This is a genomic window from Streptomyces sp. NPDC111802, from assembly GCF_055634335.1.
The window spans coordinates 56,214-165,620 of record NZ_JBVKCZ010000023.1 but is presented as its reverse complement, the minus strand read 5'-3'; the positions used below and the strand labels follow the sequence as shown (position 1 = coordinate 165,620).

Annotated in this window: 108 protein-coding genes, 1 rRNA gene and 2 pseudogenes (1 of these 111 cut by a window edge); 73 read left to right on the top strand and 38 right to left on the bottom strand. The window is 70.2% G+C overall.

Going from position 1 to position 109,407, the window contains the following annotated elements:
* Positions 1-130: 130 nt before the first annotated feature.
* The 5 genes from rrf (at position 131) to ACZ7NC_RS25380 (ending at position 4,223) form a co-directional block, all read left to right on the top strand.
* Positions 131-247, top strand: a 5S ribosomal RNA gene (gene rrf / locus ACZ7NC_RS25400).
* Positions 248-307: 60 nt separating this feature from the next.
* Positions 308-952: an HAD family hydrolase gene (locus tag ACZ7NC_RS25395; RefSeq protein ID WP_471491485.1), complete on the top strand. Its 645-nt coding sequence runs from the start codon at positions 308-310 to the stop codon at positions 950-952.
* 93 nt (positions 953-1,045) lie between these two features.
* Complete coding sequence (locus tag ACZ7NC_RS25390) at positions 1,046-1,813, top strand: VC0807 family protein (RefSeq protein WP_471491483.1); 768 nt, start codon at positions 1,046-1,048, stop codon at positions 1,811-1,813.
* Between the two features lie 66 nt (positions 1,814-1,879).
* Positions 1,880-3,100: an MFS transporter gene (locus tag ACZ7NC_RS25385; protein ID WP_471491481.1), complete on the top strand. Its 1,221-nt coding sequence runs from the start codon at positions 1,880-1,882 to the stop codon at positions 3,098-3,100.
* A complete protein-coding gene (locus tag ACZ7NC_RS25380) occupies positions 3,051-4,223 on the top strand; it encodes an acetoin utilization protein AcuC (protein ID WP_471491479.1) in 1,173 nt (390 codons plus the stop codon). Before ACZ7NC_RS25385 ends, ACZ7NC_RS25380 begins: the two co-directional genes overlap by 50 nt.
* 18 nt (positions 4,224-4,241) lie before the next feature.
* On the opposite strand, the gene ACZ7NC_RS25375 is transcribed toward ACZ7NC_RS25380, so the two are convergent.
* Positions 4,242-4,694, bottom strand: a complete 453-nt coding sequence (locus ACZ7NC_RS25375; protein ID WP_471491477.1) for a hypothetical protein — start codon at positions 4,692-4,694, stop codon at positions 4,242-4,244.
* A gap of 238 nt (positions 4,695-4,932) precedes the next feature.
* On the opposite strand from ACZ7NC_RS25375, the gene ACZ7NC_RS25370 reads away from it, so the two are divergent.
* From ACZ7NC_RS25370 to ACZ7NC_RS25350, 5 genes are all read left to right on the top strand, one after another.
* Positions 4,933-5,748, top strand: coding sequence for a phosphatase (locus ACZ7NC_RS25370; protein ID WP_471491475.1), 816 nt, complete (start codon positions 4,933-4,935; stop codon positions 5,746-5,748).
* 129 nt (positions 5,749-5,877) lie between these two features.
* On the top strand, positions 5,878-6,090 hold the full coding sequence (locus tag ACZ7NC_RS25365; protein WP_004984898.1) for a helix-turn-helix domain-containing protein: 213 nt from the start codon (positions 5,878-5,880) through the stop codon (positions 6,088-6,090).
* A 156-nt stretch (positions 6,091-6,246) separates the two neighbouring features.
* The gene (locus tag ACZ7NC_RS25360) at positions 6,247-6,345 is read left to right on the top strand and encodes a 30S ribosomal protein bS22 (protein ID WP_003948845.1); all 99 of its coding nucleotides are present in this window, start codon (positions 6,247-6,249) and stop codon (positions 6,343-6,345) included.
* 257 nt (positions 6,346-6,602) lie between these two features.
* Positions 6,603-7,664 (top strand): NAD-dependent epimerase/dehydratase family protein, encoded by a 1,062-nt coding sequence (locus tag ACZ7NC_RS25355; protein ID WP_471491473.1) that lies wholly within the window; start codon positions 6,603-6,605, stop codon positions 7,662-7,664.
* A gap of 14 nt (positions 7,665-7,678) precedes the next feature.
* Positions 7,679-8,737, top strand: a complete 1,059-nt coding sequence (locus tag ACZ7NC_RS25350) for a lysophospholipid acyltransferase family protein (RefSeq protein WP_471491471.1) — start codon at positions 7,679-7,681, stop codon at positions 8,735-8,737.
* Between the two features lie 84 nt (positions 8,738-8,821).
* Here ACZ7NC_RS25350 and ACZ7NC_RS25345 read toward each other — a convergent pair whose 3' ends face one another.
* The 3 genes from ACZ7NC_RS25345 to ACZ7NC_RS25335 all read right to left on the bottom strand — a co-directional run bounded on the left by ACZ7NC_RS25345 (position 8,822) and on the right by ACZ7NC_RS25335 (position 13,605).
* A complete protein-coding gene (locus ACZ7NC_RS25345; protein ID WP_471491470.1) occupies positions 8,822-10,069 on the bottom strand; it encodes a DUF5667 domain-containing protein in 1,248 nt (415 codons plus the stop codon).
* A gap of 251 nt (positions 10,070-10,320) precedes the next feature.
* Positions 10,321-11,094 (bottom strand): ECF subfamily RNA polymerase sigma factor, BldN family, encoded by a 774-nt coding sequence (locus tag ACZ7NC_RS25340; protein WP_471491468.1) that lies wholly within the window; start codon positions 11,092-11,094, stop codon positions 10,321-10,323.
* Positions 11,095-12,684: 1,590 nt separating this feature from the next.
* Positions 12,685-13,605 carry an HAD family hydrolase gene (locus ACZ7NC_RS25335; RefSeq protein WP_471491466.1) on the bottom strand — a complete coding sequence of 307 codons (921 nt, stop codon included), beginning with the start codon at positions 13,603-13,605 and terminating at the stop codon, positions 12,685-12,687.
* 140 nt (positions 13,606-13,745) lie between these two features.
* Between ACZ7NC_RS25335 and ACZ7NC_RS25330 the strand changes: the two genes are divergently transcribed.
* The 5 genes from ACZ7NC_RS25330 (at position 13,746) to ACZ7NC_RS25310 (ending at position 19,495) form a co-directional block, all read left to right on the top strand.
* Positions 13,746-14,024, top strand: a complete 279-nt coding sequence (locus tag ACZ7NC_RS25330; RefSeq protein WP_471491464.1) for a glutaredoxin family protein — start codon at positions 13,746-13,748, stop codon at positions 14,022-14,024.
* A gap of 284 nt (positions 14,025-14,308) precedes the next feature.
* Complete coding sequence (locus ACZ7NC_RS25325; protein ID WP_471491462.1) at positions 14,309-15,094, top strand: redox-sensing transcriptional repressor Rex; 786 nt, start codon at positions 14,309-14,311, stop codon at positions 15,092-15,094.
* Positions 15,091-16,836 (top strand): glutamyl-tRNA reductase, encoded by a 1,746-nt coding sequence (locus ACZ7NC_RS25320; protein ID WP_471491460.1) that lies wholly within the window; start codon positions 15,091-15,093, stop codon positions 16,834-16,836. Before ACZ7NC_RS25325 ends, ACZ7NC_RS25320 begins: the two co-directional genes overlap by 4 nt.
* Positions 16,833-17,792 (top strand): hydroxymethylbilane synthase, encoded by a 960-nt coding sequence (gene hemC, locus ACZ7NC_RS25315; RefSeq protein ID WP_471491459.1) that lies wholly within the window; start codon positions 16,833-16,835, stop codon positions 17,790-17,792. The genes ACZ7NC_RS25320 and hemC overlap by 4 nt, the downstream gene beginning before the upstream one ends.
* Positions 17,789-19,495 carry a bifunctional uroporphyrinogen-III C-methyltransferase/uroporphyrinogen-III synthase gene (locus ACZ7NC_RS25310; RefSeq protein WP_471491457.1) on the top strand — a complete coding sequence of 569 codons (1,707 nt, stop codon included), beginning with the start codon at positions 17,789-17,791 and terminating at the stop codon, positions 19,493-19,495. Before hemC ends, ACZ7NC_RS25310 begins: the two co-directional genes overlap by 4 nt.
* A gap of 81 nt (positions 19,496-19,576) precedes the next feature.
* On the opposite strand, the gene ACZ7NC_RS25305 is transcribed toward ACZ7NC_RS25310, so the two are convergent.
* Positions 19,577-20,962 carry an FAD-binding oxidoreductase gene (locus ACZ7NC_RS25305; RefSeq protein ID WP_471491455.1) on the bottom strand — a complete coding sequence of 462 codons (1,386 nt, stop codon included), beginning with the start codon at positions 20,960-20,962 and terminating at the stop codon, positions 19,577-19,579.
* A 166-nt stretch (positions 20,963-21,128) separates the two neighbouring features.
* On the opposite strand from ACZ7NC_RS25305, the gene hemB reads away from it, so the two are divergent.
* Entirely contained in the window at positions 21,129-22,127 is a 999-nt protein-coding gene (gene hemB, locus ACZ7NC_RS25300) for a porphobilinogen synthase (RefSeq protein WP_471491453.1), read from the top strand.
* A gap of 30 nt (positions 22,128-22,157) precedes the next feature.
* Here hemB and ACZ7NC_RS25295 read toward each other — a convergent pair whose 3' ends face one another.
* From ACZ7NC_RS25295 to ACZ7NC_RS25280, 4 genes are all read right to left on the bottom strand, one after another.
* Entirely contained in the window at positions 22,158-22,346 is a 189-nt protein-coding gene (locus tag ACZ7NC_RS25295) for a hypothetical protein (protein WP_471491452.1), read from the bottom strand.
* Positions 22,347-22,727: 381 nt separating this feature from the next.
* Complete coding sequence (locus tag ACZ7NC_RS25290) at positions 22,728-23,504, bottom strand: DUF4253 domain-containing protein (protein ID WP_471491451.1); 777 nt, start codon at positions 23,502-23,504, stop codon at positions 22,728-22,730.
* A 36-nt stretch (positions 23,505-23,540) separates the two neighbouring features.
* The gene (locus ACZ7NC_RS25285) at positions 23,541-24,362 is read right to left on the bottom strand and encodes a helix-turn-helix domain-containing protein (protein WP_471491449.1); all 822 of its coding nucleotides are present in this window, start codon (positions 24,360-24,362) and stop codon (positions 23,541-23,543) included.
* Positions 24,359-25,195, bottom strand: coding sequence for a peptidoglycan-binding protein (locus ACZ7NC_RS25280; protein WP_471491448.1), 837 nt, complete (start codon positions 25,193-25,195; stop codon positions 24,359-24,361). Before ACZ7NC_RS25280 ends, ACZ7NC_RS25285 begins: the two co-directional genes overlap by 4 nt.
* A 320-nt stretch (positions 25,196-25,515) precedes the next feature.
* On the opposite strand from ACZ7NC_RS25280, the gene ACZ7NC_RS25275 reads away from it, so the two are divergent.
* Complete coding sequence (locus ACZ7NC_RS25275; RefSeq protein ID WP_383610391.1) at positions 25,516-25,956, top strand: peptidoglycan-binding domain-containing protein; 441 nt, start codon at positions 25,516-25,518, stop codon at positions 25,954-25,956.
* A 92-nt stretch (positions 25,957-26,048) separates the two neighbouring features.
* Here ACZ7NC_RS25275 and argS read toward each other — a convergent pair whose 3' ends face one another.
* A complete protein-coding gene (argS, locus tag ACZ7NC_RS25270) occupies positions 26,049-27,806 on the bottom strand; it encodes an arginine--tRNA ligase (RefSeq protein WP_471491447.1) in 1,758 nt (585 codons plus the stop codon).
* Positions 27,807-27,997: 191 nt separating this feature from the next.
* Between argS and lysS the strand changes: the two genes are divergently transcribed.
* A complete protein-coding gene (gene lysS, locus ACZ7NC_RS25265; protein ID WP_471491445.1) occupies positions 27,998-29,743 on the top strand; it encodes a lysine--tRNA ligase in 1,746 nt (581 codons plus the stop codon).
* 70 nt (positions 29,744-29,813) lie between these two features.
* Here lysS and ACZ7NC_RS25260 read toward each other — a convergent pair whose 3' ends face one another.
* From ACZ7NC_RS25260 to ACZ7NC_RS25250, 3 genes are all read right to left on the bottom strand, one after another.
* Positions 29,814-31,112, bottom strand: coding sequence for a DUF2637 domain-containing protein (locus ACZ7NC_RS25260; protein ID WP_471491444.1), 1,299 nt, complete (start codon positions 31,110-31,112; stop codon positions 29,814-29,816).
* 193 nt (positions 31,113-31,305) lie between these two features.
* Positions 31,306-32,187 (bottom strand): DUF3558 family protein, encoded by an 882-nt coding sequence (locus ACZ7NC_RS25255; protein ID WP_471491442.1) that lies wholly within the window; start codon positions 32,185-32,187, stop codon positions 31,306-31,308.
* Positions 32,188-32,324: 137 nt separating this feature from the next.
* Complete coding sequence (locus tag ACZ7NC_RS25250) at positions 32,325-33,206, bottom strand: DUF3558 domain-containing protein (protein ID WP_471491440.1); 882 nt, start codon at positions 33,204-33,206, stop codon at positions 32,325-32,327.
* A 216-nt stretch (positions 33,207-33,422) separates the two neighbouring features.
* Here ACZ7NC_RS25250 and ACZ7NC_RS25245 point away from each other — a divergent pair, with 216 nt between their 5' ends.
* Entirely contained in the window at positions 33,423-34,616 is a 1,194-nt protein-coding gene (locus ACZ7NC_RS25245; protein WP_471491438.1) for an RtcB family protein, read from the top strand.
* Between the two features lie 41 nt (positions 34,617-34,657).
* Here the strand turns inward: ACZ7NC_RS25245 and ACZ7NC_RS25240 are convergent, their stop codons facing one another.
* Both ACZ7NC_RS25240 and ACZ7NC_RS25235 read right to left on the bottom strand, forming a co-directional pair.
* The gene (locus ACZ7NC_RS25240; RefSeq protein ID WP_389449662.1) at positions 34,658-34,783 is read right to left on the bottom strand and encodes a hypothetical protein; all 126 of its coding nucleotides are present in this window, start codon (positions 34,781-34,783) and stop codon (positions 34,658-34,660) included.
* A complete protein-coding gene (locus tag ACZ7NC_RS25235) occupies positions 34,780-35,556 on the bottom strand; it encodes an SDR family NAD(P)-dependent oxidoreductase (RefSeq protein WP_471491436.1) in 777 nt (258 codons plus the stop codon). Before ACZ7NC_RS25235 ends, ACZ7NC_RS25240 begins: the two co-directional genes overlap by 4 nt.
* Positions 35,557-35,659: 103 nt before the next feature.
* Here ACZ7NC_RS25235 and ACZ7NC_RS25230 point away from each other — a divergent pair, with 103 nt between their 5' ends.
* A complete protein-coding gene (locus ACZ7NC_RS25230; protein ID WP_471491435.1) occupies positions 35,660-36,094 on the top strand; it encodes an ester cyclase in 435 nt (144 codons plus the stop codon).
* A 128-nt stretch (positions 36,095-36,222) separates the two neighbouring features.
* Positions 36,223-36,696: a hypothetical protein gene (locus tag ACZ7NC_RS25225; RefSeq protein ID WP_471491433.1), complete on the top strand. Its 474-nt coding sequence runs from the start codon at positions 36,223-36,225 to the stop codon at positions 36,694-36,696.
* 36 nt (positions 36,697-36,732) lie between these two features.
* Here the strand turns inward: ACZ7NC_RS25225 and ACZ7NC_RS25220 are convergent, their stop codons facing one another.
* The gene (locus ACZ7NC_RS25220; protein WP_471491432.1) at positions 36,733-37,548 is read right to left on the bottom strand and encodes a DUF6597 domain-containing transcriptional factor; all 816 of its coding nucleotides are present in this window, start codon (positions 37,546-37,548) and stop codon (positions 36,733-36,735) included.
* Positions 37,549-37,610: 62 nt separating this feature from the next.
* On the opposite strand from ACZ7NC_RS25220, the gene ACZ7NC_RS25215 reads away from it, so the two are divergent.
* The 6 genes from ACZ7NC_RS25215 (at position 37,611) to ACZ7NC_RS25190 (ending at position 43,644) form a co-directional block, all read left to right on the top strand.
* Positions 37,611-38,201, top strand: coding sequence for a TIGR03086 family metal-binding protein (locus tag ACZ7NC_RS25215; RefSeq protein ID WP_471491431.1), 591 nt, complete (start codon positions 37,611-37,613; stop codon positions 38,199-38,201).
* Positions 38,202-38,273: 72 nt separating this feature from the next.
* Positions 38,274-39,359: an LLM class flavin-dependent oxidoreductase gene (locus ACZ7NC_RS25210; protein ID WP_471491429.1), complete on the top strand. Its 1,086-nt coding sequence runs from the start codon at positions 38,274-38,276 to the stop codon at positions 39,357-39,359.
* Entirely contained in the window at positions 39,356-39,964 is a 609-nt protein-coding gene (locus ACZ7NC_RS25205; protein WP_471491428.1) for an FMN reductase, read from the top strand. The genes ACZ7NC_RS25210 and ACZ7NC_RS25205 overlap by 4 nt, the downstream gene beginning before the upstream one ends.
* Before the next feature lie 73 nt (positions 39,965-40,037).
* On the top strand, positions 40,038-40,757 hold the full coding sequence (locus tag ACZ7NC_RS25200) for a response regulator transcription factor (RefSeq protein WP_471491426.1): 720 nt from the start codon (positions 40,038-40,040) through the stop codon (positions 40,755-40,757).
* Between the two features lie 36 nt (positions 40,758-40,793).
* Positions 40,794-42,206: a sensor histidine kinase gene (locus ACZ7NC_RS25195; RefSeq protein ID WP_471491499.1), complete on the top strand. Its 1,413-nt coding sequence runs from the start codon at positions 40,794-40,796 to the stop codon at positions 42,204-42,206.
* Between the two features lie 172 nt (positions 42,207-42,378).
* A complete protein-coding gene (locus tag ACZ7NC_RS25190; RefSeq protein WP_471491424.1) occupies positions 42,379-43,644 on the top strand; it encodes an ArgE/DapE family deacylase in 1,266 nt (421 codons plus the stop codon).
* 136 nt (positions 43,645-43,780) lie between these two features.
* Here ACZ7NC_RS25190 and ACZ7NC_RS25185 read toward each other — a convergent pair.
* Positions 43,781-44,879 (bottom strand): annotated as a pseudogene (locus tag ACZ7NC_RS25185) (MFS transporter); the annotation flags it as partial.
* Here ACZ7NC_RS25185 and ACZ7NC_RS25180 point away from each other — a divergent pair.
* Positions 44,851-45,066, top strand: coding sequence for a hypothetical protein (locus ACZ7NC_RS25180; RefSeq protein ID WP_471491501.1), 216 nt, complete (start codon positions 44,851-44,853; stop codon positions 45,064-45,066). The pseudogene ACZ7NC_RS25185 and the gene ACZ7NC_RS25180 overlap by 29 nt on opposite strands.
* Before the next feature lie 17 nt (positions 45,067-45,083).
* Here the strand turns inward: ACZ7NC_RS25180 and ACZ7NC_RS25175 are convergent, their stop codons facing one another.
* Positions 45,084-45,983: a LysR family transcriptional regulator gene (locus tag ACZ7NC_RS25175; RefSeq protein ID WP_471491498.1), complete on the bottom strand. Its 900-nt coding sequence runs from the start codon at positions 45,981-45,983 to the stop codon at positions 45,084-45,086.
* Between the two features lie 142 nt (positions 45,984-46,125).
* Here ACZ7NC_RS25175 and ACZ7NC_RS25170 point away from each other — a divergent pair.
* The 4 genes and pseudogenes from ACZ7NC_RS25170 to ACZ7NC_RS25155 all read left to right on the top strand — a co-directional run.
* Positions 46,126-46,962, top strand: a pseudogene (locus ACZ7NC_RS25170) (EamA family transporter); the annotation flags it as partial.
* Positions 46,963-47,148: 186 nt separating this feature from the next.
* On the top strand, positions 47,149-47,883 hold the full coding sequence (locus ACZ7NC_RS25165) for an NAD(P)-dependent oxidoreductase (RefSeq protein ID WP_471491496.1): 735 nt from the start codon (positions 47,149-47,151) through the stop codon (positions 47,881-47,883).
* Between the two features lie 127 nt (positions 47,884-48,010).
* Positions 48,011-48,532 carry a hypothetical protein gene (locus ACZ7NC_RS25160; RefSeq protein ID WP_471491422.1) on the top strand — a complete coding sequence of 174 codons (522 nt, stop codon included), beginning with the start codon at positions 48,011-48,013 and terminating at the stop codon, positions 48,530-48,532.
* Positions 48,533-48,597: 65 nt separating this feature from the next.
* Positions 48,598-50,121 carry a flotillin family protein gene (locus ACZ7NC_RS25155; RefSeq protein WP_471491421.1) on the top strand — a complete coding sequence of 508 codons (1,524 nt, stop codon included), beginning with the start codon at positions 48,598-48,600 and terminating at the stop codon, positions 50,119-50,121.
* A 59-nt stretch (positions 50,122-50,180) separates the two neighbouring features.
* Here ACZ7NC_RS25155 and ACZ7NC_RS25150 read toward each other — a convergent pair whose 3' ends face one another.
* Positions 50,181-51,239 carry a PucR family transcriptional regulator gene (locus ACZ7NC_RS25150; protein WP_471491419.1) on the bottom strand — a complete coding sequence of 353 codons (1,059 nt, stop codon included), beginning with the start codon at positions 51,237-51,239 and terminating at the stop codon, positions 50,181-50,183.
* A 188-nt stretch (positions 51,240-51,427) separates the two neighbouring features.
* Between ACZ7NC_RS25150 and ACZ7NC_RS25145 the strand changes: the two genes are divergently transcribed.
* Positions 51,428-51,742 (top strand): hypothetical protein, encoded by a 315-nt coding sequence (locus tag ACZ7NC_RS25145; protein WP_471491417.1) that lies wholly within the window; start codon positions 51,428-51,430, stop codon positions 51,740-51,742.
* Positions 51,743-51,841: 99 nt separating this feature from the next.
* On the opposite strand, the gene ACZ7NC_RS25140 is transcribed toward ACZ7NC_RS25145, so the two are convergent.
* Positions 51,842-52,279 (bottom strand): hypothetical protein, encoded by a 438-nt coding sequence (locus tag ACZ7NC_RS25140; protein ID WP_003974483.1) that lies wholly within the window; start codon positions 52,277-52,279, stop codon positions 51,842-51,844.
* A 669-nt stretch (positions 52,280-52,948) separates the two neighbouring features.
* Between ACZ7NC_RS25140 and hemL the strand changes: the two genes are divergently transcribed.
* The 8 genes from hemL (at position 52,949) to ACZ7NC_RS25100 (ending at position 61,263) form a co-directional block, all read left to right on the top strand.
* Positions 52,949-54,283: a glutamate-1-semialdehyde 2,1-aminomutase gene (hemL, locus tag ACZ7NC_RS25135; RefSeq protein ID WP_471491415.1), complete on the top strand. Its 1,335-nt coding sequence runs from the start codon at positions 52,949-52,951 to the stop codon at positions 54,281-54,283.
* Between the two features lie 83 nt (positions 54,284-54,366).
* Positions 54,367-55,014 (top strand): histidine phosphatase family protein, encoded by a 648-nt coding sequence (locus ACZ7NC_RS25130; protein ID WP_471491494.1) that lies wholly within the window; start codon positions 54,367-54,369, stop codon positions 55,012-55,014.
* 111 nt (positions 55,015-55,125) lie between these two features.
* A complete protein-coding gene (locus ACZ7NC_RS25125; RefSeq protein ID WP_471491492.1) occupies positions 55,126-56,463 on the top strand; it encodes a polysaccharide deacetylase family protein in 1,338 nt (445 codons plus the stop codon).
* Positions 56,464-56,529: 66 nt separating this feature from the next.
* Entirely contained in the window at positions 56,530-57,135 is a 606-nt protein-coding gene (locus ACZ7NC_RS25120; protein ID WP_471491414.1) for a TlpA family protein disulfide reductase, read from the top strand.
* Position 57,136: 1 nt separating this feature from the next.
* On the top strand, positions 57,137-57,910 hold the full coding sequence (locus ACZ7NC_RS25115; RefSeq protein ID WP_471491412.1) for a cytochrome c biogenesis CcdA family protein: 774 nt from the start codon (positions 57,137-57,139) through the stop codon (positions 57,908-57,910).
* A gap of 3 nt (positions 57,911-57,913) precedes the next feature.
* Positions 57,914-59,653, top strand: a complete 1,740-nt coding sequence (gene resB / locus ACZ7NC_RS25110) for a cytochrome c biogenesis protein ResB (RefSeq protein ID WP_471491411.1) — start codon at positions 57,914-57,916, stop codon at positions 59,651-59,653.
* Complete coding sequence (ccsB, locus tag ACZ7NC_RS25105) at positions 59,650-60,750, top strand: c-type cytochrome biogenesis protein CcsB (protein WP_471491409.1); 1,101 nt, start codon at positions 59,650-59,652, stop codon at positions 60,748-60,750. Before resB ends, ccsB begins: the two co-directional genes overlap by 4 nt.
* 111 nt (positions 60,751-60,861) lie before the next feature.
* Entirely contained in the window at positions 60,862-61,263 is a 402-nt protein-coding gene (locus ACZ7NC_RS25100; RefSeq protein ID WP_471491407.1) for an SRPBCC family protein, read from the top strand.
* 33 nt (positions 61,264-61,296) lie between these two features.
* On the opposite strand, the gene ACZ7NC_RS25095 is transcribed toward ACZ7NC_RS25100, so the two are convergent.
* The 4 genes from ACZ7NC_RS25095 to ACZ7NC_RS25080 all read right to left on the bottom strand — a co-directional run bounded on the left by ACZ7NC_RS25095 (position 61,297) and on the right by ACZ7NC_RS25080 (position 64,637).
* Positions 61,297-62,688 (bottom strand): condensation domain-containing protein, encoded by a 1,392-nt coding sequence (locus tag ACZ7NC_RS25095; protein WP_471491405.1) that lies wholly within the window; start codon positions 62,686-62,688, stop codon positions 61,297-61,299.
* Between the two features lie 105 nt (positions 62,689-62,793).
* A complete protein-coding gene (locus ACZ7NC_RS25090; protein ID WP_471491403.1) occupies positions 62,794-63,810 on the bottom strand; it encodes an isopenicillin N synthase family dioxygenase in 1,017 nt (338 codons plus the stop codon).
* Complete coding sequence (locus tag ACZ7NC_RS25085; protein ID WP_471491401.1) at positions 63,803-64,252, bottom strand: nucleoside deaminase; 450 nt, start codon at positions 64,250-64,252, stop codon at positions 63,803-63,805. The genes ACZ7NC_RS25090 and ACZ7NC_RS25085 overlap by 8 nt, the downstream gene beginning before the upstream one ends.
* A 55-nt stretch (positions 64,253-64,307) precedes the next feature.
* Positions 64,308-64,637 (bottom strand): PLD nuclease N-terminal domain-containing protein, encoded by a 330-nt coding sequence (locus ACZ7NC_RS25080; protein ID WP_471491400.1) that lies wholly within the window; start codon positions 64,635-64,637, stop codon positions 64,308-64,310.
* 87 nt (positions 64,638-64,724) lie between these two features.
* Here ACZ7NC_RS25080 and ACZ7NC_RS25075 point away from each other — a divergent pair, with 87 nt between their 5' ends.
* The 3 genes from ACZ7NC_RS25075 to ACZ7NC_RS25065 are packed head-to-tail and all read left to right on the top strand — an operon-like array spanning position 64,725 to position 67,693.
* Positions 64,725-66,176 carry a menaquinone biosynthesis decarboxylase gene (locus ACZ7NC_RS25075; protein WP_471491398.1) on the top strand — a complete coding sequence of 484 codons (1,452 nt, stop codon included), beginning with the start codon at positions 64,725-64,727 and terminating at the stop codon, positions 66,174-66,176.
* On the top strand, positions 66,173-67,075 hold the full coding sequence (mqnP, locus tag ACZ7NC_RS25070; RefSeq protein WP_471491396.1) for a menaquinone biosynthesis prenyltransferase MqnP: 903 nt from the start codon (positions 66,173-66,175) through the stop codon (positions 67,073-67,075). The genes ACZ7NC_RS25075 and mqnP overlap by 4 nt, the downstream gene beginning before the upstream one ends.
* A gap of 45 nt (positions 67,076-67,120) precedes the next feature.
* Entirely contained in the window at positions 67,121-67,693 is a 573-nt protein-coding gene (locus ACZ7NC_RS25065; RefSeq protein ID WP_471491395.1) for a Uma2 family endonuclease, read from the top strand.
* Here ACZ7NC_RS25065 and ACZ7NC_RS25060 read toward each other — a convergent pair.
* Positions 67,671-68,291, bottom strand: coding sequence for a rhomboid family intramembrane serine protease (locus ACZ7NC_RS25060; protein WP_471491393.1), 621 nt, complete (start codon positions 68,289-68,291; stop codon positions 67,671-67,673). The genes ACZ7NC_RS25065 and ACZ7NC_RS25060 overlap by 23 nt on opposite strands.
* Before the next feature lie 89 nt (positions 68,292-68,380).
* Here ACZ7NC_RS25060 and ACZ7NC_RS25055 point away from each other — a divergent pair, with 89 nt between their 5' ends.
* The 7 genes from ACZ7NC_RS25055 (at position 68,381) to ACZ7NC_RS25025 (ending at position 73,310) form a co-directional block, all read left to right on the top strand.
* Positions 68,381-69,064, top strand: coding sequence for a UbiX family flavin prenyltransferase (locus ACZ7NC_RS25055; protein WP_471491391.1), 684 nt, complete (start codon positions 68,381-68,383; stop codon positions 69,062-69,064).
* Positions 69,065-69,164: 100 nt separating this feature from the next.
* Positions 69,165-69,620: an Lrp/AsnC family transcriptional regulator gene (locus ACZ7NC_RS25050; protein ID WP_471491389.1), complete on the top strand. Its 456-nt coding sequence runs from the start codon at positions 69,165-69,167 to the stop codon at positions 69,618-69,620.
* 85 nt (positions 69,621-69,705) lie between these two features.
* The gene (gene mqnE / locus ACZ7NC_RS25045) at positions 69,706-70,869 is read left to right on the top strand and encodes an aminofutalosine synthase MqnE (RefSeq protein WP_471491387.1); all 1,164 of its coding nucleotides are present in this window, start codon (positions 69,706-69,708) and stop codon (positions 70,867-70,869) included.
* A 110-nt stretch (positions 70,870-70,979) separates the two neighbouring features.
* Positions 70,980-71,636 (top strand): UdgX family uracil-DNA binding protein, encoded by a 657-nt coding sequence (locus tag ACZ7NC_RS25040; protein ID WP_471491385.1) that lies wholly within the window; start codon positions 70,980-70,982, stop codon positions 71,634-71,636.
* A 16-nt stretch (positions 71,637-71,652) separates the two neighbouring features.
* Complete coding sequence (locus tag ACZ7NC_RS25035) at positions 71,653-72,177, top strand: GNAT family N-acetyltransferase (protein WP_471491384.1); 525 nt, start codon at positions 71,653-71,655, stop codon at positions 72,175-72,177.
* Between the two features lie 86 nt (positions 72,178-72,263).
* A complete protein-coding gene (locus ACZ7NC_RS25030) occupies positions 72,264-72,563 on the top strand; it encodes a DUF4229 domain-containing protein (protein WP_471491382.1) in 300 nt (99 codons plus the stop codon).
* An 84-nt stretch (positions 72,564-72,647) separates the two neighbouring features.
* Positions 72,648-73,310 (top strand): TetR/AcrR family transcriptional regulator, encoded by a 663-nt coding sequence (locus tag ACZ7NC_RS25025; RefSeq protein ID WP_471491381.1) that lies wholly within the window; start codon positions 72,648-72,650, stop codon positions 73,308-73,310.
* Here the strand turns inward: ACZ7NC_RS25025 and ACZ7NC_RS25020 are convergent.
* Positions 73,292-74,134, bottom strand: coding sequence for a MaoC/PaaZ C-terminal domain-containing protein (locus tag ACZ7NC_RS25020; RefSeq protein ID WP_471491379.1), 843 nt, complete (start codon positions 74,132-74,134; stop codon positions 73,292-73,294). The genes ACZ7NC_RS25025 and ACZ7NC_RS25020 overlap by 19 nt on opposite strands.
* A complete protein-coding gene (locus ACZ7NC_RS25015) occupies positions 74,134-75,435 on the bottom strand; it encodes a 3-oxoacyl-ACP reductase (protein ID WP_471491377.1) in 1,302 nt (433 codons plus the stop codon). Before ACZ7NC_RS25015 ends, ACZ7NC_RS25020 begins: the two co-directional genes overlap by 1 nt.
* A gap of 85 nt (positions 75,436-75,520) precedes the next feature.
* On the opposite strand from ACZ7NC_RS25015, the gene ACZ7NC_RS25010 reads away from it, so the two are divergent.
* The 3 genes from ACZ7NC_RS25010 (at position 75,521) to ACZ7NC_RS25000 (ending at position 80,251) form a co-directional block, all read left to right on the top strand.
* The gene (locus tag ACZ7NC_RS25010; RefSeq protein WP_471491376.1) at positions 75,521-76,807 is read left to right on the top strand and encodes an acetyl-CoA C-acetyltransferase; all 1,287 of its coding nucleotides are present in this window, start codon (positions 75,521-75,523) and stop codon (positions 76,805-76,807) included.
* Between the two features lie 235 nt (positions 76,808-77,042).
* On the top strand, positions 77,043-78,971 hold the full coding sequence (locus ACZ7NC_RS25005; protein WP_471491375.1) for an AMP-dependent synthetase/ligase: 1,929 nt from the start codon (positions 77,043-77,045) through the stop codon (positions 78,969-78,971).
* A 143-nt stretch (positions 78,972-79,114) separates the two neighbouring features.
* The gene (locus ACZ7NC_RS25000) at positions 79,115-80,251 is read left to right on the top strand and encodes a sugar ABC transporter substrate-binding protein (protein WP_471491372.1); all 1,137 of its coding nucleotides are present in this window, start codon (positions 79,115-79,117) and stop codon (positions 80,249-80,251) included.
* A 12-nt stretch (positions 80,252-80,263) separates the two neighbouring features.
* On the opposite strand, the gene ACZ7NC_RS24995 is transcribed toward ACZ7NC_RS25000, so the two are convergent.
* Positions 80,264-81,163, bottom strand: a complete 900-nt coding sequence (locus tag ACZ7NC_RS24995) for a LysR family transcriptional regulator (RefSeq protein ID WP_471491370.1) — start codon at positions 81,161-81,163, stop codon at positions 80,264-80,266.
* Between the two features lie 294 nt (positions 81,164-81,457).
* Between ACZ7NC_RS24995 and kstD the strand changes: the two genes are divergently transcribed.
* Entirely contained in the window at positions 81,458-83,227 is a 1,770-nt protein-coding gene (gene kstD, locus ACZ7NC_RS24990; protein WP_471491367.1) for a 3-oxosteroid 1-dehydrogenase, read from the top strand.
* Here kstD and ACZ7NC_RS24985 read toward each other — a convergent pair.
* The 4 genes from ACZ7NC_RS24985 to ACZ7NC_RS24970 are packed head-to-tail and all read right to left on the bottom strand — an operon-like array spanning position 83,224 to position 85,176.
* Positions 83,224-83,883 carry a class I SAM-dependent DNA methyltransferase gene (locus tag ACZ7NC_RS24985; protein WP_471491365.1) on the bottom strand — a complete coding sequence of 220 codons (660 nt, stop codon included), beginning with the start codon at positions 83,881-83,883 and terminating at the stop codon, positions 83,224-83,226. The genes kstD and ACZ7NC_RS24985 overlap by 4 nt on opposite strands.
* A 27-nt stretch (positions 83,884-83,910) precedes the next feature.
* Complete coding sequence (locus tag ACZ7NC_RS24980; RefSeq protein WP_471491363.1) at positions 83,911-84,153, bottom strand: glycine zipper domain-containing protein; 243 nt, start codon at positions 84,151-84,153, stop codon at positions 83,911-83,913.
* Positions 84,154-84,178: 25 nt separating this feature from the next.
* Positions 84,179-84,493 (bottom strand): AzlD domain-containing protein, encoded by a 315-nt coding sequence (locus ACZ7NC_RS24975; RefSeq protein WP_471491361.1) that lies wholly within the window; start codon positions 84,491-84,493, stop codon positions 84,179-84,181.
* Positions 84,490-85,176 carry an AzlC family ABC transporter permease gene (locus ACZ7NC_RS24970; RefSeq protein WP_471491359.1) on the bottom strand — a complete coding sequence of 229 codons (687 nt, stop codon included), beginning with the start codon at positions 85,174-85,176 and terminating at the stop codon, positions 84,490-84,492. Before ACZ7NC_RS24970 ends, ACZ7NC_RS24975 begins: the two co-directional genes overlap by 4 nt.
* Before the next feature lie 82 nt (positions 85,177-85,258).
* Between ACZ7NC_RS24970 and ACZ7NC_RS24965 the strand changes: the two genes are divergently transcribed.
* Positions 85,259-85,807, top strand: coding sequence for a helix-turn-helix domain-containing protein (locus ACZ7NC_RS24965; protein WP_471491357.1), 549 nt, complete (start codon positions 85,259-85,261; stop codon positions 85,805-85,807).
* Between the two features lie 124 nt (positions 85,808-85,931).
* Here the strand turns inward: ACZ7NC_RS24965 and ACZ7NC_RS24960 are convergent, their stop codons facing one another.
* A complete protein-coding gene (locus ACZ7NC_RS24960; protein WP_003992177.1) occupies positions 85,932-86,135 on the bottom strand; it encodes a cold-shock protein in 204 nt (67 codons plus the stop codon).
* 320 nt (positions 86,136-86,455) lie between these two features.
* Here ACZ7NC_RS24960 and ACZ7NC_RS24955 point away from each other — a divergent pair, with 320 nt between their 5' ends.
* The 5 genes from ACZ7NC_RS24955 to ACZ7NC_RS24935 all read left to right on the top strand — a co-directional run bounded on the left by ACZ7NC_RS24955 (position 86,456) and on the right by ACZ7NC_RS24935 (position 91,753).
* Positions 86,456-87,304 carry a menaquinone biosynthetic enzyme MqnA/MqnD family protein gene (locus tag ACZ7NC_RS24955; RefSeq protein WP_471491355.1) on the top strand — a complete coding sequence of 283 codons (849 nt, stop codon included), beginning with the start codon at positions 86,456-86,458 and terminating at the stop codon, positions 87,302-87,304.
* 112 nt (positions 87,305-87,416) lie between these two features.
* Positions 87,417-89,111, top strand: coding sequence for a serine/threonine-protein kinase (locus ACZ7NC_RS24950; RefSeq protein ID WP_471491353.1), 1,695 nt, complete (start codon positions 87,417-87,419; stop codon positions 89,109-89,111).
* 17 nt (positions 89,112-89,128) lie between these two features.
* Complete coding sequence (locus tag ACZ7NC_RS24945; protein ID WP_471491351.1) at positions 89,129-89,854, top strand: prepilin peptidase; 726 nt, start codon at positions 89,129-89,131, stop codon at positions 89,852-89,854.
* A 71-nt stretch (positions 89,855-89,925) separates the two neighbouring features.
* Positions 89,926-91,140: a cyclic dehypoxanthinyl futalosine synthase gene (gene mqnC / locus ACZ7NC_RS24940; RefSeq protein WP_471491349.1), complete on the top strand. Its 1,215-nt coding sequence runs from the start codon at positions 89,926-89,928 to the stop codon at positions 91,138-91,140.
* Between the two features lie 7 nt (positions 91,141-91,147).
* Positions 91,148-91,753: a hypothetical protein gene (locus ACZ7NC_RS24935; protein WP_471491348.1), complete on the top strand. Its 606-nt coding sequence runs from the start codon at positions 91,148-91,150 to the stop codon at positions 91,751-91,753.
* 16 nt (positions 91,754-91,769) lie between these two features.
* Here ACZ7NC_RS24935 and ACZ7NC_RS24930 read toward each other — a convergent pair whose 3' ends face one another.
* Positions 91,770-92,831 (bottom strand): chitinase, encoded by a 1,062-nt coding sequence (locus ACZ7NC_RS24930; RefSeq protein ID WP_471491346.1) that lies wholly within the window; start codon positions 92,829-92,831, stop codon positions 91,770-91,772.
* A 235-nt stretch (positions 92,832-93,066) separates the two neighbouring features.
* On the opposite strand from ACZ7NC_RS24930, the gene ACZ7NC_RS24925 reads away from it, so the two are divergent.
* The 4 genes from ACZ7NC_RS24925 to ACZ7NC_RS24910 are packed head-to-tail and all read left to right on the top strand — an operon-like array spanning position 93,067 to position 97,758.
* A complete protein-coding gene (locus ACZ7NC_RS24925; RefSeq protein WP_471491345.1) occupies positions 93,067-93,438 on the top strand; it encodes a hypothetical protein in 372 nt (123 codons plus the stop codon).
* Complete coding sequence (locus ACZ7NC_RS24920; RefSeq protein WP_471491343.1) at positions 93,435-95,756, top strand: bifunctional polysaccharide deacetylase/glycosyltransferase family 2 protein; 2,322 nt, start codon at positions 93,435-93,437, stop codon at positions 95,754-95,756. Before ACZ7NC_RS24925 ends, ACZ7NC_RS24920 begins: the two co-directional genes overlap by 4 nt.
* Positions 95,756-97,066, top strand: coding sequence for an acyltransferase family protein (locus ACZ7NC_RS24915; protein WP_471491341.1), 1,311 nt, complete (start codon positions 95,756-95,758; stop codon positions 97,064-97,066). Before ACZ7NC_RS24920 ends, ACZ7NC_RS24915 begins: the two co-directional genes overlap by 1 nt.
* Positions 97,063-97,758 carry a demethylmenaquinone methyltransferase gene (locus ACZ7NC_RS24910; RefSeq protein WP_471491340.1) on the top strand — a complete coding sequence of 232 codons (696 nt, stop codon included), beginning with the start codon at positions 97,063-97,065 and terminating at the stop codon, positions 97,756-97,758. Before ACZ7NC_RS24915 ends, ACZ7NC_RS24910 begins: the two co-directional genes overlap by 4 nt.
* Here the strand turns inward: ACZ7NC_RS24910 and ACZ7NC_RS24905 are convergent.
* Both ACZ7NC_RS24905 and ACZ7NC_RS24900 read right to left on the bottom strand, forming a co-directional pair.
* The gene (locus ACZ7NC_RS24905; protein ID WP_471491338.1) at positions 97,745-98,062 is read right to left on the bottom strand and encodes a PASTA domain-containing protein; all 318 of its coding nucleotides are present in this window, start codon (positions 98,060-98,062) and stop codon (positions 97,745-97,747) included. The two genes, ACZ7NC_RS24910 and ACZ7NC_RS24905, sit on opposite strands and share 14 nt — an antisense overlap.
* A gap of 155 nt (positions 98,063-98,217) precedes the next feature.
* Positions 98,218-98,751, bottom strand: coding sequence for a GNAT family N-acetyltransferase (locus tag ACZ7NC_RS24900; protein WP_471491336.1), 534 nt, complete (start codon positions 98,749-98,751; stop codon positions 98,218-98,220).
* 70 nt (positions 98,752-98,821) lie between these two features.
* On the opposite strand from ACZ7NC_RS24900, the gene ACZ7NC_RS24895 reads away from it, so the two are divergent.
* Complete coding sequence (locus ACZ7NC_RS24895; protein WP_471491335.1) at positions 98,822-100,129, top strand: geranylgeranyl reductase family protein; 1,308 nt, start codon at positions 98,822-98,824, stop codon at positions 100,127-100,129.
* Here ACZ7NC_RS24895 and def read toward each other — a convergent pair.
* Together def and ACZ7NC_RS24885 are read right to left on the bottom strand one after the other, a co-directional pair.
* Positions 100,104-100,757, bottom strand: a complete 654-nt coding sequence (def, locus tag ACZ7NC_RS24890) for a peptide deformylase (protein ID WP_471491333.1) — start codon at positions 100,755-100,757, stop codon at positions 100,104-100,106. The genes ACZ7NC_RS24895 and def overlap by 26 nt on opposite strands.
* Positions 100,758-101,274: 517 nt before the next feature.
* Complete coding sequence (locus ACZ7NC_RS24885) at positions 101,275-102,108, bottom strand: C40 family peptidase (protein ID WP_471491332.1); 834 nt, start codon at positions 102,106-102,108, stop codon at positions 101,275-101,277.
* 714 nt (positions 102,109-102,822) lie between these two features.
* Here ACZ7NC_RS24885 and ACZ7NC_RS24880 point away from each other — a divergent pair.
* The 7 genes in view from ACZ7NC_RS24880 to ACZ7NC_RS24850 are tightly spaced (at most 14 nt apart) and all read left to right on the top strand, a layout consistent with a single transcriptional unit that may run on beyond the window.
* A complete protein-coding gene (locus tag ACZ7NC_RS24880) occupies positions 102,823-103,182 on the top strand; it encodes an NADH-quinone oxidoreductase subunit A (protein ID WP_030950624.1) in 360 nt (119 codons plus the stop codon).
* Positions 103,183-103,196: 14 nt separating this feature from the next.
* The gene (locus ACZ7NC_RS24875) at positions 103,197-103,751 is read left to right on the top strand and encodes a NuoB/complex I 20 kDa subunit family protein (protein ID WP_018528252.1); all 555 of its coding nucleotides are present in this window, start codon (positions 103,197-103,199) and stop codon (positions 103,749-103,751) included.
* Positions 103,748-104,509, top strand: a complete 762-nt coding sequence (locus tag ACZ7NC_RS24870) for an NADH-quinone oxidoreductase subunit C (protein WP_471491329.1) — start codon at positions 103,748-103,750, stop codon at positions 104,507-104,509. The genes ACZ7NC_RS24875 and ACZ7NC_RS24870 overlap by 4 nt, the downstream gene beginning before the upstream one ends.
* Positions 104,506-105,828 carry an NADH-quinone oxidoreductase subunit D gene (locus ACZ7NC_RS24865; protein WP_471491327.1) on the top strand — a complete coding sequence of 441 codons (1,323 nt, stop codon included), beginning with the start codon at positions 104,506-104,508 and terminating at the stop codon, positions 105,826-105,828. Before ACZ7NC_RS24870 ends, ACZ7NC_RS24865 begins: the two co-directional genes overlap by 4 nt.
* Complete coding sequence (gene nuoE / locus ACZ7NC_RS24860; protein WP_471491326.1) at positions 105,825-106,697, top strand: NADH-quinone oxidoreductase subunit NuoE; 873 nt, start codon at positions 105,825-105,827, stop codon at positions 106,695-106,697. The genes ACZ7NC_RS24865 and nuoE overlap by 4 nt, the downstream gene beginning before the upstream one ends.
* Positions 106,697-108,046, top strand: coding sequence for an NADH-quinone oxidoreductase subunit NuoF (gene nuoF / locus ACZ7NC_RS24855; RefSeq protein ID WP_471491324.1), 1,350 nt, complete (start codon positions 106,697-106,699; stop codon positions 108,044-108,046). The genes nuoE and nuoF overlap by 1 nt, the downstream gene beginning before the upstream one ends.
* Positions 108,043-109,407 carry the 5' portion of an NADH-quinone oxidoreductase subunit G gene (locus ACZ7NC_RS24850; protein ID WP_471491323.1) on the top strand. Its footprint extends 1,140 nt past the window's final position, so the window shows 1,365 of its 2,505 coding nt (coding positions 1-1,365); the start codon lies at positions 108,043-108,045; its stop codon lies beyond the right edge, outside the window. The genes nuoF and ACZ7NC_RS24850 overlap by 4 nt, the downstream gene beginning before the upstream one ends.

Below are 109,407 nucleotides of genomic sequence, written 5' to 3'. Positions count from 1 at the left end.
CCGGATCTGGAAGCACAGTAATGTGTGGAGGTGACCGGTACTAATAGGCCGAGGGCTTGTCCATAGAGGCTCGCGTCCACTGTGTTGGTTCTGAGACAATGACCGTTTTTCGGTCACAGTTTCATAGTGTTTCGGTGGTCATAGCGTGAGGGAAACGCCCGGTTACATTCCGAACCCGGAAGCTAAGCCTTACAGCGCCGATGGTACTGCAGGGGGGACCCTGTGGGAGAGTAGGACACCGCCGAACAATTTTTGGAAAAGGCCCACGCCATTTGGCGTGGGCCTTTTTGCGTTTAAGCTCGGGCGTATGCGCTATGAACTGGTGATCTTCGACAACGACGGCGTACTCGTCGACAGCGAGCCCATTTCCAACCGGCTGCTCGCCGCGTACCTCACCGAGCTGGGGCATCCGACGTCGTACGAGGATTCCATTCGGGACTACATGGGGTCGGCGATGCACCGGATTCATGATCTGGTGCTGGAGCGGACGGGGCGGCGGCTGCCGGAGGACTTCGATGATGTCTTCCACGGGCGGGTGTTCGCCGCGTTCGAGCGGGAGTTGAAGGCCGTGGCCGGTGCGGGGGATGTGCTGGAGAAGCTTGCCGCGGACGGGGTGCCGTTCTGCGTGGCGTCGTCCGGGAGCCATGAGCGGATTCGGGTGGGGCATCGGACGACGGGGCTGGACAGGTGGTTCGACGACTCGCGGGTCTTCAGCTCGCAGGATGTGGGACGGGGGAAGCCGGCGCCGGATCTGTTTCTCCATGCCGCGGAGCGGATGGGGGTCGCTCCGGAGCGGTGTGTCGTGGTCGAGGACAGTCCGCTGGGGGTGCAGGCGGCTGTCGCCGCCGGGATGGATGTGTACGGCTTCACCGCCATGACCCCTGCCGCGAGGCTTGCCGGGGCCAATCAACTCTTCGCTGACATGGGCGAGTTGACTGATCTGCTCGTGTGATGCGAGTTGAGGGTCCGGGGCTGACATTTGTCATGCCGAGGGATGGACGATCGTTCCTACCGGTGACCCGGCGCCGGCCGCGAAGCTGATGGCATGACGACGAACACGGGGAACTCCAAGGGCAGTGGCACCAACAGCCGTAGCGTGCTGCGGAACTTCGCGCCGCTGATCATCGATGTCGCGGTACCCATCGGGGCGTACTACCTGCTCAAGAACGGCTTCGGGATGAGCACCCTGGTGGCGCTCGGCCTGAGCAGTGTCGTGCCGGCGGTGCGTACGGGGTGGGGTGTGTGGAAGGCGCGCGAGGTCAATGGGTTCGCCGCGCTCATTCTCTTCGTGAACGTCGTGTCGCTGCTGCTCAGCTTTGTGGCCGGGGACCCGCGACTGATGATCGCCAAGGACAGCGCGGTCAGCAGCACGATCGGGATCGGGATCATCGTGTCCGTCGTGCTCGGCAAGCCGATGATGACCGCCGGCATGAAGCCCTGGGTGGTGAAGGGGGACTCCGGCCGGGAGGCCGCCTGGGCTCGGCTGCACGCCGGTTCGGCGCGGTTCCGGCGGGCCGAGCGGGTGTTCTCGCTGGTGTGGGGTGTCGTACTGCTCGCGGAGTGCGTGGTGCGGATCGTGGGGGCGTACACCCTGCCGGTGGACACCATGGTGTGGGTCGGCAATGTGATCATGGTCGTCGCCATGAGTGTGGGCTTCCTGGTCGGTGGTGCGCTGGGCGCCGGTCCGATGGCCGCGATGGTCATCGCGGAGGCGAGGGGGGAGGAGACGGCGGTGGTCGGTCGGCCCGTCGAGGCCGGTTTCGCATCGTTTGAGTCGGATCTCGGTGCCGACAGCCTCGCCACCGCCAAGTGAAGCTGAGGGAAATTCATCTTTGGCTGGATCTACCCACCAGTACACCGGGGCCCTACGCTCGCCGCCATGACTGATGTGCTGCGGCGCGGCAGGGCCTCGTTGGCGTTGAGCTTCTTCGCTCAGGGTGTTGCGTTTGCCCTGCTGGTGACCCGGATTCCGGCCATTCAGGACCGGTACGGCGTCTCCGACGCGCTGCTGCCCGCCTTCCTCGCCGCCGTGCCGGTCCTCGCCGGTGTCGGCAGTGTCACGACCGAGCGGCTGGTGAGGCGAATACCGCCGAGCCGGGTGCTGCGCTGGTCCCAGCCCGTCGTGCTCCTGGCGCTGCTCGGGGTCGGGGCGGGGGAGCGGATGGTCGAGCTGGGGGTGGCGCTGGCGGCGTTCGGGCTGGCCGTGGGGGCGCTGGACGCCTCGATGAACATGCTCGGGGTGAGCCTGCAGCGGTCGTACGGGCGAAGCATCATGCTCAGCTTCCATGCCGCGTACAGCCTGGGCGGGATCGTGGGGGCCTCGCTGGCGTGGGTGGGGGCGCACTGGGATCTGGCGCTGTTCGTGTCGTATCTGCCGGTCGTCGTGGTGCTGGTGCCTGCCGCGCTGGTGGGGAGTCGGTGGTACGTCGACGGGGGCGCCGGTCCCTCGGATGCGGCGGCGGAGACCTCGGCCGGGACCGGGCCCGTCGTCTTCAGGATGCTGCTGCCGCTGTGCCTGGTGATGACCTTCGCGTACATCGGGGACTCGACTGTCTCCAACTGGAGTGCGAAGTATCTGCAGGACGTGCTGGGGAGCTCGGAGCAGCTGGCCACCGTGCCGTACAACGTCTACATGGTGACCACGCTGCTGGGGCGGGCCATCGGGGACTTCGGGGTGCGGCGGTTCGGGGCCGTGGCGGTCGTGCGGGGCGGGGCGCTGGTGGCGGCGGGCGGGTTCGCGGTGGTGGCCTGGGCGTCGGGGGCGTGGGTCGGGATGCTGGGATTCACGCTCGTCGGGGTGGGATTGTGCGTGCTGGTGCCGCAGACCTTCGCGGCGGCCGGGCGGTTGTTCCCGGGGGCTTCGGATGCGGCCGTTGCGCGGCTCAATGTCTTCAACTATGTGGGGTTTTTGATCGGTTCGCCGTTGGTGGGGGCGTTGGGGGACACCTGGAACTATCGCGGGGCCATGCTGGTGCCGATGGTGTTGGTGCTGGTGACGCTTGTGTACGCCCGTTCGTTCGCGGCTCAACCGGACCGATACGGTGACAAGCATGAGCGGCCGCGCACAGCTGATGTGGGACGAGGCAGTAACGGGCTATGACTTCGGTCCGGAGCATCCGATGGATCCGGTCCGGCTTGCCCTGACCCGGAAACTCGTCGATGCCTTCGGGCTCGATCGGGAGGTGGAGGTCGTCGCGGCCAAGCCGGCCGGGGAGTCGACGCTGCGGCTCGTCCACCGGGAGGACTACATCGAGGCCGTGAAGGCGGCTTCGGCCGAGCCGAGGGCGGCGGACCAGTCGTACGGGCTCGGCACCCTGGACGATCCGGCGTTCGCCGGGATGCACGACGTGTCGGCGTTGATCGCCGGGCAGTCGGTCGGGGCCGCGGAGGCGGTGTGGCGCGGGGAGGCGCTGCACGCGGTGAACTTCGCGGGCGGGCTGCACCATGCCATGCCGGGCGGCGCCTCGGGCTTCTGCATCTACAACGACGCCTCGCTCGCCATCGCGCGTCTGCTGGAGCTGGGCGCCGAGCGGGTGGCGTACATCGATGTCGACGTGCACCACGGGGACGGTGTGCAGGCGGCGTTCTGGGACGATCCGAGGGTGCTGACGATCTCGCTGCACGAGCACCCCCGCACGCTGTTCCCGCAGACCGGATGGCCGGAGGAGACCGGCGCGCCGAGCGCCGAGGGCTCGGCGGTCAACGTGGCGCTGCCGGCGGGCACCGGGGACGCCGGGTGGCTGCGGGCGTTCCATGCCGTGGTGCCGGAGCTGATCGCGGACTTCCGGCCGCAGGTGCTGGTCACACAGCACGGCGCCGACACCCACTTCGAGGACCCGCTGGCGCACCTGGCCGTGTCGCTGGACGCGCAGCGGGCCGTGCAGATGGCGTGTCACGACCTCGCGCACGAGCACGCCGACGGGAAGTGGGTCGCGCTCGGCGGAGGCGGTTATGCCGTGGTGGAGGTCGTGCCGCGGTCGTGGACGCATCTCGTGGGCATCGCGGCGGGGCGGCCGATCGAGCCCGAGGCGATGATCCCGGAGAGCTGGCGGCAGGAGGTCTTCGCGCGGACTCGGCAGTTGGCGCCGGCCCGGATGACCGACGGACGGTGGCCGCTGTCTTGGCAGGACTGGGAGTCGGGGTACGACCCCGCGGACCGGCTCGACCAGGCCGTACTGGCGGCCCGGCGGGCGGCGTTCCCGCTGCGGGGGCTGCTGCCGTAGCGGGAACGCCCGCTCGGTTCAGGAGCAGAGGCCCTGCACGCTGTTGTAGTAGATGTCGACCGTGCCGCTCCACTCGAGGCACTGGGCGTCGAACTTCGAGGTGTCCAGGTACACCGGGCCGGCGTAGGAGGAGAAGGAGCCGTAGTCCCGCTCGGGCTTGCCGGAGGAGGGCGCGGTGTCGAGGGTGACCTCCATGAACATCCGGGTCCCGGGGTTCGTGCGGACCAGCACGGCGCAGTGCTGCTCGGTCTCCCGGCTGTAGGTGACGTACACGGTGCCGATGGTCTTCCGTGCCGAGTCGCGGATCTCCGTCCAGTCCTGGACGTAGTAGCCGGCGCCGCACTTGCCGTTGTACGCGCCGGCGGTGGTGGCCGCCGATGCCGGGGCGGTCGTGGCCAGCGTGCCGCCCAGGGTGAGGGCGGCGAGGGTCGCGGCGGTGGCGGCCGTACGACGGGTCAGCTTCATGCTCATGGTGTTCCCCCTGTGGTGATGGTCGGCGTGTGCGGCGCTCGGTACGCCCGGCGGCTGCCGGTACGTCGGTCAACTGGCAGGCGCCGCACACGTGTTGTGAGACCAGGGAGCCCATCGGACGGTTGTGGGCGTTTTTGTCGCTGTTCTGTCACCGCTGTCATGGTGGCCGTTACGCCAACTGTGCGGTGTTTTCCGGTTCTCGAGGCATTCGTCCGCCTCGTCGGCCACCATCGCTCACGTGCTGACCACCGGTGCCCTGCGCGCCCACCTCCTCGCCGCGCGTCTGGCCGGTCCCGTGGCCACCTCCCGTGAGGAGAGCCTGCGGAGCTACCGTCTCTTCGCCGCTCGCGACCCCCGCGCACTGCTCGGCCTTGATCCCGTGAGGACCTGGGGACTGCGCGATTTGATTGCGTTGATGGCGGAGAAGTGCGGGGTTTCGGCCGATCCGAACCACACTTCTGGTCATGATGTGATCGACCCTGAGCTGACTCTGACCGCTCTGGATGCCTTCGCGGACCGCCTCGCGGCAGCCGCCCAGCACGGCGCCCCTGTCCTGCTCGGCACCGGGCACCCCCACCGACTGCTCGGGTTCTACGCCGCCTTGGCGGACGCGTTGTCGGCGGCGGGGTGTACCGTCCTCACCCCTGCGCATGGTCGCTGTGTCGACATAACGACCCGGTTCGGCCTACGCACGTACAACCTTGCCTACGTACGAGGAGTCGCGCTGATGCGAGAACCCGGCCTCTTACGCCCCGGTTGTGAGCCCGGCGCACACACGCACTCACCCCTCCCGGTTCGTACCGCGCTGGCGGCCGCGGCGGAGGCCGGCGGGCCCATGCCGGAGCTGGTGATCGGGGATCACGGTTGGGTCTGCGGGGCAGGTCAGCTGGGGTTTGAGGCCATTGGTCCGGCCGATACGAATGACCCCGCGCTCTTTGTGGGGCAGGCCGAGGGGTCCGTGTCCGTGGTGGTTCCACTTGATGACGCCGTGCGGTCTGATTACTACCGGCCGCTTACCCGCTACGTACTCAATCGAGCGTGTCTGTCACAGTAGGTCGCCGATGGCTGCACCTCTTCCCCACTCGCATCACACGCCCCTACATTGGGGAGTGAGCACGCAACGACGAAGAGTCACCGGAAGGGGAAGCCGGTGGCCGTCGAGTGCGGAAGGTTCAGGTGTGTCATGGCTGCAGCTGGCGAGAGGCCTCTGAACGAGGTTCAGTTCCTTACCGTGGCGGAAGTCGCCTCGGTGATGCGAGTGTCGAAGATGACCGTGTACCGGTTGGTGCACAGCGGTCATCTGCCCGCGATCCGTGTGGGGCGGTCCTTCCGCGTCCCGGAGCAAGCGGTTCACGAATATCTCCGCGAGAGCTACGTGGGGGTGGAAACCGCCTGACGGCAAAGGGCGGGAGGGATCCTCAGGGCTGTTCAGGATTCCCTCTCGCCCCCTCGATTACGACCTCAGCGCTCGGGCGGGTAGGCTGGCCCCTCGTAGGTCGTATGGGCCCATGGCGCCCAAACACCGAGTGATGAGAAGTGAGCGAGGGTAGTCGTGGGCTCTGTTATCAAGAAGCGGCGCAAGCGGATGGCGAAGAAGAAGCACCGCAAGCTGCTCAAGCGCACGCGCGTTCAGCGTCGCAACAAGAAGTAGAGCGACGCCGCGTAAGCAGCGCGATTGTGGCCCCCCACCACACCTGGTGGGGGGCCACATGTGTATCGGGACGGCGTGCGAAGGGCCGAACTCTGTGCGTACGCCTGGACATACGACTGACCCATCCGGTCGTACGCATGGATTTCTCGTCACTTCGTGCATTGGGCGGTCATCACAGCGCAACACCGACCCGCTAAGTTGGCCGCACACGGGGAACTCGGCTGGGGTACGAGTGTGCTGGAAGGAAGGCGCTGATCTTGGGCAAGGTCGTGCTCGTGACCGGAGTGGCCCGTCAACTGGGGGGTCGTTTCGTACGACGGATCCAGCGTGACCCGGAGGTGGACCGGGTGGTCGCCGTGGACGCGGTCCCGCCCGAGCACCACCTGGGCGGTGCCGACTTCATCCAGGCCGACATCCGGCAGCCCACCATCGCGCGGGTGCTGGCGGAGAGCGGCGCCGACACCGTCGTACACATGGACGTGACCGGAACCGCGCTCGGCAGCGGCAGCCGGACCACGGTCAAGGAGACCAACGTCATCGGGACGATGCAGCTGCTCGGCGCCTGCCAGAAGTCCCCCACCGTGAAGCGGCTCGTGGTCAAGTCCAGTACGAACGTGTACGGATCCGCGCCCCGTGATCCGGCCGTCTTCACCGAGACCACCCCGCCCAAGTCCCTGCCCAGCGGTGGCTTCGCCAAGGACGCGGTCGAGGTCGAGGGGTATGTGCGGGGCTTCGCGCGCCGCAGGCCCGATGTCGCCGTGTGCGTGCTGCGGTTCGCCAACATCCTGGGCCCCAGCGCGGACACGCCGCTCGCCTCGTACTTCTCGCTGCCGGTGCTGCCGACCGTGCTGGGCTACGACCCGCGGCTGCAGTTCGTGCACGAGGACGATGTGATCGAGGTGCTGCGCATCGCCTCGCACGAGCCGGCACGGGGCACGCTCAACAGCGGCACCTTCAACATCGCCGGCGACGGCGCGCTGCTGCTCTCGCAGTGCTCCCGGCGGCTGGGCCGGCCCACGGTGCCACTGCTGCTGCCCGCGGTCACCTGGGCGGGCTCCCTGGTGCGTACGCTGGGCATGTCGGACTTCTCGCCGGAGCAGATCCGGCTGCTCACGCACGGCCGGGTGGTGGCGACGGACCAGATGCGGGAGACCCTCGGATTCCAGCCGAAGTACACGACGGCGGAGACCTTCGCGGAGTTCGCGCGCAGCCGCGGACCGGGTCTGCTGCCGCCGGAGGCCCTTGCGGGGGCCGTCGACCGGATCGCCGCGCTGCCCGTCCTGGGCGGCGGTCACTCCCCGACGCAGAGCGCCAACTGAGGAGCGCATCAACGATGGCGGACGCCAAGGTCATTCCGTTCGACGACGACCGGTCCCGCGGGAGCGCCGTTCAGCGGCCGCTGCGGCGCCGGAGCGCGGGGAGCCGACGCAAGAGCGGTGAATCCACGCTGGTACGCGAGGTCCAGCCCCTCCCGGGACGGTCCTTCGCGCAGGATGTTCCTGTGACACGTGAGGAAGAGCCGGCCCCTGTGAGGCCCCAGGACGACGACAGTGGCGGCCTGGAGCGGCGCATCGCGAGTGGCCTGGCCTTCCTGCGCCGCCGCCTCACCGGGGACTACGAGGTGGACGACTTCGGATACGACGAGGAGCTCACCGACCAGGTCCTGATGTCCCTGCTGCGCCCGGTGTACGAGAAGTACTTCCGGGTCGAGGTGAAGGGCGTCGAGAACATCCCCTCCGAGGGCGGCGCGCTGATCGTGGCCAACCACTCGGGCACGCTGCCGCTGGACGGCCTGATGATGCAGGTCGCCGTCCACGACAACCACCCGGCCGGGCGGCACCTGCGCCTGCTCGCCGCCGACCTGGTCTTCGTCCTGCCGGTGGTCAACGAACTCGCCCGCAAACTGGGCCACACCCTGGCCTGCGCCGAGGACGCCGAGCGGTTGCTGGGGCAGGGCGAGCTGGTCGGTGTGATGCCGGAGGGCTTCAAGGGCATCGGCAAGCCCTTCAGCGAGCGCTACAAACTCCAGCGCTTCGGCCGCGGCGGCTTCGTCTCCACGGCCCTGCGCAAGGGCGCGCCGATCATCCCGTGCTCGATCGTCGGCGCGGAGGAGATCTACCCGATGATCGGCAACGCGAAGACTCTGGCCCGGCTGCTGGGTTTCCCGTACTTCCCGCTGACGCCGACGTTTCCGTGGCTGGGTCCGCTGGGTGCCGTCCCGCTGCCCACGAAGTGGACGATCCAGTTCGGCGAGCCGATCCCGACGGACGGGTATCCGCCGGAGGCGGCGGAGGATCCGATGCTGATGTTCAATCTGACGGACCAGGTGAGGGAGCAGATCCAGCACACGTTGTACAAGTTGCTGGTGCAGCGGCGGTCGGTGTTCTTCTGACGGCGGCTGGGTGTTCTTTTCTACGGCGATGGGGCGCCCCTTCTGAGAGGGGCGCCCCATCGCCGTACGGCTGACTCCGCGGTGCTAGTTCGTGTCCTCGCTGTCAATGCCCAGGCCGGGTAGGAGGCCGGGGAGCAGGGGTGGGAGGGTGACGGCCGGTTCGGTGGTCGGGGTGGGGGTGGAGGAGGACGAGCCCGAGGTGCCGGTGTCCTTCGGGGGGTCCAGGAGGCCGCCGGTGCTTCCGCCGAGCAGGCCCTCGTTCTCGCTGCCGGAGGAGTCGGCCGAGTTGCTCGGGCGGCTGGACCGGTTGCCGTCGGAGGAGCTGCTGCCGCCGGTGCTGGGGCGGGCCGACCGGTCCGAACCCGACGTACCGGTGGATGCCGATCCGGAGCCGCCGCGGCGCTTGCCGTCGCCGTTCTGGGGCGGCTGCTGCGGGAGCAGGGACTCCAGCGGGGCGACCTCTTCGTCTATGGCGTCGAAGACCGACGACACCTCGTCCCCGACGTCCCCGAGCTGGAGGGGCAGCCGTTCGCGGAGGTGGCCCCATGCCACGCGGTGCGAGCGGGAGAAGGCGGAGAGCGCCTGGATGGGGCCCAGCGAGCCCGGGTGGCGTTTGTACGCCTCGCGCAGCAGTCGGTGTCCCTCCGAGGCGTCGTGCCGCATGCCGGACAGGGCGCGGCGGATCTCCGCCATCGACTCGTGGTCGAGCTGTCCGCCGCGGCCGCGCTCCATCAGCCGTCGTGCCTCGCTCAGCCTGGTGGAGGCATGGTCGAGGTAGGCGCGGCCACGCTCGTCGTCGCCGTCGGCCAGGACGTTGAGCTTGAAGTCCTCGATGCCTCGCTTGAGGCCGTAGAGGGAGTCACCGGGCAGGGCGTCGGAACTCGCGGCGGACACTCCGCCGAAGGCTCCCGCGGCGACACCGACGCTGAGCCCGCCCGCGGTGAGGCCCTTGGCGAGCCGTGAGTGCGGTCGCAACTTCCCCAGCGGTGAGGCACGGTGAACTCCCCGTGCCCGCTGCGAACGCTGTCCGGGCAGGGCGGGGCCCACCTCGTCGCCCGCGGTGCCCTCCCGAAGCATGGCCTCCATCGCGGCCACGAGCTGGGCCCGCTGGACCACCTTGACCTCGGGGTCGAGTTCGGGCTTCGGTAGTTCGCCGAGACTGGTGCTGAGGGCCAACAGGCGCCCCTGCTCGGACTGTTCCGCAGCAGCCGGTGCCGGTGCCGATTCATCGGGCTGCTCGGGCTGCGCGGCCGCCGAGCCACGGTCGGTCAGCTCGTCCAGGGCCTGGGCGAAGGCGTTCGCCCGCCGGTGTGCCGATACGTTCGCGATCACTGGCGGCACCTCCTCTCGTGATGACGGTCGGCTCCCCAGGGGGTCCTGAGGGTCACACGCCCTGACCACATGCACACGATCGAGTGATCGAAGTCGGCCAGGGAGTGACCACAGGGAGCCTGCATCCCGCACAACGAGTGGCGCGGCACTTGGGTTACGGACGGAGGATGAACGGACCGCGAAGTCAACAGACTTTCACCGACGGTGAGTTGGAGGTTGCGGAGAGTGGTGGGGTGGCGCCCGTGGCGCGCTCAGCGTGCGTCTTCCGGCAGCAGTCGGGCCAGGGTGCGGACGGCTCGGTACTGGAGGGTCTTGATGGCGCCCTCGTTCTTGCCCATGACGCGGGCGGTCTCGGCGACGGAGAGGCCCTGGAGGAAGCGGAGGGTGACGCACTCCTGCTGCTGCGGGTTGAGACGTCGTACGGCGTCGAGGAGCGCGGCGTTGGAGAGTGACTCGAGGACGGAGTCCTCGGGGGACCGCTCGACCTCGTTGGCGTCGAGCATCTCGCCCGTGGTCACCTCGAGGCGGAAGCGGCTGGACTTGAAGTGGTCGGCGACGAGGTTGCGGGCGATGGTGACGAGCCAGGCGCCGAAGTCTCGGCCCTGCCAGGTGAAGGTACCGATGCGGCGGAGTGCCCGCAGAAAGGTCTCGCTTGTGAGGTCTTCGGCGGTGGCCTTTCCTCCGACCCGGTAATAGATGTAGCGGTACACGGTGTCGCTGTACTGGTCGTAGAGACGTCCGAATGCGTCGGCCTCGCCGGCCTGTGCGCGTTCGACGAGATCCATCATTCGAGCGCTGTCGCTGTCCGCGGCGGGCCGGCGAGCGGTCGCCGCACCGGCCGAGCGTCCCCGTCTGCCGACGGCGGCGCTGCCGTCGGCGAGTGCGTAGCACGGGCCTACGGGCGCGGTGGTAACGGCGAGGGCGGGGACGGCGTACGCGGTGGGGACGAAGCCGCGCAGCAGGTCTTGGACCGTTGCGCGGAGCGTAGCCAGGCCCGAGGCGTCAACCCCGACGTGTGGGTACACGGGACTCCCAGAGGCAGAGCTTCCATCACGTGCAGTGCGGAACGTTCACCCGTCGTAGCGACGGAGAGGTACCGGTTTGCGTCTGAGGAGAATAACGCTTCGTACAGGCACTGCTACGCCCAGTTGCTCAAATCACCGGTTGCGTCTCTTCTGTAACCGATTGACGCCCGATCAAGTACCGCAGAGTGAGCGGTTGTTGATCGAAATCGTCCGTGTTCCGGCTTACTCCGGGGCGTGTTGTGGCCGTGTGCAGCCAAGGGGACTGGACAGGGAGTTGTGGGGGTATGAGGTGCGGATTGGGCTCCGCGGTCGGGCGTGGTCGGGTCTGTACCGAACTTTTTCTCGCCCCCGCCGCCCCTACCCGTCCCATCCCCCAGGGGCGCTGCCCCTTCAACCCCGGTGCCTTCCGGGGGCTGCCGCCCCCGGGCCCCCGCTGCCGGCCCTGAAGGGGCCTTGTCCTCAAACGCCGGACGGGCTGAGGGGTGGGCGTTGGGGGTGGCCGGGCCCCAGTGGGTGGGTGGGGGTTGGGGCGTGGACTCGTTCTCAAGGGCGGATGGGCTGAGGTGTGGGGGTGGGCGTTGGGGGGCGCCGGGTCTCTGTGGGTGGGGCCAGGGGCGGCACGGGCTCGCCCTCGCACCTCGGGCCGGCCGGATGGTGCGGGCCGGCGCCCAGCGAGCGCCTGCGGCCCCAGCGGGTGGAGGTGGGGGTTAGGGACGGCGTGGACTCGTCCTCAAACGCCGGGCCGGCTGAAAAACGGGGAGGGTGGGCGTAGGGCCGGGCCCCTGGTCGTTGGCGCCGGTTCGATGTCCGCGCTGGTCGCTACCGCGCTCGCGCGTGTCGGTGGCGCCGAGAATTGTCGTCGCCAATCGCCGCAGCGGGTCGGTGGGGTTGGGGCGGGGCGGATTCGGCCTTGGATGTGGGCGGGCTGGATTGCTCGACCGGCGCTGGGAGACGAAGGCGCTGGGTTGCTACGAGCGCTGAGAGGCGAGGCGTTGTGGCCTTCTGTCGGTGTCGTGGGCGAAGGTGCTGAGGGTGCCTGGAGGGATGGCAGGCCCCCCGGGCCGCTGTCGCCGGCGGCGGTAAGGGCCCCGCCGGGCTCCAGTCGCCCGCGGCGGTAAGGGGACGTGCCGGGGACGTTCGCCCGCCGTGGGCGGCGTCAAGGAGCGGTGCCTCTCTCGCGACGCATGTCGCATGAGCAGGCGCTCCGTGCGCCCCCAACCCGGCGTGGTGGTACCGCCGTCGCCCGTGCGGCGCGATGGCCGCTGTCGTGCCGTCGGCCACCGTGCCTAACCCGGTGTGGTGCTACTGCTGTCGCCTGTGCGGCGCGATGGCCGCTGTCGTGTCGTCGGCCACCGTGCCTAACCCGGTGTGGTGCTACCGCCGTAGCGCGTGCGGCGCGATGGCCGCTGTCGTGCCGTCGGCCACCGTGCCCGACCCGGCGTGGTGCTACTGCTGTCGTCTGTGCGGCGCGATGGCCGCTGTCGTGCCGCCGGTCACCGCGCCTAACCCGGTGTGGTGCTACCGCCGTAGCGCGTGCGGCGCGATGGCCGCTGTCGTGTCGTCGGCCACCGCGCCCACCCCGGCGTGGTGCTACCGCCGTCGTCTGTGCAGCGCGATCGCTGCTGCTGTGCCGCCGGCCACCGCGCCCACGCCGGCGGCCGCCGGGATGCCGACCTTCGCTGCCTTTCGGCCGGTGCGGTAGTCGCGTAGGCGCCAGTCCAGTTGGCGGGCGTGTTTGCGGAGCTTGGTGTCGGGGTTGATGGCGTAGGGGTGGCCGACCAGGGAGAGCATCGGGATGTCGTTGTGCGAGTCGCTGTAGGCCGCGCAGCGGGAGAGGTCCAGTTCCTCCGCCGCGGCCAGGGCGCGTACCGCCTCCGCCTTCGCCGGGCCGTGCAGGGGCTCGCCCACCAGCTTGCCCGTGTAGACACCGTCCACGGACTCCGCCACCGTGCCCAGCGCGCCGGTGAGGCCGAGGCGGCGGGCGATGACCTGGGCGATCTCCACGGGGGCCGCCGTCACCAGCCAGACCTTCTGGCCCGCGTCCAGATGGGCCTGGGCCAGCGCCCGGGTGCCCGGCCAGATGCGCTCGGCCATGTACTCGTCGTAGATCTCCTCGCCGATCGACGTCAGCTCGGCGACCCGGTGGCCCTTGACGATGGAGAGCGCGGAGTCACGCGCGTCCTGCATGTGCTCCGGGTCCTCCACGCCCGCCAGCCGGAACCACGCCTGCTGCCAGGCGAACCTCGCGAGGTCCCGTGTCTCGAAGAACTTCCGCTTGTACAGGCCCCGGCCGAAGTGGAACAGGGCGGCACCTTGCATCACGGTGTTGTCGAGGTCGAAGAACGCGGCGGCCTTCTCGTCGCCGAGCACCGGGAACTCCGGTTCGGCCTCCGAGACCTCCGTCGCTTCCTGCGACGACTTGCGCGCTGCCTCCGCCGAGGCCTCGCCAGCCAACACGCTCCGTGCCGTGGCGGAGCGCCTACGGGGAGTGAGCCATCGAAGAGCGGCCATGACCGTGAGCATAGCCAGTTTGTTCGGTGCTTCCGGAGTCGAGAGGTTTGGAGGTTGTGAACTCTCCGCGACCGCGCAGTTAAACAGTGTGGTTGGGCGACGGCCGGGCATCCGCGCGTCGGCGCGGGAGAATGGCTGACATGAGCCCCCTCTTTCGTCGCACCACGGCCAAGTCCCCGCAGGACCGGCTCGTCACTCTCATCGGCAAACCGGACTGTCATCTGTGTGATGACGCACAGGCCACCGTCGAGAGGGTGTGTGCCGAACTGGGGGTCCCATGGGAACTCAAGGACATCAACCAGGACCCCCAACTCCACGACCAGTACTGGGAACAGATCCCCGTCGTCCTCGTCGACGGCACCCAGCACACCTTCTGGCGCGTGAACGAGGATCGCCTCCGCAAAGCACTGACCGGGTAGTCCAAAGTCCTCCGGGAACGGCTTAGGATCGACGGCGACTTGGTCTCGGGGGCGGGAATCGTTGAGGAGAGTGTGCGGTTTTGCCCCCAAGAGTTGAGGAACGGTGGTGCGTATGCGCCGGTTCCATACCCGTGCGCCGGGCGTGCGTGAGCCCGGTCACGTTGGGCGGGCAAATCGGACACCATCTTTGTGCACGCGTTCACAAAGACATAGCCTGCATTCGACGGGGCGGTCATGTAGGGACGTGTGACCGCCTACAGCCCCGCTCTACCCGCAGGAGCACCGTGGCAACTGGCCGAACTCACCGACCGGCGACCCGCAGCCGAGGGATTCCCGAGGCCACCGTCGCCCGGCTTCCGCTGTACCTCCGAGCCCTGACCGCGTTGTCGGAGCGCTCGGTACCCACGGTCTCCTCCGAGGAGCTCGCGGCCGCGGCGGGGGTCAACTCCGCCAAGCTGCGCAAGGACTTCTCGTACCTCGGGTCGTACGGCACGAGGGGTGTCGGCTATGACGTCGAGTATCTCGTCTACCAGATCTCCCGCGAACTCGGCCTGACCCAGGACTGGCCGGTTGTGATCGTCGGTATCGGTAACCTGGGCGCCGCCCTCGCCAACTACGGCGGGTTCGCCTCCCGCGGTTTCCGGGTGGCCGCGCTCATCGACGCCGACCCGTCCATGGCGGGCAAGCCCGTCGCGGGGATTCCGGTGCAGCACACCGATGAGCTGGAAAAGATCATCGACGACAACGGCGTGTCCATCGGCGTCATCGCCACACCCGCCGGCGCCGCCCAGCAGGTCTGTGACCGGCTCGTGGCCGCCGGGGTCACCTCCATCCTGAACTTCGCGCCGACCGTGCTGTCCGTCCCGGACGGCGTCGACGTGCGCAAGGTGGACCTGTCCATCGAGCTGCAGATCCTCGCCTTCCACGAGCAGCGCAAGGCCGGCGAGGAGGCCCACACGGCCCACGCGGCCCACACGGACGGCGCCGGACCGGCCGCCGTCACTCGCGAGTCCGACGAATCCGCCGACCAGGGGCCCGACGGGGACGTACCCGCCGTGATGCCGGCATGAGTCTCCTCGTCGTGGGGCTGAGCCACCGCAGCGCCCCGGTCAGCGTCCTGGAGCGCGCGACGCTGGGCGTGGACGCCCAGATCAAGCTGCTGCAGGACACGGTCGCCGCCGAGCCGGCCACCGAGGCCGCCGTGCTGGCCACCTGCAACCGCATCGAGCTGTACGCCGACGTGGACAAGTTCCACGCCGGTGTCGCGGAGCTGTCCACGCTGCTCGCCCAGCACAGCGGGGTGGGGCTCGACGAGCTCACGCCGTATCTCTACGTCCACTACGAGGACCGGGCCGTCCACCATCTGTTCTCGGTGGCCTGCGGGCTCGACTCCATGGTCGTGGGCGAGGGGCAGATCCTCGGACAGATCAAGGACTCCCTCGCCAAGGCGCAGGAGCTGCACAGCGCCGGACGGCTGCTGAACGACCTGTTCCAGCAGGCCCTGCGCGTCGGCAAGCGCGCCCACTCCGAGACCGGTATCGACCGTGCCGGGCAGTCCCTGGTCACCTTCGGCCTGGAGCAGCTGTCCGAGGGGACGGATGTCACGGCGTGGGCCCGGGGCAAGAAGGCCCTGGTCATCGGCGCCGGTTCGATGTCCTCGCTGGCCGCCGCCACGCTCGCGCGTGCCGGTGTCGCCGAGATCGTCGTCGCCAACCGCACCCACGACCGCGCCGAGCGTCTCGCGGAGATCCTCACCGAGGCCGACGACACGGACGTGCTGGCCCGCGCGGTACCGATGGATTCGGTGCCGGTCGAGCTGACACGTGCCGACATCGCCGTCTCCTGCACCGGCGCGACCGGCCTCGTCCTCGCGGCCGAGGAGGTCGCGGCCGCGGTGGAGGGCCGTACCGGTCAGCCGTTCGGCTTCGACGAGGCCGCGATCGGCGGTCGTACGGCTGACAGGGCGCCCGCCCCCAGGGCGCACGCCGACGGCACCGACGTACGGCAGACCCCGCTGCCGCCGACCAGCGTCGGCACCGACGAGAACTGCCCGCTGGACGTCGCCGCCGTGCAGGGAGGTTTCTCCGTGCTCGGCGAGGCCGCCGTCGCCGGTATGGACGCGGCCACCCTGGAGCAGCACGCGGCGTGGGCCGCGGGCAGCGCCGTCGACCGGCGTGAGGCCGCCCGGCGCAGCCCCGAGGCCGATGCCGAGCTGATCACCGCGCTCGCCGCGACCGTGGCCACCGTCGGCCGCATCCCCGAGCGCCGCAGGCCCGAGCCCGTCGCCGGGGTGCCGCGGCCCGCGCCGGCGCTCTCGCTCCTCGACCTCGCCATGCCGCGCGACATCGACGCGGCCGTGCACCGGCTGGCCGGGGTGCGACTGGTCGACATCGAGTCGCTGGCGGAAGCCTCCGCCGACGCTCCGATGGCCGCCGACGTCGACCAGGTCCGCCGTATCGTCGCCGACGAGGTCGCGGCCTTCGGCGCGGCGCAGCGGGCCGCGCACATCACGCCCACCGTCGTCGCGCTGCGCGCGATGGCCGCCGATGTCGTGGCGAACGAGATCGCGCGCCTGGAGGGCCGTCTGCCGGGCCTCGACGACAAGCACCGCGGCGAGATCACGCAGACCGTCAAGCGCGTGGTCGACAAGCTGCTGCACGCGCCGACCGTGCGGGTCAAGCAGCTGGCGGCCGAGCCGGGCGGCGCGGGGTACGCGGATGCCCTGAGGACCCTGTTCGACCTCGACCAGGAGACGGTGGCCTCCGTCTCGCGCGCCGAGGACAGCACCGAGAAGGACCGAGGCCCACGATGACTCAGCAGGCACTACGGCTCGGGACCAGGCGCAGCAGGCTCGCCATGGCCCAGTCCGGGCAGGTCGCCGACGCGGTGAGCCAGGTGACCGGACGGCCCGTCGAGCTCGTCGAGATCACCACGTACGGCGATGTCTCGCGCGAGGCACTCGCGCAGATCGGCGGCACGGGCGTGTTCGTCACCGCCCTGCGCGACGCGCTCCTCAAGGGCGAGGTCGACTTCGCGGTGCACTCGCTCAAGGACCTGCCGACCGCGCAGCCCGAGGAGCTGGCCCTGGCGGCCGTCCCCGAGCGCGAGGACCCGCGCGATGTGATCGTCGCCCAGGACGCCCTGAAGCTCACCGACCTGCCGCGCGGCGCGCGCATCGGTACCGGTTCGCCGCGCCGGATGGCGCAGCTGAACGCGTACGCGCGCAGCCACGGGCTGGACTTCGAGACGGTCGCGATCCGCGGGAACGTGGACACGCGGATCCGGTACGTGCGCGACGGCGAGCTTGACGCGGTGGTGCTGGCCGCGGCCGGTCTGAGCCGTATCGGCCGCCTCGACGAGGTGACCGACTTCCTGTCGGTCGACACTGTTTTGCCCGCCCCCGGCCAGGGGGCACTGGCGATCGAGTGCACCGCGGACAACGCGGACCTGATCGCCGCGCTCGGCGAGCTCGACGACCCGTTCACACGGATCGCCGTGACCGCCGAGCGCTCACTGCTCGCCGCCCTGGAGGCCGGTTGCAGCGCACCTGTGGGTGCGTTGGCCGACCTTCTGGCCGACGGGCAGATTGTCAAGGAAATGCGCCTGCGCGGCGTCGTCGGCACGACCGACGGCTCGCGGATGGTGCAGCTGTCCACCACCGGTCCCGTGCCCGAGACGCACGACCAAGCGCTGGCGCTCGGTCGCGAACTCGCTACCGAGATGCTTGCCCAGGGCGCGGCCGGTCTGATGGGGGAGCGAGCACAGTGAGCCCCACCACCCTTCCCGCCGGCCTTGAACACGGGCACGTCACCTTCCTCGGTGCCGGACCCGGGGATCCGGGGCTGCTGACTCTCCGCGCCGTCGAGGCGCTGGCGAACGCCGACGTACTCGTCGCCGAGCACGAGGTGCTCGACGTGGTGCGCAAGCACGCCAGAACCGGCGTAGCCGAAGTGCACACGGACACGGGCCCCCCTGGGGACACCGGTCCCGGCACAGGCACGCCTCAGCTAGCGGTTGTTGACGGCGCGTCAACGACCGCTGGGCTACCCGCGGTGCGGGATGCCGCACATCTTGTCATGGAGGCCGCGCGCAGCGGCAGGCGGGTCGTGCGTGCGGTGTCCGGGGATCCCGGGCTCGACACGTACGCCACCGGGGAGATGCTGGCGTGCGCCGCGGCGGGCGTGCCGTTCGAGGTCGTGCCGGGTGTCGCCGCCGCCGTGGGCGTGCCCGCGTATGCCGGGGTGCCGCTGCGGGACGCGCAGGGCACGGACGTGCGGTTCGTGGACGCGCGCACGGCGTCCGACCGTTGCTGGACCGAGGTCGGGGCGTCCGACGGGACCGTGGTCGTGTCGACGACGCTGGACTCCGTGGGCGCGGCTGCCGGTGAGCTGGTCTCGGCGGGGCGCAAGCCCGATACGCCGATGACGGTCACGGTCGCCGGTACGACGACGCGTCAGCGGACGTGGACCGCGACGCTGGGGACGGTCGCCCAGACCCTGAAGCAGGCCAAGGTGCTGCCCTCGCCGGAGGGCGGGCGGCCGGTGATAGCCGTGGTCGGTGAGCGTTCTGCCGCTGCTCAGCGGGATCAGCTGTCGTGGTTCGAGTCCAAGCCGCTCTTCGGGTGGCGGGTGCTCGTGCCGCGTACGAAGGAGCAGGCGGCTTCGCTCTCCGACCAGCTGCGGTCGTACGGGGCCGTGCCGCACGAGGTGCCGACGATCGCCGTCGAGCCGCCGCGGACGCCTCAGCAGATGGAGCGGGCGGTCAAGGGGCTTGTCACCGGGCGGTACGAGTGGATCGCCTTCACCTCGGTGAACGCGGTCAAGGCCGTGCGGGAGAAGTTCGAGGAGTACGGGCTCGACGCCCGTGCGTTCGCCGGGATCAAGGTCGCGGCGGTGGGGGAGCAGACGGCGAAGGCGCTGATCGCGTTCGGTGTGAAGCCGGACCTGGTGCCGAGCGGGGAGCAGTCGGCCGCCGGGCTGTTGGAGGACTGGCCCCCTTACGACCCGGTCTTCGACCCGATCGACCGTGTGTTCCTGCCGCGGGCCGACATCGCCACGGAGACCCTGGTGGCCGGGCTGATCGAGCTGGGCTGGGAGGTCGACGACGTCACGGCCTATCGGACCGTGCGGGCCTCGCCGCCGCCGGCGGAGACTCGGGAGGCGATCAAGGGGGGTGGCTTCGATGCCGTTCTCTTCACCTCGTCGTCGACTGTGCGGAATCTGGTGGGGATCGCCGGTAAGCCGCACAACGTGACGGTGATCGCCTGTATCGGGCCTGCCACGGCGAAGACTGCCGAGGAGCATGGGCTTCGGGTGGACGTGATGGCTCCCGAGCCGTCCGTGCACAAGCTGGCCGAGGCGCTTGCCGACTTCGGTCTGCGGCGGAGGGCCGCGGCGCTTGAGGCGGGGGATCCGGTGACTCGGCCGAGCGAGCGGCGGCCGGGGGCCCGGCGGCGGCGGTCCACGACGTAGGTGTTCGTTCGGTGGGGGTGGGTGCGGCCGGGAGGTTTCTCGCCCCGGCCGCCCTACCCACGTCCTCAAACGCCGGACGGGCTATGCGCCGACCGTGTGGCCGAAGCGGAGCAGGTTGGACGGGTCGTACGTCGCCTTGTCCTGGCGTAGGCGGGCGTAGACCTCGGGGGTCCAGGCTCGGGCGCGGTCGGTGTCGTTGCCCGGGGTGCCGTGGATATTGACCATCGTGAGGCCGGTGCCGTAGGGGGACATCGCGGCGTACAGGGACGCTGTGGCCCGCTCTATGGCCTCGGCTGCCGGTGGGGCGGCCAGGACGCCCACCGTTTCCAGGATGTACTCCGCGTCGCGGGCGCAGATCGCGTCGTCCACGCGGGCGGGGCGGGAGAGGGCGCCTCCCATGTGACGGATCTCCACCATGAGCAGCGGGTGGTCGGGGACCTCGGGGCCCGCCTCGGCCAAGAAGGTGCGGATGACCTCGGGGGTGAGGTCGCGCAGCAGGGCGCATGCCTCGCGGGCGGGCAACGGGTCCTGGGGCTCCACGTGGATGCGGTCCAGAGCCGCGTACGGCATCTCCTCCACCGTGTCGACCGCCACCGGCGCGGCCGCGCGGATCGGCGCCAGCAGGCGCTCGCCCTCGGTCGGGTCCCCGGGCCAGGCGATCGCGACACGGGCCCAGAAGCCGCCGCGCAGGGGTTCGGGGATCTCCGGGATGGGCGGCAGCCGCAGCAGCGTGAAGGCGCTGCACATCTCGTCGGGAATCGTCCGTGTCCAGTCGGCCCAGGCGCGCAGCAGGGGCTCGGTGTGCTCGCCGGGGCAGTAGACACCGCCGCCCAGGATCGTGGCCAGGGGGAGGAGTTCGCACGTCATGGAGGTGACCACGCCTACGTTGCCCTTGCCGCCGCGCAGCGCCCAGAACAGTTCCGGCTCGTGGTCGACGTCGCACTCGCTGAGCGTGCCGTCGGGCGTGGCGACCTGGAACGAGCGGACCAGGTCGGCCGCGTAGCCGTAGGCCCTGCCCATGACGGGGAGCCCGCCGCCCAGCGTGTAGCCGATGGCGCCCGCGTCCGTGGACGTGCCGGCGAGCGCGGCGAGTCCGTCGGGTGCGGCCGCGTCCAGGACGTGCCGCCACTTCGCGCCGGCCGCGACGGTGGCCAGGCGCTCGGCCGGGTCGATCCGTACGTCGGTCATCCGGGCCGTGTTGATCAGCAGACCGTGGTCTATCGGGAAGTTCGCGCCGTGGCCCGTCGCCTGGACCGCGACCGGTGTACCGGTGGCCGTCGCCCAGCGCAGTGCCGCGACGATGTCGTCGGCGCCCGTCGCGCCCACGACCACGTCGGGGGTGTGCAGCGCGGCCAGGTTGAAGCCGGTGACCTCGTCGGCGTAGCCGTCGTCGCCGGGGTGCAGGACCGGGCCGTGGACCTGGGAGAGGGCGAAGAGGTCGGGGGTGTTGCGGTGGGTGGCGGTCATCGTGGCCTCCGTGGTGGTGCGTGGACGGAGGGTGGGGTGGGGAGTTCGGGGGCTGTCCGTTCCCTTTCGTCCAGGATGGACCCGGGAACGTGGGCGCCGCATGCCGGGGCTCCGTCCCGACTCGTCGTCGGCAAAGGTGCTGCCGGGGCGGGCGTAGCGTAGTGGCATGACGACGTACGGATCCTTCCCCGGTACTCGGCCGCGGCGTCTGCGGACCAGCCCCGTCATGCGGCGCATGGTCGCCGAGACGCGGCTGCACCCGGCCGACTTCATCCTCCCGGCCTTCGTGCGTGAGGGCGCCGCCGAGCCGGTGCCGATCGCCGCCATGCCGGGTGTCGTCCAGCACACGCGGGACAGTCTGAAGAAGGCCGCCGCGGAGGCGGTGGCGGCCGGGATCTCCGGGATCATGCTGTTCGGCGTGCCCGAGGAGGAGAAGAAGGACGCCCTCGGGACGCCAGGGACCGATCCCGACGGGATTCTCCAGGTCGCCCTGCGGGATGTGCGCGCCGAGGTGGGCGACGATCTCCTCGTCATGTCCGACCTGTGCCTCGACGAGACCACCGATCACGGGCACTGCGGCGTGCTGGACGCCGAGGGGCGCGTCGACAACGACGCCACCCTTGAGCGGTACGCCGAGATGGCGCAGGTCCAGGCCGACGCCGGGGCCCATGTCGTGGGGCCCAGCGGGATGATGGACGGGCAGATCGGCGTCGTCCGTGACGCGCTCGACCAGATCGGGCGCGAGGACGTCGCCATCCTCGCCTACACCGTCAAGTACGCCTCCGCCTTCTACGGGCCCTTCCGGGAGGCCGTCGCCTCGTCGCTGAAGGGTGACCGCAAGACGTATCAGCAGGACCCGGCGAACGCGCGGGAGTCGCTGCGCGAGCTCGCCCTCGATCTGGCGGAGGGCGCCGACATGGTGATGGTCAAGCCGGCCGGGCCCTACCTCGACATCCTGGCGCGGGTCGCCGACGCGGTGGATGTGCCGGTGGCCGCCTACCAGATCTCCGGCGAGTACTCGATGATCGAGGCCGCCGCCGAGAAGGGCTGGATCGACCGGGACCGGGCGATCCTGGAATCGCTGACCGGGATCAAGCGGGCGGGTGCGCGCAACATCCTCACCTACTGGGCGACGGAGGTCGCGCAGCTGCTCGGCCGCCAGTGACGGTCGCGGCGAGCCGGCGTACGGGGGCGGTCACCGTCCCTCGGACGCCGGCGGTGTCGTGGGCGGCGTGGCGGTGGGGCTGGTCGGGGTCGACGGGCCCTCGTCGCGCAGGCCGTGGCCGTCCTCGCACGCGGTGAGCGTGAGCGCGGCGACTGCCACCAGCGTGGCGGCGAGCAGCCGGGCGCGGGGGCGACGGGCGGGGGGTGCGGACGCCGACATGGGGTGGCCCTCTCCTTGGCTGGGGGTTGGGGTCGGTGCCCAGCCTGCGCGATCATCCGTCCTGCCCGCCACCGTCGACGGTGAATTCGGGACGCCTGAGCCGTGGGACGGCCGCTGACCTGCGGGGATGCCAGGTTCCGGCGGCTCGGCGTGGGACGGCCCGCGGCGCTGGGGGCGGGGTGCCGCTCCCTGTGTGCGGGGTGTTCGCCCGTGCGGGACATCCTCGCTGTCACCGCCCGGCCCGAGGTGATCAACTTCGCGGGCGGGCTGCCGAGTTCCGGGACGCGGAACGTCGGCGCCGCCTCGCGCACGCGCCGCTTCAGCTGTGGGTCCTCCAGGCCCACGACCAGGTGAAGGACGACTGGGCGGAGGGTGTGGCGGTCAGTCCCACCAGAAGTGCCAGGCAGGCTGGTTGAGGAGCTGGTGTTCGGCGTATGCGGTGAGAGAAGGGTCGCTGCCCTGCCAGATGTTGTCCGGGCAGAACGCGAAGTGCTCGGCGGCCAGAGCCTCCGCCTCGGCAGGGGTGCTGGGCGGTGCGGCGACGGACACCAGGAGGGTGTCGAAGCCGAGGGCCACGACCCGTATGCCGAACCGGTCCTCCCAGGAGCGGAGGACCGCGGACAGCCGGCCGGTGTCGTTCTCGTGGTTGGCCGGGCCCATCCAGCCGATCGCCGTGGGGATGTCCGCGCTGCGGCGGGCCGGGACCAGGGCGAGACGGGGCTCCTTCAGGGGGCCATGGCCGTCGAGGAGGGAGTCCACGATGTCGGAGGCGACGGATTCGGGGTCCGTGGTGTCGTCGGCGCGTTCGGTGCCCGCCAGACCGGGCCAGTCCTCGTCCTCCTGCGCGCACTCGTCCCAGAACTCCTCCAGCACCTCCTCGGGGTCGTGATTCCCGGGGTACGACATCTCGCCCGGCATCAACTCCCACTGCTCCGGCCCGCCGTGACCGGCGCCGACGTCGAGGACGACCGGGAGCAGGCCGACGGCCGGTGCCGTCCGCCGCAGCGCGGCCCAGCCGCCGGGAGCCGACCGGTCGTCCGCCAGCCACAGCAGCGGCTCGTGCCACGGCCCGTCATCCGTCGTGTCGACCAGTGCGCCGGGCGGGAGTTGCAGACCGAGGGACGCGAGCCTCGGCAGAGGGTTCGGAAGTGTCGCCATGCCCGTGACTGTAGGGGCAGCCGCTGACAACGCGCCTCACCTGCCCACACGGCTGTCGAAACACTCCTCGCCGCCGCCCGCGGCCGGGTGGAAGCAGGCCCGGACGACGGCTCCCGGGCCGGCGGCCGTCATAGGGGTGTAGACGTAGGAGTCCGCGTCGACGCCGTCCTTGATCCGAGCGCTGCGGACGCCACCGGACGCCGACATCTCCAGCCGGTCGCCCACCCGCGTCCCCCACATCCGGGCCCAACTCGTCCCGCACTCCTGGCTGTAGCGCAGTTCCAGCGAGGCGCCGGTGGCGGTCCGATAGGAGGCGAGGGTCTCCGGCGCGCCGGCGCACTTCATGTGCATCGGGCTCTTCCCCTCGCAGACCTCTCCCTGGCAGCGCGGCCCGGTCGCGGACGGGGGCGGTGACAGCGAGGCACGCGGTTCGCCGTCCGGGTGCGGGAGGAGGAGGACCACCGCGGCGATGCCTCCGACGACTACGGCTGATGCGGACGCCAGCACCGCGACGAGGGTCGCGCTGCGGTGGGCGGTGCCGCCGCTGTCGCAGGTGCTCCCGGCGGGCGTGGTCTCCGCACGCGGAGGCGGCTGCCTCACCACCCCCGACCGCCCGCTTCCCTCCGATTCCGCGATCTCCCACAGGGCCAGACAGCGCCCCTCCGGCTCCCCGGCCAGCCGGCACAGCTCCTGCACCGCGTCGCGCGAAGGGAGCGTCCTGCCGTTGAGATAGCGGTCCCAGGACGACTTGCTGAACGCGGTCTTCGCCGCGAGCCCGGCCAGGCTCAGACCGGTGCGCCCCTTCAAATCCCTCAGCACGGCGGCCAGTCGGGTCCGTTCCGGCGACGGTGTAGTCATCGCCGTAGGGCCTTCCAGGTGTGCGGCCCGACGATGCCGTCCACGACCAGTCCCGCCCGCCGCTGCTCCCGCTTGACCGCGTCCTCCGTGACCGGGCCGAAGATCCCGTCGATGCCGCCCGGCGAGATGCCCGCCCGGCGCAGCAGACACTGCGCCTCGGCCACCTCGGGGCCCGCGTGGCCGTTCGCCAGGATCGCGCCCCGGGTGGGGCTGATGCCCGCGTACCAGCGGCCGTCGATCCGCTCGAGCCGGCAGGTGTACGGGGGCGCCGGCCGCGAGGGCGCCGAGGCTGCCGACGGGGCGGTCGCGGCGAGGGGAGTCGTGGGTTGCTCGTGTTCCTCGCCGCTCATCCGTACGGCGCTCATCCGTACGACGAGGAGGACGGCCGTGGACAGGGCCAGCACCAGGGCGATCGACCCTGCCACCAGTGCGACGTGCAGCGAACGGCCCGTCGAGCGCGTCCCGTTGGCGTCGGTGACCTCGGTGATCTCGGTGACCTCGGTGGCTTCGGCCGAAAGGATCTCCGGCTCGGTCGGCTCGGTCGGCGCGGGCGTCTCGGCGCGTCTGCTCCCCCACGCCTCCGTGGCGACCTCGTGCAATGCCAGTAGGCGGGTCGGATCCTCGTCGAGCGCCCGGGCCAGCGCCTCGACGGCCTCCCGGGGCGGCAGCGAGCGGCCGCCCAGATATCGTTCCCACGACTTCTGGCTGTAACCGGTCCTCGCCGCCAGCCGCCGCAGGCTCAGCCCGCTGTGGTCCTTCAGCCGGCGTAACCGCACCACCAACTGCCGTACGCGCGGGTCGAGTTCCGCGGGCAGCGCTGCCCAACGCGACATGTTCCCCCCATTCGCGTTCACGGTCCGGGCACGCGGTCCGTGGTCAGCGGCCCCCATGCCTCGGCTGCATTCTGCATCAGCATCCACGTCCCACACCGGGAGCGGGTTCGCGTACCGGTACGAAATCGGCCAACCGCTCGGTGCGGGCGTCCCGCCGTGCCGTCACGCCGCGTCAGGTTTCAGCAGGTCAGTGGACGGGACGTCCCGCGGTGACGTCACTTGCGCGGCAACTGTGGCAAGCCTCGCCGCCGGCCCCGCACTCTCGTTTCGCCAGCCCGGCGGCAGCGGCCGCCGCCCGAGTCAGAGCGAGAGGGAAACGCATGCGACCGAATGTCTGGACGAGGACCCTCGTCAGCGTCAGTGCCGTCATCGGCCTTGCCGCCGGAAGCCTCGCCACCGCGGGAACCAGCTTCGCGGCACCGGACACGCAGCCGGCCGTGAGCTCCGAGGTCTCCGTCCTCGCGGTGAACAACCTCGGCCTGACGGCCGCCGAGGCCAAGAAGGTCCAGGGCTGGCTGAAGCAGTACTGGGGCTACACCGGCGCGATCGACGGGCAGCTCGGCACCAACAGCTGGAAGGCGTTCCAGCGCTGCCTCAAGGAGTACTGGGGCTACACCGGTGCCATCGACGGCATCGTCGGATCGGGCACCATCAAGGCGCTGCAGCGGCTGCTCCAGCACTACGGCTACACCGGCGCGATCGACGGGATCGCCGGCTCGGGCACCAGGGCCGCGTTCAAGAACTTCGCCAACAGCCGTTAGTCGCACAGCCGTTCCGTACCAGGACAGCGGCCCGTCCTCTCCCTCAGGGAGACGACGGGCCGCGCGTCTGCTTTCGGACGTTTATCGGACGGTCAGAGGCGCTCAGGCGTCCGGATGCCCAGCAGGGCCATGCCCTGGTGCAACGTCCGGGCCGTCACGTCGCACAGGAACAGACGGTTCGCCACCTGCTCGGGCGTCTCCGCCTTCAGCACCGGGCACTTGTCGTAGAACGACGTGTACAGCGACGCCAGCTGGTACAGATACGCCGCCAGCTTGTGCGGGGCGTACTCCGCGGCCGCCTCGAAGACCGTGTCGCCGAACGCGTCCAGGTGCAGACCGAGCGCCCGCTCCGCCGGAGCGAGTTCGAGCTCGGGATGCGCGGCCGGCTTCGTCTCACCCGCCTTGCGCAGGATCGACTGGATCCGGGCGTACGCGTACTGGAGATAGACGGACGTGTCGCCGTTCAGCGACACCATCTGGTCCAGGTCGAACTTGTAGTCCCGGCTCGGCGACGTCGACAGGTCCGCGTACTTCACGGCGCCGATGCCGACCTGCGCGGCCCGCTCCCGGATCTCGTCCTCGGTGAGGTCCTGCGCCTTCTCCCGGACGACCTCCGCGGCCCGCTGCACAGCCTCGTCCAGCAGGTCCTCAAGGCGTACGGTCTCGCCCTCACGCGTCTTGAACGGCTTGCCGTCCGCGCCCAGCACCGTGCCGTAGCCCATGTTGTGCGCGGTGACGCTGTCGCGCAGCCAGCCGGCCCGCCGGGCCGTCTCGAAGACCATCTTGAAGTGCAGGGACTGCCGTACGTCCACGACGTAGAGCAGCGTCGTCGCGTGCAGGTCGAAGACGCGGTTGCGGATCGCGGTCAGGTCGGAGGCGGCGTAGCCGAAGCCGCCGTCCGCCTTCTGCACGATCAGCGGCACCGGCTGGTCGTCCTTGCCGCGGATCTCGTCGAAGAAGACGACGAGCGCGCCCTCGGAGCGCACCGCGACCCCCATCTCCTCCAGGAGGCGGACGGTCTCGGGCATGCCCTCGTTGTACGCGGACTCGCCGACGATCTCCTCGTCGCGGATCTCCATGTCCAGCTTCTCGAAGACCGAGTAGAAGTAGACCTTCGACTCGTCCACGAACTGCTGCCACAGCTCGAGCGTCTCCTTGTCACCGGACTGCAGCGCGACGACCCGCTTGCGGGCCCGCTCCTTGAACTCCTCGTCCGAGTCGAAGAACGCACGCGACGCCTTGTACACCCGGTTCAGGTTGCTCATCGCCTGCTCGCCGTCGACGTCGGCCGCGGGGGCCAGCTCGCCGGGGTGCTCGAACAGGTACTGGATGAGCATGCCGAACTGGGTGCCCCAGTCGCCGATGTGGTGCCGGCCGATCGTCTTCTCGCCGGTGAAGTCGAGCATGCCGCGCAGGGCGTCGCCGATGACCGCGGAGCGGAGATGGCCGACGTGCATTTCCTTGGCGACGTTCGGCTGGGCGTAGTCGACGACGGTGATGCCGGGGGTGTCCTTGCGGGGGACGCCGAGGCGTTCGGTGTCCGCGTAGCGCGCCGCGAGGTTCTGCGTGATCGCCTTGTCGGAGACCTTGATGTTCAGGAAGCCGGGGCCGGAGACCTCGATGTCCGCGAGGAGATCACCGGTGGTGATCTTCTCGACGACCTGGGCGGCCAGCTCCCGGGGGTTCGACTTCGCCTTCTTCGCGAGGGCCAGGATCCCGTTGGCCTGGTAGTCGGCCCGGTCGCTGCGTCGCAGCAGCGGGTCCGCGTCCGCGGTCTCCGGCAGGGTGGCCGAGAGGGCGTTCGCGAGGCGCTGGTGGACTTGATCGGTGAGCGACGTGACCGAAGCCATGGGGTGGGAGCCGTTCTCCTCGGGGGATCAGATAGACACGGTCAGTATCCCACGGGGTCGCAAAGGGGTTTTTCCGTCTCGTTGCCGGGAGCGGGCCGGTCCCTGATAAGGCGTTTTCATTGTTGCCGTGCTAGCTGGGACAATGAGGACGCCAGCCGTGGACCGTACGGCTGCCCTGGAGAAAGAAGGACGTGCCGATCGTGGCTCAGAGCACCGAGACCACCGACTGGGTCTCCCGTTTCGCGGATGAGGTCATCGAGGAGTCGGAGCGTCGGGCCCCGGGCAAACCGGTCGTCGTCGCTTCGGGACTCTCCCCCTCCGGACCCATCCACCTCGGCAACCTGCGCGAGGTCATGACCCCGCACCTGGTCGCCGACGAGATCCGGCGGCGCGGGTACCAGGTCCGGCACCTGATCTCCTGGGACGACTACGACCGGTACCGCAAGGTGCCCGAGGGCATCGCCGGGGTCGACAAGGAGGCCTGGAAGGAGCACATCGGCAAGCCGCTGACCTCCGTCCCGGCCCCCAAGGGCTCGGCGTACCCGAACTGGGCCGAGCACTTCAAGGCCGCCATGGTCGAGGCGCTCGCCGAGCTGGGCGTGGAGTTCGACGGGATCAGCCAGACCGCGCAGTACACCTCCGGCGTCTACCGCGAGCAGATCCTGCACGCCATGAAGCACCGCGGCGACATCGACGCCGTGCTCGCGCAGTACCGCACCAAGCAGAAGGCGGGCGCCAAGAAGTCGCAGAAGCCCGTCGACGAGGCCGAGCTGGAGGCCGCCGAGGGATCGGGGGCGGCCGGTGAGGACGACGGCAGCTCCGGCTCCGCCGGGTACTTCCCGTACAAGCCCTACTGCGGCAACTGCGAGAAGGACCTCACGACCGTCACCTCGTACATCGACGACACCACCGAGCTGTCGTACACCTGCAACGAGTGCGGCTTCGCCGAGACCGTCCGGCTCAACGAGTTCAACCGCGGCAAGCTGGTCTGGAAGGTCGACTGGCCCATGCGGTGGGCCTACGAGGGTGTCGTCTTCGAGCCGAGCGGTGTCGACCACTCGTCGCCGGGTTCGAGCTTCCAGGTCGGTGGGCAGATCGTCGGGATCTTCGGCGGCAAGCAGCCGATCGGGCCCATGTACGCCTTCGTGGGGATCTCCGGGATGGCGAAGATGTCGTCCTCGCGGGGCGGGGTGCCCACTCCCGCCGACGCGCTGAAGATCATGGAGCCGCAGCTGCTGCGCTGGCTCTACGCCCGGCGTCGCCCCAACCAGTCCTTCAAGATCGCCTTCGACCAGGAGATCCAGCGGCTCTACGACGAGTGGGACAAGCTGGACGCGAAGGTGGCCGACGGGTCCGCGCTGCCGGCCGATGTCGCCGCGCACTCCCGTGCCGTGCGTACGGCCGCCGGTGAACTGCCGCGCACGCCCCGGCCGCTGCCGTACCGGACCCTCGCGTCCGTCGCCGACATCACCGCCGGGCACGCGGACCAGGCGCTGCGCATCCTCTCCGAGCTGGACCCGGAGAACCCGCTGGCCACGCTGGACGAGGCCCGTCCCCGGTACGACAAGGCCGAGGCGTGGATCAACACGCAGGTGCCCGCCGACCAGCGGACCATCGTGCGCGACGAGCCCGACGCCGAGCTGCTGAAGTCCCTCGACGAGGCGTCCCAGCGGTCGCTGCGGCTGCTGCTCGACGGTCTCGCCGAGCACTGGTCGCTGGACGGGCTGACCCACCTCGTGTACGGCGTGCCCAAGGTGCAGGCCGGGTTCTCCGCGGACGCCACGCCCAAGGAACTGCCGGCCGAGATCAAGACGGCTCAGCGGGCGTTCTTCGCGCTGCTGTACCACCTGCTGGTGGGGCGGGACACGGGGCCGCGGCTGCCCACGCTGCTGCTGGCCGTCGGGCAGGAGCGGGTGCGGGTTCTGCTCGGGGAGTAACGCCGCGGTTCGTTGAGAAGGGGCCCTCGTCGAAGGGCCCCTTTCTCATGCTTCTCATGCTTCTTACTTCTTATGCGATGTGGTCTTCTTCCAGCTCCGTGTTGAAGCGGGCCTGGAAGCGTTCCGTGAGGTTCTTCAGCTCACTGACGCTCAGGGTCGAGCCGTACGTCGCCTGGATGTTGTCCCCGAGGACGCGGGGCGTGGGAAAGCTGCCGTCGATCGACTGGCGGAAGACCTGGTAGTAGTCCTCCTCGGTCGGCTCCGCGGGCTCCGGGGGGCCGCCGCCCTCGCCGAGCTGGCGGGTGCGGTTGCCGGTCACCGGGATCGGGAAGGTGCCGGTGTCCTCCGGGGAGGGTTCCTGGACGGGCGGTTCCTCCTGGAACTGCTCCTGGTACTGCTCGGCCTGGAGCTGCTCCTGGTACCACTGCTCGTAGTGGTCCTGGGGGTTGTACTGCGGGTTGTAGCTGCCCTGGTACTCGACCTGGCGGGGGGTGTTGAACCAGTCCTGCAGGTATTGCTGCTGCTCGGTGTCCAGGGTGCCGACCGGCTCGGGGAGCCGCTCGCCGGGAGGTGCCGCCCGCTGCGGGACGGGCGCCGCCGCTGCGGCACGACCGCCGGCAGCCGGGGCGGCCACCGCCCGATCGGGTACGTCCGCCGCAGGCGCCGCGTCCAGCGCCTGCTTGGGCACCGGCGGCAGCAGCGCCGGCTCGATTCCCGCCGCCGCCAACCCCGCCGGAGCCGTGTCCGCCAGGGGGACGCCGTATCTCGCCAGACGCAGCGGCATCAGCGACTCCACCGGGGCCTTGCGGCGCCAGGCGCGGCCGAAGCGGGAGCGCAGGCGGGCCTGGTACACCAGACGCTCCTGCTCCAGCTTGATGACCTGCTCGTAGGAGCGGAGCTCCCACAGCTTCATGCGGCGCCACAGGAGGAAGGTCGGGAGCGGGGAGAGGAGCCAGCGCGTGAGGCGGACGCCCTCCATGTGCTTGTCGGCCGTGATGTCCGCTATTCGGCCTATCGCGTGGCGGGCGGCCTCGACCGCCACCACGAACAGGATCGGGATTACGGCGTGCATACCGACGCCCAGCGGATCCGGCCAGGCCGCCGCGCCGTTGAAGGCGATCGTCGCGGCCGTCAGCAGCCAGGCCGTCTGGCGCAGAAGCGGGAACGGGATGCGTATCCACGTCAGGAGAAGGTCGAGGGCCAGCAGGACACAGATGCCCGCGTCGATGCCTATCGGGAAGACATAACTGAAGTTCCCGAAGCCCTTTTGGATGGCCAGCTCTCGGACGGCCGCGTAGGAACCGGCGAAGCCGATGCCGGCGATGATCACGGCGCCGAACACGACCACACCGATGAGAACGCGGTGCATCCGAGTCAGCTGCGGTGGCCCGGCCACTCGTACTCCCCTCCCCTTGCGTGTTGTTGCGCGCAACAGGGTGGCACATCCGTACGGCGTACGTTCTCCCGGTACGGAGCGAGCCCGGCCCCAGGACGGGCCGGGCTCACCCAAAGGACGTGGCTGAGCTGCGAGTTGTGACTCGGCGGTGGGCCGGGTGTGACAGTCAGCTCTTCTTTGCCGCTGACTTGGACGGGGAGCTGGACGCCGCCTTCGACGGGCTCTTCGAAGGAGACTGCGACGCCGGCTTCGAGGGGGCGCTGCTCGGCGTGCCCCCGTCGCCGCCGCCGCCGTTCGCCTTCGCCACCGCGGCCACGACCTCCTTGGCCGCCTTCCGCGCGAGCTTGTCCAGGCTGTCCGCGCTCGGGGCCTTGTCGCCGGCGAGACCTGCGCCGTTGTAGTCGAGCGTGACGACGACGTTCTCGACCCGGGCCACGACCGTCTCCTGCCTGAAGGAGCCCTCCTTCTTCTTCAGGTCGTAGCGCACCGCCGTCGCCTCGTCGCCCACCTCGGCGACCTGCTCCGACTTGGTGTTCTTCGCGCCGGACACCGACTTGGCGTCCTGCAGCTGCGTCTCGTAGTACTCCCGCGCCAGTTCGTCGCCCGACCCGCGGGTGACGTCGGACTCGAAGCGCAGCAGGGAGACGTTGAGCCAGCGGAACTGCGAGCCCTTCACACCGTTGTTGTCCAGGCTGCTCCAGGAGCAGGAGCCGCGCGTCGTCGCGTCGTCCGAAGAGCCCGTCCTGCCGGACTTGGCCTCCGGGACCAGGTCCTCCAGCGTCTTCTTCGCCAGCACCTTGCACGGCTCGGGAAGCGACTTGTACGCGGCCGCCTGCACCGTCGGCGACGGGCTCCCCGACGGCGACGCCGAGGTCGTCGTGCCGCTGTCGGCGGCCTTCTCCTCCGAGCCGGAGTCCGAGGAGCACCCCGCGGCGACCAGCATCACGGGGACGACTGCCGCGCAGACAAGGGCGCGGCGCAGGCCCCTCGCCCGCCGCTCGCGCTGGTCACTCCGGTCACGCTGGACTCGCTCTACTGCTCGCTGCATGGTTCCTTCACTCATGGCTGACACTCGTGGTTCCTGCGTTCGGATCGGGTCCGAGGGGCCACGGTACGCGGTGAAGAAGCTGTGTGGTCTCGTTTCGGTTACGTCGCACAAGGGCGTGGAGGAGTGAAAGCCAGGCGCTAGTCCCCGAGCGCGTCCGCCAGTTGTGCGGCCAGTTTCTGGGCCCTGTCCTGCATTTCCTCGCTGTCCGGGACCGTGCCGACGGTGGCCGGCTGCTCCTCGTACTCGATCGTCACGATCACGTTGGACGTGCGGAACGCCACAGTCACCGTGCGCTGCTGGGCCGTCGACCCCGAGCTGCTGAGCGCGTCGTCGATGAAGGCCTCGTCGCCGAGGTCGTCCAGGACGCGGGGCTGGAGTTCGGCCGGGGTCAAGCCGTCTGCGGAGGCGGACGGGGAGGTGGAGGCGGAGGGGGAGCCGGAGGTGGAGTTGGAGCCGGAGGTGGGGGACGAAACGGACGGGGACGCGGAGTTCGAGGGCGAGGAGGACGGTGAGCCGCTGGAGCCGGCGGACTCCGGGCTCTCGTCGTCGCCGGTCTCGGTACTCGTCGGCACGGGCAGGTCCGCCGCCTCCTGCCGGGTCGCGAAGAGCTGCTCCGCCTCGCTGTCGTCGCTGACCGCGCCGGCGTACGACACGACCCGCTCGAAGTCGATGAAGAGATGGTCGGTGGCGTCGGCCGACTCGACCTTCCAACGGCAGCCGACCTTGCGGTCGGTGTCATAGGTGAGCGTCGGTGTGCCCTCGTAGGCGTTCTCGCGCTGCTCGGCGTCCGTGATCTCCCGGATGCCCGGCAGCAGCGAGTCGAGCGTCTCCTCCCCGGCCACGCCGCACGGTTCGGGCAACGTGCGGTAGCGGCCCGGCTCGGCCGTCGCGGCCGCCGTACCGGAGTCGCCGGGGTTGGAGTCGTCGGCCGTGCCGCTGTTGTCGGAGCTGCCGGTGCAGCCGGCCAGCAGCGCCGCGAGGAGCGCGGCGACGCCGGATACGTAGGCCTTCCGCTGCACGGTCAGGCTCCTCTCGACGGTGGGGGGTGTGGTCGGTCGGTTGCCGGTCTTCAGTGTCCCCGCTGGTTATTCGCTTGCCGCGCGGGGGCGCCCACTGGAGACAATGTCTATCGCACGCACAGCCGTGGACGCCGGTCCGTTGTCCCTTTTCGTCGACCTTGGCGCCGGTTTTGCGATTTCAGACTTGTATGTGATTTCCGGGGGAAAGAGGACGATATGTCGTACGTGGAAATGCCGGGCGCGAAGGTTCCCATCCGTATGTGGACCGACCCGGCGACGGTCGAGGACGTGGCCCTGCAGCAGCTGCGGAACGTCGCGACGCTGCCGTGGATCAAGGGCCTGGCGGTCATGCCGGACGTCCACTACGGGAAGGGCGCGACGGTCGGGTCCGTCATCGCCATGCGGGGGGCTGTGTGTCCCGCGGCGGTCGGGGTGGACATCGGGTGCGGGATGTCGGCGGTGAAGACGTCCCTCACGGCCAATGATCTGCCGGGGGATCTGTCTCGGCTGCGGTCGAAGATCGAGCAGGCGATTCCGGTGGGGCGGGGGATGCATGACAGTCCTGTGGAGCCGGGGCGGTTCCATGGGCTGCCGACCGCCGGGTGGGACGACTTTTGGGCACGGTTCGACGGGGTCGCGGAGGCCGTGAAGTTCCGTCAGGGACGGGCAAGTGCGCAAATGGGGACACTCGGTGGGGGAAACCACTTCTGGGAATTTTGCCTCGATTCGGACAATGCGGTCTGGATTATGTTGCACTCCGGCTCTCGCAACATCGGTAAGGAACTGGCGGAGCATCACATCGGAGTTGCTCAGAAGCTGTCGCACAATCAGGGGCTGGTGGATCGCGACCTGGCCGTCTTTGTCGCGGACACCCCGCAGATGGCCGCGTACCGGCACGACCTGTTCTGGGCTCAGGAGTACGCGAAGTACAACCGCGCCATCATGATGGCGATCTCCAAGGAGGTGATCCGCCGTGAGTTCAAGAAGGCGAAGGTCACGTTCGAGCCGGAGATCTCCTGCCACCACAACTACGTGGCGGAGGAGCGGTACGAGGGCATGGACCTACTGGTCACCCGCAAGGGCGCAATCCGCGCGGGTTCCGGTGAGTACGGAATCATCCCCGGCTCGATGGGAACGGGTTCGTACATCGTGAAGGGCCTGGGGAACGAGAAGGCCTTCAACTCGGCCTCGCACGGGGCAGGTCGGCGCATGAGCCGGAACGCGGCGAAGCGGCGGTTCTCGACGAAGGACCTGGAGGAGCAGACGCGGGGCGTGGAGTGCCGTAAGGACTCCGGTGTCGTGGACGAGATTCCGGGTGCGTACAAGCCGATCGAGCAGGTCATCGATCAGCAGCGGGACCTCGTCGAGGTCGTGGCGAAGCTGAAGCAGGTCATCTGTGTAAAGGGCTGAAGGTGAGGGGCGTGGCAACGGTGCGCCGCGCCCCTCACTAATCACTTCGGTGCGTGCGTCACCGCGTAGATCATCACGAACGCCACGATGTGGATGCCGAACAGGAAGTAGCCGAGCCACCACCACATCTGGCGTTCGTTGTGCGGGTCCTTCCGGTCCGGGGTCACAGCTCTCGGTGCACCTTGGTGTTGGACGCCTGGGCGCGGGGGCGGACGACCAGGAGGTCGATGTTGACGTGGCTGGGGCGGGTGACCGCCCAGGTGATGGTGTCGGCCACGTCGTCGGCCGTAAGGGGCTCCGCCACGCCCTGGTAGACCTTGGCCGCCTTCTCCTCGTCGCCGCCGAAGCGGGTCAGGGCGAACTCGTCGGTCCGGACCATGCCGGGGGCGACCTCGATGACGCGGACCGGGCGGCCGACGATCTCCAGGCGGAGGGTCTCGGCGAGGACGTGGGCGCCGTGCTTGGCGGCGACATAGCCCGCGCCGCCCTCGTAGGTGGCGTGGCCGGCGGTGGAGGAGACCACGACCACCGTGCCGTCGCCGCTCGCCTCCAGCCTGGGGAGCAGGGCCTGGGTGAGGTTCAGGGTGCCGATGACGTTCGTCTCGTACATCGCGCGCCAGTCGGCCGGGTCGCCGGTCGCGACCGGGTCGGCGCCGAGCGCGCCGCCGGCGTTGTTGACGAGGACGCCGATCGCCTTGAAGGCCGTAGCGAACTCGTCGACCGCGGCGCGGTCCGTCACGTCGAGCTGGTAGGCCGCCGCCGAGTGGCCGGCCGCGTTGATCTCCTCGGCGAGTGCCTCGATGCGGTCCTTGCGGCGGGCGGTCAGGACGACCCGGTAGCCGGCCGCGGCGAGCTGCCGGGCCGTGGCGGCGCCGATTCCGCTGCTCGCACCGGTGATGACGGCGATGCGGGAGGCGGCGGACGGTGCGGCGGTGGCCATGGCTGCTCCTCGTGCGTGGTCGAGTCCAGAGACTGTCCGGCCAGGATAGGCGGGCGGTGCGGTGGGACAATGAGATGGGTGATCCCCGATCAGGAGGTGGATCATGGGACAGGCACGTGAGGTCATGGACCGGCTCACCGCAGCGATCACCACGGCGGACTCCGGGACCCTCGCCGAGCTCTACGCACAGGACGCGGTCGCCGTCACCCCCGACGGCGGGGAGCTCCACGGGCGGGACGACATCACCGAGTACTGGCGGCAGATGACGCAGGCGGTCCCGCACGGCACATACGAGTCGGTGCACGCGTACGAGGTCGGCGACACCGCCATCGACGAGGGCTTCTTCAGCGGCCGCAATACCGGGCCGATCCAGTTGCCCGACGGTCGCACACTGCCCCCGACGCAGAAGGAGATCAGGATCCGCGGGGTGGACTTCGCCACCGTCGACGAGAACGGGCAGATCGTCGACTACCGGCTCTACTTCGACGAGATGGACTTCCTGGCGCAGCTCGGACTGCTGCCCGACGAGCCGGCCTGAGCGCCGCACGATCCATTCGGCTCTCATACGGGTCTCATACGGTTCTTCGTGTCACCTGTTGGACGGCGCCTGTTGGCCGCTTCGCGTGGGATACATGCGTACGACCACGTGGAGTGAGGAGTCGGCGGATGCGGCTGATGCGGGTTGCTGTGGTGTGCGGTGCGGCCGTCATGACGGCGTTCGGCGGGCCGGCCCCGGCCGCCGGGGCGCTGGGTGGTCCCAAGGCGGAACTCGCCTATCACGGGTCCGCCGAGCTTGCCGCCGGCCGGGTCGACGTACGGTTCACGCCGCACAATCAAGGGCCCGGCGCCGCGCCGGACTCGACGGTGCGGATCAGCTGGTCCGAGCCGCTGGCGGACCGGCAGTCGCTGCCGGAGGGGTGCGCGCGGGCGGCGGAGCGCGTGGTGCAGTGCCGGGTGGGGGCGCTGGACGCGGACGGCGTCGGGGAGCGGTTGGGCCTGCGGGTACGGCTGCGGGAGGCGCCGTCGGAGGTGCTGCTGGAGTTCGACACGGTGCCGAGCGGCGGGGCGGTGGACGAGAAGCCGGGGAACGACCCGCAGCGAGTGCTGGTGCTGGACACCGGGGACACGTACTACTTCTGACGTCCGCCCGCCGGTCGAGTCCGCGGTGCTGGGAAGTCAGCGCACGCCCTGTGCGTACGCCGTCGGCGGCACCCCCACCGTCGCCGTGAAGTCCCGCACGAGATGGGCCTGGTCGGCGTAGCCGAGTTCGGTGGCGAGGGTGGCCCAGTCGACGTCGGTGCGGGTGGCGGCCTGTTCCAGGGCCTCGTGGATGCGGTAGCGGAGCAGGACCCACTTGGGGCTGACGCCGACGTACGTCGAGAAGAGCCGTTGCAGCGCCCGCACCGACAGGCCCTGTGACTCGGCGAAGTCGCCGACGCGGCGGACCGTGCGGTCGGCGCGGATGCGCTGGACGAGGCTCGTGGCGAGGTCGGCCTGGGGGTCGGGGGCGCAGGGCAGGGCCAGGGCGAAGGTGTCGAGGGCGGCCGCCCGGGAGGTGTCGTCGGAGTGGCTGACGATCGCGCGGGCTGCCTCACCCGTGGCCGCCGGGAACACCTCGTCGGCGGGCAGAGTACGGCCCGTCCACCGGGACACCGGCGCCTCGGGGACGTACGGCCGGAAGCCGCCCGGCCGGAACTTCACCCCGCAGACCCGGCCCCGGCCGGTCAGCTTCCGGGTGAAGAGGCCCTGTGCCACGCCGGTGACCTCGGCATATGGCGGTCCCTCGGTCTCGTCCCACTGGAAGGTGAGGTTGACCGCCGGGTGCGGGAGGACGTGGGAGGCGTAGGGCGCGGGCAGGTCCCAGTCGATGAGCCAGTACCACTCGATGTACCGGCGCAGCGGCTCGGCGGGCTCGTGGCGGCGGAACCGTACGTGGTTCAGCAGCCCGGTCGGGTCGACGATCCCGCGGGTGTCGTGGCGGGGTGCCTCCATGCCCGGATCGTACGTCGCGTTTCTTCAAGATGGGCGGTCGTGGCTGTCCCTACGGTCGGAACATGGACACGAACAGTGTGAAGACGTACGGCATGGGTGAGCTGCTGGGCATGGCGCGGGAGCGGGCGGTGCCGGTGGTGCGGGGCATTCCCGACGCGGCGCTCGCCGCGCCCACGCCCTGTGCCGAGTACGACGTGCGGGCGCTGGTCAATCACCTCTTCCGGGTGATCGTGCAGTTCCAGCGGCTGGCCGTGAAGGAGGCCTCGGACTTCGGTGAGACGCCCGACCGGGTCGCCGCCGGTGCCGAGTGGCGTGAGCGGCTCGTTCAGGAGGCGGACCGGCTGGTGGCGGCCTGGTCCGTGCCGGGTGCCGAGGAGGGCACGACGGGCGGGATGAACATGCCGGCCCGGCTGGTCGGCTCGATGGCGCTGCTCGATCTGACGGTGCATGTGTGGGACCTGGCGCGGGCGACGGGCCAGGAGTACCCGGGGGCCGACGAGGCGGTCGTGGTGGAGCTGTCCGGCGCGGTGGACGAGCTGGCGCCGACGGCCCGGAAGATGGGGGTGTTCGGGGAGCCGGTGCCGGAGCCGCAGGGCGCGTCGGCGTTCGAGCGGCTGCTCGCGCGGACCGGCAGGGATCCGTACTGGCGATAGGGGAATAGTCCTCGGACGGTCTCGGTTCTCCGGGTATAGTTGAACCGTCAACAACCTGGAGAGTGAGCGACCATGCAGTTCGGGATCTTCAGCGTCGGCGATGTGACGCCGGACCCCACCACGGGCCGTACGCCGACCGAGCGTGAGCGCATCAAGGCCATGGTCGCGATCGCGCTGAAGGCCGAGGAGGTCGGGCTCGACGTCTTCGCGACCGGCGAGCACCACAACCCGCCGTTCGTGCCGTCGTCGCCGACGACGATGCTCGGCTACATCGCGGCGCGGACGGAGCGGCTGGTCCTCTCCACCTCCACGACCCTGATCACCACCAACGACCCGGTGAAGATCGCGGAGGACTTCGCGATGCTTCAGCACCTGGCCGACGGCCGGATGGACCTGATGATGGGCCGCGGCAACACCGGCCCGGTCTACCCCTGGTTCGGCCAGGACATCCGGCAGGGCATCAACCTCGCCATCGAGAACTACGCCCTGCTGCACCGGCTGTGGCGCGAGGACGTCGTGAACTGGGAGGGCAAGTTCCGTACGCCTCTGCAGGGCTTCACCTCCACGCCCCGCCCGCTGGACGACGTACCGCCGTTCGTCTGGCACGGCTCCATCCGCTCGCCGGAGATCGCCGAGCAGGCCGCGTACTACGGCGACGGCTTCTTCCACAACAACATCTTCTGGCCGGCCGACCACACCAAGCAGATGGTCGAGCTGTACCGGAGCCGGTACGCCCACTACGGGCACGGCACGCCCGAGCAGGCGATCGTCGGGCTGGGCGGGCAGGTCTTCATGCGGAAGAACTCGCAGGACGCGATCCGCGAGTTCCGGCCCTACTTCGACGTCGCGCCGGTCTACGGGCACGGCCCGTCGCTGGAGGACTTCATGGACCAGACCCCGCTGACCGTCGGTTCCCCGCAGCAGGTGATCGAGAAGACCCTGTCCTTCCGCGAGTACGCCGGTGACTACCAGCGCCAGCTGTTCCTGATGGACCACGCCGGGCTGCCGCTGAAGACCGTCCTCGAGCAGCTCGACATGCTCGGCGAGGAGGTCGTGCCGGTGCTGCGCAAGGAGTTCGCGGCGGGGCGCCCCGCGGGTGTGCCGGACGCGCCGACCCACGCTTCCCGCAAGGCCGCCCAGGAGGTGACCACCGTATGAGGCTCGTCGTCGTCTCGGCGGGGCTGAGCGTCCCGTCGTCCACCCGGCTGCTGGGCGATCGGCTGGCCGCCGCGGTGGGCCGTCGGGCCGCTGTGGACGTGGAGGTCGTGGAGGTCGTGGAACTGCGCGAACTCGCGGTGGAGATCGCGCACAACTTCACGAACGGGTTCGCGGGACAGCGGCTGTCCGCCGCGATCGACGCGGTGACCGGGGCCGACGGGCTGATTGTGGTCACTCCGGTGTTCTCGGCGTCGTACAGCGGGCTGTTCAAGTCGTTCTTCGACGTGATCGACAAGGACGCGCTGGCGGGCATGCCGGTGCTGATCGCCGCGACCGGCGGAACGGCCCGGCACTCGCTGGTCCTGGAGCACGCGCTGCGCCCGCTCTTCGCCCATCTGCGGGCCGTGGTCGTCCCGACCGGGGTGTACGCCGCGTCGGAGGACTGGGGCGCCGAGGGGCTGGACGCGCGGATCGAGCGGGCCGCGGGAGAGCTGGCGGGGCTGATGGCCGGACTGTCGGCGGCCGGACGGCCCGCGAAGAAGGCGGCGGAACCCGGGGTGGTGCCGTTCGAACAGCAGCTGGCGGCACTGCGACCGGCCGGGTGAGAGGCCAGTAAGAAGGGTGCCGGTGAGCCGCTCATCACGTCGTACGACCGCGAAGGCTTGGCAGTATGAACCCGTGCCCCAGACTGTTCTCCTCGCCGAAGACGACCGCGCCATCCGCAACGCCCTGGAGCGGGCGCTGACGCTGGAGGGCTATCAGGTCACCGCGGTCGCCGACGGCGTCGAGGCGCTGGCGCAGGCCCATCGCACACCGCCGGACGTGCTGGTGCTGGACGTGATGATGCCCGGCATCGACGGGCTCCAGGTCTGCCGGGTGCTGCGCGCCGAGGGCGACCGCACCCCGATCCTGATGCTCACGGCGCTCGTGGAGACCCAGGACCGCATCGCCGGCCTGGACGCGGGCGCCGACGACTATGTGGTCAAGCCCTTCGACGTGGAGGAGGTCTTCGCCCGGCTGCGCGCCCTGCTGCGCCGCACCAGTGAGGCGAACGGCGCCCCCGTCGACGTACCGAAGCAGGCACCCGAGCCCGTCGGCCGGCTGATCGAGGCGGCCGGGCTGCGGATGGACCCGCAGGCGCGGCGGGCCTGGCGGGGCGCGCGGGAGCTGGAGCTGACGCGGACCGAGTTCGAGCTGCTGGAGCTGCTGGTGCGCAACGCCGGCATCGTCCTCGACCACTCCACCATCTACGACCGCATCTGGGGCTACGACTTCGGCCCCGGCTCCAAGAACCTCGCCGTCTACGTCGGCTATCTGCGCCGCAAGCTCGACGAACCGGGCGCGCCGCAGCTGATCCACACGGTGCGCGGGGTGGGTTACGTGCTCCGGGAGGACTGAGTGGGCGTCCCGGCCCGCCGTCGGCTCGCACGGTTGATGTCCGCGCGCCTGCTGACCGGACGGCGGCGGACCGGACTGGTCTCGCTGCGCTCCACCTTCGCCGTGTCCTTCGCGGCCGTGACCGCCGTGGTCACCGTCCTGGTCGGACTGCTGTCGTACACGGCCGCCGCCCGGCTGGTGCGGGTGGACCAGGAGTCCGTGTTCGACGAGGTCGTGCAGGATCTGCGCGGCGAGGTGCGGCAGCGGCCGATGCTGCCGGAGGACTTCTCCTCCTCAGCGCCGGGGCACGATCTCGTACGGCCCGCCCGTACCGATGTGCAGGTGCTGGGCCCGGACGGTGCCGTGGTCGACCCGGGCCGCCCTGGGCTGCCGGTCACGGCCGCCGACCGGCGGATCGCGGCCGACGGGACGGCCGGGCGGATGGTCCAGCACCGGGACGTCGACGTCGGCAGTGACGTCTACCGCGTCGCGACCGTCGCGCTCGGCGGCGGGCGGGGCGCGGTGCAGATCGCCCAGGAGTTCAGTGACACCGAGGACCTGCTGCGGGCGCTCCAGCAGCGGACGCTGCTGCTGATGGCGGCGGTGGTGACGCTCGCCGGGCTCTTCGGCTGGTGGCTGGCCCGGCGCATCACCCGCCGCCTGGTGGTCCTCACCGACGCCGCCGAGGACGTCGCCCGTACCCGGCAGCTCGGCATCCAGGTGCCGGTCACCGGATACGACGAGGTCGGCCGACTGGGCCGGGCCTTCGACCGCATGCTGGGGCGGCTGGCCCAGTCGGAGGAGGACCAGCGGCGCCTGGTGCAGGACGCGGGCCACGAGCTGCGTACCCCTCTGACATCCCTGCGTACGAACATCTCCCTGCTGCGCCGCATCGACGAGCTGCCGCCCGACACCCGCGACGAGCTGGTGGCCGACCTGGGCCAGGAGGCGCGCGAACTGACCGACCTGGTCAACGAGTTGGTAGATCTGGCGGCCGGGCAGTCCGACGCCGAGCCGGCCCAGCGGGTGGACCTCGCCGACATCGCCGAGGACGTCGCGGGGCTCGCGCGGCGGCGTACGGGGCGGCGGATCCTGGTCCGGGCGAGCGGCGACACGACCACGGCCGGCCGGCCCGGGATGCTCCAGCGGGCGGTGACCAACCTCGTCGAGAACGCGGCGAAGTTCGACCGCGACGGCACCGCGCCCATCGAGATCAACATCGCCGGCCCCGCGCGTCCCGGGACGGTGCGTGTCGAGGTCCTCGACCGGGGGCCCGGCATTGCCGAGGACGACCTGATCCGGATCTTCGACCGCTTCTACCGAGCCGCCGACGCACGCTCGCTGCCGGGGTCGGGGCTCGGGCTGTCGATCGTGCGGGAGGTGGCCCTCTCACACGGCGGGGCACCGTTCGCGTTCCGGCGGGACGGGGGTGGGACGGCGGTCGGGTTCACGGTGGGTGGGGCGGGTTGACCGGTGGCTCGGGCAGGTTGGTGGCGTGGGCTGATCGGGGATTCCGGTAGGTCGGTGGCTGATAGCGGCACCTGCCGAGAGGCCCGTGCTCTCTCGGATCTCTCCCTCATGGGTCACCATCTGTGGGGGCGGCCCGTGCGTCGTGCCGGTGGCCGAGGGGAGGAGCGTCGTCGTGCTGAGTGGCGTGGAGAGTGCGGTCCTGGCAGGGATCGACGAGGCCTGGATCGGGCGGACGCTGATGGAGCTGATCGCCGTGCCGAGTGTGACCGGGAGCGCGGCCGAGTCGGAGTTGCAGCATCTGCTGGCGGGGTGGCTGGAGCGGCTCGGGCTGGACGTCGACCTGTGGTCCATGGATCTGGACGCGCTGCGCGCGGATCCCGCCTTTCCGGGGACGGAGGTGGAGCGGGAGGAGGCCTGGGGGCTGGTCGGGGTGACGGAGGACGGCGGCGACGGGCCGACCTTCGTGATGCAGGGACATGTGGACGTCGTACCGCCGGGGGACCTCGACGCGTGGGACGGCGATCCGTTCGCGCCGAGGGTGGTCGGGGACGTCGTACACGCGCGGGGCGCCTGCGACATGAAGGCCGGGCTGGTGGCCCATCTCGCCGCGCTCACCGCGATACGGGCCGCCGGGGTGCGGCTGCGCGGGCGGATCGGCGTGCACTTCGTGGTCGGTGAGGAGGACGGCGGCCTCGGCGCGTTCGGCACGCTGCGGCGCGGCCACCGCGGGGACCTGTGCGTCATCACCGAGCCGACCGGCGGCGCCCTCGTCACCGCCAACGCCGGCGCGTTGACCTTCCGTCTCGCCGTCCCCGGCAGGGCGGCCCACGGCAGCGCCCGCGACCAGGGCGTCAGCGCCATCGACGGGTATGTGCCGCTGCACCGGGCACTGACCCGGCTGGAGACCGAGCGCAACCGGGACGTCCACCCGCTGATGGCCGAGCACCCCATCCCCTACGCCCTGTCGGTGGGGACCGTGCGTGCCGGGGACTGGGCGAGCAGCGTCCCCGATCTGCTCGTCGCGGAAGGGCGGTTGGGGGTACGGCTCGGGGAGGATCCGGCCGAGGCACGGGCCGCCTTCGAGCGCGTCGTCGCCGAGACCTGCGCCGACGACCCCTGGCTGCGCACGCATCCGGCGACCGTGACCTGGCCGGGCGGGCAGTTCGCCAGCGGACGGCTGCCGGAGGGGCATCCGCTGCCCGAGGTGATCCGGGGCGCCCGTGCCGACGCCGGGGGAGCCGCCGATCTGCGGGAGTGCGGGGCGCCGTACGGCAGTGATCTACGGCTGTACGCGGGGGTGGGGATCCCGACGCTGCAGTACGGGCCGGGGGACATCAGGGTCGCGCACAGCGCGCGGGAGCGGGTGTCGGTCGCCGAAGTGGTGGAGGTGGCACGGACGTTGGCGGTGACCGTGCTGCGGACGGTCGGCACGAAGTGACACCGGGAGGGGCCCGGGCGGAGGACAGGTGATCGCCGGCCACCGCGCCCGCGCCCGTCCGCCCCGCCCCTCGCGGTAGGGGCCGTTCTTCTCGTCCCTCTGCGGCGGCGGGGCCGTGGGCACCCTGGCCCCTGGCTCACATGTGCACCACGGGTGCCGCGTCGGGGTCGGTAACCGGTGCGCCGCGCCGGTAGAGGACGAGGCTGACGACCAGGCCGACGACGAAGAAGACGGCCGACCACCAGTAGGCGGTGGAGTAGGCCTCCAGACCGGCCTGCGCCCGCACGACGGGGTCCCTGGGGTCACGGCCGACGAGGTAGTCGGTGGCGGCGCCGGTGGCCAGGGTGTTGAGCAGGGCGGTGCCGATCGAGCCGCCGACCTGCTGCATGGCGTTGACGGTGGCCGAGGCGACCCCGGAGTCCTTCGCGGCCACGCCGGCCGTGGCCAGGCTCATGGCGGGCGCGATCACCAGTCCGAGGCCCAGGCCCGCCACGATCAGCGGGGGCAGCACATCGGTGGTGTAGCCGCTGGTCAGGTCGAGGGCGGTCATCCAGACCATGCCGGCGGCGGCCAGTCCCATGCCCAGCGGCACCACCGGCTTGGGGCCGATGCGGGGGATCAGCACGCTGGAGGCGAGCGTGGAGGTGAGCATCAGCGAGGCCACCATCGGAAGGAAGGCCAGGCCCGTCTTGGTGGGGGAGTAGCCCAGGCTCTGCTGGAGGTAGTAGGTGAGGAAGAGGAAGACACCGAACATGCCGGCGCCGCTGATCAGGACGGAGACGAAGGAGGCGCCGCGGTTGCGGTCCAGCAGGATCCGCAGCGGCAGCAGCGGGTGCGGGGCGCGGGTCTGCCACCAGGTGAAGGCGGCGAGCAGTACGGCGCCGGCGGCCAGGAAGCCCCAGGTGGCCACGGAGTCCCAGTCGTGGCTCTCGGCGTTGGAGAAGCCGTAGACCAGGCAGAACAGTCCGCCGCCGACGAGGACGGCGCCGGGGATGTCGATGCTGACGCTCCGGTCTCGGGTGGTGCGCTGGAGCAGTACGGCTCCGCCGGCGAAGGCCACCGCCGCGAAGACGAGGTTGACGTAGAGGGTCCAGCGCCAGTCGAGGTGCTCGGTCAGGACGCCGCCCAGGAGCAGGCCGATCGCGCCACCGGCGCCCGCGATGGGCGCCGTAGACGCCGAAGGCCTTGGCGCGTTCCTTGGCGTCGGTGAAAGTCGTCGTCAGCAGCGACAGCGCGGTGCCGATGGACGTGCTGTTCTTCGCCGTCATCCCGCCCGTCTCGGGCATGGTCGAGGTACCCCTCGCTCGACGCCTGGGCAGGTCCGAGCCCGCCTCGCCGGAGCAACTCACCGCCACCGCCGAGACGCTGGCGGCGCTGGTGGTCAACGGGCTGCTGGCGAAGGGGCCGGTGCCGCGGGGCTGAGGCCGCCGCACCCAGGGTCAGGACCTTGCCGACTGCCCTCCGACCCCGAGGACGTCGAGCATCGCCCGGGTCGCCGGGCTGGGGTTGAAACGGCTCCACACCAGGTACTCCAGGCGATGCGGCCCGTCGACGACACGGACCAGCGCCAGTTCCGGGTCGGCGGCGGCCAGGGGACGGACGTACGCCGACGGCAGCAGCGCGATGCCGAGCCCGCGTGCGACCAGCCGGGAGATCAGCTCCACGACACCGGCCTCGTAGGCGACGTCGCGGACCAGGCCCGCCGCGGCGAAGGCACGGTCCGACTGGGCACGGGCCGGTGTCCCGGCCGCGAAGTCCACGAACGTCTCCTCGGCGATCTCCCGCAGCGTCACCCGGGAAGCCCCCGCGAGCCGGTGCCCGGCCGGCACCACCAGCGCGTGCTCGTCGTGGTCGAGGACAAGGGCCTCCACGCCGGACGGCCGTTCGCCCTCCGGCAGCCCGAGGAAGGCGATGTCCAGCTCGCCGTCCCGGACTGCCGCGGCCAGCTCGTCGCTGCGCCCGGAACGCAGGACGACGTGCACGTCCGGATACCGCGCGCGATACCGCTGAAGCAGCTCGGGTACGTCCACTGCGGCCGTCGTCACGATGACGCCGACGGCGAGCCGGCCCCGCACCACCCCGGTCGCGGCGGCGGCGTCCGCGACCGCGCGGTCGGCGGCGGCCAGGCACTCGCGCGCGGCGGCCACGAACGCCACTCCGGCACTGGTCAGTTCGACACGGCGGCTGGAGCGGGCGAAAAGCTTGACGCCGAGCTCCCGTTCCAGGCCCGCGATCCGGTGGCTGAGGGACGACTGCACCACGAAGCAGCGCTCCGCCGCGCGCGTGAAGTTACGGGTTTCGGCGACGGCGACGACGTATCGCATCTGCTGGAGATCCACGTATCCATCGTTGTCGTTCATGGTTGTGATGACAACCATGTGTTGGAGTCATAAGGGCAGGCTGCGGAGACTGCTTCACATGCACCCCTTGCATCCTTCGACCGAGCGGTCACCGGGCCAGCTGCGGACGTACGCGCAGCCGATGGCCACCGTCGCGCTGACCGCGTTCGCCCCTGCGGCCTGGGGCACCACGTACGCAGTGACCACGGAACTCCTCCCGGCCGGGCATCCGATGTTCGCCGGACTGATACGCGCCCTGCCCGCCGGGCTGCTGGCGCTGGCGATCACCCGTGTGCTGCCGCGCGGCGACTGGTGGTGGAAGGCCGGGCTCCTCGGCGCGCTCAACATCGGCGCACTGTTCCCGCTGCTGTTCCTGGCGGCCGAACGGCTGCCCGGCGGGGTCGCCGCCACCCTCGGCGCCGCCCAGCCGCTCCTGGTCGCCGGGCTGGCCATCGCGGCGCTCCATGTCCGGCCGACGGTCTGGCGCTGGGTCTGGGGCGTGCTCGGCCTGGCCGGCGTCGGACTCGTCGTGCTCGGTCCGGAGGCCCGGCTGGACGCCGCCGGGGTGCTCGCCGGTCTCGGCGGTACGACCGCCATGGCCGCCGGGACCGTCCTCACCAAGCGCTGGGGGCGGCCTCCGGGCGTCGGCCCGCTGGCCCTCGCCGGCTGGCAACTGACCGTCGGCGGCCTGCTGTTGCTCCCGCTCACCCTCACGATCGAGGGCCTGCCGGAGCGGATCGACGCCGGGGCGGCGGCCGGCTATCTGTGGCTCGGCAGCGTCGGCGGGCTGATCGCGTACACGCTGTGGTTCCGGGGCATCGGCAAGCTCTCGGTCGGCGCGTCGGCTCCGCTGGTGCTGCTGTCGCCGCTGGTCGCGACCGCCATCGGAATCGGGCTGGGCGAGTCGCTGAGCGTGCCGCAGTCGTTCGGGTTCGTGCTGGCGCTGGCCGCGTTGCTGGCGGCGCAGTTCGAAATTCCGGCGGGGGGTTTGCGGGTGCTCGTGGACGGAGGGAGGAGGACGGAATCGGCGAAGGGGCGGGGCGCGGGTGAGTTGGAGAGGGTGGGTTCGGTGACGGTGGGGGCGGGTTCGGTGACGAGGGGTTCGGCAGGGGCGGGTTCGGCGGGAGCGGGGGTCGTGACGGCAGGTTCGGCGGTGCCCGTGCCGATGTCCGTGCCCGCGCCGGTGTCGGCGGCCTCCGTAGTCGCGGGTTCGATGATGAAGCCGGCCATGACGATCGCCGTGCTCGGTGCCACGGGAATGGTCGGCAGCCGGGTGATCGCCGAGGCGGCCGCGCGTGGGCACCGGGTGCTCGCCCTGTCCCGCAAGCCGATGGACGCGGATGCGAGTGGGGGCGCGCGCGTGACGCCGGTCGCGGTCGACGTGAACGACGCGGCGGCCGTCGGTGAGGCCCTCGCGGGCTCCGGCCCGACCGGCGCCGCGGACGCCGTCGTACTGGCCGTGCGGACCTTCCCGGCCGACCGGGAGTTCCTGGTCGGCGCCACCCGCACGGTGCTGGACGCCGCCGCACGGCTGGGCGTTCGCGTGCTCGTGGTGGGCGGCGCCGGCGCCCTGCGCAGCCCCGGCGACCCCGATCTGCTGGTGGCCCACGACCCCGCGTATGTGCCGGCCGAGTACCGGGCCGTGGCGGCGGCCGGAACGGCACAGCTGCGGACCTGCCAGGACCACACCGGCGCGGACTGGGTCTACCTGAGCCCGCCGGCCGTGCTCGAACCGGGCGATCGGACCGGCCGCTACCGGCGCGGCACCGACACCTTGCTCACGGGCCCGGACGGCCGTTCGTGGATCAGCGCGGAGGACCTGGCCGTTGCGGTGGTCGACGAGGCCGAGAACCCGGGCGGCGAACGCCACATCACCGTCGTCCACCGACCCTCGACATGACAGTCGCAGCGATCCTGCATTAAAGACCCGTAAAGATTGCCGGAACCCGGCAATGAAAAGCTCACTCCCTGCGTGTCACGATCGCGTCAAGTCGGAGGTCGGCGGCGGGTGAGGGGGGACGGCGCGCATGGTCTGGTTTCTTGGGCTGGGCATAACGGGGGTCGCGCTGCTCGCCCTGTCGCTGGTCTTCGACGGATTGCTGGACGGGGTGCTGGACGGCGTGCTCGACGGTGCGCTGGGCGGTGCCCTGGACGGGTGGCTGTCGCTGCCGGTCGTCGCCGGGTTCCTGGCGATGACCGGCTTCGGCGGAGCCATCGCCAGCGGCGCGGCGGGCGCCGGTCCGGCGGTCGCCACCACGGCGGGCGCCGTGTGCGGGCTGGGGACGGCCTGGCTGACGTATCGCTTCAGCCGCGTCCTGATGCGTGACCAGACCGCTCTCGCCCCGACCGGGGACGACCTGGTGGGTGCGGCGGGCAACGTGGTCACGGCCATCCCGGCGGAGGGCTACGGCGAGGTGCTGCTGCGACTCGCCGGCCAGCCGGTGAAGTTCGCCGCCCGCAGTGCGGGGCCGGTGGCCCGCGGCGCCGAGGTGTGGGTGGAGGCGGTGCCGTCCGCCACATCGGTCGTGGTGCGGCCGGTGGACCGCTGAACTCCCTCCCTTGTTCCTTTGTTCCTTAGTTCCTTCTTTCTCGTACGTGATTCGGGGGCACTGCCATGAGTCCTGTCGTCATCGCCGTCGTGGGAGTCGTCGTACTCCTCGTACTGCTGGCACTTGTCGTCGTCACCCGCTACAAGGTGGCGGGTCCGAGCGAGGCGTTCATCGTCACCGGGAGGCGTGGCAAGAAGGCCACCGATCCGGAGACCGGCCGGGTCTTCACCGACAACAGCGGGCAGAAGGTCGTGGTCGGCGGCGGGGTGTTCGTCGTGCCGTTCGTGCAGCAGAAGTTCACCCTCGACCTGTCCTCCCGGCACATCCCGGTCGCGGTGCGCGGCGCGGTCACCCTGCGCGGGGTCAAGGCCAACCTGGACGGCGTGGCGATCGTCAAGGTCGGCGGCACCGAGGACTCGATACGGGCCGCCGCGCAGCGGTTCCTGATGCAGCAGGACGGGATCGTCGGTTTCACCCAGGAAGTGCTGTCGGGTGCCCTGCGGGCCATCGTCGGGCGGATGTCCGTGGAGGACGTCATCCGTGACCGGGCCGCTTTCGCCGGGCAGGTCGCCGAGGAGGCGGAGGCGAGCCTGTCCGGTCAGGGCCTGGTCCTGGACGCCTTCCAGATCCAGGACATCACCACCGAGGGCTCCTACCTGGAGGACCTCGGGCGTCCCGAGGCCGCCCGCGCGAAGCAGGAGGCCGACATCGCCGAGGCCGTGGCCCGGCGGGCCGCAGAGCAGGCCCGGCTGAAGGCCGAGGAGGAGATCGCCGTCGCCCAGCGGACGTTCGCGCTCAAGCAGGCCGAGATCAAGGCGGAGACCGACGAGGCAGCGGCCCGCGCGGCTGCCGCGGGCCCGCTGGCCGAGGCCGCCCGGCGGCAGGACATCCTCGCCGAGCAGGAGAAGGTCGCCGAGCGCCAGGCCGCGCTGACCGACCGGCAGCTCGACACCCAGGTCCGCAAGCCCGCCGACGCCCAGCGGTACGCCGCCGAGCAGGAGGCCGAGGCCAAGCGGGTGGCCCGGGTCAAGCAGGCCGAGGCGGAGAAGTCGGCGGGCATCGCGGCGGCGCAGGCGGAGGCGGAGCGGGCGCGGCTGACCGGTGAGGGTGAGAAGCAGCGCCGTAGCGCGCTGGCCGAGGCCGAAGCCGTAGAAGGTCTGAAGCAGGGTGAGGCCGAGCGGTCCCGGCGTGCGGCGATCGCGGAGGCCGTACGGCTGGAGGGTGAGGCCGAGGCGTCGGCGATCGGCGCGAAGGGCGCGGCGGAGGCCGAGGCGATGCGGAAGAAGGCCGACGCGTTCGGGCAGTACGGCGACGCGGCGATCCTGCAGATGCTCGTCGAGGTGCTGCCGCAGGTCGTGGCGAAGGCGTCCGAGCCGCTCAGCGCGATCGACAAAATGACCGTCATCTCCACCGACGGCGCGGGCCGCCTGCCCCGAGCGGTCGCCGACAACGTCGCCCAGGGCCTGGAACTCCTCGGTTCCACCACGGGGGTCGACCTCGCCGGGCTGCTGAAGGGCGTCACGCAGCGTGCCGCGGCGACGGGGGAGCCGGCGGCCGAGCTCAACGGGAAGGTCGAGATCACCGGCTGACGTGCTGGTGAACCGCGGGGCCCGCTCACCGTTCGCACGGTGGGCGGGCTCTGGTCTGCTCAGAGCTCCTGTGCGGGCCAGTCCAGCAGCCGCGCCCCGATGACCGCGGTCTGGAGGGTGTAACGGTGCATCGGGTCGGCCGGGTTGGCGCCGGTCAACTGGTGGATGCGCTCCAGCCGGTAGGTCAGCGCGCGCACGCTGAGCGCCAGCCGGCGGGCCGCCTCGGCCGCGGTGCAGCCCGCCTCGAAGTACACCTGGAGCGTCCGCAGCAGCGGTTCGGCACCGCCGCGCGCGCTCCTCAGCGGCCCCAGCGCGCTGAGCACCAGGTCGGCCATCGCCTGCCGGTCGCGCGCGAGGACCGGGTAGACCAGCAGGTCGGCGGCGCGCACCACGGGCTCGTCCAGGCCCAGCCGGTCGGCGAGTTCGAGGGTACTGAGCGCTTCCTCGTAGGAGTGCACCACGCCGCCGGCGCCTGGCTGGGGGCGGCCGACGGCCACCCGGCTGCCCTCCGTGGCGGCGTGCGCCTGCTTGGCGAAGTAGGTGAGTACGTCGTCCTGGTCGCCCGGCGCGATGCAGACCAACTGCCCGTTCTTGGTGGCGAGCAGGATCCGCCGGTCGCCGAAGCGCGCTATCAGCGCGGCCCCCACCTGACGGGTGACCGGTGCGGTGTCGTCGTACGCCTGCGGACCCTGGGCCACGGCGACGGCGTGCGCGCGGGACAGCACGAGGCCGAAGCGTTCGGCGCGTTCGGCGAGACGCCCCAGGTCGCTGCGGCCGTACAGCAGATCGTCGATGAACTCCCGCCGCGCGGCCTCCTCTTCGCGTACGGCCAGACGCTGGGCCCGCTCATACCCCTCGGCGAAGGCGTCGACGGCCTGCTCCACGGCGGCCAGGACGCTGTCGGCGGAGCCCGGGGCTCCGGGCCAGGCGGCCCGGGTGGCCGCCAGGTGTTCCCGTACGAGGCTGCGCAGGCTGTGCCCGTCCTCCGCGGCCCGCTCGCCGAGGGTACGGCGTTCGTTCAGCTCGTCCCGGGTCAGGCGGCGCGCGGTGGCGGAGACCTCAGTCAGGATCTCCGCGTACCCGTCCAGATAGCGTGTGGCCGTCTCCGGCTCGGTCACTCTGCCCCCGTGTGCCTCGTGTGCCGTTGACGCCCTCTTAACGGCCACCGGCATGCAGACCCTAGTGAACTCTGCCGGGAACCGGCAATGCGCACGTCGGCTCCGGCCGTGCATCATCGCTTGCGGGGAGCACTAGGTATGGTTCCGATGCCGGGCACCGGCAGGTGCCCGGCACAAAGGGAGAAACCGTGAAGCTGTACCTCGCCGTGCCTCTTGTCCTGATGGTGTTGCTCATCGCCGCCTCCGGCGTCGCGGCGGTTACCCGTGGCTGGGTGCTCCCCATGAACCGGCGCCATGTTCGTACCCCGCGGATCCACGGTTGGGGTCAGCTGGTGGTGGCCTTCGGGCTGTGCTGGCAGCTGACCTTCGGGCTGATGATCAGCGATTCCGGCGCTCGGCCGACGGGAACGCTGATCGGCGCCGCGATTCTCCTGGCCGGCGTCATCGTCATGATGGTGGGCCAGCTTGCCCGCGGTGACCAGAAGGACGGCGGCACACCGTGAACCGTGTCCGACGCGATCATGTTCCGAGCCGGATGACACGACCTGGGACATGAAAAAGGCGGGGTCCGAAAACCCCGCCCGCAGACTACGAAACCCAAGTCACGGCCAAACCAAGCAATAAGGCTGATGCCCCGCCTCATGCAACCGATGGCTGAAGTCCTGCCACTCATGCAGCAGTTGATACACATTGAACGCGTCCCGAGGCCCGCCCCGGTCCGGCACCGTCGACCAGATGAAGGCGGCCGCGCCGACCGCTTCCTCTCCTATGCCGCGTAGCGGGTCGACCACCGTCATCGGGAGTTTGACCACCGCGTAGTCGGGGTGCAGTACGACCAGTTCCAGCGGCGGGACCTTGTGCAGGGGGACGCCCTCGATGCCGGTCAGGACCATCGCGGCCATGGTCTCCGGCTTGATCTTGGTGAACATGCCGTTCATGCCGAGCTCGTCGCCGCCGAGTTCCTCGGGGCGCATCGAGATCGGGACGCGGGCCGCGGTCGCGCCGTCCGGCGCGCCGAAGTACTTGTACGTCACCCCCACCCGACCACCATTCCTGCTCCCCGCCCGCAGACGCTCGACCTGGCTGTCGACCCGCCGGTCGATCGGCTCGTGCTCACTCGGTACACCGGGTACACCCGAAACATCTGGCATACCTGGTACAACGTGTCCCTGGCGTGCTTCGTTCGAATCCTCCGCGTCGCGCCGGTGCCTTCCCCGCCGGGCACGTCGAGGACCCAGGTCATCAGTCCCCTCGCCCAGTCCGCCACCGCGATGCATATCTCCACCCGACTGCTTTTCTAGGACGCGTGGCCGCAGCCGCGCAACCCGATCATCGTGTCAGTGACCTCCCCCACGGCCGCCCGCCGAAACGTGCGGTGAAACACCTTGCCGCGGGATCTTCTCAGTCCTCAATGAGTCCCCGATGAGTACCCGAACAGTCCCCGATCAGTCCCCGACCATCACGCCCCGTATGAGCTGTGTGTATCACGTCCAGTCTCGCAGATCGCGCGGGGGTGACGGGGGTGACGGGGTGACCGGGGGTGACGGCGGGAGGGGAGGGGGTGAGGTGACGGGCCGGCGGGGTGGTAGCGGGCAGGCAGTAGTGGCCCGCTGTCGACACCGTCCCCTGGCCTACCCTGAGGAGGTCACTGGCAACCGGAGTCCGAGATCATCGGAGTAGGTCAGAGAAGGTCGGAGTAGTCGCAGGTCATGAGCGAAGCGCCCTCTTCAGGAACGCCCTATCCATACGATGCGCCTGCCTCGCAGGCTCTGTTCGACCGTGCGGCCGCCGTCACGCCGGGCGGCGTGAACTCCCCGGTGCGCGCCTTCCGTGCCGTGGGCGGTACGCCCCGGTTCATGGTGTCCGGTACCGGTCCGTACCTGACCGACGCCGACGGGCGGGAGTACGTCGACCTGGTCTGCTCCTGGGGACCCATGATCCTCGGGCACTCCCACCCGGACGTGATCGCCGCCGTCCAGGACGCCGTATCGCGCGGTACGTCCTTCGGTACGCCCGGTGAGGGCGAGGTCGCCCTCGCCGAGGAGATGGTCGACCGGATCGGGCCGCTGGAGCAGGTGCGGCTGGTCTCCAGCGGCACCGAGGCCACGATGTCCGCCATCCGGCTCGCCCGCGGGTTCACCCAGCGGTCCAAGGTGATCAAGTTCGCCGGGTGTTATCACGGCCATGTCGACTCGCTGCTCGCCGCCGCCGGGTCCGGCGTCGCCACCTTCGCCCTCCCCGACACGCCCGGCGTCACCGGCGCGCAAGCAGGCGACACCATCGTCCTGCCGTACAACGACCTCGAATCCGTGCACGAGGCCTTCCACCGCTACCCCGGCGAGATCGCCTGCGTCATCACCGAGGCCTCGCCCGGCAACATGGGCGTCGTCCCGCCGCTGCCCGGCTTCAACGAGGGGCTCAAGGACGCCTGCCGCAAGAACGGCGCCCTCTTCATCTCCGACGAGGTCATGACGGGATTCAGGACCAGTCGCGCCGGGTGGTACGGCATCGACGGGGTCAAGCCCGACCTCATGACCTTCGGGAAGGTGATGGGGGGCGGTTTCCCCGCCGCCGCCTTCGGTGGCCGTGCCGACGTCATGGCCCACCTCGCGCCCGCCGGGCCGGTGTACCAGGCCGGCACCCTCTCCGGTAACCCGGTCGCCACCGCCGCCGGCCTCGCCCAGCTGCGGCTCCTCGACGAGGCGGCGTACGAGAAGGTCGACTCGGTGTCGGCGACCATCCAGTCCCTCGTCACCGAGGCCCTCACCAAGGAGGGCGTCGCGCACCGGCTGCAGAACGCCTCCAACATGTTCTCGGTCTTCTTCACGGACCGTGAGGTCCGCAACTACGAGGACGCCAAGCGGCAGGAGTCCTTCCGCTTCACCGCCTTCTTCCACTCGATGCTGGCCCAGGGCGTCTATCTGCCGCCCTCCTCCTTCGAGTCCTGGTTCGTGTCCACGGCCCACGACGAGCAGGCCGTCCAGCGCATCGCCGACGCCCTCCCGGCGGCGGCCCGAGCGGCGGCGGAGGCCACGGCGGCATGAGCGACGACATCCACAAGGACGACGGCATCCACGAGAACGACGACATCCACCAGAGCGACGGCGACATCACCGTCGTCCACCTCATGCGGCACGGCGAGGTCGCCAACCCGGACGGGATCCTCTACGGCCGTCTCGCGGGGTACCACCTGTCCGACCTCGGGCGGCAGATGGCGGACCGGGTCGCCGAGCATCTCGCCTCCCGTGACGTCACCTACGTCGGCGCCTCCCCGCTGGAGCGCGCGCAGGAGACCGCCACGCCGATCGCCAAGGCGCACGGGCTGGACCTCGCGACCGACGCCCGGCTCATCGAGGCCGACAACGTCTTCCAGGGCAAGACCTTCGGCGTGGGGGACGGGGCCCTGAAGAAGCCGGAGAACTGGAAGCACCTCGTCAACCCGTTCAAGCCGTCCTGGGGTGAGCCGTACGCCGACCAGGTCATCCGGATGATGGGTGCGCTGGGCGCCGCCAAGGACGCGGCGCGTGGGCACGAGGCCGTGCTGGTCAGCCATCAGCTGCCGATCTGGATCGTCCGCTCCCACGTCGAGAAGCGGCGGCTGTGGCACGACCCGCGCAAGCGGCAGTGCACGCTCGCGTCCCTGACGAGCTTCACGTACCAGGGCGACAGGATCGTGTCCGTCGGCTACAGCGAGCCCGCCATCGATCTCGTGCCCGCGCACCTGCGTGCCGGTGCCAGGCCGGTCCAGGGGAAGAGCAAGGCCTTCGGAGCCTAAGACGCGTTTGTGACATTTGTTGCGAATCCTCCGTGATCTGGAGGAACCTCCCCGTTCGTCGTGCCCTCTGAGTGGGTGACCACCAGAGCAAGCACGACGGACGGGGCAGCAATGCGCAACTTCAGCCGAAGGGGAGTCATCGGACTCGGTGCCGGAGCGGCCGCCGGCCTAGGGCTCGCGGGATGCGGCACGCTCACGTCGTCAGACGAGTCGAACCACTCCGGAGGTTCCAGCGGCGGCAAGGACAACCAGCCCGGCGCCCAGGCCGACCGCGCCCGCCCCATAGGCGACGGCTCCACCTCCTACACCGGCAAGCAGCCGGGCCAGCCCGGCAGGCCCGAGCCGCTGGAGCCGGGTCAGGAGCCCCCGCAGTTCGTCGTGTTCTCCTGGGACGGTGCCGGCGAGGTCGGCAACGGCCTCTTCCCGCGCTTCCTCGACCTGGCCAAGGAGCATGAGGCCCACATGACCTTCTTCCTCTCGGGGCTGTATCTGCTCCCCGAGTCGAAGAAGCGGCTCTACGACCCGCCGAACAACCCGCGCGGCGCGTCCGACATCGGCTACCTCACCGACGACCACATCAAGGCGACGCTGAAGAACGTCCGTCAGGCCTGGCTCGACGGCCATGAGATAGGCACCCACTTCAACGGCCACTTCTGCGCGGGCAGCGGCACCGTCGGCAACTGGACCCCGCAGCAGTGGCGCAGCGAGATCGATCAGGCCAAGTCCTTCGTGAAGGAGTGGCGGACGAACTCCGGGTGGACCGATCTGCCCTCGCTCCCCTTCGACTACGACAAGGAGCTCGTGGGCGGTCGCACGCCCTGTCTCCTCGGCCAGGACAACCTGCTTCCCGTGGCCCGTGAGCTGGGCTGGCGTTACGACGCCTCCTCGCCGGGCGGCCGTCAGGTGTGGCCGCGGAAGAAGCAGGGGCTGTGGGATCTGCCGTTGCAGCAGATACCTTTCCCCGGGCGTTCGTTCGAGGTCCTTTCCATGGACTACAACATGCTCGCCAACCAGTCGGTCAACTCCACGAACGCTCCCAGCCACAACTACCCGGGCTGGCGCGAGCAGTCGGCACAGGCGTACATCCAGGGGTTCAAGCGGGCATACGAGACTAACCGTGCGCCCTTCTTCATAGGCAACCACTTCGAGCAGTGGAACGGCGGCATATACATGGACGCCGTCGAGGAGTCCCTCAAGCACATCGCGCGGGAGAAGGAGAAGGGTGCCGACATCCGGCTCGTCTCCTTCCGGCAGTTCGTGGACTGGATGGACGTACAGAAGCCGGACGTTCTGGACAAGTTGCGCACGCTGGAGGTCGGGCAGGAGCCCGTCGGCGGCTGGCACGCCTTCATGAAGGGCGGCTCCACGAGCACCTCCACCGGTTCCCCCAGCGGTTCCTCCAGTGCTTCCTCCAGCGGTTCTTCCGAGGGCACCCAAAACGCCGCCTGAAATGCGGGTTTACGTCCGGCAGGGGGGTGCGCAAGATCCCCGGAACGGACATGCGAAACTTTTCACATGAGTGCCGCCCGTCGCGCCCGTAGCCGTACCGCCCTGCTCGCCGTCACCAGCGCCGCTGCCGCCGCGCTGGCTCTGTCCGCGTGCAGTTCGGGTGGTACGTCCGGTGGCGGCGGGGACACCAACTTCGTCGCCGGCAACGACGGTGTCGACACCGTCGCCCAGGGCAAGCGCGCCGCCTCGCCGGTGCTGTCCGGCGAGACCATCGACGGCAAGCAGCTCAGCACCGCCGACTACAAGGGCAAGGTCCTCGTCATCAACGTATGGGGATCGTGGTGCCCGCCCTGCCGGGCCGAGGCGAAGAACTTCCAGACCGTCTACGAGGACGTCAAGGGCCAGGGTGTCGAGTTCGTCGGCATCAACACCCGGGACACCAGCACCACCCCCGCGAAGGCCTTCGAGAAGGAGTACGGGGTCACCTACCCGAGCCTGTACGACCCCACGGGCAAGCAGATGCTCCGCTTCGGGAAGGGCACGCTCAACCCGCAGGCGATCCCGTCCACGCTCGTCATCGACCGGGACGGCAAGATCGCCGCGCGTGCGCTGCAACCCCTCAGCGAGGACAAGCTGCGCGGCATGATCAAGCCCGTCCTCGCGGAGAAGTGACGTGAGCGCACTGTCCACGCTCGCCGAGGGCGCGAGCCTCAACGGCACCGTCATGAGCGGCGCCCTGCTGCTCGCGCTGCCGATCGCCGTGCTCGCCGGCCTCGTCTCCTTCTTCTCCCCGTGCGTCCTGCCGCTCGTGCCCGGTTATCTGTCCTATGTCACCGGGGTCAGCGGCACCGATCTGGCCGACGCCCGGCGTGGCCGGATGGTCGCGGGGGCGTCGCTGTTCGTGCTCGGTTTCACCGCCGTGTTCGTCTCCGGCGGGGCGCTGTTCGGCTACTGGGGCGCGAATCTCCAGGAGAACAAGGACGTTCTGACGAAGGTCCTCGGCGTCCTGCTGATTCTCATGGGCCTGTTCTTCATGGGCCTGATGCCCTGGCTCACCCAGCGGGAGTTCCGCTTCCACACCAAGCCGGCCACCGGGCTCGTCGGCGCCCCGCTGCTCGGCGCCCTCTTCGGCATCGGCTGGACGCCCTGTCTCGGACCCACGCTCTCCTCCGTGACGATCCTCGCGGCCAACCAGGGCAGCGCGGGCCGCGGCGCCCTGCTCACCGTCGCCTACTGCCTCGGCCTCGGCGCCCCCTTCGTGCTCGCTGCCGTAGCCTTCCGCAAGGCGCTCGGTGCCTTCGCCTGGGTCAAGCGCCACTACGTCTGGGTCATGCGGATCGGCGGCACCATGATGATCGTGACCGGTGTGCTGCTGCTGACCGGCGCCTGGGACCGCATCGTGCAGGAGATGCAGGTCTGGTCCAACGGCTTCACTGTGGGGATCTGATCGATGAGCAACACGACCGACAAGGCCGCTCCGGCCGCCCCCGAGGGCCAGGACCAGGGTCAGGACCTGGGCGCCGCCGGTTCCCAGCTCTCCACCGCCCCCGTCGAGGACGCCCCCAACCTGCCCTCGCTCGGTGTGATCGGCTGGGCCCGCTGGTTCTGGCGGCAGCTCACCTCCATGCGGGTCGCGCTGCTGCTGCTCCTGCTGCTGTCGCTCGGCGCGATCCCCGGCTCGCTCATTCCGCAGACGGGCATTGACGAGACCAAGGTCGCCGCGTTCCGCAAGGCGCACGAGACGCTCGCGCCGATCTACGACAAGCTCGGCCTCTTCAACGTCTACAGCTCGGTGTGGTTCTCCGCGATCTACATCCTGCTGTTCATCTCCCTCGTCGGCTGCATCATCCCGCGCACCTGGCAGTTCGTCGGCCAGCTGCGCGGCCGTCCGCCGGCCGCCCCGAGGCGCCTGACCCGGCTGCCCGCCTACACCACCTGGCGCACCGAGGCCGGGCCCGAGCAGGTTCGCGAGGCCGCGCTCGCCCTGCTGAAGAAGCGCCGCTTCCGCGCCGATCTCACCGGTGACGCCATCGCCGCGGAGAAGGGCTATCTGCGCGAGGTCGGCAACCTCGCCTTCCACATCGCGCTGATCGTGATGCTGATCGCCTTCGCCTGGGGCCAGCTGTTCAAGTCCGAGGGCAACAAGCTGGTCATCGAGGGCGGCGGCTTCTCCAACACCCTCACCCAGTACGACGACTTCAAGTCCGGCAGCCTCTTCACCCAGGACGACCTCGATCCCTTCAGCTTCACCCTGAAGGACTTCAAGGGCACCTACGAGGCGACCGGCCCGAACCGCGGCACCCCGCGCACCTACGAGGCCGACCTCGACTACAGCGTGGGCGCCGACGGCAAGGACAAGAAGACCACCGTCAAGGTCAACGAGCCGCTGGAGACCGGCGACTCGAAGGTCTACCTCGTCAGCCACGGCTACGCCCCCGTCATCACGATCCGCGACGGCAAGGGCGACGTCGTCTACCACGACGCCGTGCCCCTCCTTCCCCTCGACGGCAATGTCACCTCCACCGGTGCGATCAAGGTCATGGACGGCTACCGCAACGCCCAGGGCCAGCGGGAGCAGCTCGGTTTCCAGGCCTTCTTCCTGCCCAGCTATGTCAAGGGCAACGAGCTGGCCTCGCAGTTCCCCGCGCTGCTGAACCCGGTGCTGAACCTGGAGGCGTACCACGGCGACCTCGGTGTCGACGCCGGTATCCCGCAGAGCGTGTACCAGCTGAACAAGAAGAACCTGAAGGGGTTCAAGGACGCCAAGGGCGCGCAGGTCAGGGAGAACCTGAAGCCCGGCGAGAGCATGAAGCTCCCGAACGGCGCAGGCACGGTCACCTTCGAGAAGGAGATCAAGGAGTGGGCCGGCTTCCAGGTCGCCCGCCAGCCCGGCAGCGGCTGGGCGCTCGCCGGTGCCCTCGCCGCGATCTTCGGCCTCGCCGCCTCCCTGTTCATCCAGCGCCGCCGCGTCTGGGTGCGGGCCACCACCGGCACCGACGGCGTCACGGTCGTCGAGATGGCCGGCCTCGGCCGCAGCGAGTCCGCCAAGGTGCCCGAGGAACTCGGCGACCTGGCCGGGATCCTGTACGAGAAGGCGCCGGGCGCGCCCGACGCCGCCGACGACCCCGCCCATTCCGAAGCTTCCCCCGACCCCCAAGTCGCACCCGCCGAAGGGGCTGACACCAAGTGACTCTCGCCGCCGCGACCGAGCTGGCCGCCGCCACCAACGAAAACCTGGCGAACATCAGCAACACGCTGATCTACTCGTCGATGGCCGTCTACACCCTGGCCTTCTTCGCGTACATCGCCGAATGGCTCCTCGGCAGCCGCAGCAAGGTCGGCCGTACGGCCGCCGCGCTCACCCCGGCGAAGGCCGGCAAGGCCGCCGCGCCCGCCGTCACCGTGAACAAGGGCGGCTCCACCGCCGTACTGGAGCGGCCGAAGGTCGTCGTGCGGTCGACGGCCGGGCAGCGGGACGTGCCGGACGGGCCCGGGGCGCACGGGGGCGACGAGCAGGGCGATCTCTACGGGCGTATCGCCATCTCCCTCACCGTGCTGGCCTTCCTCATCGAGTTCGGCGGCGTGCTCACGCGGGCCCTGTCGGTGCAGCGGGCGCCGTGGGGCAACATGTACGAGTTCAACATCACCTTCTCCACGGTCGCCGTCGGTGTGTACCTGGCGCTGCTGGCGCTGAAGAAGAACGTGCGCTGGCTCGGGCTGTTCCTGATCACCACGGTCCTGCTCGATCTCGGCCTCGCCGTCACTGTCCTGTACACCGCCAGCGACCAGTTGGTTCCCGCCCTTCACTCGTACTGGCTGTACATCCACGTCTCCACAGCGATCTTCTGCGGCGCGGTGTTCTACGTCGGCGCCGTCTCCACGCTGCTGTACCTCTTCAAGGACTCGTACGAGAACAAGCTGGCGAGCGGCGGCACCCCGGGCCGCTTCGCGAACTCGGTCCTAGACCGGCTGCCCGCCGCGGCGTCCCTGGACAAGTTCTCCTACCGCGTCAACGCCGCCGTCTTCCCGCTGTGGACGTTCACGATCATCGCGGGCGCCATCTGGGCGGGCGACGCCTGGGGCCGCTACTGGGGCTGGGACCCCAAGGAGACCTGGTCCTTCATCACCTGGATCGCCTACGCCTGCTACCTGCACGCCCGCGCCACGGCAGGCTGGAAGGGCCGCAAGGCCGCCTACCTGGCCCTGATCGCCTTCGGCTGCTGGCTGTTCAACTACTACGGCGTCAACATCTTCGTCTCCGGCAAGCACTCGTACGCCGGGGTGTAAGTCCCGCAGGTCGTCGTGCGACGCGGTGATCCTCGAGCGGGCCGTCGTCGATCGTGCAGGTCAGCGCCCGTAAGGGGTGCACTTCGTCCCCTGCGGGGTCAGGCTGGTGTCATGACCGGTTCCATAGAGCAGGGCATCAGCCAGACCCACGGGAACACGCACATCCTGCACTTCCTCGTGCGGCTTCCCCGGCCCATGGCGGCGGTCTGGCCGTACCTCGCGACCGAGGACGGCCTCGCGTCCTGGTGCACGCCGGTCGATGTCCTCGAACCGCACCTGGGCGGCGCGGTCGACCTGCGCGAGTTCGGCAGCGGACGGCTCACCGCCTGGGACGTGGACCGGGTCGCGGAGTACACGGTGGAGGGCGGCCGGATCCGGTTCCATCTGGAACGGGACGGCGACAACGGCGCCGCGCTCCGCTTCACCCACGAGTTCCAGGGCGAGGGGGAGACGGAGCAGCGCTGGCGGGCTCGCTTCGAGCGGCTGATCGAGGTGCTGGGGGGCGGCTCCTGAGGCCACCCCTCGGTCTGAGGGCCACCCCTCGATCTACCGGACGGTCGAGGCGATGACGTCCCGCAGCCGCTCCACATACAGCCGCATGTTCTTCTGCGCCACGTCGGTGTCCGGGTAGCGGCCGGCGAACCACAGGCCCTCGTGCAGCCGGGTGACCCAGGCGCACACCTGGTCGCCGTACGACACCCTGATCAGCCCGTACGCCTTCTGCTCGGCCCAGCGCCCGGAGCCGGGGACGCCCCGGGTGTCGACGAAGGAGACGATCGAGTACAGGTCGGGCGAGGTGGGGCGGAAGTCGGTGCCGAGCAGCTGGAGCACCCGGGCGAGCGGCATGCGGGCCAGATGCCGGTTGGCGTGCAGCGCGGCGCGTACCGTGCGCAGGGCGCTGGGGAAGTCGTACGCCTGCTCCATGGGGATCTCGATGGGCGCGCCGCCGACGTACCAGCCCACGGAGTCGGACCAACGGGACTTCACCCGGGTGTGGAAGGGCACGACGGTGCGGTAGACGGGCCGGCCGCCGATCTCGTGGACGATGAGCGCGGTGGCGGCCAGGACGCCGACGGAGCTGCCGCCGTACGGGCGGCAGTACGCCTCGAACGCGGCGGCGGTGTCCGGGCCGGTGAGCTCCTCGCGCAGGAGTTTCTGGGTGGGCAGCCCGGCGCCCGGATCCAGGCCGAGATCGACGGGGAAGGCCGGCAACCTGCCGTCGCAGCGGTCGATGAACTCCCGCCAGCGGGCGACGATCTCGTGGCTGTCGTCGATCCGGTCGGCGTCCGTCCGCTCGATCTCGCAGAAGTCGACATAACTGCCGGCCGGCGCCGACTCCGGCACCCCGCCCGCGAGGTGCGCCGTGTAGAGCTCGTGGATCTCGGCCGGGATGCGGTGGATGGAGTGGGCGTCGACGTTGCTGTGGTCGAAGGCCATGTACACGCTGGTGGAGTCGTCCCGGACGACGGCCGTGTAGATGAGGTTGGGCCAGTGCAGCGCGTCCGCCGTGGCGTCGAAGCGGTCCTGGAGGTGCCGGACCAGTTCCGCGGGGTCGGTGAAGTCGCCGACCTCGGTGCGGTGCAGGGAGACGGCGTCGGCGTCGAGCGTGAACCGGCGCATCTCGTCGCCGCTCTCGCCGGACCAGCGGAAGCCGCTGCGCAGCGTCTCGTGCCTGAGCGTCCAGCCGCGCAGTGCCTCCTGCAGCGCGTCGAGGTCGGCCCGGCCCGGGAGGTCGAAGGCGGTACCGAGCCAGGTCGGCACGAACAGGCCGCCCTCGCGTACGGACCGGGCGGTCCTGATGTGTGACTCCTGGATGTACGCCGGCGGCCGTGAGTCCTCCGGCAGGTCTTTCGCCGTCGCGATGCTCGCCGGACTGAACGTCCACTCGACGAGTCGTCCGGGTCGGACCTCGCAGCGCTGGATGTCAGTCGTTCGCACAGGCGGCTCCATTCGCGGCACGGGACACACCCGAAAGGGTGGTATCCCGCCCAACGAGGCAACCCTTTCTCAGAAACGGTTCGGTCCGGCGGCGGTGAGCAGGGCTCAGTCGACCGTGATCGAGTCCAGCTTCGCCCGCAGATACACATGTGAGTCGACCGGCTCGTACGCCACCCGCCCCACCGGCGCGGGCACGGACTCCACGAGCGTGCCGGGCGTGCACTCCCCGAAGTAGACGAGGGACATCAGCTCCTCGGCGGGCGCGTCCGCGGGCGGCGGCAGCACCCGGTGCCGCCCCGAACGCCACCGGTCCCCGGTCCAACGGGCCATCAGATCACCGATGTTGATGGTGAACGCCGCCGGGTCGTACGGCGCGTCCTCCCAGCCGACACCTCCGTCCGCGGGGTCCGTGTAGACCTGCAACCCGCCCTTCCCCTCCTGCCGGTCGAGGATGGTCACGGTGCCGAAGTCGGTGTGCGGGCCGATGCGGAACTGGCCCGGCTCCGGCTCACCGACCACCTCACGGCCCGGATACCAGTTGATGTTGAAGCCGTACGTCGGGTGGTCCATGTGCCGGGTGAAGAAGTCGGGTTCGAGGCCGAGGGCCTCGCCCAGCAGGCACAGCAGCCGGTTCTCCAGCTCACCCATCCGCGCGAGGTACTCCTCGCACAGCGGCCGCAGTTCGGGCACCTGGGCCGGCCAGACGTTCGGCGCGTACCACTCGGCGTTGATCACCGGGTCCTCGAAGGGCTCGTGCGTCGCGAAGGACAGCGACTCCTTCAGGTCCGGCGGGGTCTCGGTGCCCTCGGAGTACCCGTTGGCCTCCGCGCCCGGTCCGAGCCAGCCGCGTCCGCCGACCTTCACCTCGTACGCCTGCTTGGCCTCGTCGGGGAGCGTGAAGAAGGCGCGGGCGGCGGCGCGGATGCGCCCGCGCAGGGACGGCTCCACGCCGTGCCCGGTGACCAGCAGGAATCCGGCGGTCTTCAGGGCCTCGTCGACGGCACGGGCGATGGCGGTGCGGGCCTCGGCGTCGCCGTTCAGCCAGGGCCGGAGGTCGATCGTGGGGATGCGGGGGTTCCGGGCGTCGCCGGGGGTACCGGGGTTACCGGGGTGGTCAGTCACCGATGTCCTCGTTCCACAGGTCGGGATGGTGGCGGGTGAAGTCGCGCATCAGCCCGATGCACTCGGGATCGTCGAGCAGCACGATCTCCACGCCGTGTTCGGTCAGCCAGTCGTGCCCGCCGTGGAAGGTGACCGCCTCGCCGATCACCACCCGGGAGATACCGAACTGCCGGACCAGGCCGGAGCAGTACCAGCACGGGGAGAGGGTGGTCACCATGGTCGTTCCGCGGTACGACCGCTGTCGGCCCGCCGCCCGGAACGCGGCCGTCTCCGCGTGCATGGAGGGGTCCCCGTCCTGCACCCGCCGGTTGTGGCCCCGCCCGAGCGGCGCCCCGTCGGCCCCGTACAGCGCGGCACCGATCGGAATCCCGCCCTCGGCGAGCCCGGCACGGGCCTCCGCGAGGGCGGTGCCGAGCCACCGCCGTGCCTCTGACTGATCCATGCCCTCACTCTCCTGTGGGGCGAGGGCGAGGGCAACGGCCGCCCGGCTCGCCCCGTCAGGGCTCGTCGCGCTTCTTCTTGTCGTCGTCCTCGTCCAGCGACTTGTCGTCCTCGCCCAGGGACTTGAGGAACTCGGGATTGTCGTCGGGCGCGAGCCACTGCTGACGCCGGCGGTCGCGTACGCCGGACCAGCCGTCGGCGGCCGGGCTGCGCTTCTTGCCCGCGATCAGCCAGGAGATCGAGCCGACCAGCGGGAACACCAGGACGAGGATCGCCCACAGCGGCTTGGGCATATGGCGGATGTCGTCCTCCTTCGTGCTGATGCAGTCGATGAACGCGTACACGCTCAGCGCCAGTGGCACGAGGAACATCAGCACCCGGAGCATGGGCCCTCTCCAGCGAAACGGTTGTCGGGCCGGGGGCGCGGCCCCCGGGTTCAGGGCCAGGGTAGCCGCTCGGGGATACTTGACCCCATGGCTTACGACGATCTTCGTTCCCTGCTCAGGGCACTGGAGCGCGAGGGCGACCTCAAGCGCGTCAAGGCAGAGGTCGATCCGTATCTGGAGGTCGGGGAGATCGTCGACCGGGTGCAGAAGTCCGGCGGTCCCGCGCTGCTCTTCGAGAACGTGAAGGGGTCGTCGATGCCCCTCGCGATGAACGTCTTCGGCACGGACCGACGGCTGCTCAAGGCCCTGGGCCTGAAGTCGTACGGCGAGATCTCCGACCGGATCGGCGGGCTGCTCAAGCCGGAACTGCCGCACGGGTTCGTCGGGGTGCGCGAGGCGTTCGGGAAGCTCGGCGCGATGACGCACGTGCCGCCGAAGAAGGTCAAGGACGGACCCGTCCAGGAGGTCGTGCTCACGGGCGACGACGTCGACCTCGACCAGCTGCCCGCCCTCTTCACCTGGCCCAAGGACGGCGGCTCCTTCTTCAACCTCGGGCTCACGCACACCAAGGACCCGGAGTCCGGCGTACGGAACCTGGGGCTGTACCGCCTCCAGCGCCACGACAGGCGCACCATCGGCATGCACTGGCAGATCCACAAGGACAGCCGGAACCACTACCAGGTGGCGGCGCGGAGAGGGGAGCGGCTGCCGGTGGCCATCGCCTTCGGGTGCCCGCCCGCGGTGACCTACGCCTCCACCGCCCCGCTGCCCGGCGACATCGACGAGTACCTGTTCGCGGGCTTCGTCTCGGGCAAGCGGATCGAGATGGTGGACTGCAAGACGGTGCCGTTGCAGGTGCCGGCGCAGGCGGAGGTCGTGCTGGAGGGGTGGCTGGAGCCCGGCGAGATGCTGCCGGAAGGTCCCTTCGGTGACCACACCGGCTTCTACACCCCGCAGGAGCCGTTCCCCGCCCTGAGGATCGACTGCGTGACGATGCGCCGCCGACCCCTGCTCCAGTCGATCGTCGTAGGCCGGCCTCCGACGGAGGACGGACCCCTGGGCCGTGCGACGGAACGCTTCTTCCTCCCCCTGCTGAAGATCATCGTCCCGGACATCGTGGACTACCACCTGCCGGAGTCCGGCGGTTTCCACAACTGTGCGATCGTCTCGATCGACAAGAAGTATCCCAAGCACGCCCAGAAGGTGATGCACGCGATCTGGGGCGCCCACATGATGTCCCTGACCAAGCTGATCGTGGTCGTCGACTCCGACTGCGATGTGCACGATCTGCACGAGGTCGCCTGGCGTGCGCTCGGCAACACGGACTACGCCCGTGACCTCTCCGTCGTAGAAGGCCCCGTCGACCATCTCGACCACGCCTCCTACCAGCAGTTCTGGGGCGGCAAGGCGGGGATCGACGCGACGAAGAAGTGGCCCGAGGAGGGCTACACGCGCGACGGCGGCTGGCCCGACATGGTGGAGTCCGACCCCGAGACGGCGGCGAAGGTCGACCGCCGCTGGAAGGAGTACGGCCTGTGAGCAGCGCTTCCGCCGCGATTCCGCAGCCAGGACGGACGAAGGCGTTCCTGCGCCTCGTCATGATCGAGCACTCGGTGTTCGCGCTGCCCTTCGCGTACATCGCCGCGCTGACGGCCATGTTCCAGTGGGACAGGAACATCCACTGGGGCCGGCTGCTGCTGGTCACCGTCTGCATGGTGGGCCTGCGGACCTTCGCCATGGCGGTCAACCGGATCATCGACCGCGAGATCGACGCGCGGAACCCGCGCACCGCGCACCGCGAGCTGGTGACCGGCGCGATGTCGGTCCGGCACGCCTGGACGGGCGCCCTGATCGCCCTGGTGATCTTCCTGGGCTCGGCGGCCCTGCTGAACCCCCTGTGCCTGGCCCTGGCCCCCATCGCGGTGATCCCGATGGTGGTCTACCCCTACGGCAAACGCTTCACCAACTTCCCCCAGGCCATCCTCGGCCTCGCCCAGGCGATGGGCCCGGTCGGCGGCTGGCTGGCCGTCACCGGCTCCTGGTCCTGGGACGCGGTGATCCTGGGCCTCGCCGTGGGCATCTGGATCGGCGGCTTCGACCTGATCTACGCCTGCCAGGACGTCGAGACCGACCGCGAGATCGGCGTCCTGTCGGTCCCGGCCCGCTTCGGCATCCCGGCGGCGATCTGGGGCGCCCGCGTCTGCCACACGCTCACCACGGCCCTCTTCGTCTGGTACGCCCTCACCACCGGCGCGGGGGCCTTCTTCTGGCTGGGCCTGCTGATCGTGGCCGCCGCGTTCGTCTACGAGCACTCCATCGTCCGCCCCCACGACCTGTCCCGCCTCAACAGGGCGTTCTTCAGCGTCAACGGGTTCATCGGGATTGCCCTGTTCGTGTGTGCGTTGCTTGACCTCTTGGTTCGGGGCCTGAGCGTATGACTAGCGTGCGTCCTACCATCGGGTGCAGGACCAAGGGAGGCTGCCATGACCGTCTCGGACATCGACCGCCTGCACTCGCAGCTCAGCCGGTTCGAGGACATGTTCCCCGGCTATCGGATGGAGATTGTCGAGGGCAACATCATGACGAGTCCGGTCAAGCCTCACCACGCGCAGACCATTCGTTTGGTCTGGAACGTTCTTGAGGCGCAGGTCGGCGCGGAGTGGGGCTTCGCCAGTGACGTTGCATTCCCATTCGACGAGGACAATGAGTTCTGTCCTGACCTGGCTGTCATCCCGGCCGCGGAGGTAGCGAAAAACGAGGGTGCGTATCCGCCCGATCTGATCGAGCTGGTCGTCGAAGTGGTGTCTCAGGGCAGCATCCGCCGCGACTACGAGGTGAAGCCTCGCTGGTACGCCTCCCGAGGTATCGCCAATTACCTGATCCTCGACCCCCTCAAGGGCCACGCTGTCACCCTGTGGAACCCCGGCCCCGACGGCTACCGAGGTCGCGACACCATCCCCTACGGTCCCGACCTCACCGTCGACTCCCCGCTCGGCAAGCTGACCGTCCCCACCTCCAACCTTCCCGTCGACCCTAAAACGCGCCCCCGGCCCTAAGTGCCGGCCCGGTTACCCGGCGCCGCACCAGGAACGCCGCCGTCACCCCCGCCACCAGCCCCACCAGATGCCCCTGCCAGCTCACGCCCGACTGGGTCGGGGCCAGGCCCGCCAGTATGGAGCCGCCCCAGATCGCCGCCACCAGCAGGCCGACCAGGATGCCGAGCGGGCGGCGCTCCACCAAGCCGGTGGCCAGGAGGAAGCCGAAGAGGCCGAAGATCAGGCCGGAGGCGCCCGCGGTGTTGGTGCCGGGCGGGGATATCAGCCATACGCCCAGGCCGTCGGCGACGACGATCAGGGCGCAGACAGCGGCGAAACGGCGTATGCCACCGAGGGCGGCCAGAAACCCCAGGACCAGCAGCGGCACGCTGTTCGCGGCGACATGGGCGAACCCGAAATGGATGAAGGCGGCCGGGACCACGTCCACCAGCTCGGACGGCTCGCGCGGGACGATGCCGAAGCCGTCCAGCGCGTGCCCGCTGATCACATCGGCCACTTCCAGCAGCCACAGCAGCGCCACCCAGCCCAGCATCAGCTTGGCCGCCGTCAACGCGCGCTCACCGCGCGACAAGACCCGCGCATCCGATGTACCCGGCATGGCAACCCCCGCCCGACTTCGTCCCCTCTGGGAACGCCCGGCCCCCCTTGGTCGGTTCCCACCCCGTCACGCCGGATAGGCTCGGAGTCGTGAACCCAGTCAAGCCAGGAGAGTCGGCGCGTACGCCTTGGATCGTAGGGGTGTCCGGCGCTTCCGGCACTCCATACGCGGCCGCCGTGCTGCGCGCGCTCCTCGCCGCCGGGGAGAGCGTCGACCTGGTCGTCAGCCGGGCCTCACGGCTCACCCTGCTCGACGAGACGGGGATCTCCTTCCGCGACGCCCACTGGCAGGACGACCTGGGGGAGTGGCTCGCGCGGGGTGCCGACGGCAAGCCCGGGACCTTCGAGGCGGACATCGACGGCGTCCGGTACTGGAACGCCGGGGACCTCGCCGCCGGCCCGTCCTCCGGGTCGTACGCCACGAAGGGCATGCTGATCGTGCCCGCCTCCACCGCCTGCGTCGCCGGAGTCGCGCTCGGGCTGTCCAAGGACCTGTTGCAGCGGGCGGCGAGCGTGACCCTGAAGGAGGGGCGCGGGCTGGTCGTCGCCGTACGGGAGACGCCTCTGAACGGGCAGACGCTGCGGCACCTGGTGACACTGGACGACGCGGGCGCGACCGTCGTACCCGCCTCGCCCGCCTTCTACGCGGGCGCCACACACATCCAGGACCTGGTGGACTTCGTCGCCGGACGCGTCCTCGACGCGGCGGGCGTCGAGCACCGGCTCTACCGCCGCTGGAAGGGCGAACTGGGCGGCGGCGCCCCTGCCACCTGACCGGCACGCCACCGCATCACGCGGTACCGGCGGAACTCATCACAGCAGGCATCAGTTCAGCAATCACGTCAGACCTCTTCAGCGGAAGGCTTCGAATCGCATGGACGCGGTGGACAGGCAGCTCATCCAGGCCCTGAGGGAGAACGGCCGGGCCTCCTACGCGGAGCTGGGACGCCTCGTCGGCCTGTCGGGCCCCAGCGTCACCGACCGCATCAACCGGCTGGAGGCGGCCGGCGTCATCACGGGCTACCGCGCCACCGTCGACTCCGCCTCGCTCGGGCTCGGCGTCACCGCGCTGATCGGCATCTCGCTCTCCGACGCCACCGACCACGAGGACGTGGCGAACCGCCTGCGCGACCTGGGCGAGATCGAGGACTGCTGGTTCATCGCGGGCGACGACTCGTACATGCTCAAGGTGCGGGCGGCGGACGTGGACGGCCTGGAGAAGATCATCCGGCGGCTCAGCGGAACCACGGGCGTGTCCCGGACCCGTACGACGATCGTGCTCTCCACCAAGTGGGAGAACCGCGTCGGAGAGCTGCCGGAAGAGGCATAGGCCCGCCTCGGGGCCGTATGGGGGCACCCGCCGGCCCGAAGGGCGGGGAGTACGGTTTAGGCAGTCTGCTGAGAGAGGTGTACGCATGGACGTCGGGCTCAAGCGCGAGCTGGAGGAGAAGGTCCGCTCCGGTGAGCGGCTGTCCCGCGAGGACGGCATCGCGCTGTACGAGTCGGACGACCTGGCGTGGCTCGGCGGCCTCGCGCACGAGGTGCGCACGCGCAAGAACGGCGACGTCGTCCACTTCAACGTCAACCGTCACCTCAACATGACCAACGTCTGTACGGCCTCCTGCGCGTACTGCTCCTTCCAGCGCAAGCCGGGGGAGAAGGACGCGTACACGATGCGCATCGAGGAGGCCGTCAAGCTCGCCAAGGCGATGGAGAGCGAGAACCTCACCGAGCTCCACATCGTCAACGGCCTGCACCCGAATCTCCCGTGGCGGTACTACCCGCGCTCGCTGCGGGAGTTGAAGGCCGCCCTGCCGGACGTCTCGCTGAAGGCCTTCACGGCGACGGAGATCCACCACTTCGAGACCATCTCCGGGCTCTCGGCCTCCGAGATCCTCGACGAACTCATCGACGCCGGCCTGGAGTCCCTCACCGGCGGCGGCGCGGAGATCTTCGACTGGGAGGTCCGACAGCACATCGTGGACCACCGCACCCACTGGGAGGACTGGTCCCGCATCCACCGCCTGGCGCACGAGAAGGGCCTCAAGACGCCCTCCACCATGCTCTACGGCCACATCGAGGAGCCGAGGCACCGGGTGGACCATGTGCTCAGGCTCCGTGAGCTGCAGGACGAGACCGGCGGTTTCCAGGTCTTCATCCCGCTGCGCTACCAGCACGACTTCGTGGACATGAAGGACGGCAAGGTCCGCAACCGCCTTCAGGAGCGCACCCAGATGGCGACCGGCGCGGAGGCCCTCAAGACCTTCGCCGTCTCCCGTCTCCTCTTCGACAACGTCCCGCACGTCAAGGTCTTCTGGGTCATGCACGGCGTCCAGACCGCGCAGCTTGCGCTGCAGCACGGCGCGGACGACATGGACGGCTCGGTCGTCGAGTACAAGATCACCCACGACGCGGACAACTACGGCACGCCCAACAAGCTGACCCGCGAGGATCTGCTGGACCTGATCCGGGACGCGGGCTTCCGGCCGGTGGAGCGGAACACGCGGTACGAGATCATCCGGGAGTACGACGGCCCGGAGCCGGCGCGCCGCGAGTCCCCCCAGCCGATGCGGGTCTGAGGTCGCAGTTCGGCCGCGGGCCGGGCGCCCACGAGGCGGGGCCGCACATCGAGGCGGCCCCGCGCCCCTTCGGCTGGGACACTTCCGCCGACCAGGGGTACCCGTCCGGCATGGTGACCACCCGAGCGCCCGAGGACGCCTACACCGCCGAACCCTTCGTCCCCGACCGGGGCGGTCTGCCGGCCCTGCGCCGAGCCGCCGCCGACTGCCGGGGCTGCCCCCTGCACCGGGACGCCACTCAGACCGTGTTCGGCGCCGGTGACAAGAACGCCCGCGTCCTGCTCCTCGGCGAGCAGCCCGGCGACCAGGAGGACCGCCAGGGGAAGCCGTTCGTCGGCCCCGCGGGCAAGCTGCTCGACCGGGCCCTCGCGGAGGCCGGGATCGACCCCGGCGAGGCGTACGTCACCAACGCCGTCAAGCACTTCAAGTTCACCCGGGCCGAACCCCGCAAGCGCCGGATCCACAAGGCGCCGTCGCTGCGTGAGATGACCGCGTGCGGACCGTGGCTGGCGGCCGAGCTGGCCGTCGTGGAGCCGGAGCTGATCGTGCTGCTCGGCGCGAGCGCGGGCAAGGCGCTGCTGGGCTCGTCGTTCCGGGTCGGTGAGGTGCGCGGGACCCTGCTGGAACGCGAGATCCACGGCCGGCCGGAGAAGCTGGTGGCGACGGTGCATCCGTCGTCGGTCCTGCGGGCCCAGGACGACGACCGCAAGGCCGCGTACGGCGGTCTGGTCTCCGATCTGAAGGTGGCGGCACGAGCACTTTCGTAATGGATACGATGACGCTGTGCCTCTTACCTTCACACTCGACCCCGCCGTCACCCCCACCCTGCGCGACGGCATCCTCGATCTGTGGACCGATGTCTCCAACACCGGCGGAGCCGTCGGCTTCGTGCCGCCGGTGACACGGGAGGAGATCCGCCCGGAGCTGGTGCGGCACTTCGTGGCGATGGTGGAGGGGCGCTGCCGGCTGCTGGTCGGGTTCGACGAGGCGGGCGAGGTGGCCGCGACGGCGTTCTTCACCTTCAACACGCACCGTCTGATGGCGCACTGGGTGTGGCTGTACACGGTGATGGTGCACCCCCGGCACCAGGGCAGGGGCTACGGCCGCGACCTGCTGTCGGCCGCCGAGCGGACGGCCCGCACCTTCGACGGCATCGACGCGATCCGGCTCACCTGCCGGGGCGGCCTCGGCCTGGAGCGCTTCTACGGCTCCTGCGGCTACAAGGAGGTCGGCCGGATCCCGGACGCCATCCGGGTCGCGCCGGGCGAGGACCGGGACGACGTGATCATGCTGCTCCCGCTCGACTGACCCCGTACCGACCCCCCTGCAAGATCGGTGGTCCGCCGTGCTTCACTGGACAGTGGCCCTTTTTGGAATCGGAAGAGTGGATTGAGATGCTCCGCTACACACTGATGCGCCTCGGGATCTTCGTGGGCTGCCTCGTGGTCGTCTGGGGCCTCGTCTACTCCGGCCTCGCCCCGCGCGGCCTCGGCGACTCCAACGGCATGTGGATCATCCTGCTCTCGCTGGTGATCTCGGCCCCGATCAGCTTCGTCGTCCTGCGCAAGGAACGCGACCGCGCCTCCGTCGGGATCGTCCAGCGCGTCGACCGTATGAAGGCCAACCTGGACGCGAACCGCAGCCAGGAGGACGTGGCCGACGACACGGCTAGGGCGCAGGGCCAGACCTCCTAGAGCCTTGGGGCCTACGGCGCCCCGGCCCAGGTCCGTCCCGTCGAAGGCGAATGCTCCGGAGAACGGGTCGCCTACTCTTGCCCCATGGGTGCCGTGAAGACCAAGCGCATGCCGCGGGCCGTCCGTGAGCAGCAGATGCTGGACGCCGCCGTGCGGACCTTCGGGCAGCGCGGGTACATGGCCGCGTCGATGGACGAGATCGCCGAACTCGCGGGTGTGTCCAAGCCGTTGGTGTATCTGTACCTGAATTCGAAGGAAGACCTCTTCACCGCCTGCATACGCCGGGAGGCCGCCGCTCTCACCGCGGCGGTACGGGCGGGCGTGCGGCGTGAGCTGCCCGCCGACCGCCAACTCTGGGAGGGCCTGGGCGCGTTCTTCGCGCACACCTCGCAGAACCCGGACGGCTGGTCCGTCCTGCACCTCCAGGCCCGCACCCATGGCGAGCCGTTCGCCTCCGACGTCGCCGCGATGCGCGCGGAGATAGTCGCGTTCGTGACCCAGCTGATCCTCGCGGCGGCACGGGAGGCCCATCGCGACCCCGACCTGCCCGAGAGCGAGGTTGCCGGGCTCGCCGAGGCCCTGGTGGGGGCCGCCGAGTCGCTCGCCGCCTGGGCCAACGCCACACCGGGCGTCTCGGCGAGACAGGCGGCGGCGACCTTGATGAACTTCGCCTGGGCCGGGCTGGGCAACCTGATGGCCGGCAGTCCCTGGACGCAGTCGGACACCGCTCACGAGGTGAGCGGATAGACCTCCCCGGCCAGATGCAGCCGGTCCGCCCCGCCCCGCAGTTCGAACCGGCCGCCCTCCGCCGCGTACGTCACCGTCCCCGGCAGCAGCACCGGCGCCCGGAACTCCGCCGCCACCCGGACCCGTTCGGGCACCCCGTGCGCGGCCAGGCAGCGGGCCACCGTCCACATGCCGTGCGCGATGGCACGCGGAAAACCGAACAGCCGGGCGGTGAAGGGGTGCAGGTGGATGGGGTTGCGGTCACCGGAGACTGCGCCGTAACGGCGGCCGACATCGCCGGCGATGCGCCACTCGGCGACCTCGGGCAGCGGCTTGCGCTCCTCCTTCGCGGCCTCCGGAACCTGGTGCCGGGTGCGATGCCGGGTCAGATACGTGCTCCTCGACTCCCATACGACCTCGTCACCGACCCGCATCTCGGTGATCACGGCGGCCTCCGTACCGCGCCGGTGCGGTGCCAACCCGGCCACGCGCGCGGAGAGTTCGTACTCCCCGGTGGCCGCGATGGCCCGGTGCTGGGTGATGGTGATCGAGGTGTGGACGAGCCCGAGCAGCGGCAGCGGGAAGTCCCGGTCGCTCATCAGCCGCATCGCCAGCGGGAAGCCCAGCACATGCGGATACGTCACCGGCAGGGCGTCCTCCCCGGTGGGGAACCCGCACACCCGCTCGTACCCGGCCAGCCGGGCGAGGTCGACGCGCAGTCCCGGCAGCACGAGCCGGGTGCGCGGGAACTCCGCGCCCAGGCCCGGTCGTTTGAAGGGGGACAGCAGGGCGCCCCGGGTGAGCAGGGGCACCAGGGAAGGAGTACGGGTGAGGACGAGGTCCATCAGGCCCCCAGCAGGCTCTGGCCGCATACGCGTACGACCTGGCCGTTGACGGCCCCTGAGCCCGGATCCGCCAGCCAGGCGGTCGTCTCGGCGACATCGACGGGCAGTCCGCCCTGCGCGAGCGAGTTCATCCGGCGTCCCGCCTCCCGGATGAACAGCGGGATCGCGGCGGTCATCTTCGTCTCGATGAAGCCGGGCGCGACCGCGTTGACCGTCACCCCGTGCTCGGCCAGCGCACGCGGTGCGAGCGAGCGGACCAGACCGACGACGCCCGCCTTGCTCGCGCCGTAGTTGGTCTGACCGGCGTTCCCCGCCAGCCCCGCGATCGACGCCGTCGCCACGATCCGGCCGCCCCGCCTCAGCGTCCCGCCGGCCAGCAGCGCGTCCGTGGTGCGCAGCACGCTCGCGAGGTTGACGTCGAGCACCGAACTCCAGCGCTCGGCCGGCATGTTGACGAGCCGCCGGTCGCGGGTGATCCCGGCGTTGTGCACCAGGACGTCCAGCCCGTCCGGCAGCGCGTCCGCGATCCGGGCGCCCGCGTCGGGGTCGGTGATGTCGAGCGTGAGGGCTGTCCCGCCGAGCCGGTCGGCCACCCGCCGCGCGTCCTGTTCGGCCTGCGGCACATCGAGTACGACGACCCGGGCCCCGTCCCTGGCCAGCGTCTCGGCGACCGCCTCGCCGATGCCGCGCGCGGCGCCGGTGACCAGGGCGGTGCGGCCGGTCAGGGGGTGCTCGGGGTCGTCGGGCGCGGCGTCCGTGCCCTGCGCCGGACCCACCTCGACGACCTGTCCGCTGACGTACGCCGACTTGGGGGAGAGGAGGAAACGCAGGGTCGAATCCGCGGCGCGGGCGTCGGTGAGCCGTACGAGATTCACCGTGCGACCGTGCCCGATCTCCTTGCCGAGCGAGCGTGTGAAGCCCTCCAGGGCCTGCTGGGCGGCTGCCTGGTGATGGTCGGCGGGGTCGAGGGGCGCGCCGAGGACGACGACCCGGCCGCTCTGCGCGACCGACCGCAGGACCGGGTGGAGGGCGGCGTGCACCTCGGCGAGCGTCTCGACGTCCCGGACCCCGGTGGCGTCCAGGACGACGGCCGTCGGCTTGTCCGAGGAGGACGTCAGGTCCAGGGCCGTGCCGGCGAGGTCGAGGTCCGACTTGCCGGCGGTGAGGAGGAGGCGGTCGCCCAGCAGTGCGGGCCGCTGCGGTGACCATCGTTTCAGCGCCGCGGGCTGGGGCAACCCGAGGCGGCGGGTGAGGAAGCGGCCGGGGCCTGTGCCGGTGAAGCTCAGATAGCGGTCGGCCATGTCCCACTCCCAGTGCGCTCCGGTGCTGACTCCGGAGTAAGGTTACCCGAGGTAAGCCCAAGGTGGACGTGAGGAGTGGGTGGAGATGAGCTCCCTGTTGGCGCCGGCGGTCCGGCGCGTGGCGATCATCGGCGGCACCCGCGTCCCGTTCGCGCGCTCGGACGGCCCGTACGCCACCGCCTCCAACCAGGACATGCTCACGGCCGTGGTCGACGGCCTCGTCGAGCGGTACGAGCTCGGCGATCCGGGGGCGGTCGGTGAGCTCGTCGCCGGGGCCGTCCTCAAGCACAGCCGTGACTTCAATCTCGCCCGCGAGACCGTCCTCGGCTCGAAGCTGGACGCGCGCACACCGGCGTACGACATCCAGCAGGCCTGCGGCACCGGCCTCCAGGCCGTCATCGCCGCCGCCAACAAGATCGCGCTCGGGCAGACCGAGGCGGCCATCGCGGGCGGCGCGGACACGGCGAGCGACGCGCCCCTCGGCGTCAACGACGAGCTGCGTCGCATCCTGCTTCAGGCGCGGCGCGCCAAGTCGCTGGGCGAACGGGTCAAGGCGCTGACCCGGGTGCGGCCGTCCCACCTCGTCCCCGACATCCCGCGCAACGCCGAGCCGCGCACCGGGCTCTCCATGGGCGAGCACGCCGCCGTCACGGCCCGCGCCTGGAACATCTCCCGCGAGACCCAGGACGAACTGGCGGCGACAAGTCACCAGCGGCTGGCGGCGGCGTACGAACGCGGCTTCTTCCAGGATCTGGTCGTGCCCTTCCGGGGCCTGGAGCGGGACCAGAACCTGCGCCCCGGCTCCACCCCGGAGAAACTCGCCGCGCTGAAACCGGTGTTCGGCCTCGACCGGCCCGACCCGACGATGACGGCGGGCAATTCGACGCCGCTGACGGACGGGGCGGCGGTCGTGCTGCTGGCCGGCGAGGAGTGGGCGGCGCGCAGGGGGCTGGAGCCGCTGGCCTACCTCACCGCGTACGAGACGGCGGCCGTGGACTTCGTGCACGGCGATGTGGCGGACGGTGAGGACGGGCTGCTGATGGCACCGGCGTACGCGGTGCCGCGCATGCTGGAGCGCGCCGGACTCACCTTCTCCGACTTCGACTTCATCGAGATCCACGAGGCCTTCGCGTCCCAGGTGCTGGCCACGCTCGCGGCCTGGGAGAAGCGGGGACTGGAGCCGGTGGAGCGGGCCCGGCTGAATGTCACGGGCTCGTCCCTGGCGACCGGTCACCCCTTCGCGGCGACCGGTGCGCGGATCGTGGCCACACTGGCCAAGTCGCTGGCGGACAAGGGCGGTTCGGGACGCGGGCTGATCTCGGTCTGCGCGGCCGGCGGGCAGGGCGTGACGGCGATTCTGGAGCGAAGGTAAGGATCAGGTGAGACGAAGCTGAGTGCCCCTCACATACCCCCCGAGGTTGCACATACCCGGCTCCGGACCACCGCCGAACCCGCACAACCCCCACACGCAGGACCCGTACGATCGCCTGCCTAACCAGCGGTAACCCCTTTCCGCAGGCCTCCGCAGGTGAACGCCACGGTGCGCGAGGTACGTACGTCATGCAGCAAGCAGTTACGTCGCTGCAAGCCCGTCGCAGGAGCCGCCCGTGTCCACTTCGCTTCCCTCCTTCGCCCCCTCGGCGGCCTACGACGACGCTCCCGGACCGCACCTGGTACAGCCCGAGACACGGCGCCTGGACGGTGTCGTACGGGAGGCGTACGTACCGCCGTTCGCGCCCCCGGTGACCCATGGGTCGCTCGCCGACCTGCCCTTCGACAACGCGGCCGCGGCCCCGGATGCCGTGGTCCTCAGCCGCAAGGGCGCGGACGGAAGATGGGCGGAGGTGACGGCGGCTCAGTTCGCCGAGCAGGTGCAGGACGTGGCGAAGGGGCTGATCGCCGAGGGGTTGATGCCCGGCGACCGGATCGCCGTGATGGCGCGCACGGTCTACGAGTGGACCCTCCTCGACTTCGCCGCGTGGGCGGCCGGGCTGGTGACGGTCCCCGTCTACCCCACCTCCTCCGTCTTCCAGACCCGCTGGATCCTCCAGGACTCCGGCGCGGTCGCGCTGGTCACCGAGACCGCCGCCCAGGCCGCCGCGCTCGGCCCCGAGCTGGACCGCGTACCCGATCTGCGCCACATGTGGGTGATGGACAAGGGCCACGTCGAGCGGCTGGGTGAGCTGGGCGCGCAGCAGCCGGACGGGGAGGTCGGCGTACGGCGCGGCATGCTGGTGCCGGACACCCTGGCGACGCTCATCTACACCTCCGGCACTACCGGCCGCCCCAAGGGCTGCGCGCTGACGCACGGCAACTTCTTCGCCGAGGTGGACAACGCGATCGAGCTCCTCTACCCGATCTTCAAGGCGAGGACCAGCGAAGAGGCGTCGGTGCTGCTCTTCCTGCCCATGTCGCACGTCTTCGGCCGGATGGTGGCCGTGGCCTGTGTGCGGGCCAGGGTGCGGCTGGGCCACGCGCCGAGCCTGAAGGCGGAGGACCTGCTGCCGGACCTGGCCGCCTTCCGCCCGACGTGCCTGCTGACCATCCCCTACATGCTGGAGAAGGTCTTCAACTCCGCGCGCGCCAAGGCCGAGACGGGCGGCCGGGTGTCGTCCTTCGACCGCGCGGCCTCGGTGGCCGAGCGCTACGGCGAGGCGATGGAGGCCCGCGCGGCAGGGACCGGGTCGGGCCCCAGCGCGGCGCTCAAGACGGCCCGCGCCTGCTACGACCCGCTGGTCTACCGCCGTATCCGCAACGCGATGGGCGGCCGTGTGCGGTACGCGATCTGCGGCGGCTCACCGCTCGGCCGGCGCCTCGCCGCCTTCTACACCGGCGCGGGCATCGAGATCTACGAGGGCTACGGCCTCACGGAGACGACGGGCGCGGCCACCGTCACGCCCCCGCTCAAGCCCCGCCTGGGCACGGTCGGCTGGCCCGTGCCCGGCACCCGCATCCGCATCGCCGCCGACGGCGAGATCCTCATCGCCGGCGACCAGGTGCTGCGCGGCTACTGGGACCCGGCCGCGGGCGGCGTGGTCCCGGCCGCGGCCGACGGCTGGCTGCCGACGGGGGACATCGGCGCCCTGGACGACGAGGGCTATCTGACCATCACCGGCCGCAAGAAGGAGCTGCTGATCACGGCGGGCGGCAAGAGCGTCGCCCCGGCGCCCCTGGAGAACTGGCTCCGCTCGCACCCCCTGATCTCCCAGTGCATGGTCCTGGGCGACCGCCGCCCCTTTGTCTCCGCCCTGATCACCCTGGACATGGACGGCGTCACCCACTGGCGCCGGATGAACGGCAAGCACTCCGTCCCCGCCGAACTCCTCGTGACCGACGCGGAGTTGAGGGCGATTCTGCAGCGGGCGGTGGACGAGGCGAACAAGCTGGTGTCCAGGCCGGAGTCGATCCGCCGGTTCGCGATCCTGCCGACGGACTTCACGGAGATGGCGGGGCATCTGACGCCGTCGATGAAGCTGCGCAGGGAGGCGGTCATGCGGGACTTCGCGGCGGAGGTGGAGGAGCTGTACGCCACGTAGCCGCGCCGATACCGGGGGCGCTCCGTCCCGAGGTAAACGGTTGCCGTCTCGTTACGACAACCGCTTGACGTGACATGCCCTCCCCGCGTTGGCTACCGCCAACCCCGGGTAGCAACGCCGCTCTCCCCTTGGAAGGCCCAGTAGTGAACGCTCGTACCCCCCACACCTCCGCCGTACGCCGTATCGGCATAGCCCTCGTCGCGTCCGCCTCGGCGATGTCGCTCACCGCGTGCGGTGTCATGGACGGCATCGGGGGCGGTGACAGCTCGGCTTCGCCGGAGAAGGGTGACGACATCACGGTGGGTCTGCTGCTGCCCGACAAGGACACGGCGCGCTTCGAGAAGTTCGACTACCCGCTCATCAGGAAGGAAGTCGGCAACCTCACCAACGACAAGGGCAAGGTCGTCTACGCCAACGCCGAGTCGAGCACGGAGAAGCAGAGCCGGCAGTTCCAGCAGATGATCGACGACGAGGTGGACGTCATCCTCGTGGACGCGCTGGACGCCAAGGCCATCGCGTCGGATGTGCAGAAGGCGAAGGACGCGGGCATTCCGGTCATCGCCTACGACCGCCTCGCCGAGGGCCCCATCGACGCGTACGTCTCCCACGACAACGAGCTCGTCGGCCAGGTGCAGGGCCGCTCCCTCGTCGAGGAACTCGGCTCGAAGGCCGCGAGCAGCAAGGTCGTCATGATGAACGGTGACCCGGCCGACCCGAACACGGCCCGGTTCAAGAAGGGCGCGCTCGAGGAGCTCGAGGGCGAGGTGAACATCGTCAAGAAGTACGACACCGAGAAGTGGTCGCCCGAGGTCGCCAAGGCCAACATGGAGAAGGCGATCGCCGCCGTCGGGGTCGGCGACATCGCCGCCGTCTACTCGGCGAACGACGGCATGGCGGGGGCCGTCATCGACGCGCTCAAGGAGGCGGGCGTCAGCAAGGTTCCGCCGGTGACGGGGCAGGACGCGAACCTGGACGCGGTGCAGCGGATCGTCTCGGGCGAGCAGTTCATGACGGTGTACAAGTCCTTCCTGCTGGAGGCGACCAACGCCGCGAAGATGGCCGTGTACAAGGTGCAGGACCGCGACATCGAGTTCGACGCGCTGACCCAGGACTCGGTCGACAGCCCGACGCAGGACAAGATCCCGGCACAGCTGGTGTCGGTGGTCGCCCTCACGCAGAAGAACATCAAGGACACGGTGATCCAGGACGGCGTCTACACCGTCGACCAGATCTGCACCCCGGAGTACGCGGCGGACTGCGCGAAGATCGGCCTGAACTAGTCGCTCGGACGATCAGCCCCGCAGGCCCCGGCGGTGGCTCTCCACCAGGTCCGCGAACGCCCGGGCCGGCGGGCTGAGCGCGTCCCAGCGGCGGACGGCCCAGCCGACGGGCAGGGGGCGCAGGGCGGGGAGGGGGATCAGGCGCAGGTCCCCTTCGCCGGGGACCGACAGCCCCGGCAGCGCGGGCACCACCGCCCGCCCGACCCCCAGCTCGGCCAGCAGCAGTGCCGTGTCCCAGTCGGCGACGCTGGTGTCGTGCGCGAATCGGACGCCCAACTCGGCGCAGGCGGCCTCCAGATGAGCCGCCGAGGCGGAGTTCGGCGGCAGCCGGATCAGCCGTACGCCGTCCATGTCGGCGCCCGCGTCGACGTGCGGCCGTGTCGCCAGCGGATCGTCGGCCCGTACCGCCAGCACCCACGGCAGCTCCACCACCGGCCGCTGCTCGATGCCGCGCACCGGCGGGCCGAGGGTGATCCAGGCCAGGTCGAGCGTGCCGTCGGCCAGCGCGTCGAAGCTGCCGCGGCCCGAACTCACCGTACGGAACTCCAGGCTGACCCCTGGGTGGCGCCGCCGGTAGGCGACGACCGCCTCCGACATGAAGTGCCGTACGGTCGTCGCCCCGGTCGCCACCCGCACATACCCGCTCTCGCCGGCCACGAGGTCCCGCAGCCGCCGCACCGCCAGATCCAGCCCGGATATCCCCTCGGCCGCCGCCGTCTCCAGTACCCGCCCCGCCTGTGTCGGCACGACTCCCCGGGGCTGCCGCTCCAGCAGCGCGACCCCCGTCTCCCGCTCCAGCCGCTTCACATGCTGGCTGACCGCCGACTGCGTACAGCCCAGCTCCCGCGCCACCGAGCTGAGGCTCCCGGCTCGGCACACGGCCACGAACACACGCAGGTCGTCGAGGGTCATGACATCCAAGTTAATACTTGGGTGCGGTGACAAATCCCAAGGATTGACTGGGCTTTGCCCGATGTACGACGATCCTGAACGGGCCCGGGCGGCAACCCGCTCCTCGCCCTCGCCGGTGTCCGGACCGTGGCGGGGGAGGGAGCGGGTGCCGACCCAAAGCGTGCGAACGGAAGTCTCAACTCCCCTGCCTCTGACTTGACTTCACAAGGCATCCGCGTCACATTCGCATTTCTGACTCACCCTCAGATGCGCCCGGCTCGGAAACGCGGAGCCGTCCAGGCGGGAGTTGCCCCCATGACCACCAGCGCGGACCCCACCCGAAGACATGTACTCACCGCGGGCGCCGCCGGCACAGCCGCGGCCTTCGGTCTCGTGGGAACGGCCCAGCAGCGCGCCCGGGCCGCCGATCTGCCCCTCCTCGGCACCTACGACGTCGTGGTCATCGGCTCCGGAGCCGCCGGCATGACCGCCGCCCTGACCGCAGCCGGGCAGGGCCTGAGCTGTGTGGTGCTGGAGAAGGCGCCCACCTTCGGCGGGTCCGCCGCGCGGTCCGGCGCCGGGATCTGGATTCCCAACAACTCCGTGATCCTCGCCGCCGGGGTGCCGGACACGCCCGCCAAGGCCGCCACCTACCTCGCCGCCGTCGTCGGCGCGGATGTTCCGGTCGAGCGCCGGCAGGCCTTCCTCGCGCACGGCCCCGCGATGCTCTCCTTCGTCATGGCCAACAGCCCCCTGCGCTTCCGCTGGATGGAGGGGTACAGCGACTACTACCCCGAGCTGCCCGGCGGCCTGCCGAACGGCCGCTCCGTGGAGCCCGACCAGCTCGACGGCAACCTCCTGGGCGCCGAGCTGGCACATCTGAACCCGCCGTACATGGATGTGCCCGCCGGCATGGTCGTCTTCAGCGCCGACTACAAGTGGCTGGCCCTGGCCGCGGTGAACGCCAAGGGCGCCGCCGTGGCCGCACAGTGTCTCGCGCGCGGTACGGCGGCGGCCCTGCGCGGGGAGAAGCCGCTGACCATGGGGCAGTCCTTGGCGGCCGGGCTGCGGCTGGGGCTGCGGTCGGCGCGGGTGCCCGTGTGGCTCGACACGCCGCTGACCGACCTGTACGTCGAGGGCGGCGCCGTCAGCGGAGCGGTCGTCACCCGGGACGGCGGCCCCGGCCTGGTCCGCGCCCGCCGTGGCGTGATCGTCGGCTCGGGCGGCTTCGAGCACAACGCGGCGATGCGCGAGCAGTACCAGCGGGGGCCCATCGGCACGGACTGGACGGTGGGCGCGAAGGAGAACACCGGCGACGGCATCCGGGCCGGGCAGCGCCTCGGCGCCGCGCTCGGCCTGATGGACGACGCCTGGTGGGGCCCGGCGATCCCGCTCCCCGGCCGGCCGTACTTCTGTCTGGCCGAACGCACTCTCCCCGGCGGACTGCTGGTCAACGCCGCCGGCACCCGCTTCGTGAACGAGGCCGCCCCCTACAGCGACGTCGTCCACACGATGTACGACGTCAACGACACCAGCCCAGCCATCCCGTCCTGGCTGATCGTCGACCAGCACTACCGCAACCGCTACCTCTTCAAGGACGTCCTGCCGACCCTGCCGTTGCCCGCCGACTGGTACGACTCGGGAGCCGCGCACCAGGCCTGGACCCTGGACGCGCTCGCCACCTCGATCGGCGTGCCGGCGGCGGCCCTGCGGACCACGGTGGACCGCTTCAACGCCCAGGCACTGAAGGGGAAGGACCCCGACTTCCACCGGGGCGACAGCGCCTACGACCACTACTACACGGACCCGTATGTGCTGCCGAACTCCTGCCTCGCCCCGCTCTGGCTGCCCCCGTACCACGCCTTCCGCATCGTCCCCGGCGACCTCGGCACCAAGGGCGGTCTGCTCACGGACGCCCGCGCCAGGGTGCTGCGCGAGGACGGCTCGGTGATCCGGGGGCTGTACGCCGCGGGCAACGCGAGCTCGGCTGTCATGGGGCACAGCTACGCGGGCGCGGGCTCGACGATCGGTCCGGCGATGACGTTCGGGTACATCGCGGCGAAGGACATCGCCGGGAGCCGCTAGGAGAGGGGGCCCGTGGGCTTCCTGGCGATCAGGAACGCCTGCGCGGACGTCTCGTCGAGCGCAGGGTCCGGTTCGCGGACCGTGCGGGAGAGGAGCGTGAAGCCGGCCGCCGTCAGCAGTTCGGCGATGTGTTCCGGGCGGCGGCGCAGGAAGGTGAGCGCGACCGGGTGACCGAAGGGCCGGTCGTGGTGCTTGTGTTCGTCACCGGCCTGGAAGGCGACGAGCAGCGGCGCGCCCGGAGCCAGCACGCGGTGGAACTCGGCGAAGAGGTCCGGGAGACGGTCCACCGGCGTGTGGATGGACGAGTAGAAGGACAGGGCGCCGGCCAGCGTGCCGTCGGGAAGGTCCAGCTCCAGCATGGAGCCCCGCTCGAATCGCAGCCCGGGGTTCTCGCGCCGGGCGATGGCGAGCATCGACTCCGACAGATCGATTCCGAACACGGGCAGCCCCAGGCCCGCGAGGCGCGCGGTCGTGCGGCCCGGACCGCATCCCAGGTCGGCCACCGGGCCGTCCCCGTCGACGAGTTCGGCGAACAGGGCCAGGACCGCCCGCTCCAGGGGCCTGTTCGCCAGCTCGTCCTGGAAGAGGGTCGCGTAGTCCTCGGCAATGGCGTCGTAGAAGGTGCGAGTGGTAGCGAGGAAGTCGGCTTCGGTCATGGCCGGGGACCCTAGCGAAGCCGGTGACTACTCGCCCCTGTCCTGCTGATCATCGGTCCGCATCCGGCCGGCACCGATCCCGGTTCCGACGGCTACGCCCAGACACATGCCCAGGGCGATCCCGAGCGCCAGGTTGTCGAGGACGGTCAGCCCGAGCGCGACACCGAGGCCCGTGCCGAGGGACAGACCGACGGAGATGCCCGTCGCCAGTTTGACGTTGGCGGGAGTCCCGCCGCTTTCCCCGTGGTTGTTCTCTTCCCCGCTGGTCATGCGGCGATCTTCCCACAGTGGCTCCTCATGCGAACCCCGAAGCCCGCAGCAGCGCGGTGGCCCCGGCCGCCGCCAGCACCACCACCGGGAACGGCGCCCGCCGCCACGCCAGCACCCCCGCGACCAGCACCCCGGCCGTCCGCGCCCACCCCGCGAAGCCGCCGCCCTCCGTCAGCCCGCCCGTCGCCAGCAACGCCACGAGCAGCACCACCGCGGCGGCCGTCAGCAGCTCCTGCACCCGCACGGGCAGTTCGACCCGCCCGTGCAGCGCCGGGCCGACCAGCCGGAAGGCGTACGTCCCCACCGCCAGCGCCAGGATCACGGCCACCGCGCCATTCACGCCGACGCCTCCTTACGGCCGTACCGGACCAGCCCCGCCAGCGCCAGCAGCACCGGCACGCCCGCCGGGACGGCCGGGGTCACCGCCAGGGCCGTCGCGGCGCCGAGCAACGCGCACCGCCGTATGCGGGCGTCCGTGCGCAGGGTCGGCAGCACCAGGGCCATCAGTACAGCCGGGAAGGCGGCGTCGAGGCCGTACGTCGCCGGGTCGCCGAGCGCGGTTCCGGCGAGCGCGCCGACGAGGACACCGGTGTTCCAGGCGGCGAACAGACCGAGCCCGTTGATCCAGAACGCCGCCCGGCGGCGCGGGGGATCCGGCTGGGCGAGGGTGAAGGCCACCGTCTCGTCGGTGACGAGGTGGGCGCCGAGAAAGCGGGCGAGCCGGCCCCGGCCGCCGATGACGTCCGCCACGGCCAGGCTGAAGGCGGCCGTCCGGGTGTTCAGGAGCAGCCCGGTCGCCGCCGCGGCCAACGGCCCGCCCCCGGCCAGCAGCACGCCGACCGCGCTGAACTGCGCCGAGCCCGCGTACACGAGCAGCGACATCACCACCGGCACCCAGACCGGCAGCCCGCCGGCCACGGCTATCGCGCCGAAGGAGACGCCGACGACACCGCTCGCCAGCCAGACGAGTGCACTTTGGCGCACCAGAGGTGCCATCATCGGTGTTCGGAGTAGCGAACGCATGTTTTCCAGAATGAACACCGAAGGGTGCGTTCGTCAAGGCGAACGAACGTACCTGTAGAGCGAACAACGGGAAGTGAAGCGCATGAGCGAGCCCCTCACCTGGATCGCGGCCTCCCTGCGCCGCGAGCGCACCCGGGCCGGGCTGTCGCTGTCCGAGCTGGCCAAGCGGGCGGGGATCGCGAAGTCCACGCTGTCCCAGCTGGAGACAGGCGGCGGGAACCCCAGCGTGGAGACGCTGTGGGCGCTGGGAGTCGCGCTCGGTGTGCCGTTCAGCGCGCTGGTGGAACCGCCGTCCCCGGCGGTTCAGGTGATCCGGGCCGGCGAGGGTCCCACGGTCGCCTCCGAGCGGGCGGACTATGTGGCCACCCTGCTCTCCGCCAGCCCGCCCGGTGCCCGCCGGGACCTCTACCACCTGCGCGCGGAGCCGGGCGCGGCCCGGGAGTCGGAGCCGCACATTCCGGGGAGCGTGGAGCACCTGATCGTCAGCACGGGCCGGGTGAAGGCGGGGCCCCGGGGCGAGGAGGTCGATCTGGGGCCCGGCGACTACATGTCGTATCGCGGGGATGTGCCGCACTCGTACGAGGCGCTGGCGCCCGGGACGACGTTCGTGCTCGTCATGCAGCACGTCTAGGCAGCCCGGGGGGCAAAAGGCAGGAGCCCCATTGCCTTGCGGCACGGGGCTCCTTGGGTACTGCTATCTGTTCCGGATCAAAGCACCAGGCTCCGAGACCGAATGATCAGACTGATCGGACTGATCAGACGGGGGTGACGTTCTCCGCCTGCGGGCCCTTCGGGCCCTGGGTCACGTCGAAGGAGACCTGCTGGTTCTCCTCCAGCGAACGGAAGCCGCTCGCGTTGATCGCGGAGTAGTGAACGAAGACGTCGGGGCCGCCGCCTTCCTGGGCGATGAAGCCAAAGCCCTTTTCGGCGTTGAACCACTTCACGGTTCCGGTAGCCATAAGCCCTCCTTGGGCCCAAAGGGTTGCCCTGCTCCAGAACCCTGCAAGTGTGAAAACAAGTGCCGCACAACTGCATACGTCTGAAAACGACGAGAGCCCGCGGTTACATGCTCCGCAGGCTCTGTACTGCAAGGGAAACCAAACTGCAACTTGCGGCGAGCCTAGCACGCAGGCAGCCGAAAGCAATAGAGGTCAAGATCACGTCACCCGGACGTTTGAAGCCCCGTGTCTGGATTGACGGTGTGGTGGTGACCTGGGCGTCACCGGAGAGTCGCCACCCTGAGGGCTGCACGCTACCTCAAAGGGTCTAGCCTCGCGATGTGGACAATTCTCGCACCCGGCCGCGCGTAGGCCACATCCAGTTTCTGAACTGCCTGCCCCTGTACTGGGGGCTCGCGCGAACGGGCACCCTGCTCGACTTCGAGTTGACCAAGGACACGCCGGAGAAGCTCAGCGAGCGGCTGGTGCGGGGCGACCTCGACATCGGGCCGATCACCCTCGTCGAGTTCCTGCGCAACGCCGATGACCTGGTCGCCTTCCCCGACATCGCGGTCGGCTGCGACGGCCCGGTGATGTCCTGCGTGATCGTCTCGCAGGTGCCGCTGGACGAGCTGGACGGCGCCAGGGTCGCCCTCGGCTCGACCTCGCGCACCTCGGTGCGCCTGGCCCAGCTGCTGCTCGCCGAGCGCTACGGCGTGCGGCCCGACTACTACACCTGCCCGCCCGATCTCAGCCTGATGATGCAGGAGGCGGAGGCGGCCGTACTCATCGGAGACGCGGCACTGCGGGCGAACCTGCTGGACGGGCCGCGCTACGGCCTCGATGTGCACGACCTCGGCACGCTCTGGAAGGAGTGGACCGGTCTGCCCTTCGTCTTCGCGGTCTGGGCTGCGCGCCGGGACTATCTGGAGCGCGAGCCGGCCATCACCCGCCAGGTCCACGAGGCCTTCCTCGACTCCCGCAACCTCTCCCTGGAGGAGGTCGGCAAGGTCGCCGAGCAGGCGGCCCGCTGGGAGGCGTTCGACGAGGAGGTCCTGGAGCGGTATTTCACGACCCTCGACTTCCGTTTCGGCGTCCCGCAGCTGGCGGCGGTGGCGGAGTTCGCGCGGCGGGTGGGACCGACGACAGGATTTCCCGCGGATGTGAAGGTGGATCTGCTCCAGCCGTGAGCGGATCCGCCGCGGTGGGAAAGGGCGGGGTGCTCGCGCACTAACCTGCTGGGGGAGTTCCACTGCGGCATTCGAGTGCCCATGGGGCCGTACGGGGGAGGGGTGGACGCCGATGCAGCCGCTCGGAGTTGACGAGCCCACGGTCATCGGGCCGTACCGGCTGCTCGGCCGGCTCGGTTCCGGCGGCATGGGGCGGGTGTACCTGGGGCGCAGCGCGGGCGGCCGTACGGTCGCGGTCAAGATCGTGCATCCGCACTTCGCCCTGGACGAGGAGTTCCGCGCCCGCTTCCGCCGCGAAGTGGCGGCGGCGCGCCGGGTGGGCGGCGCGTGGACGGCGCCCGTCCTGGACGCCGATCCGGACGCGGCGGTGCCGTGGGTGGCCACGGTGTACGCGGCGGGTCCGTCGCTGTCGTCCGCGGTCGCCGACGCGGGGGCGCTTCCCGAACATTCGGTACGGGCGCTGGGCGCGGGGCTCGCCGAGGCGCTCGCGGCGGTCCATGGACTGGGCCTGGTGCACCGGGACGTGAAGCCGTCGAACGTCCTGCTGACGCTGGACGGCCCCCTGCTGATCGACTTCGGTATCGCGCGGGCCATGGACGGCACCGCGTCCCTGACATCGACCGGAGTCTCGATCGGCTCCCCCGGATACATGTCGCCCGAGCAGATCATCGGCAAGGGGGCCACGGGGGCGGCGGACGTCTTCTCGCTGGGCGCGGTGCTGGCGTACGCGGCGACCGGGGAGCCTCCCTTCTTGGGGGACTCGTCGGCGGCGCTGCTCTACAAGGTCGTCCACGAGGAGCCCGAACTCGACGCGCTTGACGGCGAGTTGCGGGAGCTGGTGGCGGCCTGTCTGGCGAAGGAGCCCGGTGCGCGGCCCACCCCGGGTGACGTGGCCCGGCGGCTGGCGCCGGAAGGGGCGGCTCGGCTGGTGGCGGGCGGATGGCTGCCGGGGGAACTGGTCGAGCAGGTCAGCCGTGGTGCCGTGCGGCTGCTGAATCTGGAGGCGGGGGAGGACGTCGCGTCGGGGCCGGTGGCGTTCAGCGCCCCTTCGCAGGGGGTGCCCGGGACGGCCGGGGCGGATGCGCGTGCGGCGGCCGGGCGGTTCGGGCCGCCGCCCGTGATGCCGGCGCCGCTGCCCGAGACCCCCGCCGCCGTACCCGAACCCCGTGACGCCACGCCTCCCGAGGACGCCGTCCCGTCGGCCGACCCCCGCCCCGGGAAGCTCTCGCTGTCCGTCGCGGCGGCGTCGACGCCGGGGGAGGGCGGCCGTGGGCGGCGGATGAGCTGCACGGTGGCGCTGGCGGTCGCGGGGGCGCTGGCGGCGGTGACCGTGGGGTCGGTGTTCGTGTTCGAGCTGTTGCCGGACGACGGCGACAACAACGCGGACAGTGCCGGCACCGGGGCCTACTCGCCGATGCCGACGGCCGGTTCGAGCAGCGCCGACAGCGCCTCAGCCGCCGTCCCCGAGCGCTACCTCGGCACCTGGGAGGGCAAGGCCACCGCCCTGGACGGCGCCCTGCCCGCCGGTACCTTCCGGCTCACCGTGCACAAGGCCGACGTGGGCGACGAGTTGGGCACCCTGCGGCAGACCGACCTGCTCGGCGGCGTCTGCAACGACGTACTGACCCTGAAGCAGGTGACGGCCAAAGCGCTCGTCGTGACGTCCGTGGGCCGCAAGACCAACCACGGCGGCTGCAATCCGACACCGCACACGGTCCGGATCACACCGGCCGGCGACGACCTGGTGTACCGCTCGGAGAGCAGTGACGAGGGCAATCCCGAGGCGCGGTTGTCGAAGGTCGAGTAGTGGGGCGTTTCGTGGGGATGAGCACGCTCGTCGTGATCGTCGCGGCCGGACTGTGGGGGGCGGCGGCGGGTGCCCTGCTGCCTCGGGCCGCCTACCGGTTCTCCGTGGACGCGGAGGAGGTGTGGCGGGGGCGGTGTCCGGACGGGCACCCCGTCCCGGGATGGCTGGGGCGGGCCCGGTGCTCGCGGTGTGCCACGCGATACGGGCCCGGCGTCGCCCTCGTCGCCCTCACCACCGCCCTGTTGTGCTCCGTCCTCGCCGCGGCCACCGACACCCGTCCCGAACTGGCCGTCTGGCTGCTGCTCACTCCGGTGGGCGTCCTGCTCGCGCTCGTCGACCACCGGGTGCGCAGGCTGCCCGACGTGCTCACCCTGCCGCTCGCGGGCGCCGCGCTCGGGCTGCTCGGCGTGGTCGCCCTGGTGCCGGAACACGCCGGGGACTGGCCGACGGCACTGTGGGCCTCGCTCGCGCTCGGCGCCGGCTACTACGTGCTGCATCTCATCAACCCGGGCGGCATGGGATTCGGCGATGTGAAGCTCGCGCTCGGGGCAGGGGCGGTGCTGGGCTGGTACGGCTGGGCGACGGTCATGCTCGGCACCTTCGCCGGGTTCCTGTTCGGGGCGCTGTACGGCTGGGGGCTCGTCGTCCTGCGGCGGGCGGGGCGCAAGTCGGCGATCCCGTTCGGGCCGTTCCTGCTCGGCGGGGTGTACGCCGGGCTGCTCATCGGCGCGTACGCGGCCTGACCTCCGGGCGGCGAAAACGCTGGCGTAGGCTGGTCGGGTCCGTCCAACCCCTTGACGAAAGGGACGCCCCGGTGACCGAGAAGGCCGACTTCACGTCGTTTGATGTCACAGCCGTCCTCGACCGTGCCGCCGAGGGCGGGCGCATCACGCCCGAGGAAGCGCTGGACCTGTACCGCCACGCCCCGCTGCACGCGCTGGGTGCCGCCGCCGACGCCGTGCGCCGCCGCAGGTACGCGGGCACCGAGCACATCGCGACGTACATCATCGAGCGCAACATCAACTACACGAACGTCTGTGTGACGGCGTGCAAGTTCTGCGCCTTCTACGCCGCCCCCAAGGACACGGCCAAGGGCTGGACCCGAGACCTGGACGACATCCTGCGGCGCTGCGCCGAGACCGTCGAACTCGGCGGCACCCAGATCATGTTCCAGGGCGGCCACCACCCGGACTTCGGCGTGGAGTACTACGAGAAGCACTTCGCGGCCATCAAGAAGGAGTTCCCGCAGCTCGTCATCCACAGCCTGGGGGCGAGCGAGGTCGAGCACATGGCCCGGATCTCCGGCGTGTCGGTCGAGGAGGCCATCACGCGGATCCACGAGGCCGGCCTCGACTCCTTCGCGGGCGCCGGCGCCGAGCTGCTGCCCGAGCGGCCGCGCAAGGCCATCGCCCCGCTGAAGGAGAGCGGCGAGCGCTGGCTGGAGATCATGGAGATCTCGCACCGGCTGGGTGTGGAGTCCACCTCCACGATGCTGATGGGCACCGGCGAGACCAACGCCGAGCGCATCGAGCACCTCCGGATGATCCGTGACGTACAGGACCGGACGGGGGGCTTCCGGGCCTTCATCCCGTACACCTACCAGCCCGAGAACAACCACTTGAAGGGCCGTACGCAGGCCACGATCTTCGAGTACCTGCGGATGATCGCCATCGCGCGCCTCTTCATGGACAACATCGCCCACATCCAGGGCTCCTGGCTGACCACGGGCAAGGAGATCGGCCAGCTGTCGCTGCACTACGGCGCGGACGACCTCGGCTCGATCATGCTGGAGGAGAACGTCGTCTCCTCGGCCGGTGCCAAGCACCGCTCCAACCGGATGGAGATCATCGACCTGATCCGCAAGTCGGGGCGGGTGCCGGCCCAGCGGTCGACGACGTACGAGCACCTGGTCGTGCACGACGACCCGGCGAACGACCCCGTCGACGAGCGGGTCATGTCTCACATCTCGTCCACCGCGATCGAGGGCGGCACGGCCCACCCCGAGCTGAAGATCCTCGCTTCCAACTGACGTACTCGTGCTGACGATTCACGCGGACTCCAGGGGGCGGGCGCTCGCCGTCGAGGGCGCGTGGATCGCGGACGCGGGGCAGCTGGAGGAACTCGTCGCCGCCTTTCCGCGAGCGCGGGTACGGCAGTGGCCGGGCATCCTCACGCCCGGCCTGATCAACCTCCACGGCAACGAGCTGCTGGAGGCGGCCTACCATCCCGATCCGCGCGAGGCCGATGAGTTGGGGACCGAGCCGATCACCGGGGATGCGCTGGCGGCCCTGGCCATGGACGACACCCGCTGGGGCGCGAGCGCACGGCGGTGTGTGCAGCGGATGCTGGCCCACGGCACGGTCCGGGCGGCGTGCGAGGAACTGCGCAACCGCGCGGTCCGGGACGCCGTCCACCGCTCGGGGTTGGCGATCACGGGCAGGCTGGGCCGCCCCGGCGGGACGCCGGCGCTGGACCCGTACGACTCCGGGTGGCCGGTGGAGTTCGCGGAGCCGAGGGAGCGGAACTCAGCCGCCCGTTTCGCGGTGTTCGACGTACGGGACGAGGCGGAACTGGCCGAGCGCGGCGCGGGGACGTGTGTGGCGACGGTGGTGGACGGCCGGTTGGTCTACCGCCGACGGTGAGGAAACGCCCCCGCTTTCACCCCGAGAACGCCTCCGCGAACGCCCCGTCCTTCTGATCCACCCCGCTGCAATTGGTCAACGCGTCATCCGACGACGAATCGTCATCGCACTGCCGATCCCGGAATGCCGCCCACATCGACACCCACCCGATCCCCTTCTCCTCGGCGAACTTCCGCACCTGCGCCGCGTCGTCGAGCGTGAACGTCTCGTTGTCCACGTCATTCGTACCGAGCATCGAGGTCAACGCCATGGCCTTCCACGCGGTCGCGTCCGGCGTGCCGAAGATCTCCTTCAGCTGGGTGTGCGTGGCCTTGGCCGAGGTGAGCGCGTAGTCGCCCATGTCCCCGTCGTACGACTCGCCGTAATTCATCGTCATGATGTTCACGGTGGAGACCTGGACGTCATGCTCGTTGGCCGACTCCAGCAGCGCCACGCTGTCGTCGTCAAGGCCGGACGGCATCACCGGCAGCGTGAAGGAGACCTCCAGCTCACTCCGCTCCTTCTGCAGCAGCGCTATCGCCTGCGAACGCAGGTCCACCGAGCCGGAGTCGGTCAGCTCGTCGCCCTCGATGTCGAAGTCGGCCCGTGAGGAACCCGCCGCGTCCAGCGCCTTCCCGTAGGCCTCCGCCAGCTCGGACGCGCTGTCACAACTCGCCGCCAGCTCCTTGCCGGAGGCGCCGCCGAAGGAGACACGGACGGTGGCACCGTCCTGAGTGAGCCGGGAGCTACGGGACTTCACGGCCGGGTCGGAGATGGCGGTGGTGCCGTTCCACCTGGGGGTGCAGTCACTGCCCGCCGAGATGACGAAGGCCAGGTTGTACGTCGCCGGGGAGCCGGCGGAGTCGTTCTCGGAGGCCTCGGTGGCGCTGACGTAGGGCGCGTACGACGTGCTCGACGACGTGCTCGGCGAGGCGCTCGGCGAGGCGCTCGGCGAGGCGCTCGGTGAGGGCGACGTCTCGGCCTGCGACGGCTTCGGCGGCGCCGCGTCCGCCGTCCCGTCGGAGCCCGCGGAGCACCCCGTGATGGCCAGTGCGAACATGCAGGTGAGCCCGGCCGTCGCCGTCAGGAAACTCCGCATTGCGCCTGTACCCGCTTTCGTGATTTCTGTCCCAGGCTGGGAAATGCCATACGGGCCCGGGGCGCAAATGTCTCACAGTCCGCTGGGACCGAACCTCCAACTCCCCTCACATTGCTGTGAAGTGCGCGGTCGTTCGCAGAAACTCTCAGGAAACGTACAGGTTAAGGCGTTTCTCATGGGCGTCTCACATAAAAAGAGAGCCGTGGGCACATAAAGGCTCCCTAGCATCCGGGGAATGCATTCCGAGCCTGCCATCGAAAACCGCGCCGCCGAACGCCGTGTGCGCGGTCGCCGCCGCAAACGCGGCAACGGGTCCGCCGAAGGGCCCGTGTTCGTTGACAACTCCGGACGCCGCTCCAAGCTGCTGCGGCGCCTCGGCCTCCTGCTCGGCGTGGCCTGTCTCGGCTACGCGGTGGTGCTGGGCATGGCCTTCATGGGCTTCGGCACCTCGCTGACCCCGTCCCAGCTGCGAGCAGCCCCAGGGCGGCCTCGGCAACCCGGTCGCCCCGCCCAGCGGCACGCCGTCGGCGCCGCCCTCGGGCGCCCCCGCCTCGACCGCGTCCGCCGACACGTCCGCCAACTGACCGGAGCGCAGCCCCACTCATGACTACGACGACGCCCTCCCGTCGCCGCCGCCGCGCCCCCTCCCGCATCGAGCGGGTGGCGGGCCGGGCCGCCGCCCTGCAGAAGCCCCGGGTGATCCTCGCCGGCCTGCTCCTGCTCGCCCTGACCAGCGTCATGCTGCTCGACGGCTATCTGCGTGCCGAGGTCGGCGGCGACCAGCGGGTGCGCACCGGGGCCGGCTCCGGCAAGGTGCCCGACAAGGTCCTCGACGGCGGGCCGATCCTCACCTTCCGGGGCGGTCAGGCCACCACCGTGTCCGTGCCGGAGAAGACGATCGCGCTCACCTTCGACGACGGTCCGAACCCCACCTGGACACCGCAGGTCCTGGCGATCCTGAAGAAGTACGACGTGCCCGCCACCTTCTTCGTGGTCGGCTCGATGGTCTCGCGCTACCCGTCGATCGTCGGGGACATGGTCGAGCAGGGCAACGAGGTCGGCATCCACACCTTCACCCACGTCGACCTCTCCTACCAGAGCGACGCCCGTGTCGACCGCGAGATGCAGCAGACCCAACTCGCGCTGGCCGGCGCGGCCGGCATCACCACCACGCTGTTCCGGGCGCCCTACTCCTCGGAGACGGACGCCATTGACAACTACAGCTGGCCCGTCTACAAGAAGCTCGGCGAGGACGGCTACACCAGCGTCTTCGTCGACACCGACAGCGACGACTGGAAGCGGCCGGGCGTCTCGAAGATCATCAAGTGGGCCACACCGGAGGACGGTGAGGGCGCGTCCGTCCTGTTCCACGACGCGGGCGGCGAGCGGTCGCAGACGATCAAGGCGCTGCCGACGTACATCGAGAAGATGAAGGCGAAGGGCTACACCTTCACCACGATCAGCGGCGCGATCCAGAAGGAGGAGGCGGCGAACGGCGAGCAGGCCGGCGCCGCTCAGGCGGGTGGCGTGCAGGTCGGCGGTCAGCAGCCCGGCGGCCAGGCGCAGCAGGGTGGTGCGAACGGACAGGCCGGTGCGGTGGGCGCGGGGACCTCGAACCTCCAGGCCGCCCACCGCGAGGCCACCGGCGTGACCCTGTACGAGGGCAGGGCCCTGATCGGGGCGGTGGCCGTCGCCGAATGGACGGTGCCGGTGCTGTCGGTCGGCCTCCTCGTCGTCGGCGTCGCCGTCATGGGCCGCTTCGGCATGATGCTGGTCCTCGCCCGGCGCCACTACCGGCAGCGCAACAGACGCCGGTTCAGCTGGGGACCGCCGGTGTACCAACCGGTGAGCGTGATCGTCCCGGCGTACAACGAGAAGGAGTGCATCGCCAACACTCTTGAATCGCTGTCGAAGAGCACCCACCCGATCGAGATCATCGTGGTCGACGACGGCTCGACGGACGGTACCTCCGAGATCGCCCGGAACGCGGCCCACGAACTGGGTATGACCAACGTCCGAGTCATCCGCCAGGAGAACGCGGGCAAACCGGCCGCGCTGAACAACGGTGTGCGCAGCGCCAGTTACGACATCGTCGTGATGATGGACGGCGACACGGTCTTCGAGCCGGACACCGTACGCCGGCTCGTGCAGCCCTTCGCCGACCCCGAGGTCGGCGCGGTCGCCGGCAACGCCAAGGTCGGCAACCGCAACACCGTGATCGGCGCGTGGCAGCACATCGAGTACGTGATGGGCTTCAACCTCGACCGCCGTATGTACGACCTGCTGCGCTGCATGCCCACCATCCCCGGCGCGATCGGCGCCTTCCGCCGTGAGGCGGTCCTGGAGGTCGGTGGCATGAGCGAGGACACGCTCGCGGAGGACACCGACATCACCATCGCGATGCACCGCGCGGGCCGGCGGGTCGTCTATCAGGAGCACGCACGCGCGTGGACCGAGGCGCCGGGTTCGTTGAAGCAGCTGTGGTCGCAGCGCTACCGCTGGTCGTACGGCACCATGCAGGCGCTGTGGAAGCACCGCAAGTCCCTGACGGACAAGGGACCTTCGGGCCGCTTCGGCCGGGTCGGCATGCCGCTCGTCGTCATCTTCCAGATCGTCACGCCGGTGTTCGCGCCGCTCATCGACGTGTTCACCGTCTACTCGATGATCTTCGTCGACTTCAAGGCGGCCCTGCTGGCGTGGCTGGCGGTGCTGGGAGTGCAGCTGCTGTGCGCGGCCTATGCCTTCCGCCTCGACCGCGAGCGGTACCGCTACCTGCTGATGATGCCGCTGCAGCAACTCGCCTACCGGCAGATGATGTACCTGGTCCTCATCCACTCCTGCATCACGGCGATGACGGGCGGCCGGCTGCGCTGGCAGAAACTGAAGCGCACCGGTGAGGTGGGCACGTCGGCGGGGGTGGGCTGATGAGCTGGGAGCAACAGGGGTATCAGCAGCCGCAGCCGTATCAACAGCCGTATCAGCAACCGGGGTACCAGCAGCCGGGGTACCAGCAGGGCTACGGCCTGGGTTACGCCGAGGAGTACGGGTACTCGGGGTACGCGCGGGCGATGGAGCCGGAAGCGGTGCCGGAGCCTGTGGTTCCGGCGCCACCCGCAGTCGCCGAGGCGGAGGAGGAGAAGCCTCCGCCTCGGCCCCCGGGCCGCGACCGCTATTTCGACACCCTGCGCGCTGTCGCCCTGATCCGCGTCGTCACCTACCACACCTTCGGCTGGGCCTGGGCGGGCATGGTCTTCCCCTCGATGGGGGTCATGTTCGCCCTGGCCGGCACCCTGATGGCGAAGTCGCTGGAGCGCCCGCCGCTGAAGGTGGTGCGCAGTCGGCTGTGGCGGCTTCTGCCGCCCTTCTGGTTCTGGGGCCTCTTCGTGGTCGTGGCGATGCTGATCCACGACTGGATGCCCGGTTGGCAGATCGTCTACTGGATCGTGCCGCTGGGCGACCCGCCGGGCAACGCCTGGGGCGAGCAGGCCTGGGAGATCCTCTGGTACCTCAGGACGTATCTCTGGTTCGTCCTGCTCTCTCCGTTGCTGCTGCGTGTGTTCCGCCTGGCCCCGGTAGCGGTGCTGCTGCTGTCGCTGGGCCCGATCCTTGTCTTCTCCCTCGCCTGGGAGCCCCCGGACAACCGCTTCGGCAACGCCCTCACCGATCTGGCCACCTTCCTCTTCTGCTGGATCCTCGGCTTCGCACACCGCGACGGCGTCCTGCGGCGCCTCAAGCCGTTCACCGTCGCCGTCCTCTCGCTCGCCGCCCTCGCGTACGGCGGCTGGTACGCCTTCACCCACCAGGCCGGGACGGGCTCCTACGACCTGGACGACATCCCGCTCGCGCAGGCCTTCTGGTCGGCGGGCTATGTGACGCTGCTGATGTACGCGAAAGAGTTCTTCCGGATCGACTTCGCCCGGCTGACCCGCTTCCGCCGCACGGACCGCCTCGTCACGGTCTTCAACGCGCGCGCGGTGACGATCTACCTCTGGCACGAGATCGCCCTGATCCTGGCCGTCCCGCTGATCGACCAGTTCTGGAACGTACCCGCGTTCGAGAGGTACCTGCCGCTGGAGAGCCAGTGGTTCATGTTCGGCATCGGCTGGCTCCTGATCGCCGTCTTCGTGCTGCTGTGCGGCTGGGTGGAGGACGTGGCCGGGAAGAAGAAGCCGACGCTGCTCCCGGGAGGGCGTACTGCGACCCCGTGTGGCCGTACTGCCACAATGGGCCCGTGACCCGCGCATCCCTGGACAAGCAGCCGCACGAAGTCGCCTCGATGTTCGACAACGTGGCGGAACGGTACGACCTGACCAACGACGTGCTGTCGCTCGGCCAGGACCGCAGATGGCGCAAGGAGGTCGCGAGGGCCGTCGACGCCCGCCCGGCGCAGAAGGTCCTCGACCTGGCCGCCGGTACGGCCACCTCCTCGCTGCCCTTCGCGCGGACCGGCGCGTACGTCGTGCCCTGCGACTTCTCCCTCGGCATGCTCCAGGTCGGCAAGCGCAAGCACACCTGGCTGCCGTTCACGGCGGGCGACGCGACGAGGCTGCCGTTCAAGGACGACACCTTCGACGCCGTGACGATCTCCTTCGGGCTGCGCAACGTCCAGGACTTCGACGCCGCCCTGCGCGAGATGTACCGGGTGACGCGGCCCGGCGGCCGGGTTGTGATCTGCGAGTTCTCGCACCCGACCTGGGCGCCCTTCCGCACCGTCTACACCGAGTACCTGATGCGCGCCCTTCCCCCGGTCGCGCGCTCGGTGTCCTCCAACCCCGACGCCTACGTCTATCTCGCCGAGTCCATCCGCGCCTGGCCCGACCAGCCGGCCCTCGCCGAGCGGCTGCGCAAGGCGGGCTGGTCGAAGGTGGCGTGGCGGAATCTGACGGGCGGGGTCGTGGCCCTGCACCGGGGCTTCAAGCAGAGCTGACCACGGGGTACGGATCACCGGGCTCGTCCAGTTCGCGCTGCAGTCCGCCAGAGGGCGGCCACGGTGTGCGCGGCTCGCGTACGCCTCCGCCGCCCTCGCCCTCACCCTCGCCGAAGTCGAACCAGATGTAGACCATCGAGTCCCGCGGCACCTCGGCACCGGGCTGGGGGTACTGGCGTACGACGTAGTCGACGACGACGAGCGTGAAGTCCGGCCGGTCCGGTGTGTTGAGGATCAGGCCGTGCGACTTCGCCGCCTCGCGCGCGTCCATGGCCATCAGTCCGACGAGTTTCGGTACTCGCACCTCGGACGTTTTGGGTGTTATACGCACAGATGTCACCCCCAGCGGTAGTGGCAGAGTAACCGCCAGGGGGTGGCGACCGGAAGCTTCAAGTACCTTTCTGTAACAGTCGGTTACTCAAGGTGGCGAATGCGGAGTCTGGTCCTACGGATCGACCTTCACAGACCGAGCCGGTAGCAGTGGCCTTTGCGGCGGGCATCCGCGGTGGCGAACACCTCGGCGAGTTCCATCCCCAGCCGCCGTGTCACCGCGATCGACCGTGCGTTGCGGGCGTCGACCATCGCCACCACCCCCGGCACCCCGGCCGCCCGCACCCGCTCCAGCGTCATCCGCGCCGCCGCGGTGACGTACCCCTGGCCCCAGTACTCGCGCCCGAGCCGCCAGCCGATCTCGATCTCGCCCGTGGGGCCCCACTCCCGCTCCCACGGCTGGGCTCCGGTGAAGCCGATGACCCGGTCGTGCTCGTCGAGCATGGTCCACAGACAGAATCCCCGCTCGGCGTCGTGCCGGCGCTGGCGGGCGGTGAGCTCCTCGTAGACGGACAGCTCCGCGGCCCTGCCGCCGTGGAACTCCATGACCTCCGGGTGGGCGAAGACCCGGTGCCAGGCGACCGCGTCCTCGTCGGTGGGCACACGCAGCCGTACTTCGGGCAGAGCTCGGTTCACAGGGCAGCCCTTCAGCGGGGTGATCAATTCTGCTGAATAGACTGCCCATGTCCAGTGCCGGTCGGCACGCAGATTTCGAACCCGGGGAGATCCAGCCGTGACCGTCCTGACCGAGCACCACTCCTCGCCGCTCTCCGAGAACACCGCCGACGTGATCGTCGTGGGCGCGGGCCCGGCCGGCTCCACGACGGCGTACCACCTGGCCAAGTCCGGCCTCGACGTGCTCCTGCTGGAGAAGACCGAGTTCCCGAGGGAGAAGGTCTGCGGCGACGGCCTGACCCCGCGCGCGGTCAAGCAGCTGGTGGCGATGGGCATCGACATCTCCGAGGAAGCCGGCTGGCTGCGCAACAAGGGCCTGAGGATCATCGGCGGCGGGGTGCGGCTCCAGCTGGACTGGCCTGATCTCGCCTCCTTCCCCGACTACGGCCTCGTCCGCAAGCGCGACGACTTCGACGAGCAACTCGCCCACCAGGCCCAGAAGGCCGGCGCCCGGCTCTACGAGCGCTGCAACGTCGGCGCCCCGATCATCGACGACCGCACCGGCCGGATCACCGGCGTCCACGCCAAGCTCGGCGAGGAGAAGCGCGAGGTCACCTTCCACGCGCCGCTGGTGGTGGCGGCCGACGGCAACTCCACGCGCCTTTCCCTGGCGATGGGCCTGCACCGCCGCGAGGACCGCCCGATGGGCGTGGCCGTACGGACGTACTTCGAAAGTCCCCGCCACGAGGACGACTACCTGGAGTCCTGGCTGGAGCTGTGGGACCGCCGCGGCCCCGGCGAGGACCGCCTCCTGCCGGGCTACGGCTGGATCTTCGGCATGGGCGACGGCACGTCGAACGTCGGCCTGGGTGTGCTCAACACCTCCGACTCCTTCAAGGAGCTGGACTGGCGTGAGGTCCTGAAGGCATGGTGCGCGTCGATGCCGGAGGACTGGGGCTACACGCCCGACAACATGACCGGGCCGATCCGCGGCGCCGCCCTCCCCATGGCCTTCAACCGGCAGCCCCACTACACCAAGGGCCTGTTGCTGGTCGGCGACGCCGGCGGTCTGGTGAACCCCTTCAACGGCGAGGGCATCGCCTACGCCATGGAGTCCGGCCAGATCGCCGCCGACGTCATCGTCCAGGCCCACGCCCGCTCGACGCCCGCGGGGCGTGAACTCGCCCTCCAGCGCTACCCGCGCGTCCTGAAGGACACCTATGGCGGCTACTACACGCTGGGCCGTGCCTTCGTGAAGCTCATCGGCAACCCGAAGGTCATGAAGATCGCGGCCCAGCGCGGTCTGACCCACCCGCTGTTGATGAAGTTCACCCTGAAGCTGCTCGCGAACCTCACGGACCCGACCGGCGGTGACGCGATGGACCGCATCATCAACGGCCTCAGCAAGGTGGCTCCGAAGGCCTGAACCGGCTGTTCAACGCCTCGATATTGGCGGCCCGGCGCGCGAACACCTCGTCCCGCCGGTCCGCCACCTGCCGCAGCGCGTCCTTGCGTTCCCGCTTCGAGAGCCGGTCCAGATAGACCTGCCCGGCGCAGTGATCGGCCTCGTGCGCGAGGCAACGGGCGAAGTACCCGGTGCCCTCGATCACGATCGGCTCCCCGTCCTTGTCGACCCCGCGCACCACGGCCCGGTCAGGACGCGGTACGTCCATCGTCGCGCCCGGGACGGAGAGGCAGCCCTCCGTGTCGTCGAGGAGCCTCCGGTCCGAGGCGTCGATCGGCTCCAGCACCGGGTTCACGACGTGCCCGACATGCCGGACCCCGTCGTCGTCCGGGCAGTCGTACACGAACAGTCTCAGGTCCACGCCGACCTGGTTCGCCGCGAGTCCGGCTCCGTCGGCGATGTACATCGTCAGGAACATGTCGTTGATGAGCGCGGCGAGATCGGGTCCGAACTCGGTCACGTCGCGGCACGGCTTGTGCAGTACCTCCTCACCCATTTCGGTGATCCTGCGCACCGACCCGCGCCGGGCCTCGGGCGCGAGCGACGGATACGACTCGACGGGCCTGCCTTGCACGAAAACGCTGGGCATCGCTGTGCTCCCCTGCTGTCTTTCTCTCGCTGCGGGTTGTGAGGACGCCGTGGCCGGGCACCAAAACAGGCTTCCGGTCCCCACGGACCCACCCTTCGGCACCCATGACAACAGAACACACGCAGGAGCCCCAGGAGCAGACAGGTCACACGCGATCCGGCCACCCACGCAGACGCTTCTGCCGGCCGCAGCGGAGGTGGCGTCGATCCGGACGGACACCGGAGAGCCGACGCGGGCGCGGTGACCACTACATCTCCGCGCGCACGGTCGGGCAGGCGACGATGGCGGGCGTCAACGAGTTTCGGCACGTCTCGCGGTCAACGCGCTCCTGGGCGCGGACAATTCGGACGCCGAGCGCCGCCGGGTCGGGGAGTTGCAGCGGCCCCGGGGCTGGAACCGCTGAAGCGGCTCGACAAGGTGCGCTGGCGGCTGGGCCCGCCCAACACCTTCGACCTCGGGTGAGACGTAAGGGCCGCTGCCCCCGAGCGGCTGCGGCCCTTACGGTGATCCCTACGACTCAGAGGACGCGCACCGCGCCCGACGCCGGGTATCCGGACAGGTCCTGGATGACGACGCCCTTGGACGGGTTGGCCGCGTCCAGGTACTGGCCGTTACCGATGTAGACGCCCACATGGTAGGCGGAGCCCTTGCCGCCCCAGTAGAGGATGTCGCCGACCTGGACCTGCGACAGCGGGATGTCGGTGCCGGACATCGACTGGTCCTGCGAGACCCGCGGGAGGTCGACGCCGACCTGCTTGAACGCGGCCTGGACCAGGCTGGAGCAGTCCCACGCGTTGGGGCCGGTGGCACCCATGACGTACGCGTCGCCGACCTGTGCCTGGAGGAAGGCGATGACCGTGGCGACGCTGCCGCTGGCGGGAACGGACACGTCGGTGTTCGTGCTCGCGGAAGCGGACAGGGTGGCCCGCTCGGAGCTGCGCGAGGCAGCCTCCTCGGCGGCGGCCCTGCGGGCCTCCTCGGCCTTCTTCTTCGCCTCGGCCTTCTTCTTGGCCTCCGCGAGGTCCTTCTTGGCCTCCTTGGCCGCTGCGGCGGCGGCCGCGTCACGCTCGGCGTCGAGCTCGTAGTTCGCCGCAGCCAGCTGAGTGGCGTCGGCGGACTGGGCGAGCTGGTCCGCCAGGTCACCCGTGAGGGTGGGCAGTTCGATGGTCTGCGTAACCGGCTCGGCGGCGTTCGCCGTGGCCGCAGCACCTGCCGCTGCCATGCTGAGGACGCCACCGGCAACTCCGGCGCGCATCGCGATACTCGTCGTCGCGCTGCGGCGGGGCTTCCGGTGGCTGCGTATGTGAGCGGTGTGGGACATGAGAACAACGGGTATCAGGGGCTCCTCCATACCTTCAAGAAACGTGTGCTGCGCCACAGTTGTTCAATGGAGCCTCAAAATTCCCGGCCCAGCGCCCCTTATTGACGCCGTAACGGACATTGCGGACGCCCTTCACCCTGCCCGTGATCACGGCCTTTCATCATTAAGTCCGAATTGCCCACCGCTTACCACTTGTTGGGACCAGTGGCCAAGCCCGGTTCTCGGAGGCCCCTCACCGATGTGGCAGAGGTCACGCAACGGTTACGGTGCCGTGCGCGTCCCGTGCACGGATTGCACCCGACCTCGCTCGTGAATGCGTGCACGCGTCCACATTCACTCGCGGCCCTCCCTCTGATGTGTGAACGGACCCCTCTACCAAGGCGTCCCGTCCAGCACCAATTTGCATGCAAGAGAACTCTCTTGATATTGAGACGACCCCTCCGAGCTGCGCCGACGAGCGAAAATGTCACCTCTGGTGATCACTCGGACGCTTCTCGTACGAAGATCACCGCTCATCCGCCTTCATGATCCTTCGTCAGGTGGTGGAGATCATAAAGCTTGTGCAATACCCCGTGTCGCAGATCACAGAGCGGCGGGCATAAGATGCGAGGCAGTTGGGCTTGTGACCTGCTTCACATGTTCTCGATCTTCGCCGGGACGAGCGGGGCTCGTGGGACCGGTGGGGCGGCTGTGAGCCCAGTGCAACCGCCAGCAGTCAGTGCCGACTGAGAGGAGCGAGGAGCGGTGAACGCGTATGCGCCCATCCTCGTACTGGGAGCCCTCGGGGCAGGCTTTGCGATCTTCTCCGTGGTCATGGCCACGCTGATCGGTCCGAAGCGGTACAACCGGGCCAAGCTCGAGGCTTATGAGTGCGGTATCGAGCCGACCCCCACGCCGGCCGGTGGCGGGCGCTTCCCGATCAAGTACTACCTGACGGCGATGCTCTTCATCATCTTCGATATCGAGATCGTCTTCCTCTACCCCTGGGCCGTCACCTTCGACTCCCTGGGGATTTTCGGGCTCGTGGAGATGCTGCTCTTCGTGCTCACCGTCTTCGTCGCGTACGCGTACGTATGGCGGCGCGGCGGCCTGGAATGGGACTGAGGGGCCTTTAACTCATGGGACTCGAAGAAAAGCTGCCGAGCGGATTTCTGCTGACCACCGTCGAGCAGGCCGCGGGCTGGGTGCGCAAGTCGTCCGTCTTCCCGGCGACCTTCGGCCTCGCCTGCTGTGCCATCGAGATGATGACCACCGGCGCCGGCCGCTACGACTTGGCGCGCTTCGGCATGGAGGTCTTCCGCGGATCCCCGCGCCAGGCCGACCTGATGATCGTCGCCGGCCGGGTCAGCCAGAAGATGGCGCCGGTGCTCAGGCAGGTCTACGACCAGATGCCGAACCCCAAGTGGGTGATCTCCATGGGGGTCTGCGCCTCCTCGGGCGGCATGTTCAACAACTACGCGATCGTCCAGGGCGTCGACCACATCGTCCCGGTCGACATCTATCTCCCGGGCTGCCCGCCACGGCCCGAGATGCTGATGGACGCCATCCTCAAGCTGCACCAGAAGATCCAGTCCTCCAAGCTCGGCGTGAACGCCGAGGAGGCGGCCCGGGAAGCGGAGGAAGCGGCGCTCAAGGCCCTGCCCACGATCGAGATGAAGGGGCTGCTGCGGTGAGCGACGCGAACGGTACCAACGGGGCGAACGGGTCGAACGGGGTCAACCCCGAGAAGGACCTCTCCGCTTCCAACCTCCCCGGCCAGCGCGGCCAGGGCGGCGAGGAGATCCGCGTCCAGCGCGGCATGTTCGGCGCCAACAGCGGCGGCGACACCTCCGGCTACGGCGGCCTCGTCCGCTCGGTCCGGCTCCCGGGACCGGCGAGCCGCCCCTACGGAGGCTGGTTCGACGAGGTCGCCGACGAACTCGAGGGCGCGCTGGAGGAACAGGGCCTGCTGCCCGAGAACGCCATCGAGAGGGCGGTCGTCGACCGCGACGAACTCACCTTCCACATCGAACGCGAGCACCTGGTCCGCGTCGCCCGCACCCTGCGCGACGACCCGGCCCTGCGCTTCGAACTGTGCACCGGGGTCAGCGGCGTCCACTACCCGAGCGACAAGGGCCGAGAGCTGCACGCCGTCTACCACCTGCGCTCGATCACCCACAACCGGCTGATCCGCCTCGAAGTCAGCGCCCCCGACAGCGACCCGCACATCCCGTCGCTGGTTTCGGTCTATCCGACGAACGACTGGCACGAGCGCGAGACCTACGACTTCTTCGGCATCGTCTTCGACGGTCACCCGGCCCTGACGCGGATCATGATGCCGGACGACTGGCAGGGCCACCCGCAGCGCAAGGACTACCCCCTCGGCGGCATCCCCGTCGAGTACAAGGGCGCCCAGATCCCGGCTCCGGACCAGCGGAGGTCGTACTCGTGAGCACGCAGTCAGCATCCGCCCGCGAAACCACCGAGGGCACCGTATATACGGTCACCGGTGGCGACTGGGACGAGGTCGTCGAGTCCGCGGCCCGCGCCGACGACGAGCGCATCGTCGTCAACATGGGCCCCCAGCACCCCTCCACCCACGGGGTGCTGCGCCTGATCCTGGAGATCGAGGGCGAGACGGTGACCGAGGCCCGCTGCGGCATCGGCTATCTCCACACCGGCATCGAGAAGAACCTCGAGTACCGGACCTGGACGCAGGGCACCACGTTCGTGACGCGCATGGACTACCTGACGTCCTTCTTCAACGAGACCGCCTACTGTCTCGCCGTCGAGAAGCTCCTCGGCATCGAGGACCAGATCACCGAGCGCGCCAAGATCATCCGGGTGCTCCTGATGGAGCTGAACCGGCTCTCCTCCCACCTGGTGTGCATCGCCACCGGCGGCATGGAGCTCGGCGCCACCACAATCATGATCTACGGATTCCGTGATCGTGAAATGATTCTCGACATCTACGAGCTCATCACGGGCCTGCGCATGAACCACGCGTACATCCGGCCCGGCGGACTCGCCCAGGACCTGCCGCCCGGCGCGGTGGACCAGATCCGCGAGTTCGTCAAGAAGATGAAGAAGAACCTCCCCGAGTACGACAAGCTCGCCACCGGGAACCCCATCTTCAAGGCCCGCATGCAGGATGTCGGCTATCTCGACCTGGCCGGCTGCATGGCGCTCGGCGCGACGGGCCCGATCCTGCGCTCCACCGGTCTCCCGCACGACCTGCGCAAGACGCAGCCGTACTGCGACTACGAGACCTATGACTTCGAGATCCCGACCGCCGACACCTGCGACTCCTACGGGCGCTTCCTGATCCGCCTGGAAGAGATGCGCCAGTCGCTCGGGATCGTCGAGCAGTGCCTGGACCGGCTGCAGCCCGGCCCGGTCATGGTCGCCGACAAGAAGATCGCCTGGCCCGCCCAGCTCGCCCTGGGACCTGACGGGCTCGGCAACTCCCTCGACCACATCAAGAAGATCATGGGCACCTCCATGGAGGCCCTGATCCACCACTTCAAGCTGGTCACCGAGGGCTTCCGCGTACCGCCGGGACAGGCGTACGCGGCCGTCGAGTCGCCCAAGGGCGAACTCGGAGTGCACGCCGTGTCCGACGGCGGCACCCGCCCCTTCCGGGTCCACTTCCGCGACCCGTCCTTCACCAATCTGCAGGCCATGGCGGCGATGTGCGAAGGCGGCCAGGTCGCCGACGTCATCGTCGCCGTCGCGTCCATCGACCCCGTGATGGGAGGCGTCGACCGGTGACCACCTCTTCTTCCGAGCGGGGCGTCAGCCTGGGCATGCCCGAACTGCCCGCGCCCGGCTACCCGGACGACGTCCGAGCCCGGCTGGAGACCGACGCGCGCGAGATCATCGCCCGCTACCCGGACTCCCGCTCCGCCCTCCTGCCGTTGCTGCACCTGGTGCAGTCGGAGGAGGGCCATGTCACGCGCACCGGGATGCAGTTCTGCGCGGACGTACTGGAGCTGACCACGGCCGAGGTCACCGCGGTCGCCACCTTCTACACCATGTACCGGCGCAAGCCGAGCGGTGACTACCAGGTGGGCGTCTGCACCAACACCCTGTGTGCGGTGATGGGGGGCGACGCGATCTTCGAGGAGCTCCAGGAGCACCTGGGCGTCGGCAACGGCGAGACCACGGGCGACGGCAAGGTCACCCTGGAGCACATCGAGTGCAACGCGGCCTGCGACTTCGCGCCGGTCGTGATGGTCAACTGGGAGTTCTTCGACAACCAGACCCCGGCCAGCGCCAAGCGCCTCGTCGACGACCTGCGCGAGGGCCGGCCCGTCGAGCCCACGCGAGGGGCCCGGCTGTGCACCTTCAAGGAGACCGCGCGGATCCTGGCCGGTTTCCCCGACGAGCGGCCCGGGGCCGTCGAGGAGAGCGGCGGTGCGGGACCGGCGTCGCTGGTGGGCCTCCGCCTGGCCAGGGGAGAGACCGCACCCGCGCGCGTGGTCCATCCGCGCGATGGCGGCCCGCACGACGAGCCGCAGGACAGGACGGTGCACGAGCCGTCGCCGACCGAACACCTCAGTTCGCACGACGCGCCGCATGAGACGTCGGCATCCGACCCAGCCCACCCGGCAGGGCCTGTCGCCGAGGAGGGGGAGTGATGACGTTGGCACCCGAGCTGAAGGAAAACAGCCCCGAGAAGCTGCTCGCACCCGTGCTGTCGGCCTTCTGGGACGAGGACAGGTCCTGGACGCTGGACGTCTACCGAAGGCACGAGGGATACGAGGGACTTCGCAAGGCGTTCGCCATGTCGCCGGACGACCTGATCGCGTACGTCAAGGACTCCGGTCTGCGCGGGCGCGGCGGCGCGGGATTCCCGACGGGAATGAAATGGCAGTTCATTCCCCAGGGTGATGGAAAACCGCACTATCTAGTTGTCAACGCCGACGAGTCGGAGCCCGGGACGTGCAAGGACATCCCGCTCCTGTTCGCGAACCCGCATAGCCTCATCGAGGGCATTGTCATCGCGTGTTATGCCATCAGGTCTTCGCATGCCTTCATCTATCTGCGTGGTGAAGTCGTCCCCGTTCTGCGACGGTTGCACGAGGCCGTGCGCGAGGCCTACGCGGCCGGCTTCCTCGGCGAGAACATCCTGGGCAGCGGACTCGACCTCGAACTCACCGTGCACGCCGGCGCCGGCGCGTACATCTGCGGTGAGGAGACCGCACTGCTCGACTCGCTCGAAGGCCGCCGTGGGCAACCGCGGCTTCGTCCCCCCTTCCCTGCGGTGGCAGGTCTCTACGCCTGCCCGACTGTTGTGAACAACGTCGAGTCGATCGCTTCGGTTCCCGCGATTCTGAATCGGGGCAAGGAGTGGTTCCGGTCGATGGGCAGCGAGAAGTCCCCGGGCTTCACGCTCTACTCGCTCAGCGGCCATGTCGCCAGCCCCGGCCAGTACGAGGCCCCGCTCGGCATCACGCTCCGCCAGCTCCTCGAAATGAGCGGCGGGATGCGCCCCGGCCATCGCCTCAAGTTCTGGACGCCGGGCGGCTCCTCGACGCCGATGTTCACCGACGAGCACCTCGACGTCCCTCTTGATTACGAAGGAGTGGGCGCCGCGGGTTCCATGCTCGGCACGAAAGCGCTGCAGTGCTTCGACGAGACGACCTGCGTGGTCCGCGCCGTCACCCGCTGGACCGAGTTCTACGCCCACGAGTCCTGCGGCAAGTGCACGCCCTGCCGCGAAGGCACGTACTGGCTGGTGCAGTTGCTGCGTGACATCGAGGCCGGCAAGGGCGTGATGAGCGACCTCGACAAGCTGAACGGCATCGCCGACAACATCAACGGCAAGTCCTTCTGCGCCCTCGGCGACGGTGCCGCCTCGCCGATCTTCTCCTCGCTGAAGTACTTCCGCGAGGAGTACGAGCAGCACATCACGGGCCGCGGCTGCCCCTTCGACCCGGCCAAGTCGACGGCCTGGGCCGACCACCGCACGGAGGTGAACGCATGACTGTGACCACCAGCGCTCCCTCCGGAGGGGGAGAGGCGGCGGTCCCGCCAGAAGACCTCGTGACGCTGACGATCGACGGCGTCGAGATCAGTGTGCCGAAGGGCACCCTGGTCATCCGGGCCGCCGAGCAACTCGGCATCGAGATCCCCCGCTTCTGCGACCACCCCCTCCTCGACCCGGCCGGCGCCTGCCGCCAGTGCATCGTCGAGGTCGAGGGCCAGCGCAAGCCGATGGCGTCCTGCACGATCACCTGCACGGACGGCATGGTCGTGAAGACGCACCTCACCTCGCCGGTCGCCGAGAAGGCCCAGCACGGTGTGATGGAGCTGCTCCTCATCAACCACCCGCTGGACTGCCCGGTCTGCGACAAGGGCGGCGAGTGCCCCCTGCAGAACCAGGCCATGTCGCACGGGCAGGCCGAGTCGCGCTTCGAGGGCAAGAAGCGCACGTTCGAGAAGCCCGTACCGATCTCCACGCAGGTGCTGCTCGACCGTGAGCGCTGCGTGCTGTGCGCCCGCTGCACCCGGTTCTCCAACCAGGTCGCCGGCGACCCGATGATCGAGCTGCTGGAGCGGGGCGCGCTCCAGCAGGTCGGCACCGGTGAGGGTGACCCCTTCGAGTCGTACTTCTCCGGCAACACCATCCAGATCTGCCCGGTCGGCGCGCTCACCTCGGCGGCGTACCGGTTCCGCTCCCGTCCCTTCGACCTCGTCTCCTCGCCGTCGGTGTGCGAGCACTGCTCCGGCGGCTGCGCCACACGCACCGACCACCGTCGCGGCAAGGTCATGCGGCGCCTCGCCGCCAACGACCCCGAGGTCAACGAGGAGTGGATCTGCGACAAGGGCCGGTTCGCCTTCCGGTACGCCCAGCAGCGCGACCGGCTCCAGTCGCCGCTCGTGCGCAACGCCGAGGGTGACCTCGAACCCGCCTCCTGGCCCGAGGCGCTGCAGATCGCGGCCCAGGGACTGCTCGCCTCACGCGGCCGCACCGGAGTACTGACCGGCGGCCGGCTCACCGTCGAGGACGCCTACGCGTACAGCAAGTTCGCGCGCGTGGCGCTCGACACCAACGACATCGACTTCCGCGCGCGCGTGCACAGCGCCGAGGAGGCCGACTTCCTCGCCGCGCGGGTCGCCGGTCACGGCCGTGACCTGGACGGTACGGGTGCCACGTACGCCACCCTGGAGAAGGCACCGGCCGTCCTGCTGGCCGGTTTCGAGGCCGAGGAGGAGGCGCCCGGCATCTTCCTGCGGCTGCGCAAGGCCTGGCGTAAGCACGGCCAGAAGGTCTTCTCGCTCGCCACGCACCAGACACGCGGCCTCGAGAAGGCCGGCGGCACCCTGCTGCCCGCCGCTCCCGGC

Bases quoted from the DNA above. Each gene is read 5' to 3' on its own strand.
- ACZ7NC_RS24920 (WP_471491343.1), top strand. From the start codon at position 93,435: ATGACTACGACGACGCCCTCCCGTCGCCGCCGCCGCGCCCCCTCCCGC.
- ACZ7NC_RS24945 (WP_471491351.1), top strand. From the start codon at position 89,129: ATGAGCACGCTCGTCGTGATCGTCGCGGCCGGACTGTGGGGGGCGGCG.
- ACZ7NC_RS25295 (WP_471491452.1), bottom strand. From the start codon at position 22,346: ATGTCGGCGTCCGCACCCCCCGCCCGTCGCCCCCGCGCCCGGCTGCTC.
- ACZ7NC_RS25025 (WP_471491381.1), top strand. From the start codon at position 72,648: ATGGGTGCCGTGAAGACCAAGCGCATGCCGCGGGCCGTCCGTGAGCAG.
- ACZ7NC_RS25060 (WP_471491393.1), bottom strand. From the start codon at position 68,291: ATGCCGGGTACATCGGATGCGCGGGTCTTGTCGCGCGGTGAGCGCGCG.
- ACZ7NC_RS25210 (WP_471491429.1), top strand. From the start codon at position 38,274: ATGCAGTTCGGGATCTTCAGCGTCGGCGATGTGACGCCGGACCCCACC.
- ACZ7NC_RS25040 (WP_471491385.1), top strand. From the start codon at position 70,980: ATGGTGACCACCCGAGCGCCCGAGGACGCCTACACCGCCGAACCCTTC.
- ACZ7NC_RS25080 (WP_471491400.1), bottom strand. From the start codon at position 64,637: ATGCTCCGGGTGCTGATGTTCCTCGTGCCACTGGCGCTGAGCGTGTAC.
- ACZ7NC_RS25010 (WP_471491376.1), top strand. From the start codon at position 75,521: ATGAGCTCCCTGTTGGCGCCGGCGGTCCGGCGCGTGGCGATCATCGGC.
- ACZ7NC_RS24965 (WP_471491357.1), top strand. From the start codon at position 85,259: ATGAGCGAGCCCCTCACCTGGATCGCGGCCTCCCTGCGCCGCGAGCGC.
- ACZ7NC_RS25330 (WP_471491464.1), top strand. From the start codon at position 13,746: ATGAGCCCCCTCTTTCGTCGCACCACGGCCAAGTCCCCGCAGGACCGG.
- ACZ7NC_RS25155 (WP_471491421.1), top strand. From the start codon at position 48,598: ATGAGTCCTGTCGTCATCGCCGTCGTGGGAGTCGTCGTACTCCTCGTA.
- ACZ7NC_RS25220 (WP_471491432.1), bottom strand. From the start codon at position 37,548: ATGGAGGCACCCCGCCACGACACCCGCGGGATCGTCGACCCGACCGGG.
- ACZ7NC_RS25125 (WP_471491492.1), top strand. From the start codon at position 55,126: ATGCGCAACTTCAGCCGAAGGGGAGTCATCGGACTCGGTGCCGGAGCG.
- ACZ7NC_RS25280 (WP_471491448.1), bottom strand. From the start codon at position 25,195: ATGTCGCGTTGGGCAGCGCTGCCCGCGGAACTCGACCCGCGCGTACGG.
- ACZ7NC_RS24995 (WP_471491370.1), bottom strand. From the start codon at position 81,163: ATGACCCTCGACGACCTGCGTGTGTTCGTGGCCGTGTGCCGAGCCGGG.
- ACZ7NC_RS25030 (WP_471491382.1), top strand. From the start codon at position 72,264: ATGCTCCGCTACACACTGATGCGCCTCGGGATCTTCGTGGGCTGCCTC.
- ACZ7NC_RS25120 (WP_471491414.1), top strand. From the start codon at position 56,530: ATGAGTGCCGCCCGTCGCGCCCGTAGCCGTACCGCCCTGCTCGCCGTC.
- ACZ7NC_RS25020 (WP_471491379.1), bottom strand. From the start codon at position 74,134: ATGGACCTCGTCCTCACCCGTACTCCTTCCCTGGTGCCCCTGCTCACC.
- ACZ7NC_RS25215 (WP_471491431.1), top strand. From the start codon at position 37,611: ATGGACACGAACAGTGTGAAGACGTACGGCATGGGTGAGCTGCTGGGC.
- ACZ7NC_RS25285 (WP_471491449.1), bottom strand. From the start codon at position 24,362: ATGACTACACCGTCGCCGGAACGGACCCGACTGGCCGCCGTGCTGAGG.
- hemB (WP_471491453.1), top strand. From the start codon at position 21,129: ATGACGACGTACGGATCCTTCCCCGGTACTCGGCCGCGGCGTCTGCGG.
- ACZ7NC_RS24875 (WP_018528252.1), top strand. From the start codon at position 103,197: ATGGGACTCGAAGAAAAGCTGCCGAGCGGATTTCTGCTGACCACCGTC.
- ACZ7NC_RS25205 (WP_471491428.1), top strand. From the start codon at position 39,356: ATGAGGCTCGTCGTCGTCTCGGCGGGGCTGAGCGTCCCGTCGTCCACC.
- ACZ7NC_RS24950 (WP_471491353.1), top strand. From the start codon at position 87,417: ATGCAGCCGCTCGGAGTTGACGAGCCCACGGTCATCGGGCCGTACCGG.
- ACZ7NC_RS25230 (WP_471491435.1), top strand. From the start codon at position 35,660: ATGGGACAGGCACGTGAGGTCATGGACCGGCTCACCGCAGCGATCACC.
- ACZ7NC_RS24985 (WP_471491365.1), bottom strand. From the start codon at position 83,883: ATGACCGAAGCCGACTTCCTCGCTACCACTCGCACCTTCTACGACGCC.
- argS (WP_471491447.1), bottom strand. From the start codon at position 27,806: ATGGCTTCGGTCACGTCGCTCACCGATCAAGTCCACCAGCGCCTCGCG.
- ACZ7NC_RS25350 (WP_471491471.1), top strand. From the start codon at position 7,679: ATGGCGGACGCCAAGGTCATTCCGTTCGACGACGACCGGTCCCGCGGG.
- ACZ7NC_RS25305 (WP_471491455.1), bottom strand. From the start codon at position 20,962: ATGACCGCCACCCACCGCAACACCCCCGACCTCTTCGCCCTCTCCCAG.
- nuoF (WP_471491324.1), top strand. From the start codon at position 106,697: ATGACGTTGGCACCCGAGCTGAAGGAAAACAGCCCCGAGAAGCTGCTC.
- ACZ7NC_RS24970 (WP_471491359.1), bottom strand. From the start codon at position 85,176: ATGCGTTCGCTACTCCGAACACCGATGATGGCACCTCTGGTGCGCCAA.
- ACZ7NC_RS25290 (WP_471491451.1), bottom strand. From the start codon at position 23,504: ATGGCGACACTTCCGAACCCTCTGCCGAGGCTCGCGTCCCTCGGTCTG.
- ACZ7NC_RS25235 (WP_471491436.1), bottom strand. From the start codon at position 35,556: ATGGCCACCGCCGCACCGTCCGCCGCCTCCCGCATCGCCGTCATCACC.
- ACZ7NC_RS25100 (WP_471491407.1), top strand. From the start codon at position 60,862: ATGACCGGTTCCATAGAGCAGGGCATCAGCCAGACCCACGGGAACACG.
- ACZ7NC_RS25375 (WP_471491477.1), bottom strand. From the start codon at position 4,694: ATGAGCATGAAGCTGACCCGTCGTACGGCCGCCACCGCCGCGACCCTC.
- ACZ7NC_RS25075 (WP_471491398.1), top strand. From the start codon at position 64,725: ATGGCTTACGACGATCTTCGTTCCCTGCTCAGGGCACTGGAGCGCGAG.
- ACZ7NC_RS25365 (WP_004984898.1), top strand. From the start codon at position 5,878: ATGGCTGCAGCTGGCGAGAGGCCTCTGAACGAGGTTCAGTTCCTTACC.
- ACZ7NC_RS25225 (WP_471491433.1), top strand. From the start codon at position 36,223: ATGCGGCTGATGCGGGTTGCTGTGGTGTGCGGTGCGGCCGTCATGACG.
- ACZ7NC_RS25380 (WP_471491479.1), top strand. From the start codon at position 3,051: ATGAGCGGCCGCGCACAGCTGATGTGGGACGAGGCAGTAACGGGCTAT.
- ACZ7NC_RS25275 (WP_383610391.1), top strand. From the start codon at position 25,516: ATGCGACCGAATGTCTGGACGAGGACCCTCGTCAGCGTCAGTGCCGTC.
- def (WP_471491333.1), bottom strand. From the start codon at position 100,757: ATGCCCAGCGTTTTCGTGCAAGGCAGGCCCGTCGAGTCGTATCCGTCG.
- ACZ7NC_RS24960 (WP_003992177.1), bottom strand. From the start codon at position 86,135: ATGGCTACCGGAACCGTGAAGTGGTTCAACGCCGAAAAGGGCTTTGGC.
- ACZ7NC_RS25130 (WP_471491494.1), top strand. From the start codon at position 54,367: ATGCGGCACGGCGAGGTCGCCAACCCGGACGGGATCCTCTACGGCCGT.
- ACZ7NC_RS25165 (WP_471491496.1), top strand. From the start codon at position 47,149: ATGTCCGTGCCCGCGCCGGTGTCGGCGGCCTCCGTAGTCGCGGGTTCG.
- ACZ7NC_RS25195 (WP_471491499.1), top strand. From the start codon at position 40,794: ATGTCCGCGCGCCTGCTGACCGGACGGCGGCGGACCGGACTGGTCTCG.
- mqnE (WP_471491387.1), top strand. From the start codon at position 69,706: ATGGACGTCGGGCTCAAGCGCGAGCTGGAGGAGAAGGTCCGCTCCGGT.
- ACZ7NC_RS25085 (WP_471491401.1), bottom strand. From the start codon at position 64,252: ATGGATCAGTCAGAGGCACGGCGGTGGCTCGGCACCGCCCTCGCGGAG.
- ACZ7NC_RS25395 (WP_471491485.1), top strand. From the start codon at position 308: ATGCGCTATGAACTGGTGATCTTCGACAACGACGGCGTACTCGTCGAC.
- ACZ7NC_RS25015 (WP_471491377.1), bottom strand. From the start codon at position 75,435: ATGGCCGACCGCTATCTGAGCTTCACCGGCACAGGCCCCGGCCGCTTC.
- ACZ7NC_RS25260 (WP_471491444.1), bottom strand. From the start codon at position 31,112: ATGCACCGCGTTCTCATCGGTGTGGTCGTGTTCGGCGCCGTGATCATC.
- hemC (WP_471491459.1), top strand. From the start codon at position 16,833: ATGACTCAGCAGGCACTACGGCTCGGGACCAGGCGCAGCAGGCTCGCC.
- ACZ7NC_RS24980 (WP_471491363.1), bottom strand. From the start codon at position 84,153: ATGACCAGCGGGGAAGAGAACAACCACGGGGAAAGCGGCGGGACTCCC.
- ACZ7NC_RS25335 (WP_471491466.1), bottom strand. From the start codon at position 13,605: ATGGCCGCTCTTCGATGGCTCACTCCCCGTAGGCGCTCCGCCACGGCA.
- ACZ7NC_RS25390 (WP_471491483.1), top strand. From the start codon at position 1,046: ATGACGACGAACACGGGGAACTCCAAGGGCAGTGGCACCAACAGCCGT.
- hemL (WP_471491415.1), top strand. From the start codon at position 52,949: ATGAGCGAAGCGCCCTCTTCAGGAACGCCCTATCCATACGATGCGCCT.
- ACZ7NC_RS25320 (WP_471491460.1), top strand. From the start codon at position 15,091: ATGAGTCTCCTCGTCGTGGGGCTGAGCCACCGCAGCGCCCCGGTCAGC.
- resB (WP_471491411.1), top strand. From the start codon at position 57,914: ATGAGCAACACGACCGACAAGGCCGCTCCGGCCGCCCCCGAGGGCCAG.
- ACZ7NC_RS24930 (WP_471491346.1), bottom strand. From the start codon at position 92,831: ATGCGGAGTTTCCTGACGGCGACGGCCGGGCTCACCTGCATGTTCGCA.
- ACZ7NC_RS25160 (WP_471491422.1), top strand. From the start codon at position 48,011: ATGGTCTGGTTTCTTGGGCTGGGCATAACGGGGGTCGCGCTGCTCGCC.
- ACZ7NC_RS24915 (WP_471491341.1), top strand. From the start codon at position 95,756: ATGAGCTGGGAGCAACAGGGGTATCAGCAGCCGCAGCCGTATCAACAG.
- ACZ7NC_RS25065 (WP_471491395.1), top strand. From the start codon at position 67,121: ATGACCGTCTCGGACATCGACCGCCTGCACTCGCAGCTCAGCCGGTTC.
- ACZ7NC_RS24885 (WP_471491332.1), bottom strand. From the start codon at position 102,108: ATGGAGGAGCCCCTGATACCCGTTGTTCTCATGTCCCACACCGCTCAC.
- ACZ7NC_RS25255 (WP_471491442.1), bottom strand. From the start codon at position 32,187: ATGCAGCGAGCAGTAGAGCGAGTCCAGCGTGACCGGAGTGACCAGCGC.
- ACZ7NC_RS25385 (WP_471491481.1), top strand. From the start codon at position 1,880: ATGACTGATGTGCTGCGGCGCGGCAGGGCCTCGTTGGCGTTGAGCTTC.
- ACZ7NC_RS25245 (WP_471491438.1), top strand. From the start codon at position 33,423: ATGTCGTACGTGGAAATGCCGGGCGCGAAGGTTCCCATCCGTATGTGG.
- kstD (WP_471491367.1), top strand. From the start codon at position 81,458: ATGACCACCAGCGCGGACCCCACCCGAAGACATGTACTCACCGCGGGC.
- ACZ7NC_RS24925 (WP_471491345.1), top strand. From the start codon at position 93,067: ATGCATTCCGAGCCTGCCATCGAAAACCGCGCCGCCGAACGCCGTGTG.
- ACZ7NC_RS25050 (WP_471491389.1), top strand. From the start codon at position 69,165: ATGGACGCGGTGGACAGGCAGCTCATCCAGGCCCTGAGGGAGAACGGC.